The organism is Rhodococcus sp. ACPA4 (genome assembly GCF_002300185.1).
Taxonomy (GTDB): Bacteria; Actinomycetota; Actinomycetes; order Mycobacteriales; family Mycobacteriaceae; genus Rhodococcus_F; species Rhodococcus_F globerula.
Map to the genome: position 1 here is coordinate 531,128 of NZ_NSDY01000002.1, position 115,343 is coordinate 646,470.

The 115,343-nt window shown below is 61.3% G+C and carries 104 protein-coding genes, 4 tRNA genes and 1 riboswitch (2 of these 109 running past the window's edge); of the genes, 56 read left to right on the forward strand and 52 right to left on the reverse strand.

Features of this window, described 5'->3' with window-relative positions:
- The 3 genes in view from cydB to cydC are tightly spaced (at most 42 nt apart) and all read left to right on the forward strand, a layout consistent with a single transcriptional unit that may run on beyond the window.
- Positions 1-378: the 3' end of a cytochrome d ubiquinol oxidase subunit II gene (gene cydB / locus CJ178_RS25685; protein ID WP_033233956.1), read on the forward strand. 666 nt of this gene lie to the left of the window's left edge; 378 of the gene's 1,044 nt are visible here — the last part of the coding sequence; the start codon falls outside the window, past its left edge; its stop codon occupies positions 376-378.
- Positions 379-420: 42 nt separating this feature from the next.
- On the forward strand, positions 421-2,109 hold the full coding sequence (gene cydD / locus CJ178_RS25690; protein ID WP_095888305.1) for a thiol reductant ABC exporter subunit CydD: 1,689 nt from the start codon (positions 421-423) through the stop codon (positions 2,107-2,109).
- Positions 2,099-3,787 carry a thiol reductant ABC exporter subunit CydC gene (cydC, locus tag CJ178_RS25695; RefSeq protein WP_095888306.1) on the forward strand — a complete coding sequence of 563 codons (1,689 nt, stop codon included), beginning with the start codon at positions 2,099-2,101 and terminating at the stop codon, positions 3,785-3,787. Before cydD ends, cydC begins: the two co-directional genes overlap by 11 nt.
- A gap of 233 nt (positions 3,788-4,020) precedes the next feature.
- On the opposite strand, the gene CJ178_RS25700 is transcribed toward cydC, so the two are convergent.
- The 7 genes from CJ178_RS25700 to CJ178_RS25730 form a co-directional block, all read right to left on the reverse strand.
- The gene (locus CJ178_RS25700) at positions 4,021-4,662 is read right to left on the reverse strand and encodes an FABP family protein (protein WP_172935982.1); all 642 of its coding nucleotides are present in this window, start codon (positions 4,660-4,662) and stop codon (positions 4,021-4,023) included.
- Positions 4,663-4,939: 277 nt separating this feature from the next.
- Positions 4,940-5,245, reverse strand: coding sequence for a DUF1416 domain-containing protein (locus CJ178_RS25710; RefSeq protein ID WP_033233959.1), 306 nt, complete (start codon positions 5,243-5,245; stop codon positions 4,940-4,942).
- A 3-nt stretch (positions 5,246-5,248) separates the two neighbouring features.
- Entirely contained in the window at positions 5,249-6,082 is an 834-nt protein-coding gene (locus CJ178_RS25715) for a sulfurtransferase (RefSeq protein WP_045068818.1), read from the reverse strand.
- A 78-nt stretch (positions 6,083-6,160) separates the two neighbouring features.
- Positions 6,161-6,631, reverse strand: coding sequence for a DUF4395 domain-containing protein (locus CJ178_RS25720; RefSeq protein ID WP_033233961.1), 471 nt, complete (start codon positions 6,629-6,631; stop codon positions 6,161-6,163).
- Between the two features lie 154 nt (positions 6,632-6,785).
- A complete protein-coding gene (locus CJ178_RS33745) occupies positions 6,786-6,872 on the reverse strand; it encodes a putative leader peptide (RefSeq protein ID WP_353805918.1) in 87 nt (28 codons plus the stop codon).
- A gap of 10 nt (positions 6,873-6,882) precedes the next feature.
- The gene (locus CJ178_RS25725) at positions 6,883-7,356 is read right to left on the reverse strand and encodes a thioredoxin family protein (RefSeq protein WP_095888307.1); all 474 of its coding nucleotides are present in this window, start codon (positions 7,354-7,356) and stop codon (positions 6,883-6,885) included.
- Positions 7,353-8,132 (reverse strand): LmeA family phospholipid-binding protein, encoded by a 780-nt coding sequence (locus CJ178_RS25730; RefSeq protein ID WP_045068822.1) that lies wholly within the window; start codon positions 8,130-8,132, stop codon positions 7,353-7,355. Before CJ178_RS25730 ends, CJ178_RS25725 begins: the two co-directional genes overlap by 4 nt.
- Positions 8,133-8,274: 142 nt before the next feature.
- Between CJ178_RS25730 and CJ178_RS25735 the strand changes: the two genes are divergently transcribed.
- The 12 genes from CJ178_RS25735 (at position 8,275) to CJ178_RS25790 (ending at position 19,126) form a co-directional block, all read left to right on the forward strand.
- Positions 8,275-9,024, forward strand: a complete 750-nt coding sequence (locus tag CJ178_RS25735; RefSeq protein ID WP_033233964.1) for a winged helix-turn-helix transcriptional regulator — start codon at positions 8,275-8,277, stop codon at positions 9,022-9,024.
- A gap of 1 nt (position 9,025) precedes the next feature.
- Positions 9,026-9,925, forward strand: a complete 900-nt coding sequence (gene mshD, locus CJ178_RS25740) for a mycothiol synthase (protein WP_033233965.1) — start codon at positions 9,026-9,028, stop codon at positions 9,923-9,925.
- Positions 9,926-10,114: 189 nt separating this feature from the next.
- Positions 10,115-11,233 (forward strand): phosphate ABC transporter substrate-binding protein PstS, encoded by a 1,119-nt coding sequence (gene pstS, locus CJ178_RS25745; protein ID WP_033233966.1) that lies wholly within the window; start codon positions 10,115-10,117, stop codon positions 11,231-11,233.
- 67 nt (positions 11,234-11,300) lie between these two features.
- On the forward strand, positions 11,301-12,392 hold the full coding sequence (gene pstC / locus CJ178_RS25750; protein ID WP_033233967.1) for a phosphate ABC transporter permease subunit PstC: 1,092 nt from the start codon (positions 11,301-11,303) through the stop codon (positions 12,390-12,392).
- Positions 12,393-12,395: 3 nt separating this feature from the next.
- Positions 12,396-13,304 (forward strand): phosphate ABC transporter permease PstA, encoded by a 909-nt coding sequence (gene pstA / locus CJ178_RS25755; RefSeq protein WP_033233968.1) that lies wholly within the window; start codon positions 12,396-12,398, stop codon positions 13,302-13,304.
- A gap of 58 nt (positions 13,305-13,362) precedes the next feature.
- Positions 13,363-14,139: a phosphate ABC transporter ATP-binding protein PstB gene (pstB, locus tag CJ178_RS25760; protein ID WP_033233969.1), complete on the forward strand. Its 777-nt coding sequence runs from the start codon at positions 13,363-13,365 to the stop codon at positions 14,137-14,139.
- Between the two features lie 309 nt (positions 14,140-14,448).
- Complete coding sequence (locus CJ178_RS25765; protein ID WP_033233970.1) at positions 14,449-14,751, forward strand: urease subunit gamma; 303 nt, start codon at positions 14,449-14,451, stop codon at positions 14,749-14,751.
- Positions 14,748-15,230 carry an urease subunit beta gene (ureB, locus tag CJ178_RS33670; protein WP_092806423.1) on the forward strand — a complete coding sequence of 161 codons (483 nt, stop codon included), beginning with the start codon at positions 14,748-14,750 and terminating at the stop codon, positions 15,228-15,230. The genes CJ178_RS25765 and ureB overlap by 4 nt, the downstream gene beginning before the upstream one ends.
- Positions 15,230-16,939: an urease subunit alpha gene (locus CJ178_RS25775; RefSeq protein ID WP_095888308.1), complete on the forward strand. Its 1,710-nt coding sequence runs from the start codon at positions 15,230-15,232 to the stop codon at positions 16,937-16,939. The genes ureB and CJ178_RS25775 overlap by 1 nt, the downstream gene beginning before the upstream one ends.
- Positions 16,940-16,960: 21 nt before the next feature.
- The gene (locus CJ178_RS25780; protein WP_033234337.1) at positions 16,961-17,635 is read left to right on the forward strand and encodes an urease accessory protein UreF; all 675 of its coding nucleotides are present in this window, start codon (positions 16,961-16,963) and stop codon (positions 17,633-17,635) included.
- Complete coding sequence (gene ureG / locus CJ178_RS25785) at positions 17,628-18,386, forward strand: urease accessory protein UreG (RefSeq protein ID WP_095888309.1); 759 nt, start codon at positions 17,628-17,630, stop codon at positions 18,384-18,386. The genes CJ178_RS25780 and ureG overlap by 8 nt, the downstream gene beginning before the upstream one ends.
- Complete coding sequence (locus CJ178_RS25790; protein WP_257013434.1) at positions 18,386-19,126, forward strand: urease accessory protein UreD; 741 nt, start codon at positions 18,386-18,388, stop codon at positions 19,124-19,126. Before ureG ends, CJ178_RS25790 begins: the two co-directional genes overlap by 1 nt.
- Here the strand turns inward: CJ178_RS25790 and CJ178_RS25795 are convergent.
- From CJ178_RS25795 to CJ178_RS25805, 3 genes are read right to left on the reverse strand one after another with little or no spacing between them, the layout of a single operon-like run.
- Positions 19,123-20,505 carry a guanine deaminase gene (locus tag CJ178_RS25795; protein WP_033234339.1) on the reverse strand — a complete coding sequence of 461 codons (1,383 nt, stop codon included), beginning with the start codon at positions 20,503-20,505 and terminating at the stop codon, positions 19,123-19,125. The two genes, CJ178_RS25790 and CJ178_RS25795, sit on opposite strands and share 4 nt — an antisense overlap.
- A 19-nt stretch (positions 20,506-20,524) precedes the next feature.
- The gene (locus tag CJ178_RS25800; RefSeq protein WP_033233973.1) at positions 20,525-21,469 is read right to left on the reverse strand and encodes an isopenicillin N synthase family dioxygenase; all 945 of its coding nucleotides are present in this window, start codon (positions 21,467-21,469) and stop codon (positions 20,525-20,527) included.
- Entirely contained in the window at positions 21,466-22,926 is a 1,461-nt protein-coding gene (locus CJ178_RS25805; RefSeq protein WP_233364153.1) for a purine-cytosine permease family protein, read from the reverse strand. The genes CJ178_RS25800 and CJ178_RS25805 overlap by 4 nt, the downstream gene beginning before the upstream one ends.
- A gap of 126 nt (positions 22,927-23,052) precedes the next feature.
- On the opposite strand from CJ178_RS25805, the gene CJ178_RS25810 reads away from it, so the two are divergent.
- The 4 genes from CJ178_RS25810 to CJ178_RS25825 all read left to right on the forward strand — a co-directional run bounded on the left by CJ178_RS25810 (position 23,053) and on the right by CJ178_RS25825 (position 26,639).
- On the forward strand, positions 23,053-23,637 hold the full coding sequence (locus CJ178_RS25810) for a helix-turn-helix domain-containing protein (protein WP_257013436.1): 585 nt from the start codon (positions 23,053-23,055) through the stop codon (positions 23,635-23,637).
- Positions 23,638-23,745: 108 nt separating this feature from the next.
- Positions 23,746-24,807: an isopenicillin N synthase family dioxygenase gene (locus CJ178_RS25815; RefSeq protein WP_095888311.1), complete on the forward strand. Its 1,062-nt coding sequence runs from the start codon at positions 23,746-23,748 to the stop codon at positions 24,805-24,807.
- A gap of 3 nt (positions 24,808-24,810) precedes the next feature.
- Positions 24,811-25,812, forward strand: coding sequence for an adenosine deaminase (gene add, locus CJ178_RS25820; RefSeq protein ID WP_095888312.1), 1,002 nt, complete (start codon positions 24,811-24,813; stop codon positions 25,810-25,812).
- 80 nt (positions 25,813-25,892) lie between these two features.
- On the forward strand, positions 25,893-26,639 hold the full coding sequence (locus CJ178_RS25825) for an SDR family oxidoreductase (RefSeq protein ID WP_095888313.1): 747 nt from the start codon (positions 25,893-25,895) through the stop codon (positions 26,637-26,639).
- A 67-nt stretch (positions 26,640-26,706) separates the two neighbouring features.
- On the opposite strand, the gene phoU is transcribed toward CJ178_RS25825, so the two are convergent.
- The 5 genes from phoU to CJ178_RS25850 all read right to left on the reverse strand — a co-directional run bounded on the left by phoU (position 26,707) and on the right by CJ178_RS25850 (position 32,981).
- Positions 26,707-27,402 carry a phosphate signaling complex protein PhoU gene (gene phoU / locus CJ178_RS25830; RefSeq protein WP_033233978.1) on the reverse strand — a complete coding sequence of 232 codons (696 nt, stop codon included), beginning with the start codon at positions 27,400-27,402 and terminating at the stop codon, positions 26,707-26,709.
- A 125-nt stretch (positions 27,403-27,527) separates the two neighbouring features.
- Entirely contained in the window at positions 27,528-29,549 is a 2,022-nt protein-coding gene (locus CJ178_RS25835) for an LCP family protein (RefSeq protein ID WP_095888314.1), read from the reverse strand.
- A gap of 157 nt (positions 29,550-29,706) precedes the next feature.
- Complete coding sequence (dusB, locus tag CJ178_RS25840) at positions 29,707-30,849, reverse strand: tRNA dihydrouridine synthase DusB (RefSeq protein WP_033233980.1); 1,143 nt, start codon at positions 30,847-30,849, stop codon at positions 29,707-29,709.
- 81 nt (positions 30,850-30,930) lie between these two features.
- Positions 30,931-31,890 (reverse strand): acyl-ACP desaturase, encoded by a 960-nt coding sequence (locus CJ178_RS25845; RefSeq protein WP_033233981.1) that lies wholly within the window; start codon positions 31,888-31,890, stop codon positions 30,931-30,933.
- A gap of 215 nt (positions 31,891-32,105) precedes the next feature.
- A complete protein-coding gene (locus CJ178_RS25850) occupies positions 32,106-32,981 on the reverse strand; it encodes a LysR family transcriptional regulator (RefSeq protein ID WP_267951355.1) in 876 nt (291 codons plus the stop codon).
- 97 nt (positions 32,982-33,078) lie between these two features.
- On the opposite strand from CJ178_RS25850, the gene CJ178_RS25855 reads away from it, so the two are divergent.
- Positions 33,079-34,320, forward strand: a complete 1,242-nt coding sequence (locus CJ178_RS25855) for an MFS transporter (RefSeq protein ID WP_372472276.1) — start codon at positions 33,079-33,081, stop codon at positions 34,318-34,320.
- A gap of 45 nt (positions 34,321-34,365) precedes the next feature.
- Here the strand turns inward: CJ178_RS25855 and CJ178_RS25860 are convergent, their stop codons facing one another.
- Positions 34,366-34,947: a DUF937 domain-containing protein gene (locus CJ178_RS25860; protein ID WP_033233984.1), complete on the reverse strand. Its 582-nt coding sequence runs from the start codon at positions 34,945-34,947 to the stop codon at positions 34,366-34,368.
- Positions 34,948-35,047: 100 nt separating this feature from the next.
- Complete coding sequence (locus tag CJ178_RS25865; protein ID WP_033233985.1) at positions 35,048-35,494, reverse strand: hypothetical protein; 447 nt, start codon at positions 35,492-35,494, stop codon at positions 35,048-35,050.
- A gap of 120 nt (positions 35,495-35,614) precedes the next feature.
- Between CJ178_RS25865 and CJ178_RS25870 the strand changes: the two genes are divergently transcribed.
- The gene (locus CJ178_RS25870) at positions 35,615-36,007 is read left to right on the forward strand and encodes an MmcQ/YjbR family DNA-binding protein (RefSeq protein ID WP_033234342.1); all 393 of its coding nucleotides are present in this window, start codon (positions 35,615-35,617) and stop codon (positions 36,005-36,007) included.
- A 32-nt stretch (positions 36,008-36,039) separates the two neighbouring features.
- Positions 36,040-36,624 carry a hypothetical protein gene (locus CJ178_RS25875; RefSeq protein ID WP_092806431.1) on the forward strand — a complete coding sequence of 195 codons (585 nt, stop codon included), beginning with the start codon at positions 36,040-36,042 and terminating at the stop codon, positions 36,622-36,624.
- A 1-nt stretch (position 36,625) separates the two neighbouring features.
- On the opposite strand, the gene CJ178_RS25880 is transcribed toward CJ178_RS25875, so the two are convergent.
- Both CJ178_RS25880 and CJ178_RS25885 read right to left on the reverse strand, forming a co-directional pair.
- The gene (locus CJ178_RS25880) at positions 36,626-37,723 is read right to left on the reverse strand and encodes an NAD(P)-dependent alcohol dehydrogenase (RefSeq protein ID WP_172935771.1); all 1,098 of its coding nucleotides are present in this window, start codon (positions 37,721-37,723) and stop codon (positions 36,626-36,628) included.
- A gap of 20 nt (positions 37,724-37,743) precedes the next feature.
- Entirely contained in the window at positions 37,744-38,217 is a 474-nt protein-coding gene (locus tag CJ178_RS25885; protein WP_033233987.1) for a DUF4334 domain-containing protein, read from the reverse strand.
- Between the two features lie 116 nt (positions 38,218-38,333).
- Between CJ178_RS25885 and CJ178_RS25890 the strand changes: the two genes are divergently transcribed.
- Positions 38,334-38,906, forward strand: a complete 573-nt coding sequence (locus tag CJ178_RS25890) for a TetR/AcrR family transcriptional regulator (RefSeq protein ID WP_033233988.1) — start codon at positions 38,334-38,336, stop codon at positions 38,904-38,906.
- Positions 38,907-38,917: 11 nt separating this feature from the next.
- On the opposite strand, the gene CJ178_RS25895 is transcribed toward CJ178_RS25890, so the two are convergent.
- From CJ178_RS25895 to CJ178_RS25910, 4 genes are all read right to left on the reverse strand, one after another.
- Positions 38,918-40,114, reverse strand: a complete 1,197-nt coding sequence (locus CJ178_RS25895; RefSeq protein ID WP_372472270.1) for a PrsW family intramembrane metalloprotease — start codon at positions 40,112-40,114, stop codon at positions 38,918-38,920.
- Entirely contained in the window at positions 40,111-40,782 is a 672-nt protein-coding gene (locus tag CJ178_RS25900; protein ID WP_095888318.1) for a hypothetical protein, read from the reverse strand. The genes CJ178_RS25895 and CJ178_RS25900 overlap by 4 nt, the downstream gene beginning before the upstream one ends.
- Positions 40,783-41,017: 235 nt before the next feature.
- Positions 41,018-41,093: transfer RNA gene (locus CJ178_RS25905), tRNA-Lys, on the reverse strand.
- Positions 41,094-41,230: 137 nt separating this feature from the next.
- Positions 41,231-41,677, reverse strand: coding sequence for a MarR family winged helix-turn-helix transcriptional regulator (locus CJ178_RS25910; protein WP_033233991.1), 447 nt, complete (start codon positions 41,675-41,677; stop codon positions 41,231-41,233).
- 432 nt (positions 41,678-42,109) lie between these two features.
- On the opposite strand from CJ178_RS25910, the gene CJ178_RS25915 reads away from it, so the two are divergent.
- From CJ178_RS25915 to CJ178_RS25955, 9 genes are all read left to right on the forward strand, one after another.
- Positions 42,110-42,763 carry a TetR/AcrR family transcriptional regulator gene (locus CJ178_RS25915; protein WP_033233992.1) on the forward strand — a complete coding sequence of 218 codons (654 nt, stop codon included), beginning with the start codon at positions 42,110-42,112 and terminating at the stop codon, positions 42,761-42,763.
- A 113-nt stretch (positions 42,764-42,876) separates the two neighbouring features.
- Positions 42,877-42,949, forward strand: a tRNA-Glu gene (locus CJ178_RS25920).
- A 135-nt stretch (positions 42,950-43,084) separates the two neighbouring features.
- Positions 43,085-43,158 (forward strand) — tRNA-Asp (locus CJ178_RS25925).
- A 70-nt stretch (positions 43,159-43,228) separates the two neighbouring features.
- Positions 43,229-43,305, forward strand: a tRNA-Phe gene (locus CJ178_RS25930).
- Between the two features lie 133 nt (positions 43,306-43,438).
- Positions 43,439-45,193, forward strand: a complete 1,755-nt coding sequence (locus tag CJ178_RS25935) for an ABC transporter substrate-binding protein (RefSeq protein WP_233364151.1) — start codon at positions 43,439-43,441, stop codon at positions 45,191-45,193.
- A 306-nt stretch (positions 45,194-45,499) separates the two neighbouring features.
- Positions 45,500-46,864: an 8-oxoguanine deaminase gene (locus CJ178_RS25940; protein WP_179300844.1), complete on the forward strand. Its 1,365-nt coding sequence runs from the start codon at positions 45,500-45,502 to the stop codon at positions 46,862-46,864.
- Between the two features lie 64 nt (positions 46,865-46,928).
- Positions 46,929-48,299 (forward strand): uracil-xanthine permease family protein, encoded by a 1,371-nt coding sequence (locus CJ178_RS25945; protein WP_095888319.1) that lies wholly within the window; start codon positions 46,929-46,931, stop codon positions 48,297-48,299.
- 158 nt (positions 48,300-48,457) lie between these two features.
- A complete protein-coding gene (gene ftsW / locus CJ178_RS25950; protein ID WP_033233995.1) occupies positions 48,458-49,876 on the forward strand; it encodes a putative lipid II flippase FtsW in 1,419 nt (472 codons plus the stop codon).
- Positions 49,877-49,951: 75 nt separating this feature from the next.
- The gene (locus CJ178_RS25955) at positions 49,952-50,584 is read left to right on the forward strand and encodes a TetR family transcriptional regulator (protein ID WP_033233996.1); all 633 of its coding nucleotides are present in this window, start codon (positions 49,952-49,954) and stop codon (positions 50,582-50,584) included.
- 4 nt (positions 50,585-50,588) lie between these two features.
- On the opposite strand, the gene CJ178_RS25960 is transcribed toward CJ178_RS25955, so the two are convergent.
- Complete coding sequence (locus CJ178_RS25960) at positions 50,589-51,347, reverse strand: SDR family NAD(P)-dependent oxidoreductase (RefSeq protein ID WP_033233997.1); 759 nt, start codon at positions 51,345-51,347, stop codon at positions 50,589-50,591.
- A 123-nt stretch (positions 51,348-51,470) separates the two neighbouring features.
- Here CJ178_RS25960 and CJ178_RS25965 point away from each other — a divergent pair, with 123 nt between their 5' ends.
- On the forward strand, positions 51,471-52,208 hold the full coding sequence (locus CJ178_RS25965; RefSeq protein WP_095888320.1) for a VIT1/CCC1 transporter family protein: 738 nt from the start codon (positions 51,471-51,473) through the stop codon (positions 52,206-52,208).
- A gap of 48 nt (positions 52,209-52,256) precedes the next feature.
- Here CJ178_RS25965 and CJ178_RS25970 read toward each other — a convergent pair whose 3' ends face one another.
- From CJ178_RS25970 to CJ178_RS25980, 3 genes are all read right to left on the reverse strand, one after another.
- Positions 52,257-53,147, reverse strand: coding sequence for a universal stress protein (locus CJ178_RS25970; protein WP_045068863.1), 891 nt, complete (start codon positions 53,145-53,147; stop codon positions 52,257-52,259).
- A gap of 49 nt (positions 53,148-53,196) precedes the next feature.
- Positions 53,197-54,732: a CYTH and CHAD domain-containing protein gene (locus tag CJ178_RS25975; RefSeq protein ID WP_045068866.1), complete on the reverse strand. Its 1,536-nt coding sequence runs from the start codon at positions 54,730-54,732 to the stop codon at positions 53,197-53,199.
- Between the two features lie 76 nt (positions 54,733-54,808).
- Positions 54,809-55,708 carry a pseudouridine synthase gene (locus CJ178_RS25980; RefSeq protein ID WP_033234346.1) on the reverse strand — a complete coding sequence of 300 codons (900 nt, stop codon included), beginning with the start codon at positions 55,706-55,708 and terminating at the stop codon, positions 54,809-54,811.
- A 197-nt stretch (positions 55,709-55,905) separates the two neighbouring features.
- Between CJ178_RS25980 and CJ178_RS25985 the strand changes: the two genes are divergently transcribed.
- The 3 genes from CJ178_RS25985 to puuE are packed head-to-tail and all read left to right on the forward strand — an operon-like array spanning position 55,906 to position 59,072.
- Complete coding sequence (locus CJ178_RS25985; RefSeq protein ID WP_095888321.1) at positions 55,906-57,150, forward strand: DUF6986 family protein; 1,245 nt, start codon at positions 55,906-55,908, stop codon at positions 57,148-57,150.
- 4 nt (positions 57,151-57,154) lie between these two features.
- Positions 57,155-58,141, forward strand: a complete 987-nt coding sequence (gene alc / locus CJ178_RS25990; RefSeq protein WP_033234001.1) for an allantoicase — start codon at positions 57,155-57,157, stop codon at positions 58,139-58,141.
- Between the two features lie 16 nt (positions 58,142-58,157).
- Positions 58,158-59,072, forward strand: coding sequence for an allantoinase PuuE (puuE, locus tag CJ178_RS25995; RefSeq protein ID WP_095888322.1), 915 nt, complete (start codon positions 58,158-58,160; stop codon positions 59,070-59,072).
- A gap of 18 nt (positions 59,073-59,090) precedes the next feature.
- Here the strand turns inward: puuE and CJ178_RS26000 are convergent, their stop codons facing one another.
- The 3 genes from CJ178_RS26000 to CJ178_RS26010 all read right to left on the reverse strand — a co-directional run bounded on the left by CJ178_RS26000 (position 59,091) and on the right by CJ178_RS26010 (position 62,227).
- Positions 59,091-59,819, reverse strand: coding sequence for an aspartate/glutamate racemase family protein (locus tag CJ178_RS26000; protein WP_095888323.1), 729 nt, complete (start codon positions 59,817-59,819; stop codon positions 59,091-59,093).
- 5 nt (positions 59,820-59,824) lie between these two features.
- Positions 59,825-61,396 carry an NCS1 family nucleobase:cation symporter-1 gene (locus CJ178_RS26005; RefSeq protein ID WP_033234004.1) on the reverse strand — a complete coding sequence of 524 codons (1,572 nt, stop codon included), beginning with the start codon at positions 61,394-61,396 and terminating at the stop codon, positions 59,825-59,827.
- Between the two features lie 105 nt (positions 61,397-61,501).
- On the reverse strand, positions 61,502-62,227 hold the full coding sequence (locus CJ178_RS26010; protein ID WP_033234005.1) for a GntR family transcriptional regulator: 726 nt from the start codon (positions 62,225-62,227) through the stop codon (positions 61,502-61,504).
- 180 nt (positions 62,228-62,407) lie between these two features.
- Between CJ178_RS26010 and CJ178_RS26015 the strand changes: the two genes are divergently transcribed.
- The 5 genes from CJ178_RS26015 (at position 62,408) to CJ178_RS26035 (ending at position 68,080) form a co-directional block, all read left to right on the forward strand.
- On the forward strand, positions 62,408-64,762 hold the full coding sequence (locus tag CJ178_RS26015; RefSeq protein ID WP_095888689.1) for an ATP-binding protein: 2,355 nt from the start codon (positions 62,408-62,410) through the stop codon (positions 64,760-64,762).
- 168 nt (positions 64,763-64,930) lie between these two features.
- Entirely contained in the window at positions 64,931-65,779 is an 849-nt protein-coding gene (locus CJ178_RS26020; RefSeq protein ID WP_084702970.1) for an alpha/beta fold hydrolase, read from the forward strand.
- 28 nt (positions 65,780-65,807) lie between these two features.
- A complete protein-coding gene (locus CJ178_RS26025) occupies positions 65,808-66,107 on the forward strand; it encodes a DUF6412 domain-containing protein (protein ID WP_033234006.1) in 300 nt (99 codons plus the stop codon).
- A gap of 115 nt (positions 66,108-66,222) precedes the next feature.
- Positions 66,223-67,155, forward strand: a complete 933-nt coding sequence (gene yidC / locus CJ178_RS26030; protein WP_045068877.1) for a membrane protein insertase YidC — start codon at positions 66,223-66,225, stop codon at positions 67,153-67,155.
- Positions 67,156-67,204: 49 nt separating this feature from the next.
- Entirely contained in the window at positions 67,205-68,080 is an 876-nt protein-coding gene (locus CJ178_RS26035; protein ID WP_045068879.1) for an oxidoreductase, read from the forward strand.
- A 71-nt stretch (positions 68,081-68,151) separates the two neighbouring features.
- Here the strand turns inward: CJ178_RS26035 and CJ178_RS26040 are convergent, their stop codons facing one another.
- The 3 genes from CJ178_RS26040 to CJ178_RS26050 are packed head-to-tail and all read right to left on the reverse strand — an operon-like array spanning position 68,152 to position 70,042.
- Positions 68,152-69,162, reverse strand: a complete 1,011-nt coding sequence (locus tag CJ178_RS26040) for an NADP-dependent oxidoreductase (protein ID WP_045068881.1) — start codon at positions 69,160-69,162, stop codon at positions 68,152-68,154.
- Positions 69,162-69,587 carry an organic hydroperoxide resistance protein gene (locus tag CJ178_RS26045; protein ID WP_033234010.1) on the reverse strand — a complete coding sequence of 142 codons (426 nt, stop codon included), beginning with the start codon at positions 69,585-69,587 and terminating at the stop codon, positions 69,162-69,164. The genes CJ178_RS26040 and CJ178_RS26045 overlap by 1 nt, the downstream gene beginning before the upstream one ends.
- Entirely contained in the window at positions 69,584-70,042 is a 459-nt protein-coding gene (locus CJ178_RS26050) for a MarR family winged helix-turn-helix transcriptional regulator (protein ID WP_045068883.1), read from the reverse strand. Before CJ178_RS26050 ends, CJ178_RS26045 begins: the two co-directional genes overlap by 4 nt.
- Before the next feature lie 134 nt (positions 70,043-70,176).
- On the opposite strand from CJ178_RS26050, the gene sthA reads away from it, so the two are divergent.
- Complete coding sequence (gene sthA, locus CJ178_RS26055) at positions 70,177-71,589, forward strand: Si-specific NAD(P)(+) transhydrogenase (RefSeq protein ID WP_045068884.1); 1,413 nt, start codon at positions 70,177-70,179, stop codon at positions 71,587-71,589.
- Here sthA and CJ178_RS26060 read toward each other — a convergent pair.
- Positions 71,573-72,592 carry a helix-turn-helix domain-containing protein gene (locus CJ178_RS26060; protein WP_095888324.1) on the reverse strand — a complete coding sequence of 340 codons (1,020 nt, stop codon included), beginning with the start codon at positions 72,590-72,592 and terminating at the stop codon, positions 71,573-71,575. The two genes, sthA and CJ178_RS26060, sit on opposite strands and share 17 nt — an antisense overlap.
- 242 nt (positions 72,593-72,834) lie before the next feature.
- Here CJ178_RS26060 and CJ178_RS26065 point away from each other — a divergent pair, with 242 nt between their 5' ends.
- Positions 72,835-75,480 carry a helix-turn-helix transcriptional regulator gene (locus tag CJ178_RS26065; protein ID WP_257013440.1) on the forward strand — a complete coding sequence of 882 codons (2,646 nt, stop codon included), beginning with the start codon at positions 72,835-72,837 and terminating at the stop codon, positions 75,478-75,480.
- Here the strand turns inward: CJ178_RS26065 and CJ178_RS26070 are convergent.
- Entirely contained in the window at positions 75,472-76,227 is a 756-nt protein-coding gene (locus CJ178_RS26070; protein ID WP_095888325.1) for a MerR family transcriptional regulator, read from the reverse strand. The two genes, CJ178_RS26065 and CJ178_RS26070, sit on opposite strands and share 9 nt — an antisense overlap.
- Before the next feature lie 267 nt (positions 76,228-76,494).
- Here CJ178_RS26070 and CJ178_RS26075 point away from each other — a divergent pair, with 267 nt between their 5' ends.
- The 3 genes from CJ178_RS26075 to CJ178_RS26085 all read left to right on the forward strand — a co-directional run bounded on the left by CJ178_RS26075 (position 76,495) and on the right by CJ178_RS26085 (position 81,439).
- The gene (locus tag CJ178_RS26075; RefSeq protein WP_095888691.1) at positions 76,495-79,950 is read left to right on the forward strand and encodes an indolepyruvate ferredoxin oxidoreductase family protein; all 3,456 of its coding nucleotides are present in this window, start codon (positions 76,495-76,497) and stop codon (positions 79,948-79,950) included.
- A 116-nt stretch (positions 79,951-80,066) separates the two neighbouring features.
- Positions 80,067-80,870, forward strand: a complete 804-nt coding sequence (locus CJ178_RS26080) for a MerR family transcriptional regulator (RefSeq protein WP_257013441.1) — start codon at positions 80,067-80,069, stop codon at positions 80,868-80,870.
- Entirely contained in the window at positions 80,867-81,439 is a 573-nt protein-coding gene (locus CJ178_RS26085) for a hypothetical protein (protein WP_052683586.1), read from the forward strand. Before CJ178_RS26080 ends, CJ178_RS26085 begins: the two co-directional genes overlap by 4 nt.
- A gap of 11 nt (positions 81,440-81,450) precedes the next feature.
- Here the strand turns inward: CJ178_RS26085 and CJ178_RS26090 are convergent, their stop codons facing one another.
- Complete coding sequence (locus CJ178_RS26090; RefSeq protein WP_095888327.1) at positions 81,451-83,091, reverse strand: amidohydrolase; 1,641 nt, start codon at positions 83,089-83,091, stop codon at positions 81,451-81,453.
- Positions 83,092-83,349: 258 nt separating this feature from the next.
- Between CJ178_RS26090 and CJ178_RS26095 the strand changes: the two genes are divergently transcribed.
- The 3 genes from CJ178_RS26095 (at position 83,350) to CJ178_RS26105 (ending at position 87,435) form a co-directional block, all read left to right on the forward strand.
- A complete protein-coding gene (locus tag CJ178_RS26095) occupies positions 83,350-83,961 on the forward strand; it encodes a TMEM175 family protein (RefSeq protein WP_095888328.1) in 612 nt (203 codons plus the stop codon).
- A 10-nt stretch (positions 83,962-83,971) separates the two neighbouring features.
- Positions 83,972-84,796 (forward strand): transglutaminase-like domain-containing protein, encoded by an 825-nt coding sequence (locus tag CJ178_RS26100; protein ID WP_095888329.1) that lies wholly within the window; start codon positions 83,972-83,974, stop codon positions 84,794-84,796.
- Between the two features lie 212 nt (positions 84,797-85,008).
- Positions 85,009-87,435, forward strand: a complete 2,427-nt coding sequence (locus CJ178_RS26105; protein ID WP_033234017.1) for an ATP-dependent Clp protease ATP-binding subunit — start codon at positions 85,009-85,011, stop codon at positions 87,433-87,435.
- Here CJ178_RS26105 and CJ178_RS26110 read toward each other — a convergent pair.
- Together CJ178_RS26110 and CJ178_RS26115 are read right to left on the reverse strand one after the other, a co-directional pair.
- Positions 87,428-89,377, reverse strand: a complete 1,950-nt coding sequence (locus tag CJ178_RS26110) for an FAD/NAD(P)-binding protein (protein WP_257013442.1) — start codon at positions 89,375-89,377, stop codon at positions 87,428-87,430. The two genes, CJ178_RS26105 and CJ178_RS26110, sit on opposite strands and share 8 nt — an antisense overlap.
- A 178-nt stretch (positions 89,378-89,555) precedes the next feature.
- Entirely contained in the window at positions 89,556-90,977 is a 1,422-nt protein-coding gene (locus tag CJ178_RS26115) for a short-chain fatty acyl-CoA regulator family protein (RefSeq protein ID WP_095888692.1), read from the reverse strand.
- Positions 90,978-91,144: 167 nt separating this feature from the next.
- On the opposite strand from CJ178_RS26115, the gene prpD reads away from it, so the two are divergent.
- From prpD to CJ178_RS26135, 4 genes are all read left to right on the forward strand, one after another.
- Positions 91,145-92,647 (forward strand): 2-methylcitrate dehydratase PrpD, encoded by a 1,503-nt coding sequence (gene prpD / locus CJ178_RS26120; RefSeq protein ID WP_095888331.1) that lies wholly within the window; start codon positions 91,145-91,147, stop codon positions 92,645-92,647.
- Positions 92,647-93,564: a methylisocitrate lyase gene (gene prpB / locus CJ178_RS26125; protein WP_095888332.1), complete on the forward strand. Its 918-nt coding sequence runs from the start codon at positions 92,647-92,649 to the stop codon at positions 93,562-93,564. The genes prpD and prpB overlap by 1 nt, the downstream gene beginning before the upstream one ends.
- Positions 93,561-94,682: a bifunctional 2-methylcitrate synthase/citrate synthase gene (locus CJ178_RS26130; protein WP_095888333.1), complete on the forward strand. Its 1,122-nt coding sequence runs from the start codon at positions 93,561-93,563 to the stop codon at positions 94,680-94,682. The genes prpB and CJ178_RS26130 overlap by 4 nt, the downstream gene beginning before the upstream one ends.
- 150 nt (positions 94,683-94,832) lie before the next feature.
- Entirely contained in the window at positions 94,833-98,219 is a 3,387-nt protein-coding gene (locus CJ178_RS26135; RefSeq protein WP_095888693.1) for a pyruvate carboxylase, read from the forward strand.
- Between the two features lie 25 nt (positions 98,220-98,244).
- On the opposite strand, the gene CJ178_RS26140 is transcribed toward CJ178_RS26135, so the two are convergent.
- The 13 genes from CJ178_RS26140 to CJ178_RS26200 all read right to left on the reverse strand — a co-directional run bounded on the left by CJ178_RS26140 (position 98,245) and on the right by CJ178_RS26200 (position 112,130).
- Positions 98,245-99,282 carry a polysaccharide deacetylase family protein gene (locus CJ178_RS26140; RefSeq protein ID WP_257013444.1) on the reverse strand — a complete coding sequence of 346 codons (1,038 nt, stop codon included), beginning with the start codon at positions 99,280-99,282 and terminating at the stop codon, positions 98,245-98,247.
- Entirely contained in the window at positions 99,269-100,072 is an 804-nt protein-coding gene (locus CJ178_RS26145; RefSeq protein ID WP_257013445.1) for a class I SAM-dependent methyltransferase, read from the reverse strand. The genes CJ178_RS26140 and CJ178_RS26145 overlap by 14 nt, the downstream gene beginning before the upstream one ends.
- A 221-nt stretch (positions 100,073-100,293) precedes the next feature.
- Positions 100,294-101,478 carry a fumarylacetoacetase gene (gene fahA / locus CJ178_RS26150; RefSeq protein WP_095888696.1) on the reverse strand — a complete coding sequence of 395 codons (1,185 nt, stop codon included), beginning with the start codon at positions 101,476-101,478 and terminating at the stop codon, positions 100,294-100,296.
- 2 nt (positions 101,479-101,480) lie between these two features.
- Positions 101,481-102,341, reverse strand: coding sequence for a hypothetical protein (locus tag CJ178_RS26155; RefSeq protein WP_095888334.1), 861 nt, complete (start codon positions 102,339-102,341; stop codon positions 101,481-101,483).
- Positions 102,338-103,537, reverse strand: coding sequence for a homogentisate 1,2-dioxygenase (locus CJ178_RS26160; RefSeq protein WP_033234024.1), 1,200 nt, complete (start codon positions 103,535-103,537; stop codon positions 102,338-102,340). Before CJ178_RS26160 ends, CJ178_RS26155 begins: the two co-directional genes overlap by 4 nt.
- A 111-nt stretch (positions 103,538-103,648) precedes the next feature.
- The gene (locus tag CJ178_RS26165) at positions 103,649-104,200 is read right to left on the reverse strand and encodes a MarR family winged helix-turn-helix transcriptional regulator (RefSeq protein WP_033234025.1); all 552 of its coding nucleotides are present in this window, start codon (positions 104,198-104,200) and stop codon (positions 103,649-103,651) included.
- A gap of 126 nt (positions 104,201-104,326) precedes the next feature.
- On the reverse strand, positions 104,327-106,591 hold the full coding sequence (metE, locus tag CJ178_RS26170; RefSeq protein WP_095888697.1) for a 5-methyltetrahydropteroyltriglutamate--homocysteine S-methyltransferase: 2,265 nt from the start codon (positions 106,589-106,591) through the stop codon (positions 104,327-104,329).
- Between the two features lie 136 nt (positions 106,592-106,727).
- Positions 106,728-106,936: riboswitch (cobalamin riboswitch) on the reverse strand.
- Between the two features lie 108 nt (positions 106,937-107,044).
- Positions 107,045-107,479 carry a helix-turn-helix domain-containing protein gene (locus tag CJ178_RS26175; protein ID WP_033234026.1) on the reverse strand — a complete coding sequence of 145 codons (435 nt, stop codon included), beginning with the start codon at positions 107,477-107,479 and terminating at the stop codon, positions 107,045-107,047.
- Between the two features lie 216 nt (positions 107,480-107,695).
- On the reverse strand, positions 107,696-108,304 hold the full coding sequence (locus CJ178_RS26180) for a response regulator transcription factor (RefSeq protein ID WP_033234027.1): 609 nt from the start codon (positions 108,302-108,304) through the stop codon (positions 107,696-107,698).
- On the reverse strand, positions 108,301-109,389 hold the full coding sequence (locus CJ178_RS26185; RefSeq protein ID WP_072782648.1) for a sensor histidine kinase: 1,089 nt from the start codon (positions 109,387-109,389) through the stop codon (positions 108,301-108,303). The genes CJ178_RS26180 and CJ178_RS26185 overlap by 4 nt, the downstream gene beginning before the upstream one ends.
- 36 nt (positions 109,390-109,425) lie before the next feature.
- Positions 109,426-110,199, reverse strand: a complete 774-nt coding sequence (locus CJ178_RS26190; RefSeq protein WP_033234029.1) for an ABC transporter permease — start codon at positions 110,197-110,199, stop codon at positions 109,426-109,428.
- Entirely contained in the window at positions 110,199-111,137 is a 939-nt protein-coding gene (locus CJ178_RS26195) for an ABC transporter ATP-binding protein (RefSeq protein WP_095888335.1), read from the reverse strand. Before CJ178_RS26195 ends, CJ178_RS26190 begins: the two co-directional genes overlap by 1 nt.
- Positions 111,138-111,182: 45 nt before the next feature.
- Positions 111,183-112,130: an EamA family transporter gene (locus CJ178_RS26200; protein ID WP_033234031.1), complete on the reverse strand. Its 948-nt coding sequence runs from the start codon at positions 112,128-112,130 to the stop codon at positions 111,183-111,185.
- 68 nt (positions 112,131-112,198) lie between these two features.
- On the opposite strand from CJ178_RS26200, the gene CJ178_RS26205 reads away from it, so the two are divergent.
- Together CJ178_RS26205 and CJ178_RS26210 are read left to right on the forward strand one after the other, a co-directional pair.
- Entirely contained in the window at positions 112,199-112,744 is a 546-nt protein-coding gene (locus tag CJ178_RS26205; protein WP_095888336.1) for a CGNR zinc finger domain-containing protein, read from the forward strand.
- A 47-nt stretch (positions 112,745-112,791) separates the two neighbouring features.
- Entirely contained in the window at positions 112,792-113,880 is a 1,089-nt protein-coding gene (locus CJ178_RS26210; protein WP_095888337.1) for an FAD-dependent oxidoreductase, read from the forward strand.
- A gap of 190 nt (positions 113,881-114,070) precedes the next feature.
- Here the strand turns inward: CJ178_RS26210 and CJ178_RS26215 are convergent, their stop codons facing one another.
- Positions 114,071-114,688: a helix-turn-helix domain-containing protein gene (locus tag CJ178_RS26215; RefSeq protein ID WP_033234034.1), complete on the reverse strand. Its 618-nt coding sequence runs from the start codon at positions 114,686-114,688 to the stop codon at positions 114,071-114,073.
- A 105-nt stretch (positions 114,689-114,793) separates the two neighbouring features.
- On the opposite strand from CJ178_RS26215, the gene CJ178_RS26220 reads away from it, so the two are divergent.
- A protein-coding gene (locus CJ178_RS26220; RefSeq protein WP_033234035.1) for a purine-cytosine permease family protein crosses the window boundary here: on the forward strand, positions 114,794-115,343 show its start. It continues 893 nt past the right edge of the window; 550 of the gene's 1,443 nt are visible here — the first part of the coding sequence; it begins with the start codon at positions 114,794-114,796; the stop codon falls past the right edge of the window.

Below are 115,343 nucleotides of genomic sequence, written 5' to 3' on the forward strand. Positions count from 1 at the left end.
TACGGCAAGGGATGGACGTGGATTCTGGTTGCCGCTGCGGCAGCAGCATTGATCGGCGTTATCTTCCTGACCCGCGCTGAAATGGAAGGGTGGGCGTTCGTGCTCACCACGGTGGCCGTCATCGCGACCGTCGTGCTGCTGTTCGGCTCCCTGTTCCCGAATGTCATGCCGTCGACGCTGGATCCGGCGTACAGCTTGACCATCGAGAACGCGTCGTCGAGTCCGTACACGCTCAAGGTGATGACATGGGCCGCGGCGTTCATGACGCCGATCGTGATCATCTACCAGGGCTGGACGTACTGGGTATTCCGTCAACGCATCTCCACCAAGCAGATTCCACCGTCGATCGGGCTGAAGTTCAAAGCCAAGACGTGGTAAATCAGGCATCAGTGCCTCGAAAGAAGTGACGGTCGAATTCAAGTGACAATCGAGGTAGGCGACGTTCCCACCACTCGGGAGCGTCGCCGCGGACCGATCGATCCGCGCCTGTGGCGGCATTCAGCCTCTGCGCGTGGATATCTGATTCTGACAGTCGCCCTGTCGATGATCAACGTCGTGATGGTCATAGTCTCGGCGCTCATGATCGGCCGGGTGCTGGCCGGAGTCATCACCACCCGAACCGTCGATATTTCTTCGTGGACAACCGAACTCGCTGTCCTCGCAGGCGCTGTCGGGATTCGGATACTGGGAACCTGGCTGCAAGCGCGGTTTGCTCACCGCGCGTCGACCCGTGTGGTGGCCGAGATCAAGGATGGTGTGCTCACGTCGGCGACGGCGATGAGTCCCCGCGATCTCGACCCACGTCGAGATGAAATCGCTACGGTTCTCACCCGTGGTGTCGACGGTCTGGCTCCGTATCTGACGGGTTATCTGCCGTCGTTGATCCTGTCGGTGACTCTGACCCCGATCACGCTGATAGTTATTGCCCTGCAAGATATGACGTCGGCAGTGATCATCTTGATCACGTTGCCTTTGATTCCGATCTTCATGATCCTGATCGGATTGCTGACAAAGGGTAAGTCCGAGAAGACCCTGGCTGCGATGACAACGTTGTCGTCGCAATTGCTCGATCTCCTCTCGGGTTTACCCACGTTGCGAGCGCTGGGTCGCCAAGACGGTCCGGCCGAGCGGGTTCGGGAACTGGGCGATTCGCATCGCCGCACCACGATGTCCGCGCTGCGAGTCGCCTTCCTTTCGTCGATGGTGTTGGAATTCCTTGCAACGCTGAGTGTTGCGTTGGTTGCAGTCAGTATCGGCTTGCGGCTCGTGTACGGGGACATGTCGCTGGAGCCAGGCGTCGTTGCGTTGATTCTTGCCCCGGAGGTGTATCTGCCGTTGCGGATGGTGGGAATGCAATTTCACGCGGCCGAGGACGGAATGGCGGCTGCGGACAAAGCTTTCAGTGTCATCGAAGCGGACACCTCTGCACCCGTCGGCGGCGCAGTCGTGGTTGATGCGCGCGGCACGGACATCGTTTTCGACACGCTGAGCGTGAATTCGCGTGGTGGTGTTGCGCCGTACGAGCTTTCGGGAGTGATGCGACCCGGTGCGATCACCGTGCTCACCGGAGCAAATGGTTCCGGCAAGTCGAGCGCGGCGCAGGCCCTGCTCGGGTTGATCGAACCCAGCGGTGGTTTTGTGAGCGTCGGCGGAACCGACGTTCGACAACTCGACGAGAATACGTGGTGGGCGCAGATCGCTTGGCTGCCGCAACATCCGGTCATGTTGCCGGGAACCATTCGGGAAAACCTCCATCTCACCGGACCCATCGACTCCGATGCGCTGCACAATTCTTCTGCGGCCACAGGGTTCGACGGAGTTCTTGCCGAACTGTCGTCAGGTCTCGATACCGTGGTGGGCGCCGGGGGTGTCGGTCTCTCGCTCGGGCAGCGGCAGCGGCTGGCACTGACACGTGTGCTGTCGTCCGATCGGCCCGTCCTTGTGCTGGACGAACCCACCGCCCACCTGGATGCGGATTCGGAAACTACGGTCCTGGATGCATTGCGAGCGCGAGCGAAGGGCGGCGACACCGTCATAGTCATCGGACATCGCCCCAGCGTGCTTGCCGTCGCAGATCAGATCATCGAGGTGCACGCACATGAGAACTGACCACCGCGATCCGTTGCTGCGCGCACTGGGTCTCTTCGAACTGCAACCACGACGCGTACTCATCGCTGTCGCGGCCGGAGTGGCGACGCTCGGCAGTGCTCTGGCGTTGGCGGCGCTGTCGGCCTGGTTGATCACCAGGGCCTGGGAAATGCCGCCGGTATTGGATCTCAGCGTTGCTGTTGTCGCCGTGCGTGCTCTGGGTATATCCCGGGGTGTATTCCGCTACTTGGAGCGTCTCACGACGCACGATGTTGCGCTGCGCGGGACAACGTCCGCGCGGGCCCAGATATACGCGCGTCTTGCAGCGGGTAACCCGGCTGCGGCCGCCGGCCTGCGCCGTGGCGACTTGCTTGCGCGTACCGGAGCCGACGTCGATGCAGTTGGTGATGTGGTGGTGAAAGCACTTGTCCCCATAGCTGTATCGGCTGTTCTTGCCGTTTCCGCCGTGGGCATCTTGATGTTCATCTCCGTGCCGGCGGCAATGGTCTTGGCGATCGCGCTCGCGGTCTCCGGAATCCTGGCTCCCTGGCTATCGGCCCGCGCTGCTCGAATTGCTGAATCCGACAGCTCTTCTGCTGCTGTGCGATTCAGTGCGTCAGCGGTCACCGCGCTCGATCATTCTGCCGAGCTTCGAGTGGCGGGACGTTTGGACGCTGCCGTGTCCGACGCGGTGTCGGCCGAAGGCGACGTAGTCGATGCTACCGACCGCGCTGCGGTGCCGAGCGCATTTGCCGCTGCCGCAACACCTCTCGCAGTGGGAGTCAGCGTCCTGGCGTCGCTGCTCATCGGCATCGTGCTCTACGGGAATACCGACATGACACCGATGGCACTGGGCATCCTGGTATTGCTCCCGCTCTCGGCGTTCGAGGGAACTGCGGCTCTGCCCACTGCTGCAGTGGCATTGACCAAAGCCCGGTTGGCGTCGGCGCGAATCATGGCGGTACTCGACCGCGCAGACGAGGAGATCGCAGAGGGCGACAACGCGTGGCCCGAGTCGGATGTCCTGACAGTCGACGGACTCTGCGCTGGGTGGCCTGGAGGCAACGTCACCGCGCCACTCACGTTCGAGGTGCGTCCCGGCGCGCGGATCGCGTTGATCGGCCAAAGCGGATCAGGAAAGACAACGGCCCTGATGACGATGGCGGGGCTCCTCCCACCGGTATCGGGGACAATTTCCGCTGGCGGCGTTCCGATTTCAGAGATCGAACCAGCAGAGCTTCGCCGACACATCGGGTTCTTCGCAGAAGACGCACATCTCTTCGAGACCTCCGTGCTCGAAAATCTGCGAGTAGCGCGCGGCGATCTCACGCCTACCGCCGCGGCGACAGTACTCGGTGACGTCGGCCTGGGGGAGTGGCTCGCTCACCTGCCCGACGGACTCGACACCGTTCTCGTCGGCGGCATGCGAGCAGTCTCAGGCGGCGAGCGTCGGCGTTTGCTGCTGGCCCGGGCAGTCGTCTCACCCGCGCAAATCCTGCTGCTCGACGAACCAACCGAACACATGGATGCCGAAGCCGGCGCGGAGGTGCTGCGTGAACTGCTCGGACGAGACGGCACTCTGCTGGCTCCGCATCGGACCGTCGTGGTCGTCACCCATCAACTTCCGGAACACACTGGAGCTGACCAGGTGATATGCGTCGGAAATATTTCGGCGGAAAATAGATTGCCGTCGCGGTGAAGTGGGCGTACTTTCTCCTGTACACAAGGAAGGAGGTGGTCTGAAATTGAAGTACAGACGGACGCGTGAGGTGGCTGCCAGCTAGCCGCAATCGCTGACGGAATTCACTTACCGCAGGAGCGGCCGGCGAATCCCGGGCAGCCACCCGACCCCCGAGCCCCCGATCAGTCCGACCGGGACCCACGCGAAAGCGTGGGTATGGCTCGGGGGTCGCTTCGTGCGGTGGGCAGCAGTTAGCCGATGTAGCGGGTGAGCCGCGCCGAGTAGCGCGGTTCGAGCGCGCCGTCCGCGAGGATTCGCTCCTCGACGTATGCGAGGTCGCCACCTTCGACGATGCCGTAAAGGCGCTTTGCGCCGCCGTACAGTGCACCGGACTGGCTGCGGATCACGACGTCGGTCGCGAGCTCCCACGAGGACTGGGTGAGCGCGGTTCCGTAGTACATTTCGACGACGCCTGAGCTGTGGGTGAGGAGTAGTTCGACTACTTCCTCGTTCACGCTGCCGGGGATGCCGTCGCCGCCCATGCGCCAGTAGCCGCTTTCGCGCGTGTCTGGCTTGGTGTAGTTGCCCTCGGCGTCGAGAACCCAGGATCGGGATTCCCAGCACAGGTAGGGGCCACCGTCGTGGGAGATGACGATTTGTTGTCCGAAGGGGTAGTCGCCCGTTTCCGGATCATGGCCCTCGCCTTCGCCGCGCCAGACGCCGACAAGCGGCAGCAGGGCGAGAAGGGCGGGATTGATGTCCGGGCCGAGTCGCAGATTTGCGGTGTCCTCGGGGACCGGGAGATCCGGGAGAGTGGGAATGTTGAGTGAAGCTGTCGACTTGGAACGTTCGACAGCTATTGCGACTGCCTCATCCCCGCTTCCGCGCCTGATGGCACCTGAAGCGGTGGAATCGTCAGCTGTCGCGTCAGACCCTGATCCCGGAGCTTGACTCACGATTCGTCGGTGACCAAACGGTAAACGACGTACACGGAGAACCAAGCGATCATGACGGATGCGAGTGCGAGAAGTACCTCGAAGAAGATGACCACGTGCCTATCTTAGACGGCCTCGACCTGCCGGAAAAATCGGGAGGCTGTGACAAATCAAACGACAAGAAAAGGTCCCGCATCCTCCTGGGATGCGGGACCTTTGCCGGTGAGTCCGGAACTTACTTGCTGACCGTGACATCCACGTTGTGGACGCCCGATGTTTCGGGGTTCACGGCGCTTGTGCCGTTGCCGGAGCTGGAGAGTGCGCGCACAGTCCAGGATCCGGGGGCGGCGAAGAAACGGAAGTCGCCGGTAGCGGACGCGACGACCTCGGCGGTGAATTCGTCGGAGCCGTCGAGCAAGCGCACGAATGCGCCGCCGATGGGCTGGCCGTCAGCCGCGAGGACACGGCCGGTGATGACGGTTTCCTTCTCGACGTCGACGCCGGCAGGCAGGGTCTGACCCTGAGTAGGTGCTCCGCACATGTTCTATGCTCCCAATTCGATCGGTGCGCCGACGAGTGAGCCGTATTCGACCCAGCTGCCGTCGTAGTTCTTGACGTTGCTCTTGCCGAGGATTTCCTGCAGTACGAACCAGGTGTGGCTCGAACGCTCACCGATGCGGCAGTAGGCAATGGTGTTCTTGGTGTCGTCGAAGCCCTTGTCCGCGTAGAGCTTTGCAAGGTCGTCGTCGGATTTGAAGGTGCCGTCTTCGTTGGCGGTGGTGCTCCACGGGATGTTGATCGCTGTGGGGACATGGCCACGCTGCTGAGCCTGCTCCTGCGGAAGGTGCGCGGGTGCGAGGATCTTGCCGGAGAACTCGTCGGGGCTACGGACGTCGACGAGGTTGACGGAGCCGATGGAGGAGATGACCTCGTCGCGGAATGCGCGGATCGAGAAGTCGGGTGCCTCGGCCTTGTACTGCGTTGCGGGACGGGTTACTTCGTCCTTGGACAGCTCGCGTCCGTCGAGTTCCCACTTCTTGCGGCCGCCGTCGATGAGCTTGATGTCCTTGTGGCCGTACAGCTTGAAGTACCAGTAGGCGTAAGCGGCGAACCAGTTGTTGTTGCCACCGTAGAGGACGACGGTGTCGTCGTTGGCGATTCCCTTGGCCGAGAGGAGGTCTGAGAACTGCTCCTGGTTCAGGAAGTCACGGCGGACGCTGTCCTGGAGGTCCTTGCGCCAGTCGAGCCGGACTGCACCTTCGATGTGGCCGCCGTCGTATGCACTGGTGTCCTCGTCCACCTCGACAAAAACGGTCTTGGGGGCGTTGAGGTTCTGCTGCGCCCAGTCGGCGGAGACTAGGACGTCGGAGCGAGCCATGGTGTTCCTTTCGATGTGGTCGTGCTCGATATGGTCTTGCGGGGGTATGTGTCCGGTGGGGTCACCGGTGATGCGCTTTCACGCGGTGGTTGCTCTTCCGATTGTGCGGAATCGCGTTACGAGTGGGTAGATCTGGCAGCCGAGGCAGATGCCGAAGGCTGCGTTCAGAAGAGCAGCGAACAGGGCAAATCCTGTGGCGACTGTGCCGACGACGGTGGATCCGGCAAGGAATCCGACGGTCCCGGCGAGTGCGAAGACAAAGCCGACGAACTGTGCGAAGCGCAATGGCGCAACAGGTTCACGTTCGCGCACGGGTGAGATGCGAGGGGCGACGAGTTTGCCGAAGATCAGTCCGTACGGGCTGCGCTTGGGTCCGGTGACGGCGCCGATCGCGAAGACTATTGCCTGCAGTGCCAACAGCGCGGTGGCGGCGGGCAGAGAGAATGCTGAAAGGATCAGTGTCAGAACAAGTATCGCGGTGGTGATCCACGCGGCGAACCGCGGACCGCGCACGTCGACCTGCTCGGATTGCGAAGTGGTGGTGGACATCGGGTGTGCTCCTGCGTTGGTTGCATGGTGCCTGCCTGGGCCGAGAATTTCAGACTTCAGGCTCGGAGATATGTGGGCTGGAAGGCCCGTTATCGGCGAGAGTGATCACGTGAGCGAAAGGCTCGAATCTCAGCGAAGGCTGAGCGCTGGGTGATCAGCAACAAGAACAGCAACAACCACCGAGGCGGCACAGGTCTACTGCGCGGCGTCGGGTGAGCATGAGCTCGTGGCGGGTTTGCACGGTTGGGAGTTTACCCTGCAGACGGCGAATTTGGGGTACCGGGTGTTGAGAAGGGTGCGAGCGCGCTTGTGAGGTCCGCGGTGGACGGCACCCCGGACACTCGGAATCGTTCCACCAGGTCGCGGTCGAGGATAAAGGTGGTCGGCAACGACAGGACGCTCATCTCACGCGCAAGCGCCGGATTCTTGTCGATGTCGAGTTCAACGTCGACGGGTGGATGAGGGGCGTTTGCCATTGTGGTCACCACCTGATCGACGACGCGGCGGACGGCGCTGCACGGACCACACCAGTCTGCGGAGAAATGCAGGACGACTGGTCCGGAGCCGGGCGCTATACCTGCTGCGGCGAGGAGTTCGATGCGGCTGCCGACGGCTTCGGAGGTACCCGAGCGGCTGGCTCGAACGGCTCCGCTGCGTGATTTGAGGAGCAGTCCGACCGCGACAACGGCGACGAGGGCGATGAGTAGAACTGTGATACCGGTCATTGGTTCTGCAGATCTGCGAGGTTGATGACTGTGTTTTCCGTGCTGCCTTCGATCACTATGCGACCGCCTTCCGCGTAGACGAGGCTCGGCTTCAGATTGAAGGGAAGTGACTGTGGATCGATGGTGTAGCTGAACATGCCGAGGACGATCGGCTCGAGAACCGCCGGGATCGAGAAGTTCGCTTCGCCTTCGGGGCCGAAGTAGAGATTGCTTGCCACGATCTTGACCTGATCTCCCTCGAGCACGAGGTTGGCCTGAACACTGACCGCGGTGTCGATGGGGCCGACGGGGACGGTTCCGCTCAGAACGATCGCGCCCGCGGTGCTAGCCCCGGTACCGCCGCTGCCGCCCGTACCGTCGGACTTGTCGGCAGGAGGAGAGGAAACCTGCAGGTCAGGTATATCGAGGAGCTTGCCGAGGTCCGTGGCGTTGATGCCCATTCTGCCGTCGAGCTTGTCGACGGGAAGTTCGGTCACCCTGCCGTTGACCAGGTCCGAGAACGGGACGGTGACGCCCCGCAGATCCGCTTCGACGGTGACTTCGCCGACGATGTTGCTCTGGACTCCGGTTGCCCGGATGTAGACGTCTTCGTACTTGCCGCCCAGCGCTTGCGTGAGGAACGGGAAGCCGTTGAACGTGACTTCGGGGTCTGCATCGAGTGATGCGCCGGCTCGTAGCTCGCGGGAAACTCGGTATTCCGCGTACGCGGCGGCACCGAAATCGGCGACCAGTCCGAGGCCGAGGAGGAAGACGATGCCGATGATCAGTTTGCGCACAGCACCATTGTGACGGACTCCGTCGTAGGTTCGGTGCGACGGTCCCAACGGCGCGCACGCTAATGTAGGGACCGACCAAAAGGGTCGAACTACCAGAGCGTCGCCCTGTCCGGGGTGCGCGGGCTACTAGATAGGAGGCCGTGTGGAGCTGCTTCTCCTCACCTCCGACCCCAACCCGGATGCAGTTCTTCCGGCGTTGGCGCTGCTGGCGCACTCGGTTAGGCCTGCTCCCACTGAGGTTTCGTCGCTGCTCGAGGCAAGTTCGGCCGACATCGCGTTGGTCGACGCACGCACCGATCTGGCTGCCGCACGAGGGTTGTGTCGATTGCTGGGAAGTACGGGATCTGCCGTGCCGGTCGTGGCTGTCCTGACCGAGGGCGGGCTTGTTGCCGTCAACGCGGACTGGGGGTTGGACGACATTCTCCTGCCCGGTACGGGACCCGCTGAGGTGGACGCCCGATTGCGGTTGTTGCTCGCCCGCAGTGGCGGCGTTGCCAGTCCCGAAGCGTCAGGAAAGATCACGCTGGGCGAATTGGTTATCGACGAGGGGACGTACACGGCACGACTGCGTGGACGGCCCCTTGATTTGACTTACAAGGAATTCGAACTGCTCAAGTACCTCGCGCAGCATGCGGGACGGGTGTTCACTCGTGCGCAGTTGTTGCAAGAGGTGTGGGGTTACGACTTCTTCGGTGGCACCCGGACCGTGGATGTTCACGTGCGTCGGTTGCGGGCCAAGCTCGGCACCGAATACGAATCCTTGATCGGTACAGTCCGAAATGTCGGATACAAGGCGGTTCGCCCGACGCGTTCCAAGAACGGGGCTGCGGCGCCGATTCGATTCGAGGACGACGATGTCGATTACGAGGCTGCAGACGGATCGGTGTTGTGACATGAGTTGGAGCGATGTGCTGACGCCGGATCAGGCTCGGCAGGTGTCGGGACTTGTCGACCGTGCAACGGAATTCGACGGCAAGGCGCCGGTTTCCGAGCAGGGTCGGCACGCGATTGCCGGCCGTGGTCAGGCTCGGCACCTCGTGATCCTCGACGACGGTGTCGTCGTCGGATACGCCCAACTGCAAGCCGGTTCGGACGAGCACCCGGACATGGCGGAACTCGTCGTGGATCCTGCTCACAGGCGGCAAGGTATCGGAACTGGCCTTGCCGCTTCGGTTTTCGACGAAGGCCGACCGGGAACGCGAGTCTGGGCGCACGGAAACATCGACGCGGCAGTGGAGTTCGCCAAGAGTCTGGATCTGGTCAGTGTTCGTGAACTCCTCCAGTTGCGCAGACCACTCGGTGCTCCGCAGCTTCCGGAAATTGTTGTTCCGGAAGGTGTTTCGCTGAGGACGTACCGCGGCCGCGAAGACGATTCCGAGATCTTGCGGGTCAACAACGCCGCATTCTCGTGGCATCCCGAGCAAGGTGGCTGGACGCAAGCGGAGATCGACGAGCGAACCGCCGAGGGGTGGTTCGATCCCGCCGGGTTGTTTCTGGCGTTTGCGGACACCGATCCGAACACGCTTCTGGGGTTTCACTGGACCAAGGTTCATCCGCCCGAGGGCGACGAACCGGAGCTCGGTGAGGTGTACGTCGTCGGTATCGATCCGGCGGCGCAGGGACGCGGGCTCGGTCGGGTTCTGACGCTCGCCGGCATGCACTACCTGCGTGAGCGGGGTCTCGATACGGTTCTCCTGTACGTCGAGGGAGACAACACGGCAGCCCTCAACACGTACGAGAAACTGGGCTTCGAAAAGTTCCACACCGACATGGCCTATGCCCGAAATTCCTGACTTTCTCGGACGACTCGAATAAATCTCCGGTCTGTTCATGCTCCGTTCACTTTGTGTGGTCCAGCCGGACACCGCGCCCCCCTACTTTTCTCTATGGGCAGCGCCGCGCTGCCTGATGCAGTAATGCGCTGCATCTCATGTCGCCGCCTGATCGTGGGCCCGGCGGTAGCTATTTCCGGAGGACCGAAGGTGAATTTCAAGCGCAGTGGTGCTCTGCTCGGCGTAGTGGCCGTGGGTGCTATGACCTTGGCAGCATGTGGCAGCGACAACAACGCATCGTCGAGTGGTGTGGACACATCCGCTTCGACTGCAACATGTGAAGGCAAGGAAAAGATCTCTGCGGCTGGTTCATCGGCGCAGAAGAACGCGATGGATCAGTTCGTCGCCACGTACATCGCTGTCTGCCAGGAAAAGGGCAAGACGGTCAACGTTGCTTACAACCCCAGTGGTTCGGGTGACGGCCGCACCCAGTTCATCGCCGGCCAGATCGACTTCGCCGGCTCCGACTCGGCGATCAAGGACGAGCAGGCGGACAAGGCCAAGGAGCGTTGCGTCGGCGGCGAAGCCTGGAACCTTCCCCTCGTTTTCGGTCCGATCGCGGTGGCCTTCAACCTCGACGGCGTCGACAACCTCGTGCTCAATGCCGAGGTTCTTGCCAAGATCTTCAACGGCGGCATCACCAACTGGAACGATCCGGCCATCGCTGCCCTCAATCCGGACGCGAAGCTTCCCGATCTGAAGGTCACGCCCGTGATCCGCTCCGATTCCTCGGGAACCACGGACAACTTCCAGAAGTACCTCGAGGCAGCATCGAACGGTGCATGGACCTCGGGTGCCGGTTCTGACTTCACCGGTGGCGTCGGTGAGGGCGCCAAGGGTTCGGCCGGAGTCGCTCAGGCAGTTTCGACGGCACCGGGCTCCATCACCTACGTCGAGAAGTCGTTTGCCGATCAGAACAAGCTGTCGATGGCCGAGATCAACACGGGCACCGAAGCTGTTGCACTGACCAATGACACTGCTGCCGCGTCGATCTCCGGCGCGAAGTTCAAGTCGGACGCAACCGGCGACCTGACGCTCGACCTCGCGTCGATCTTCAAGACCAACGAAGCCGGCGCCTACCCGCTGGTTCTCGCGACGTACTCCATCGTCTGCTCCAAGGGCTACGACGCCGATACGTCTGCCGCTGTGAAGTCGTTCCTGACGAGTGCCGCGAACGAGGGACAGGCCAACCTTGCCGAGCAGGGTTACGTCCCGCTGCCGGCAAACGTGCAGGACCGTCTGAACGCGTCGATCTCAGCCATCGGCTGATTCGACCGCGGACTCGTACGGACAAGCCCATGGATCTACATTCAAACGTGAAGGAATGTGAGCGCACATGAGCGACGCGCCCATCACATCAGCATCTCGTTCCTCCGGCTCCGCAACCAGCGGAGCCGGGGTGGGCGGTCCGAACGGCATCACGGAGGACACGATTACTTCCATCAAGGCTTCAGAAGTCGAGCAGCCACCGAAGGACGACGGTCCGGCCGGCGGTAGCAGCAAGACCGTGACCCGACCGGGTGACCGCATCTTCAGTTCGCTGGCTTCGGGTTCGGCCATCTTCATCACCGTTGTCATCGCGGCGATCGGTGCCTTCCTGATCTGGCGCGCCGTCCCTGCGTTGAGCCGCAACCAGGTCAACTTCCTGACCAGCCGTGAATGGGTCACGCAGGACATCAACGCGATGGCGTTCGGTGTTCTCGACCTCTTCCAGGTCACGGTCCTGGTGTCGCTGTTCGCTCTGGTGCTGGCGATGCCGATCGCGCTCGGTATCGCGATCTTCCTGACGTCGTACTCGCCTAAGTGGCTCACGCGTCCGCTGTCCTACACGATCGACCTGCTCGCGGCAGTCCCGTCCATCGTCTACGGACTCTGGGGCCTGCTCGTGTTCGCTCCGGCGATCACTCCGGTTGCCGTGTGGCTCAACGACACTCTCGGCTGGTTCCCCCTCTTCGCCGACGGCAGCGGTTCCATCACCGGCGGCGGCACCATCTTCACCGCCGGCATCGTGCTGGCCGTCATGATTCTTCCCGTCATCACCGCGGTGACCCGCGAGGTGTTCATCCAGACCCCGCGCTCGCAGATCGAAGCCGCACTCGCGCTCGGTGCGACCCGTTGGGAAGTTGTGCGCACCACCGTCATTCCGTTCGGTAAGTCCGGCTACATCAGCGGATCGATGCTCGGTCTCGGCCGCGCACTCGGTGAGACCATGGCCCTGTACCTGATCCTGCGCACCACCTCGCAGGCATTCGGCTGGTCTCTGTTCGACGGCGGATCGACCATCGCCTCCAAGATTGCCCTCGGTTACGCGGAGTTCAACAACGACATCCAAGCGGGTGCGTACATCGCAGCCGGTCTGGTGCTGTTCGTCCTGACCTTCGTGGTCAACGCTGCTGCCCGCGCCGTGATCGCCGGAAAGAAGGACTGACCCATGAGCACCACTCTGGACCGCCCGGTCAAGGCGCCCACCTTCCAAGGCGTCGGAGCAAAGCGTCGGGCCACGGACGTCACTGCGACGATCCTGGTCAGCCTCGCCGTTCTGGTTGCCCTCATTCCGTTGGTCTGGGTGCTCTACACGGTGATCGCAAAGGGCCTGCCCGCGTTGACGTCTGCGACCTGGTTCACGAACTCGATGAGCGGCCTGACAGCGTCGGCGTCCGGTGGCGGTGTCTATCACGCACTGGTCGGCACCTTGATGCAAGGCGTTGTGTGCGCGGTCTTCTCGATCCCGCTCGGAATCTTTGTTGCCATCTACCTGGTGGAGTACGCGGACCGTAAGTCCAAGCTCGGCAAGCTCACGACCTTCATGGTCGACATCCTCAGCGGTGTTCCGTCCATCGTGGCCGCGCTGTTCATCTACGCACTGTGGATCGCGACGTTCGGATTCCCCAAGTCGGCATTTGCCGTCTCGCTCGCGCTGGTGCTGCTGATGGTCCCGGTCGTCATCCGATCCACGGAGGAAATGCTTCGCATCGTCCCCATGGACCTGCGTGAGGCGTCGTACGCACTCGGTGTTCCCAAGTGGAAGACCATCTCGAAAATCGTTCTGCCGACGGCACTTCCCGGCATCATCACGGGCGTGATGCTGGCCCTGGCCCGCGTACTCGGTGAGACCGCGCCGCTGCTGATCCTCGTCGGCTATGCACCGTTCATCAACTTCGACCTGTTCAACGGCGAAATGGGCACGCTGCCTTCGCTTATGGTCGCCGAGATGAACAACCCGACCGACGCCGGCACCAACCGCATCTGGGGTGCCGCCCTGACTTTGATCCTGCTGATCGCGATTCTCAACATCGTCGCCAAGCTGATCGGTCACTTCTCACAGGTCCGCAGCAAGTGACGCGGCCACAGAACATGTTTGTACTCGACAGCATTAACAACTCAGTAGGGAGCCGGTAATGGCCAAGCGTCTGGATCTCAAGGACGTCAACATCTACTACGGCAAGTTCCACGCCGTTGCCGATGTCGGCCTCTCCGTCCCACCTCGGAGCGTCACCGCGTTCATCGGTCCGTCCGGTTGCGGTAAGTCGACCGTGCTCCGGTCCCTCAATCGCATGCACGAGGTCATTCCCGGTGCGCGCGTCGAAGGTTCCGTGTTGCTCGACGGTGAGGACATCTACGGCTCCAACGTCGATCCGGTCGGCGTTCGCAAGACCATCGGCATGGTGTTCCAGCGACCCAACCCGTTCCCGACCATGTCCATCAAGGACAACGTCGTCGCCGGGTTGAAGTTGCAGGGTGAGCGCAACAAGAAGCGCCTCGACGAGGTTGCCGAGCGGTCCCTGCGCGGAGCCAACCTGTGGAACGAGGTCAAGGATCGCCTCGACAAGCCCGGTGGAGGACTCTCAGGCGGCCAGCAGCAGCGTCTGTGCATCGCGCGGGCCATCGCGGTCTCGCCCGACGTCCTGCTCATGGACGAGCCGTGCTCGGCTCTCGACCCCATCTCGACTTTGGCGATCGAAGACTTGATCACCGAACTCAAGAAGGACTTCACCATCGTCATCGTCACGCACAACATGCAGCAAGCTGCTCGCGTGAGTGATCAGACCGCGTTCTTCAACCTAGAGGCAACCGGCAAGCCGGGTCAGCTCGTCGAGATCGACGACACCGAGAAGATCTTCTCCAACCCGACGCAGAAGGCCACTGAGGACTACATCTCGGGCCGCTTCGGATAAACCGCTTCGGGATAAACACTGCACGACCATGTTTCACCCCCGTTTCCAACAGGAGACGGGGGTGAAACTTTTTGGTGGTGGTGATAGTTCCCACTTCGGCCCGCAGCGCTGAGCATCGTTGGGCGCGCGAATAATTCGATGAGCAGCGCAAGTGCGTCCATCGGGCGGCGGAGTGGCCGACAGTGTGAATCTCGTAGATACTGGCGACGCTTCGGGCAATGCTAATCTCGCCCAACAGTGTGCTGTCGAATCTGCGTCGTCAGCACAGTGCCAGATCATTTTTCGTTCCACAACCGGAAGGGCTAGTCAGTGCACCTCACCCCTTCAGATACCGAAAAGCTGCTGTTGAGCGTTGCGGGCATGGTCGCTCGCGATCGACGCGAGCGCGGGGTACTTCTGAATTACCCCGAAGCGATGGCGCTGATCTCGTGTTGGATTCTCGAGCGGGCGCGTGACGGTATGACGGTTGCGGAACTGATGAACGCCGGTCGCCAGGTGCTCACGCGCGACGACGTCATGGAAGGGGTACCCGAGATGATTGCAAATATCCAGGTGGAGGCCACTTTTCCGGATGGTCGCAAGCTGGTCACCGTGACGGAGCCCATCCGATGATTCCCGGCGAAGTGCGGGTGTCTTCCGAACCGCTCGAGTTCGGCGCAGATGCTCACAGGATCACGCTTGTTGTCGTCAACGACGGCGATCGACCTATCCAGATCGGATCGCATCTGCACCTTCCGGCGGCCAACCCGGCGCTGACATTCGATCGCAAAGCGGCCGACGGGTTTCGGCTCGATATTCCGTCCGGGACCTCGGTGCGTTTCGAGCCCGGAGTCTCTCGCACGGTGACGCTGATCGAACTCGGTGGACTCAAGCGAGTTCCCGGCCTGCAGATCGGATCCGGCGACCAACTGCCCACCCATGCGCGCGAACCCAAACCGGTGTTGCCGTTCGGGACACCGGGCGTCGAGGTGGAGGAACCGCTTCGGGCGTCGTCGGTGAATGTTCGCATCAGTGACATCGCGGCCACGGATGGCGCAGTGGCGACAGACGACGCAGCGCAGAGTGACGACACAGACGAGGTGACCGCGTAGTGAGCACGATGGATCGGCGTGGATACGCGTCGCTGTTCGGCCCCACCGCGGGCGACCAGATCCGGTTGGCAGATACCGACATCTGGATCGAGATCGAACATGACTACACCGCAACCGGCGACGAAATGGTGTTCGGCGGTGGCAAGAGCATCCGTGAATCCATGGGGCAGGGCACAACCACCCGGGATCAGGGCGCACTCGACGTGGTCATCACCAATGCGGTGATTCTCGATCACTGGGGAATTGTCCGGGCAGACGTCGGAATTCGTGACGGCCGCATCGTGGCGATCGGGAAGTCGGGTAACCCCGACATCATGAACGGCGTGCATCCCAAGCTGCTCATCGGGCCCAGCACCGACGTGATCGCCGGGGAGGGAAGGATTCTCACCGCCGGGGCGATCGATACGCACGTTCATATTCTCAGTGAGATCGAGATGCTGGAAGCGCTCGCCACCGGCACGACAACAATTGCCGGCGGTGGCACCGGACCGACCGAGGCCACCAAGGCCACGACGGTCACCCCCGGTGCGTGGTCGCTCAGGATGATGCACCGCGCGCTCGACCACATTCCGCTCAACGTGCTGCTCCTGGGCAAGGGCAGCACCGTCAGCCACGAGGCGCTTCGTCAGGAAGCGCTCGCCGGGGCCGGTGGATTCAAGGTGCACGAGGACTGGGGTTCCACCCCCGCCGCGATCGACGCAGCCTTGCGCGCTGCCGACGAATTCGGTCTCCAGGTCGCACTGCATGCCGACAGCCTCAACGAAACCGGCTACGTGCAGCACACTTTGGATGCTATTGCCGGTCGAGGCATTCACGTATTCCACGCTGAAGGCGCAGGCGGTGGGCATGCTCCCGACATTATCGTGACGGCCGGTGAAGCGAATGTTCTTCCGGCATCGACCAATCCGACGTTGCCGCACACCGTCAACACGGTTGCCGAGCATCTCGACATGCTCATCGTGTGCCACGCGCTCAACCCCCGGGTGCCGGAGGATCTTGCGTTCGCAGAGTCTCGTATCCGCCCGACAACCATTGCGGCAGAGGATTTCCTGCACGATATCGGCGCAATCTCCATCACGTCGTCCGACGCTCAGGCCATGGGCCGGATCGGTGAGGTGACTCTGCGAACGTGGCAGGTAGCGCACGTGATGAAGGCGCAGCACGGCAAGCTGGGCTCGTCGATGCCCGCCGACAACGAGCGTGCCCGTCGATACGTCGCGAAGTACACGATCTGCCCCGCAGTGGCGCACGGTATCGATCACGAAATCGGCTCGGTCGAGGCCGGAAAAATGGCCGACCTGGTCCTGTGGGATCCCGCGTTCTTCGGGGTGCGTCCGTCCGCGGTCATCAAGGGTGGCGCGATAGTCGCTGCGCCGCTGGGAGATCCCAATGCCGCGATTCCGACGCCTCAGCCGGTGTTCGTGCGCCCCGCGATGGCGTCCGCACCGGGTTCGGCTCCACACCTGTCCACGACCTTCGTCTCGCCGATGGCAATCGAGGACGGGCTGGCAGGCCGACTCGGGCTCACTCGCACGCTCACCGCGATCCGCCCGACGCGTCATCTCACCAAAGCCGACATGCCGAACAACACGGCACTTCCGTCCATCGACGTCGATCCGGAGACCTTTGCCATCAAGGTCGACGGTGATCTGATCCAACCCAATCCCGTCGATGTAGTGCCGATGGCTCAGCGCTACATGCTGTTCTGATGCCCGGTGCGAGTTGAGATGATGTCCGCCGAGATAGCGTCGATGCTCCTGGCAGACGGGCGTCTGCCTACCGGTGGGCACGCGCACTCGTCCGGGCTGGAACCGGCATTGGCGGCCGGCCTGCACCAAAGTCAGGTTCCGGATTTCATTCGAGGTCGACTCGAGACGGTCGGACTGGTCGAAGCCGCTGCAACGGTGATTACGCGGCGCTGGGCCGTAAGTGAGGGTAGTGCAGGCGAACTCGAGGCCATCTCGAACGAACTGCTCGCTCGCACGCCCAGCGCGCCGCTGCGTGAGGCGTCCATCCAGCTCGGACGTGGGCTGGCCAGGTTGGCGTCGCGGTTGTGGCCGGGGCACCCCGCGGTGCAACTCCTCATGGCGCTACCGGGACATCCGATGCGGCCGTTGGCATTGGGAGTGTTCACCGCCGTCTCCGGCATGGACGATCTGGCGGCGGCGCGATCATGCCTGTACGACGACGCGCAAACCGTCGCGTCGGCGGCACTGAAACTACTGCCGGTAGATCCGGCAGAACCGGTCGAATGGCTGCTGCGGGCAGCCCCGACCATCGAGACCGTCGCCGCGGCAGCCGTCGCGGTCGAGAGTGCCTCGGCTATACCTGCAACAACAGGACCGTTGGTCGAACAATGGTCACTCGAACACCACGCTCGATCCAGGAGGATTTTCCGTGCTTGACAATCTGAACACAACCACCGATACCGCAACTGCCGCAAGAGGTTTGAGGCTCGGTGTTGCCGGCCCGGTCGGCACTGGCAAAAGCACCCTGATCGCCACCATCTGCCGCGAGCTCGCGTCGGAGTTCGAGATCGCGGTTGTCACCAACGACATCTACACCGATGAGGACGCGCGACTGTTGCGCGCCGCAAACGTCCTGCCGATCGAGCGCATCGTCGCAGTCGAGACCGGGGCGTGCCCGCACACGGCGATCCGTGACGACGTGACACCCAATCTGATTGCGGTGGAAGACCTCGAGCGCGAATTTCATCCCCTCGACATGGTGATCGTGGAGAGCGGCGGCGACAACCTCACTGCGACGTTCAGTCCCGCACTCGTCGATGCGCAGATCTTCTGCATCGATGTTGCCGGCGGCGGCGATGTCGCGCGTAAGGGTGGACCCGGAATCGAGCGCGCAGATCTGTTGGTGGTCAACAAGATCGACCTGGCTCCGTATGTCGACGTCGATGCCGTTCAAATGGTTGCCGATGCAACAGCAGCACGCGACGGACTGCCCGTCCTCGCGCTCAGCCAGAAGGACCACGCCACGATCGATCAGCTCAGCGCGTGGCTGCGCAAGGTCATCGCCGCTCACCGCGAGGGCAATCATGTGCCCCAGGACCCGGGACCGATGGCACCGCACTTCCACGCCGATGAAGAAGACCACGACCACGGACACGGTCACGGGCACAGTCACTCTCACGCTCACTGATGACTGCGGGAGCTACGCGGGTCGTCGTTGAGCGAGTGGGCGGCACCGCTGTTGCCAAAGAGTTGATCTCCGGGGATTTCCTGGCGCCACGCCTGGTGAGTGCTCACGGGTTGCACGTGCGCGTTGCCCTGGTAGGACACAGCGCGACACTGTTGGCCGGCGACGACCTACGCATCGAGTTCGACGTGGCGCCGGGAGCGTTCCTCGAGGTGCTCGAGCCGTCCGGCACCGTGGCGTACAACGCCCGCGGCGGTCACGCATCGTGGACGGCTTCGGCGACGGTGGGTGCCGGCGGCGCTTTGGTATGGCGAGCGGCGCCCTTCGTGGTAGCCGGCGGCGCGGATGTCGCTCGGCGAATTGACATTTCGCTGCAGTCCGACGCGGTTGCTCTGCTCGACGAGATGGTGGTGTTCGGCCGTACCGGTGAGATCGGTGGTGCACTGCGTTCGGATCAGCGCATCACCGTCGACGGGACACCGCTTCTGGTGGAGACTCTGGACTTGCGAAGTGTTCCCGATCGTTCCCGTCCCGGTGTTCTGGGAGGACATCGGGTTATCGGCACCACCATGTTGCTGGGGATGAAGACCTCGGACGCGGCCGAGGGGCATGTGAGCCCCCTGGCCGGTCCGGGCATGCTGGCCCGGGCTGTTGCAGACCAGGCGCATGAGGTGTCTGCGGCCTTGGACCACATCAGCTCGGATTGGCGTGCACGCGTGGCGAGTCGGTTCACGGAGAACTAGCCCAATTGATCGTTCAGATTTCGCCCCTTCACGTAAACCTCAGTGATCGCGGATTCCCGAAGCCCCATCATCAGGGCAAACAGGATCTGGGCCGTTGCTGTCTCCGGTTCGTCTGCGTTGTGTCCGTGGCGTAGTCGCTCGTCGAGCGGTGGATGACGACGAGGGTCGATCACCAGGAAATCGGCGTCCTTGCCTGCGTCGAGATTGCCGATAAGTTTCTCCATGTCGAGGGCGCGGGCACCGGCAAGTGTTGCCGTGAACAACAGTTCGGCAGGATGGATCGAGACGCTCGCAGTGCCGGGTTCGGACTGGTGAACCTTGAAGCAGTCGTTTGCAACTCGTGACATCAGCCATTCGTCGCCCGCTCCGATATCGCTACCCAGCGAAATGGTGACGCCATGCTCGACGGTCCGGCGCCACGGCATGGTGCCTGAACCAAGAAACTGCTGAGACGTCGGGCAATGCGAAATCGACGTGGAAGTTTCTGCAAGTCGGTCCAACTCACGATCGGTGCAGTGCACCGCGTGCGCGAGGATGCTGCGTCTTCCCAACAGACTCCTGCCACCGACCGCAGAACCCGGAAGGAACCGGCCGTCGTAGGTGTCGAGATACTGTTCGACACCAAAAGTGGCCAGTGTCATGGCGACTTCGCCGGTGCCCGGTCGGTTGTTCTCGCTGAGGTGGCTGTGGAAGTAGACCCCACGACCGCGAACCTCCTCGTACAATTCACCGAGTGCGGCGAGGGTACGAGGAGTGACCGAGAGCGCGAACCGGGGGACGACGGCAACCTGAGTGAGTTGGTCGCCATGCCACCGATCTATCTCGGCGCTGGTCAACTCCAGCGCTGCCTTCTCGGTAGTGATGAGGCCGCGTGCACTTGGCGGCCCCACGGTCTGTATTCCTCTGCCGCTGACAGTCCGGAGTCCGGTCCGAACGGACTCCTCGAACAGAGCATCCTGCGCCGCGGGAAACGGGGACCCGAAGACCATGGCTGTCGTTGTGCCGACGGCAATTCGTCTGCGGCAGAAGGCTGCTGCCACAGTGTGTGCACATTGCTCGTCCTGCAGACGGGTTTCGGCGGGAAAGATGCAATTATCGAGCCATTCCAGCAGTTCACCGCCACCGTACGAGTCGACGGCAAATGTCTGTGGGAAATGGATATGAGTGTCGACGAAGCCCGGGATCAGGAACGCCGGACGATGATCGAGGACCTGCGGACTACCTGCAATCAGCGGAAGATCCTGATAGCAGCCGGAATAGACGATCACACCCGCGTCATTGACTGCGAGTACACCATCCTCGATGGACATGAGATGCGCCGCCGCGTCGCGGATGTTCGGCGATCCGCTGATATGTATGAGATGTCCACGATGGAGTATCGATACCTGGAGGGCTGTGTCAGGCGAGGATGACGGAGTCGAGCTTTTCCTGGACGTACGCTCCGGCGTTGACAAGCTCATAATCGGTTCCCCCTCCGTAGGGTTTGGCAAGTGTTTGGATCTCGGCGTGATCGTCGAACTCGTGGAAGAACGCCAAGGAGATGAGCTCCTCACTGGGAGAGGACGGATCCGGCGGCAGTACGCGGTGTCGGGTGGAGCGCCACCGGTCACCGGTCAAGCGGGCAAGAAGGTCGCCGATGTTGATCGTGTAGGCGTCGGGGTACACCGGCGCGTCCACCCACTCGCCTTCGAGCGTGCAGATCTGCAGACCGGCTCGTCCCGGTTCGCGATCGAGAATCGTCACGCAGCCGTAGTCGGTATGCGGTCCGATCCGAAAACGCGATGGGTCCGGTGTTCCGATTCGATCGATTGCCGGGTACCAGTTCAAGGTCAGTTGACTCGGCGGTTCGGTCGCCATGTCGCCGAGGTAGTTCTCGGGAAGTCCGAGTGTTCGTGAGAACAGCTGCAGAAGATCGTCGCCCAGTCGGAGGACCTCGGCATAGTAGGTTTCCATGGCTGTGCGAAACGAGGGATCCGATGGCCACAGATTGTTCGGTAGATGGGCGTGCGGGCCTGCGGGGTGGCGGCCGATGTTGTAACTCTCCTTGACATCCGGATGGACATCTTCTCCCGAGGCCAGTCCAGTGGCCTCGTCGCCGTTGCGAACCCATCCTCGATATGATGCTGCCGCAACGGATTCCTTCACCGTGTCGCCGGAGTGAAAGAACTCCCGCGCGGCTTCCCGCGTTGCTGATCGAAGTTCGGGTGGAACGCGGTGTCCGGTGATGAGCAGGAATCCGGATTCGCGCAGGCATCGGTCGACTTCCGCGAGAAGGGCGTCGATCTGTTCCGAGTTGCCGTCGTACCAGGGCGTGAGGTCGAGGAGTGGAAGTCGAGTGCTCATGCTGAAATCCTTGTCTGTTGGGAGCTTTCGAGTGCAATTGTGTGACGGGCGAGCACGTAGTAGATGATTCCGCCGACGAGAAGGCCGGCGGGGACGCTGAGATCTGCATGACCGAGTGCCAAGGCGATCGGGCCGGTGAAGATGCTCGTGTCGATGCACAGCGCAGCTGCAACCATGCCGGCGAGTTGGGCGATCACGGCGGGTCGGTGGATGCCGTGGGGCCGAACGTAGAGTCCGCCGCTGCTGCCGGACAGCGAGTCGAGGTCGTAGCGTCCGCGGCGGAGGAAGAAATCGACACTGTAGATCGCCGCCCACGGCGCGAACCACACGATCATGAAGAGGAGGAAGGCCGTGACGAGGGTGTTGAAGGAGTCGGAGAAGACAATTGCTGATGCAAGAAGTGCCGAGATCACAGCATCGATGGCGATCGCATGCCAGCGTTCCACCCGAATTCCGATGGCCTGCAAGGTTACTCCGGACGAGTATAGATCGAAAGCGTTGACGGCAAGCATCTGCAGCAGCACGGCAATGAGGTAGGGCACGAGAAACCAGGATGCAAACGCTTCGGGGAGCCCGGTGATCGGATCACTTGCAGACGGGATCAACGTTGCTACTGCGGCGCCGAGAATCATCAAGGCGATTTGTGGGATCCCACCGCCGAGAGCAACACCGACAACGAGGCGCTTCTTGGGTATCGCGGTAGGAAGGTACCGCGAGTAGTCGGCGGCGTTGCCTGTCCAGCCGAGACCGGCCGTGGACGCAGACAGCGCAACACCGGCCAAGAACAGCTGCCAGCTGCCAGGCTCGATCGGGGCGGCGTCATCCAGTCCGCCGACGGTGAGCACTGCCATCACCGCAAACAGGATGACAAACGGGATGACTAGCATCCGGAGGGCCTTGGTAATGGCGTGATAGCCGAAGATCGGGAGGAGACTCTGCAGGAGCGAGAGTCCGACCAGGAGAGAGATCTTGGTAGTTGTGCTGGTGTGGATGCCCATCTTGTCGAGGAGAACTGTGGCAGCCAGGACCATCAAACTGAGATTCACGGTCTCGTAGCCGACTTGCATGATCCAGTTGAATACTGCGGGGAATCTGTTTCCCGTGCGCCCGAAGGCGGCTCGGCTTCCCATGAAGGCGGTCATTCCGGTTGCGGGCCCCGGCAAGCTGAGATATCCCGCGATCAGCCACGTGATGTTTCCGATCAGAATTGCGGCGATCGCCTGCCACAGATTCAACCCGAACGCGACTAGCAGTGAGCCATAGGTCAACGTCGTGACGTTGAGGATGCAACCGGACCAGGTGAAAGCGAGATCTCGGATCGAACCGTGGCGCTCGGACTCGGGAATGTGGTCGATGCCATGTTGTTCGATGAGGGGCCGTGCTGGTGCTGCGTCAGGGGGTCCGACGCCGCCGCCGATATCCGGCGAGCTTGGTGCAACAGATGGGTGGATACTCAAGGGAAAGCTCCTCGCTGCGACTGGGTAGTGGTGAGGGCTGGGTGGTGCCAAGAGCGATCAAGTTATAAGTGACGGCAATCAAGATAGAGTGTCTATGTTTCCGAATGCGAAGGTTGTGTAAGCAAAGTGTTAACGGATCCACATGCTGACGGCCGACTTAATCTCTTGGTCGGCAAAACAATTCGTGCTCTTCGGGACAAGGCCGGCCTCTCCATGCGCGAGCTGGCTCTCGAAACCGGTGTGAGCCAACCTTTTCTGAGTCAGGTCGAACGTGGAGTCAGTGCTCCGTCGATGTCGACGGTGTATCGGCTTGCTGCGGCGTTAGGTGTCGTTCCCGGTGATCTGCTCCCGACATTGCCAGTCGAACCGGTGACGGTTGTCCGGGCCGACGAAGGGCAGTATCTGCCCGTCGCCGAGCAGGAGGGTGCCGCTGTCGGCCGGATTGTCATGTCTCAGTCCGATCGAGCGCTCGAGGTGATCGAGTATCGCATCAAACCAGGTCAGTACCTTGAGGAGTGGTTTGAATCGGAAGGGGAGATGGCGCTCTACCTCGTTGCGGGAACTCTCGACGTGGAACTCGACGGAGTCGGAGTTTGGCGACTCGGTGCACGGGATCTGATCCACCATCAGGGGGCGGTCCGCCATCGGTGGCTGTTGACTGACGACCACCCTGTCGAATTGGTTCTCATGGTCTCGCGGCCGGTGAAGTGATCGCGAGCCCAGATTGCAGACCACATAAGTGTGAGTTATCGTCTCGGTATTCGTAGGCCGACTCCGGCGTGTGCGATTCCCTGATTCTTCCGAACTGAGGAGCCCACTGTGAATACAGCACGATCCGTTGACGGAGCGCTCGAGGTGCCGCTGATCGACATCTCGGCATTCCCGTCTGGCACAACACAATCGAGGCGACAGGTCGCAGAAGCTGTCGACCGGGCTGCGTGCGACGTCGGGTTCATGCAGATCGTCGGCCACGGAATTCCTGACAGCACGCTGCAGCGATTGATCGACGCGATGGACGATTTCTTCGCGTTGCCGGAATCTCGAAAAATTGCATGCACGTCCGCCGACAGATCTGTGAACCGCGGTTACACCGCGCGCGAAACGGAGCGCCTCAGCTACAGCCTGGGAGTGTGTTCACCAGATGATCTTTTCGAGGCGTTCAACATCGGTACCCAGGTGAGTGACTTTCCCGCCGTGCAACTTCCGTCGGAGCATTACCCCGATAATATCTGGCCCGACGACGCGACGGGGCGCATTCGGCGGGGCATGAGTGAATGGTTCGCAGCTGCAGGCGATCTGGCAGTCACCATGACGCGAGTGTTCGCTGTTGCGCTCGGGTTGGACGAGGATTACTTCGCCGACTCTCAATCGCATTCGATGGACATCTTCCGGATGAACAATTACCAACTCCCGCGAGGCGACATGACCGTCGAACCGGGGCAACTGGGCATGGGTGCCCACACCGACTACGGGATCCTGACAATTCTGTGGGCGGATGCGGTGCGAGGTCTGCAGATCCTCGATCAGCAAGGTGAATGGCACGACGTCATTCCTGCGCCCGGAGCTTTGTTGATCAATCTCGGTGACCTTCTGGCTCGATGGACCAACAATCGATGGACGTCCACTATGCATCGAGTTCTCGCCCCGATCGACGAGAATGGACAGATGTACCGGAGGCGGTCGGCGGCGTACTTCCACGACGGAAACTTCGACGCCGTGATATCCGTACTCCCCGGATGTGCTGACGTGTTGTCGCCGGTGCGCTACGAGCCGATCACGGTGGCCGACCACCTGTCGCAGAAGTTGGCGGGATCACGTGGGCTGCAGTTGAATCAGGATGCGGCCGAGGACGCCTCCAGACTTCGTCAAGCAGTGGGCTGAGACATGCGTGCAGACGCCGACTTCCTGCGCTCGATCCCGAAGGTCGAACTGCATTGCCACCTCGAAGGTGCGGTGCCGGCAACCACCGCAATTGCGTTGGCGCGCAAAAACGGGATCAGACTTCCTACATACGATCCCGAACTTCTTTACACCTTTGCCGACCTGCCGGAGTTCCTGACGGTCTATCGCGCAGTCTGCGCGTCGATGGTAACTGCCCGGGATTTCGCCGAAATTGCCTATGCGGCACAGGAAGAGGGAGTGAGGACCGGCAATCTGAGATATCGCGAACTGTTTATCAACCCGACCAACCATCATGTGCCCTATCCGGAGATGCTCGAGGGGATAATAGATGGATTGCGCTGCGCCGAAGAGGATTTCGGGGTGGTTGGCCGAGTCATTCCGGCGATCAACCGTGAACAGTCGCCGTCCATGGCCCGAGAGCTCGTCGAGGCCGTGATCGAGTACCGGCGCGATGAAGTTCTCGGAATCGGTCTCGACCACAATGACGCGCTTGGCCCACCGGAGCTTTTTGTGGATGCCTTCCAGGTTGCCGCTAACGCCGGCCTTCGGCGAACCGCACACGCGGGCGAGATCGATCAAAGAGATCAGGTGATCGACTCGATCGAATTACTCGGGTGCGAGAGGATCGACCACGGATACGCGGTCATGTCGGATCCCGTTGCCGTGGAATTCGTTCGGGACGCTGGGACCCACTTTGCCGGATGCTGGTCGTCGTGTGCCTGGTTCCATCCAGGATTGCCACAGCACTCGCTACCGATCGCGGCGATGCTGCGTGCTGGACTTCCCGTCTCGATCAATTCCGACGATCCGCCGATGTTCGGTACCGGAATCGGAAACGAGTATGTGCTTGTCGGGAAGACGCTCGGGTGGACCCGCGCACAAGCGATACAGGCAGCTGTGGCGGCTGTGGACGGATCGTGGATGGATGCCTCCGACAAAGCCGCACTGCGCCGCGAGATCGAGGACGCGATCCACACGCCGTGACGTAAGACTCCCCGCGACACTCTCACACCTGGAGGCCGTTGTCGTCCAAGATGAGGAGAGGCGAACGTCGAGGAGACATCATGCGGATAGCAGTGCTCGGTGGGACAGGTTTGATGGGCAAGCTCGTAGTCGCGGAAGCCGAGGCGGCAGGCCACGACGTGGTGATCGCGGCCCGCTCGACCGGCGTCGATATCAGCACTGGTGCTGGGCTGGCCGGAGCTCTCTCGGGTGTCGACGCGGTTGTCGATGTCAGTGACCACGTCACCAACAGTGCAAAGAAGGCCGTCGCATTCTTCGAGGCCGCGGCGCAGAACATTGCCGCAGCAGAGAATGCGGCAGGAGTGAAGCACCATGTTGTGCTCTCGATCGTCAACTGTGACGATCCGCGATTGAAGGCATTCGGGTACTACCAGGGTAAGGCTGCGCAGGAACGCGCAGTCAGCGCGTCGGGCATCCCGTTCACGATTCTGCGATCCACGCAGTGGTTCGAGTTCGGCGAGAAGACGGTGTCGCTCATGGGTTTCGGCCCGTTGGCCCTCGTACCGCGAATGAGATCGAAGCCCGTCGCTGCCAAGACCGTTGCGAAGGCGTTGGTGCAGGCAGCGGAGAAGGGGCCGTCGGGTCGCGCTGCTGATCTCGCCGGCCCGGAAGTCCTCGAGATCCCGGAGATGACGAGGAAGATTCTGCGTCGTCGAGGCACACGGAAGTTGTTGATCCCGGTGTCTATGCCAGGAGCCGGTAAGGCAATGCGCAGCGGTGCGCTCCTCCCGGGAGCGGACTCGGTCAGCGCCGGGCCGACGTTGGACGAATGGCTGGGTTCTAACTGAAGGAGGGACACAACAGAAAGGCGGCCACGCACATGCGCGGCCGCCTTCTGCTCGTGACGGGGAATGGTTACAGATCCGGGTAGGCGGTCAGTTTGTCGACCTTTTCGGTGGATTCAGGCTCTTCGGGCAGCTTGCCGGTAACGAGGAAGATCACTCGGCGTCCGACCTCGACAGCGTGGTCTGCAAAGCGCTCGTAGAAGCGACCGAGCAACGTGATGTCGACTGCCGCTGCAACCCCGTACTTCCAGTCGCGATCCATGAGGACCGTGAACAGGTGACGGTGCAGGTCGTCCATCGCCTCGTCCTCTTCGCGCAGACGGGCTGCACGCTCGGGATCACGGGTCTCGAGGACTTCCTTTGCCGCGGCACCGATACTGACGGCGATGCGGCCCATCTCGGCGAAGTAGCCGTTGACGACCTCGGGGAGGACGTGGTTGGGATGGCGACGACGCGCAATCTTGGCGACGTGCAGGGCAAGGGCGCCCATGCGGTCGATGTCGGCGACGATCTGGATTCCGCTGACGACGGAGCGGAGATCGCCGGCAACGGGAGCCTGCAAGGCGAGCAGCGCGAAGGCGCGCTCCTCGCAAAGGGTGCTGAGTTCGGTGATCCGGTCGTGTTCGCCGATCACCTGCTCGGCCAGGGTCAGGTCTGCTTGGAGCAGTGACTGGGTGGCTCGCTCCATGGCGGTGCCTGCCAGTCCTGCCATCTCGCCGAGCAAGTCTGCAAGCTCGGTCATCTGTTCGTTGTAAGCCACGCGCATGAGGTGAGAGCCTACGTGCAGTGAAAGACCAAGTCACAAGCGACAGGTGAACGCAAGGTGAATGATCACCGCAGCGTCGTGCGAAATGAACACCGCAGCGTCAGGTGGAGATGATCACTGCAGCGTCAGATGCAGGCTGTGTCTCCGGCGTTGACTGAGGCTATGTCGGAGGGCAGTGACGTCGACACGCTGGTGTCCACCGATGACGGCTCTGCGGACAACGAGGTTCCCGGATCTGCCGGCGCTACGACTGTGCCGGAAAAATCACTGCCGATGACAAGTTCGACCATGTCGCCCATGCTCGGGGTGAGAACGAGTACGGCTCCGGGAATTGCGGATGCGACGGTGGCGGCCTCGGCTTCGTAACCGGCCGCATACCGCACCACAGTCGCCGAGGCCTGGACATTGGCCAGTCCCGTCGCTGCGCTGAAATTACCGATTGTGGAGATCTGGAATCCGTACGCTGCAAGTTGGTCGGCGGCGGTCGCGGCCTGACCGGAAACGCCTGACGCGTTCGAAACATCGATGTAGATGTTGTACGGACTCATTGCCGACACGAGTGTTGCCTCGGGCACCGGCGTCGTGGCGGTGGAGGGCGCTGAGCTGGTCGATGTCTTGTCGGTATCTGTGTCACGCTCTTCGCCCGGAAGCGGCTCGTCGTCGATGATTGCCTGGAACAGCGCTTTGATCTCGTCGGTCCGGGGGATTTCATTGCCCCAGTCATTCGTGCCGTCGGTGGGCACGGTCAGGAAGGTGACGGCGCCCGCATCGACGTTCTGCAATGATCGACCCAGCGTGACCAGGGATTTTGTATCGATGTTCTCGACAAACGTGTCCTGCGTGAATGCGTTGATGAACCCGTTGAGCTTGCTGGGATTGAGCAGCACATTGTTGGACAGTGCCGAGCGCAGCAGCGCGGACAGGAACTTCTGTTGCCGCGTGATGCGCCCGTAGTCGCCGTTGCCCTCGGCTTCGACGTGCCTGGCGCGGACGTAGTTCAGCGCGGTCCGGCCGTCGAGTACCTGGTTTCCGCTGTTTGCGAGGACAGTGCCCAGAATGCCGTCTTCGATGGGAACCGGGGTGCAGATGTTGACCCCGCCAACTGTGTCGACCATGCTCTCGAATCCGGCGAAGTCCATGCCGACGAAGTGGCCGATCTTGAGTCCGGACATTTTCTGGATGACCTTGACCAGACACTTCGGGCCACCCAGGGCGTAGGTCGCGTTGAGTTTGTCGCCAGAGGCAGCGGGGAAGGACTCGCTGGTGTACGTCCCGGAACTGTTGTCCCAGCCCTGGCAGACCGGCCGGTCGACGTCGAGGTCGCGGGGAAACGAGACGGCGACGACGCGGCTGCGGTCGGCGGGGATGTTGACCAGCATCACGGTGTCGGCCCGGGCGCCTTCGGCGTCCTCGACGGTGCCGGCGCCGATCTCACCACTTGCGCCGGCCCTGGTATCGGTGCCGACGATCAGATAGGTTTCGTCGCCGAGCTGGCCGCCCGCGTCGACGATGTCGTCGGAGTTGGTGTCGAGCGCAGCGATCTGCTCGAACTTTCCTTCGGTGGTGCGAAGGTAACCCCAGACGACGCCGGTCATGGTCAGTGACATCACGGCAAGAAATGCGACCGCGGATCGGCTGATCGTCTTCATACGCTGGCGGCGTCGAATCTTGTTCAGCGCAAGCCGACTACCACCGGTTTCGCTGACGACACGCGGAGAAGCGGAGGATGGCGGGTCGCTGCTGATCCATTCGGCCGCGGCCGGTGCGATCGGTGGGGGAGGCAGCGGCTTTTCGGGGGGCAACGGTTTGTCGGGGAGCCTGATGGGAGGCCTCGAGTCAACAGGTGGCGCTGCCGGGCTGCTCTTTTTCGGGGCCGGCGGTTCGACTACACGCTGGCCGGCTGTATCGCCGACTCGTTGGACGAGTTCTGCGACGGAGATGCTGTCGCTCGGTGGTGCATCCCGTCGACCGAATCGGCCGAAGCGTTCACTGCCCCGACGCTCTGACGGCGGGGCATCGGACTGTGGCGCGCCAGTGGGTTCGGGTTTAGACGAACGACGATTGCGGTATCGCTGATCTGCGAGGGGGCGCTCCCACGGGGCGCGGCTTTCGGGCGAAGGCGGGCCCGAGTCGTGATCATCACCCACCGATGCAACCTGTCTCGTCGTTGACTGCCGATACGGACAGTGCGTCTCTTGTCGTGCGCCGTCCAACTGCTGTTGACGAAGCTGGAGCCATATTACTGGTGGATCCTGAGTTATTCACTCAGAAACTTGGCGAATTGCCCGAATTCACAGCAATGCGTTATCCGCCCGAATGCATGATGTCCGCTCCGACCGGCACCAGATCGTCCTCGGGATCGTCGAGCCAGCCCTCGGGCAGGGCGACCTGACCGGGGGAACCCTGCCGGCCGCGGGGACCTTCGGCGTCCTTCGGGAATGGAACGGAGCTGTCCAGCTGGGCCAGCAGTTCGTCGAGTTCGGTCAGGGTGCTGACCAGTGCCATCGACACGCGCAGGTCCGACCCGACCGGGAATCCGCGCAGATACCAGGACACGTGCTTGCGGAGTTCACGCAAGCCCTTCATCTCGCCGTGGTGTGCGGCGAGGAGCTGGGCGTGGCGGGCGATGATCGTGGTGACCTCGCCGAGCGTCGGAGGCGTCGCGATGGGCTGACCGTTGAGAGCCGCGCTGAGCTCTGCAAACAGCCACGGGCGGCCCAGGCATCCGCGTCCGACGACAACGCCGTCACAGCCGGTCTCGTCCATCATGCGGGCGGCGTCGGACGCGTCGAAGATGTCGCCGTTTCCGAGAATCGGAACGTCGGGAACGTGTTCCTTCAGGCGGGCGATCTCGTTCCAGTCCGCCGTTCCGGAGTAGCGCTGCGACGCGGTGCGCGCGTGCAAGGCAATTGCGGCGGCGCCCTCGGCAGCGGCGATGCGTCCGGCGTCGAGGTGCGTGTGATGGTCCGCGTCGATACCGACGCGCATCTTCACCGTGACAGGAATGTCGGTGCCCTCGGTGGCGCGAACGGCAGCTGCGACGATCTGTCCGAACAGTCGACGCTTGTAGGGGAGCGCGGAGCCGCCACCTTTTCGAGTGACTTTCGGCACTGGGCAGCCGAAGTTCATGTCGATGTGGTCGGCCATGTTCTCGTCGACGATCATTTTGGCCGCAGCGTAGGTCGTGTCTGGGTCGACGGTGTAGAGCTGCAGGGACCGCGGAGTCTCGGTGGGGCCGAAGGTGGTCATGTGCATGGTGGCCGGCTGGCGCTCTACGAGCGCGCGGGCAGTGACCATCTCACACACGTAGAGCCCGGAGGTGCTGCCTGCACGTTCGAGTTCGAGTTCACGACAGAGCGTGCGGAAAGCGACATTGGTGACGCCGGCCATGGGCGCGAGGACCACGGGGCTGTGCAGCTCGAGTGAACCGATACGAAGGGAAGACATGACTACCTCTGAACAAATATTTCTGACAAGTGAAAGTGCCCGGTACCGAATCCGGTACCGGGCACAGAATAGCTGGTGAAACTAAGAGGCCTGCTGTTCACGCTTGGCGGCTTCGCGGGCGAGCATGCGATCGCGCTGCTCCTCGAACTTTGTCGCCTGGGCGGCAAGTGTCTCGAGGAAGGCAGCCAGTTCTTCGCGAGTGTTCTCGCCTTCGGCGCTGAAGTCGTTGCGCTCGAAGATGTTCCACTTGCGCAGAACGGGCCAGATGACCTCGTCGAGGTGCTGACGGAGATCGTAGATTCCGTGCTTGGCCATCAAAACGCCGTTGCGACGGAAGTTGGGCATCCCAGCACCGGGCATCTGGAAATTCTGCACGATGTTCGACACGGACTTCAGTGTCTGATCAGGTGCAAGATCGAGAGCGGCGGCACAGATGTTGCGGTAGAAGATCATGTGCAGGTTCTCGTCGGCGGCGATGCGCTGAAGCATCTTGTCGGCGATCGGCTCGTTGCAGGCCTTGCCGGTGTTGCGGTGGCTGACGCGAGTCGCGAGTTCCTGGAAGGTGACGTACGCGACAGAGTGGAGAACGCCGGCTCCGTCGTCCGGGATGGGCGGGTTGTAGCCGGTGATCATGTGTTCCATGCGGTAGCGCTCGAGCTCGACGGGATCGACGGCGCGCGTGACAACCAGGTAGTCGCGCATCACGATTCCGTGGCGATTCTCCTCGGCGGTCCAGCGGCCGACCCAGGTGCCCCAGGCTCCGTCCTGCGAGAAATTCTCGGCGATCTCGCGGTGGTACGACGGCAGGTTGTCCTCGGTGAGGAGATTGGTAATCATCGCAGCTCGGGCGACCTCGCCGAGCCGGGATTGTTCGAGACTCCAGTCTTCGCCGCCCATGGCTGCGAAGTTGCGACCCTCGTCCCACGGGACGTAGTCGTGCGGGTGCCATTCCTTTGCCATGGAGATGTGCCGGTTGACGTTCTCTTCGGCAACCGGCTGCAGTTCTGTCAGCAGTTCGAGCTGCGTCAGAATCCTCGTCATTTATTTGCCTCCGTGTTGAGTGAATGCCCGACTTCGCTCCAGCCTACGGTACCGTAGGTTTGGCCTGATCGACATGAACTGATCCCCCTGCGCGAATGTTACCGAGTCGTAGCCAGCGTACGTGGACGGAAGATGGACACAGTCTGAATTGTCCGATGCGTTCCATTCGCTTGTTGCCGAGATCATACCTGCCGGTTTGGCTGTACGTGTGAGTTTCAGGACCACATATTTTCGCGGACAAAATCACGGAAATCGCGCGCTGGCCTCGACAATTCCCGATTCTCGGTCCAGACAAGCCCGATCTTGCGTGTTGCGCCGGCAAGGGGAACGAACACGATTCCCTCTGCCCAGATGGGCGGATCCTGAATCGGCATGACGGCCACGCCCAGGGATGCGGACACCAACCCGCCCACAGTTGCCAGCTCACTGCTCTCGAAGACGAAATCCGGGGTGAATCCGGCCGCGGCACACATCTCGTCGAGAATTCGCCGCATGCCGAAGTCCAGCTGCATTCCGATGAATTGCTCGCCCGCAGCGTCGGCCAGATCGACCTCGGGCAGGTCCGCGAAACGATGTCCGAGCGGAACGGCGAGGGCAAGTTTTTGCTGCGCTATCTGAGTCCATGCGAGTCGAGGGTTGTCCGGCTGCGGCGACACAAGTGCCAAATCGGCGTCGCCGATGACCACGCGATCACTCAGGAACTGCGCTCGATCCTGATGGAGTTCGAAGCGAACACCCGGATGTTCGGTTCGATATGCCCGAATCATGCGCGGAATCAACCAAGTTCCGAACGAATGGAGGAAGTCGAGTCGCACCGTTCCGGTGTCTGGTCCGGCCAGGGCGTCGATCTGGCGCAACGCGGAATGGAGTGTGTTCAGGGCGCTGGTTGCATGTTCGTAGAGGATGCGGCCGTACCGATTGAGTGTGAGCCGACGGCCGTGTCGGTCGAAGAGCGGCACACCAACGGATCGTTCGAGCCGTGCGAGTTTGCGAGAGAGCGTGGGCTGCGACAGGTGAGTGATATCCGCCGTCGCCGTGACCTGTTGGGTTTCAGCCAGCACGACAAACCACTCGAGATCGTCCGACAACATCACAGGTGGAAGCCTATATGTCTCGGAGGTATGTAGAACAGCAAATTAATGCATTTTCTTTTGTTGTCATGGGCGCGGAAGATTCTTGCCGGAGGTCGTGTCGATGAGCATGTCGGTAGAAATCAGCGCAGGAACAGAAGCCGGCGCAGGAATCGCGTCGTACCGCCGGGGATCCGCCGGATACCGCGCGGTGACGCTTGCATTGTTTGCAGCGGGTTTGACGACATTTGTGTCGATGTACTCGGCTCAGGCACTACTGCCTGCGTTTTCGCACTCTTTCGGAGTCTCGCCCGCGGTTTCGGCCCTGTCCGTTTCGGTGACCACTGGCATGGTTGCATTGGCGATCATTCCGGCGAGTGCATTGTCCGCACGCTTCGGCCGGACCCGCGTCATGATCTTCTCGGCAATCACGTCGTGCGTGATCGGTCTCCTGCTGCCGATGAGTCCGACAATCGAGATTCTGCTGGTGGGCCGAGCGTTCCAAGGCGCTGCGCTGGCGGGAATTCCGGCGGTTGCCATGGCGTATCTCGCGGAGGAGATCGACCCGAAGGATTTAGGCGCAGCGATGGGGCGCTACGTTGCGGGCACCACCGTCGGCGGATTGATCGGACGGTTGATCCCGGCTGCAGTGGTCGACGTAAGTTCTTGGCACTGGGCGCTTTTTGCGGTCGCACTGCTCTCGACGGTCTTTGCGATCGTCATGACCAGGACCCTGCCGGAGTCGCAATTCTTCCAGCCACAACCGGTATCTGTGCGACGGCTAATGTCGAATCTGCGCGTTCACCTTGCGAACTCGGCGCTGCGGACGCTTTTCGCGCTGGGTTTCATTGTGATGGGCGCATTTGTTTCCGTCTACAACTTCCTCGGGTTTCGTCTCGCTGCAGCACCTTTCGGCCTGTCCGAGGCGGTGGTGGGGCTGGTATTTCTGTTCTATCTCGCGGGAACCGTGACATCGACTGCGGCCGGCGCTGCCGCGGACAGAGTTGGGCAGCGGTGGGTGTTGCTTGGCTCCGTATCGGTGACAGCGCTAGGTCTCGCGTTGACCGTCCCCGACAACCTCGCGCTGACGTTGGTGGGGATGTTGCTCTTCACCGGAGGGTTCTTTGCCGCGCATTCCGTAGCCAGTGGGTGGGTCGGCCGACTTGCCCGAGTCCATCGGGCGGAAGCGTCGGCGCTCTACCTGTTTGCCTACTACGCCGGTTCATCCGTTGCCGGCGTTCTGGCAGGTTCAGCCTTTGCGGTGGGCGGCTGGAATGGCGTCAGCATCTCTGTCGCCTGTTTGCTTGTGGTGGCAATGGGATTGTCGCTGAGGATGTTTCGGTCCACCAGGGTTGACTGATTCCAGTTGCGGCGGCACTTCGGCCGCCGCAACTGGGGTTATCGCCTACTTCTTGCCGCCGCCGAGGAGTCCGCCCAGCAGATCGCCGATGCCGCCGCCACCGGAGCCGCCGAGGAGACCGCCGAGTGCTCCGCCGATGCCGCCGCTGGAGTTTCCGCCGCCGAGAAGTCCGCCCAGAAGATCTCCGATGCCGCCGCCCCCGGCAGCCTGCGTCTGAGCTGCCGATCCGCCGCCTGTGAACTGCTTGGCGAGGTACGCCAGCACGATCGGCGCGAGAATCGGGAGTAGCTGCTTCACCAGATCGTTTCCGCCGCCGACGCTACCCAGCGTGCTGGCCACCTGATCGGTGTTGTTGCCGAAGATGTTTGCCACGATCTTCTGACCGTCAGCGGTGTCGACCTTGCTGATGTCGATGCCGTCGTCGAGGATCGTGGTGTTGGCGTGCGACTGCAACGCGCTTTCGAGCGACGCCGCGCCGGCCTCGCTGTCGGCATTGGCGCCGAGACCGCTGACCAGCGTGGGAAGTGCCGATTTCACAGCAGTTTCCGCGGTTGCCTGATCTACGCCGAGTTGCTGCGCGATCTGGTCGATCGGGATCTGTGAGAGAAGGTCGTCAAGCGAAGCCATTCGATGCCCTACTTTTCTGGGGTCCTACTTGTCAGCACCCGGTTGATGCAGACACTAGTGAATGTTCGAGACCGTCGGTAGCTCGGATGTTGCGGAGGTGTCATCGTTGGGTTTTTTCTCGGGGGACCAGACATACGAGAAGCGCAAGTGCGAGGCCGCCGACGGTCAGAATGAATCCTGTCTGATTCGTCAGGATCGTGGAGTAGTTTTCCCTGATGATGTTGTCGAATTGCTCATTGACGCGGTAATAGAAGGTGCCAAGACTGGCTAGTCCGACAATCACTCCGATCCACGCCGCGAGGCGTGAACCGAACACTGCCGCAATCAAGATCGCCACGCCGGACCCGAGAAGAAGAATCATCATGGATCGGTAGAACGGTACGGACTGATCGGCGATCTGCTCGATAGCCCAGCCGGCTGGAAAGCCATCTCGTAAGTCTTCGAGACGGACATCTGCGGGTTTCACTCCGGCCAATATCGACATGAACGAGCCGACCGTCACGGCGATACCGCAGATCAGCAGAACCACATGTACAAACGTGCGCATATCACTCTCCCGAAGGATCGGTGAACGTCTAACGCGGTCGAGTTACGAGCCTAGCGACGACGCGCGTGCTTTCGACAGGCTTTTCCTGGACGGCCTGAGTTGACCATGCACAATGTCACCATGGCGGACAATATGCGTCGACTCGAAGAGATCTCGCTGAGCCTTCCCGAAGCACAGCGCGTCGACATCGAAGCGTGGGACGGGCATCCCACCTTTCGAGTGCGTGGCAAGAACTTCGTGTTCTGCAACGCCGATGCCACGTCGCTCACGATCAAGCTGAGCAAACCGGAAGCCGAGGCGGTGGTCGCGACCGAATCACGAGCAACTGCGGCAGGGTACGGGTTGGGTCGGCACGGTTGGGTTGCTCTCGATCTCAGTGGCAGGATCGAGGGAGAGTACTGGGATCAGCTCGAGGAATGGATCTACACCTCGTACACCCTGGTTGCGCCGAAGAAGCTGGCTCGAATAGTGCTCGACGGGGATGCTGCGGGCGGTAACCCGATAGATTCGTGACGACACGTACGCCGATTAGACGAGGATTGGTCATGACGACACAGCAAGCACCATCGGCTACCACCACATCGGGCATGCCGCCATGGGCGAAAAAGGCCATCATGATCGGCGTGGCGGCCGTCGTTCTGGTCATCACCTACTTCATTCTCGCCGCGTACCTCCCACGCTGGTGGTCTCAGCGGATTGCGTCGCTCGCCGACGGCAGTTTCAGTGGCGGCATTGCGTGGGGCGTGATGTTCGGACTCGTGTGTACGTTGGTCCCGCTGCTCTTCTTTCGCGCGATCTGGCAGGTGCGGAAACGGAAACATGCGCGGCCGATGCAGATCGGTGCTTTGGTGCTCGGTGTGATTTTTGCTTTGCCCAACCTGCTGACGCTGAGCATCGTTCTCGGAAACAGCAATGCTGCGCACGCCGGCGAGCGAGTCCTCGACGTCGACGGTCCTGGATTCCGCGGCGCCTCGGTACTCGGCGCGATCATCGGTGTCGCGCTGTTCGTCGGCATCGTGTTCCTGGGCTACAGGTACAAGAAGCGTGGCAAAGAAATCGACAAGATGCGCGGCGACCTGAAGCAGCACGAACCGCAGAGCAAGGGCGAGGCTCCGGCTCCCGAAATGTGACCTACCAGAACAGAACAGGCTTGATTACTTTTCCAGCTGCCTGATCTGTGACGGCTCTGTTGATGTCTGCGAACGCATAGGGCGTCACCAGTCGGTCGATCGGAAATTGTCCGGCGGTGTAGAGATCGACAAGCCGGGGAATGAACGTAGCTATGTCGGAATCACCCTCGACGCATCCTCGAATAGTCTTCCCGTTCAACATGATGTCGGCCATGTTCACGGTGAGGTCGTGGGCTCCGAGCCCAACCACGACCAGTGTTCCGCGGCCGCGAAGTGATGTCACGCCCTGATTGACAACCGCACCGATTCCGGTGGTGTCGAGGGAATGAGTCGATCCGCCGTCGGTGGCGTCGCGCACCGCTGCCACAACGTCGTCGGAGCCGGGATCGACAACAACTGCGCCGAACTCTTCGGCCAGCTTCCTACGTTCGGGTACCGGGTCGACGGCAACCAGCGTGGAAACCCCCACTGCTCGCGCCGCGAGGAGAGCCGCGAATCCGACGCTGCCAGCTCCGAAGACCACAAACGTCGAGTCGGGTTCGGGGCGAAGAGTATTCAGAACTGCGCCGCCGCCGGTTTGAAACCCGCAGCCGAGCGGAGCTACGACGGTCAGATCAACCGCAGGATCAACGACGACGGTGTTGTCGGCTGTGGTGATGGCGTATTGCGCGAAACTCGACTGACCGAAGAACGCGGACCTGATCGGAGTGCCGTTCTGGGTGATAGGTGCCGAACCGTCGGTGCGCGCACCTGAGCTGTTGAGTCGATGTGAGCGTTCGCAATACGCCCGATGCCCACTTCGGCATTGGCGGCACGCTCCGCAGCTTCGATAGCTCAGCAGCACGTGATCGCCTTCGAAGATATGGGTGATCGACGAGCCGACGGCCTCGACGATCCCCGCGCCCTCGTGGCCGAACACGCAGGGGCCGAGTTTTTTCGGTAGTGCTGACTTGGTGAACAGATCCGTGTGGCACAGACCTGTTGCGACTATCCGCACGAGGATCTCGTCGGCGCGGGGTTCCTCGATCTCGACGGTCTCGAGGGCAAAAGGGGAGTCGGGGCCGTGCGAGAGCGCGGCGCTCATTTTCCGAGTGGACATCGAATTCTTCTCCGGGCGAATCACACTCGCTCGAGGAGGAAGTAATAGTGCTGGCCGTTGTCGAGGACCAGATTCGATTTTCCGTTCATGATTCCCATGAGCGTTGTGTCGTCGACCTTCTTGAAATGGTCGAAGATCGGTGCGCCGTCGTAGACCATCGTTGCGGTGACTTCGTCGCGGAACTCGATGTTCCAGAGGCTCGCTTCTCCGTTGCCGCCCTTGATGTCAGAGTAGAGGTTCCCGTTCTCGTCTCGGCAGATCAGTGGTTTTGCGTCCTCGACCGAGTTGAAGGTTTTTCCGAACCAGCGGCTTGCCACGAGTTTGTCGTGGAGACGGTGGCCGGTAGCGAAGTCGTCACCTTTCCATTCGCCGAGGATGTCCGCTGCGTCGACGGTCTCCAAAGCAGCCCACACTTCATCGAGTTCTGTGGGGGAGACATCGTTTTCCTGCTCGCGGAGCTTTGCGAAAGCGCTACGGGCGTCGTCGAGGTTCATGGTTCTCCTTGTGGAACGGCGTTGAGAGTTTTTCCCGAACCAATTTGTTCGTGAACTCTGGACGCTACGCCGAACCGGGTGGTTCGGCAACGGTGGAATCGATCTAGGATGTGCGCATGCGTTCAGCCGGGGAAGCGACCAGGGACCGCATTCTTGCATCCGCCAAGGAAGAATTTGCCCGATACGGGTTTGCGGGCGCTCGTATCAACCGCATCGCCAAGGACGCGCGAGCGAGCAAAGACCGCCTGTACGCGTACTTCGCGAGCAAGGAAGATCTTTTCTCCGCGGTCATGGCGCAGTGGACCGTCGAGACCACGGCCGAGACCGCCTTACGTGGAGACGACTTACCTGCGTACACCGGTCGACTGTTCGACAACTACCTCGCGCACCCCGAGAATGCCCGGTTGCAGGAATGGGCGGATCTCGAAGCGCCCGAAACTGTGAGTTACCACGACATTCGACGCAACACGCTGCGCCCGAAAATTGCGGAGATTCGCCAGGGCCAAGCCGACGGGCATATCGATCCCAGCTGGAACCCGGCGGAATTGCTGATCGTGATCACCGAAATTGCCAGAACCCTGGCCCTTCCGCATAGCGGCGGTGACGTGAGACCTGGGTCGTCGAGAGCGCCGGCGCTGCGAAGGCAGACTGCCGTTGACGCAGTCCGGCGCTTGATTCGCAGTTCCTGACGGTGCGTAGGTCAGGCCTTGATCGACGGCCGACCGCTTCTGATCCGGGCTACTTCGGATCGTGCAAATTCGACTCGGTCAGTGTTGTTTCCGCGGGAATAGGCCAGAGCATCGGCGAGATCTGCCGTTGCTTCGAGCACATATCCATTTCGTTTGCGATCGGCGCGGGTTCCTGCGGATCTGCGGAAAGCCTTGCGAGCCTTGTGGTTGCCGCACACTGCTGTGAGCTCGTCACCGGTGATCACGCCGTGTTCGGCTTCCGGTGCCAGAATGTCGTGCAAGAACTGACGTTCACGCGGAACGGTCAACCGAAACACCCGCAACACCAAGACAAGTGCGACGACGATGAGTACGAAGAGCAGTGGGAACATGAGTGCGCTGCCCTGTGCAAGAGCGGCGGCAGAATCCCAGAGGCCGTGCAGAAGCATCGCCGTTGCCATCAGTGCGATGCCTCGGCCGAGTCGCCGCGGCTCGGCAGGTCGGCCGAGAAGGTAGACGAGTCCGGCGCAGAAGATTGCGCTGTACAACGTGTGTGCGGCAACTCCGACAACCATCCGCATCACAATGGTCGTCATCGCGGCGTCGATCTGATTGGCACCGAATTGTGAACCTGCCGAATTCAAGGCGTAGACAACGTCTTCGAAGAGCTGGAAACCGAGTCCGATGAACGCACCGAGAATGAACCCGTCAAACGCGGTGCGCACAAAGCGGGAGGCCAAGGCTATCAACAGGACGAGTCCCAGACCCTTGGCGGTCTCTTCGGTAAAAGGCGCCGCCAGGCCTGCTCCCCAGTCTGCCGCCCAGGCTTGCCCGAACATCTTGGCGTACAACGCGAGAATGGCGTCGTTTGCATGCGCGGCCATTCCCCAGGTAGCAGCAAAGCTTCCCCACAGAAAGGCCACGACGATCAGTTTTGCCGGTTGGCGTGCATACCGGTCGATGTGGTGCGTGAACCACCAGAACGCCGCACCGTACGCGCTGAACAGCACGACGGAGAGTCCGATGGCCTCGCCGTAGGCGCCGGCACTGGAGGCCAGCATCGAGAAGAACTGGAAGACTCCGGTGGTCACCAACAGCACGTACACCCAGAATGCGGCATTGCGCGGTTGGTAGAAGGTGAACGACCGTCCCCATCCGGAGTTTTCGATTGCCGAGACACGGGTGGCGTTCGAATCGCCTGTCGACTGCACAGTGGACATGGTCATCATGAGCCCTCTCCGGGTCGTTGGCTGATGCTGACGATCATGCGAGCAATAGCTTCGGTGGTCGAGGGGTCGATGTTGCTCGGGCCGACGGCAATCGCGCTGACACCCACTCCGTCGATCACAAAGGCAGCGATGACGCCGTCAGCGGTGGAATTCGAGTACCCAGCCATGACGCCGCGATGGTCGCTTTCGGTGATGATCACGGTGGGTTCACCGTTGACTCTGAACGACTCCCCAGACGCAAGCGCATCGGTGGTCGTCTTGATCTGCTCGAGCAGTTCGCGCGCGTCGCCGGTGAACGGTGCTGTTTTGACGGTGAAGGAGACGGCCCCGTTGGTCACCCTCGCGGCATCCGGGTAGGTGCCGGTTATCGGGGTATCGGTGTCGCGAACTCCTGCGGTGATGCCCCAGCCGGGGACGGGAACGAAGGTTATTCCACCGTCGAGTTCCATGACATCTCCGGCCACGACTTCGTCGTCGTAGGACACCGAATCGTTGATTGTGGGTAGGACAAACGCCATGACGAGTGCAAACGCGATCACGACTGCGGCGGGAATCAGAGTGGCACGGTCGAGGCCCAACCATCGCCGGTCTACTGGAACCCATCGGTCGTCGGGTTCGTAGTGCGGGGGTTGTGGATCTACCCGATTTCTCGTATCGGTGTCAGACATCTGTGCGCCGGCTCCCTGCGGTGTTTGCGTCGAGTCATTCGCGCACAACAGTTTCCGCTGCGAGGGGCAGGGCTGCGGTGCTTGTCGAGAGCGAATCCGAGGGGTTGGACCTCACGAGGTAAAAGTATCAAACGGGATGTTTCCGAAAATCTCGAGCGAATGTAGTACAGCACTCCGTCGTGCGGGCAAACAAAAAACAGCCCGACATTCTCCGAAGAGGTGCCGGACTGTTGTTTGGTGCCCCCAGTAGGACTCGAACCTACGACCTGCGGATTAAAAGTCCGTAGCTCTACCAACTGAGCTATAGGGGCGCGGCGCAGAGTCTAACCAGACCGCGAAGCAGGTGAAAACACCGCCCCCGTCAAATGGGTGATTCCGGGATCCTGATGACAGATTCACAAACGTGCGATTGCCTCGGAGAGCTGCTGTGGCCGAGCCTGTCTGAGCGCTATGGAAGCGTGTCAGGCGGTGCGAGAGGTGAGTTTCCGACGCGTCGCAGGATTCTGCCGGCGATCCAAAGGAGATCACGTTCGGCGTCGGTGCACTCGGCGTGGATCGCTTCGGTAAGCCATCGATTCCTCAGACGTCGATCATCGCGGAGTGCGGACGCGCCGGCGTCGGTCAGATCGATGAGGTGCGCGCGGCCGTCGGATGGATCGGATCGCCGGGTTACCAGGCCCCGAGCTTGGAGCGTTGCAATCGCTTTGGCGACCGATTGAGGCGTGACGCGCTCGAGTTGCGCGAGGGATTTGGCCGTCATGGGTCCGTGGCGGTCGAGATGTCCGAGAGCGTGGACGTGGGTGGCACTGAGGTGGGGCCCAATCCGTTCGCTATGCAGGCGTCGTGCGAAAACTCCGAGGTCCTCCGCTAGAGCGTCGATCTCGTGCTGGGTCATTGCCGCTCCTCGGTCGCCCATGAATATTAGGCAACCTAACTGTGTAGTTGATCGGTCAATGTCCGATTTTCGTCCACATATTGTGAACAAATAGTAACTGTGGTTGTTTAATCTTCTTAGGCTTGACAGCGAAGTCTCGGTGTTATGGGTGCTTAGGCATCGGTTCGAACATGGGCTCGAAACAGAGAAGCTCGGATGCGCACCCCCTGTGCCGCACCCGAGCGGCCAGAACGATACCACCCGGTGTGTTCCGGGGGTGTGCTTGCTTTTTCGGTGTCATCTGATCGAATGACACCACTAGTACTTTTGGTGGGTGTCGCGGTAAGGCTTACGTGGCGAATCCGGAGGGGATATTGTGAGCTTCCGGGGGATTGTGGGTGTCGCAGGCGGCACCTTTGGGATATCGACTCGGCGAGAGGCATAACACCGCATATGGCACGTCAACAAGAGCGTGCGCGGCGTACCCGCGCCGCCCTGGTCGAAGCGGCTGCAATCGAGTTCGCCAAGCGCGGTTACGCCGCAGCGTCGGTGAATACGATCCTCGAAGGCTCCCGTGCCACCAAAGGCGCGATGTACTTCCATTTTCAATCGAAAGAAGAGTTGGCAAGAGCGATCTTGACCGCTGCGATGGAGATGTTCACGGACGTCACCGATCAGTGGTTGAAACGGACGGACCTTGATCCGTTTCAGCTTCTTCATGGCCTCGTGCTCGACATTGCCACGCTGTTTCGAACCAACGTGATCGTGCAGGCGGAGTTCAGGCTGATTATCGAGCCGGAGTTCTATGCCGACGTGAAGTCGGGTGCCGGTCAGGTATGGGGACGCTCGGCATTCGAGTTCGCGACGCGCGCGAAGGCCGAAGGTTTGTTGCGTGAAGGCGTCGAGCCTGAGAAGTTCACGCGTGTCCTGGCCGCAAGCCTTGCCGGTCAGCGCTACATGGCGGATCTGACGTCGCAGAGTGGTGACCTTGCGCTCTGGTTCGAGGAAGCGCTCGAAGTAGTGCTCGAAGGGATGGCCAGCTCGGATTGGATCGAGAATTTTCATCGCGAGGGTTGGGCCACGGTCGAGTCCTACCTGCGGGAATAGGGTCATTTTTACTCGCTGACCTGGCGATTTGAGTTTTTCCCGTGGTGTGTCCTAAGCTATCCAAGCTCCCAACGGAATGCCGGAGGGGGTACTTGCTCGGAGTGATCCGGCGCGCCCCCTTCGTCTAGCGGCCTAGGACGCCGCCCTTTCAAGGCGGTAGCGCGGGTTCGAATCCCGTAGGGGGTACGTTTTGCGAAAGCGAAACGATGCAGTATGGTTTGACCCGCACGACACGCTTTGAGTTGCAGAAATACCCAGCTAGGACAGTGGTTTGGGAGCAGCGAGAAGATGTAGTACGGTTTCACAGCAAGGAAAAAGCAAGGCCCTGTGGCGCAGTTGGTTAGCGCGCCGCCCTGTCACGGCGGAGGTCGCGGGTTCGAGTCCCGTCAGGGTCGCAAAGCATTGTTCTCAGCCAATCGGCTGAGGGCAATGCAGTGCGATAGGCATTCGGTTCGGGTGCCGTCCGGCCAGGTAGCTCAGTTGGTACGAGCGTCCGCCTGAAAAGCGGAAGGTCGCCGGTTCGATCCCGGCCCTGGCCACCACAACTCGATAAATCAAGCTCCAGATTCTCGTTCTCGAAACGACGAAGCTGGAGCTTTTTCTATTGCCCGATTCGATTCTTCAACTGGTCGGTCGGATTAGGTCGAATTCGGTACCGGTCAGCGGGAACGTGCCGTGCGTCACTACTTGTCGAGCATCACTATTAGCCGCAGCGCCCATTCCAGGGCCGCGGGCGGTCCGGCATTCTTCGCGAAGTCCGGACCTCCTTCTCTGCGCAAGAAGGAAGTGATGGTCGACGTGACTCACTCGAGGTCCCGACGCGTCGGGAAATTCAGCCGCACAGCGGTTGCATTGTTCGGAGCCGGCATTCTGCTCGCCGGCTGTGCAAGCAACAACGACGACGGCGGCACTACCGACGGTGACACCGGATCGGCGTCGATCGTCACCGGAATGATCAATGAACAAGGCGATGCGGGCACGCCGGTTGCAGGCGGCACCCTGACGTACGGTGTCCAGGTCCTCGCATCGTCGCTGGACCCGACCAAGGTTGCAGCACGCGGCGGTTCCGGCGGCGAAGCCCTGGCGGCGGTGTACGACGTTCTGGTGAGCTACGACACGGCGACCGGTGAATTCGAACCGAAGTTGGCCAAGTCACTCGAAACCAACGACGACGGCAAGACCTGGACCTTGAAGCTGCGCGACGGCGTGAAGTTCAGTGACGGAACCGCACTCGACGCTAACGCTGTCATCGCGAGCATCAATCGGTACAACGCGGGTAAGGGCAACGGCGCAGAGCTGTGGGTCGCATCGGTCGCTTCGATGGAAGCCTCGGACGCGGCTACCGTTGTATTCAACCTGAACACGCCGTGGATGCGTTTTCCCTCGATGCTGGCACTCGGCCATGGAATGATCGTCGCCCCCAGCTCACAACAGGGTGACAAGTTCACCGCCGTTGGCGCCGGACCGTTCACCGAAGGCGTGTTCAGCCCGAGCGTCGAACGAATCTTCAAGGCCAACCCCGCCTACTACGGCGGTGCTCCCAAGCTCGAGCAGCTTCGCATGGTTGCGCTGAACGGCCCGCAGGCCAATCTCGAATCGCTGAACAGTGGTCAGCTGGACGTGGCTTACATTCGCGGTCTGACGTCGGCGATCAACTCCGCCAAGTCCGCCGGCTACCCCGGTTACATCGATGTCCTCAATGCCGGCAGTGCTGAGATCATCAACAACCGCGAGGGCCGGCCGGGTTCGGATGTTCGCGTCCGCCAGGCTATCGGTTACGCACTGGATCCAGAGCTGATCGATCAGCGCGCGGAGAACGGTGAAGGGCTTCCGGGTTCGGAGCTGTTCGGAACGACGTCTCAGTGGCACGTCGACACCCCGGGTATCGCGTACGACCCCGCCAAGGCCAAGGAACTTCTGAGCCAAGCCAAGGCCGACGGATACAACGGCACGCTCAACTACATCGTGCTCAGCGAGCCGAAGGACCATGCGATCGGTTTGGCTGTGCAGTCTCTGCTTCAGGCCGTCGGGTTCGAGGTGAACCTGATTCTTGCGAACAATGCCGGCGACATCGTTCAGAACGTCTACGTCAAGAACGATTTCGACCTCGCTCACGCCGGTATCGGTCTGTACGAGTCGATTCCCGATCTCGGTCTGTACTCGACTACCAACAGCACCTCGAAGTCCAACACTGCGGGTTACGCCAATCCCGCTATGGATCAGTTGATCGCGGATCTGCAGCAGGCGAAGGACAACGCGTCGGCGCTTGCCGTGATCAGCAAGATTCAGACCCTGTGGAACGAGACGGTTCCGTCGGCACCGGTCGGTGGATTGGCTTCTTTCTGGGCTTGGCAGAAGAACGTGCACGGTGTGGTTCCGACTGCAACCGGCATCATGCTGTTCGATCAGGCATGGATGGGCGCGAAGTAGCGTTCCAGCGCACGCCGAGAGTCCCGTCCGACGCGAGTTGGGCGGGGCTCTTTGGTGTCGCACCAAGGTTTTCTGCGTAGGTGAAGGAGTAACGCCGGATTTACACGAGAGCAATGCCGCCGACCAATTCGATCTGGAAACTGTGTGTAGTCGCAGACGCTGATCTGCGGCCGACCCGCCCGCTCAGGTTCTGACGCGGTGACGATCCTGTGGTTCGCAGCCGCAGGAACAGGGTGACGGCCCGCGCAACTGTTGCGCGGTTCGTTGCGCCCTGTCTACGTCCCGAGAGAAGAGCGGTGCGAATCGATGTCGCCACACATTCATGTAGATCTTCTGATCACTCACGCGTATCTGTACATTGACCGCAATACCGAACTGGCAGACGGCTGGTTGGCGGTTGTGGATGGACGCGTTCATTCCTTCGGTCCTACTGGATCAGCCGAGCCCAGCGCAGATCGGAAGATAAATGCCGCAGGACGTTTGGTCACTCCAGGCTTGGTCAACGCACACCACCACATGTATCAGAACCTCACGAGGTCCTTCGCGCCTGCGGTGAACGGCACTCTGTTCGAGTGGCTGACAACTCTGTATCCCATCTGGTCGAAACTCGAACCGGAAGCAGTACACGCGTCGACTTATGTGGCGATGGCGGAGCTTCTCCTGGGAGGCTGCACGACGTCGATGGATCACATGTATGTCCATCCGAGACCAGAGTTGATCGACGCACAAATTCAGGCGGCCACCCAACTCGGATTCAGGTTCCTTGCAACGCGAGGTTCGATGACCCGCTCTACTGTAGACGGCGGACTTCCTCCGAAATCTGTTGTTCAGGACAAAGATACGATTCTCGCCGACAGTGTGAGACTGATCGAGAAGTATCACGATCCCAATCCAGGTGCGCTGACTCGCGTAGCTCTAGCTCCCTGCTCACCATTTTCGGTGACAGAAGAACTGATGCGTGATAGCGCAGAACTGGCCGAGGCGTACGACGTCCGCCTGCATAGTCATCTCGCCGAGGACATGGACGAGCATGCGTATTGCCTTCAGGCATACGGGTGTACTCCGGTCGAATATCTCGAACGAACAGGATGGGCCGGATCACGTACGTGGGTAGCGCATTTCATCTATCCGAGTTCGTCCGAGCAGCTTCGTCTGGCTGCAGCCGGAGTCAGCGCAGTCCAGTGCCCCAGTTCCAACATGATGATCGGTGGTGGCAGTGCCGATGCGTCGTTGTTGCGCGGCATCGGTATGCCGGTCGGACTCGGATGTGATGGATCGGCATCCACTGATCACGGGTCGATGTGGCTCGAATCGCGAACTGCGTTGTTGCTCGGTCGGTTCAGGAATGGGCCGGCATCGATGACTGCGCGCGATGTCCTGGACATGGCAACGCGAGGTAGCGCCACCTGCCTGGGGTGGGATGACGAGATCGGCCACTTGCGCGTCGGCGCCTGCGCGGATCTTGTTGTGTGGGAAGCAGAGCCGTTGGCTTTGGCGGGCGCGCTGACAGATCCGGTCGAAGCCTGGCTTCGGTGTGGACCTGCGCGAGCAGGTACGACGGTCGTCGCAGGCAAGGTCCTGGTCGACGGTGGGCAATTGTGTGATTCGGCTGTGGCCGGCGTTCTACGAACGCACGACACTCATGCACGCCGGATGCAGTCGCTTCTCTGAAACGAGAGCTTTTCCTTCACTTTTCAGTCCTCCACACGAAACCTGACTCGAATCGAGATCACCCATGTCTTTGTCACATGAAAGTACGGACGGCAACCTGTCAGTCGAGGGTATCGATCAGAATCTCACGATCGATACCGAACAATCGATTCCCTTGCCGAGGAAGGTCGCTTTAGGCGCGCAGCAGTTGCTCGTCTCGAACGTCTGGCTCGATCCGCTGTTCATCGGTAGTGCAGCAGGTCTCGGAGCTGCCCTGTCCACCAATCTCCTGACGGCGACGCTCCTGGCGGCTGGAGTTGCAACGCTCCTGCAGACCACGAAGCTGGTCAAACTACCTGTGGTGGAGGGGCCGTCGTCGGCTTTCTCTCCGCTGGCGATCGCATATGCGAAGGCGGGTTCCCTCGCCGCCGCGGGTACCGGTTTGTTGATCGGCGCCGCAATTGTTCTGTTGGCTGCTGCTACAGGCGTTCTCGGGAAGATTCGCAGAGTATTGAGTTCCGCTGTCACGGGGACAATCATTCTGCTGGTAGGGCTGTCGTTGGCCGGGTTCACTATCCAGGAATTCTTCGGTATGCCGGGCACCGAGAATTTTGCTACGCCCTCGACGATTCTCATCGCAACCGTGACCACCGCTGTTGTCGTTCTTGGCGGAATGTTCACCGGCAAATTTCGCTCATTCTGCTTTCTGATCGCACTTGTCGTGGGAAACCTCCTCGCGTTCGCGTTGGGGCGTCTCGACTTCTCCGGTGTGTCGGCGGCACCGTGGCTTCGATTCCCGACGCTACTGCCGTACGGATCGTTGACCTTTGATCTCGGCATCACCGTGACCATGTGCATCGTCTTCTTCGTGGCCGTCGTCGAGGCGATAGGGATCTACGAAGCAACAGCGCGTCTGACGCGACTCCCTCTGACGGCCCGACAGATCAACGCGGGTGTGGCGGGCGAGGCAGGAGGCTCGATGTTGTCGGCTCTGTTCGGCGGGTTCGGTACGACCGCGTACGCCCAGAATCTTGGTGTCGTTCGGATTACCGGCATCGGAAGCAGATTTGTGGTCCGCGTTGCCGCGTTGATGATGATCGCACTCGCGATGTTTCCCAAAATCGCGGCAGTTCTGGTCACGACGCCGGCGCCGGTCATCGGTGGACTCTTCCTACCCGCGGCCGCGACGGTCGTCATTACCGGGGCGCAGGCAGCGTTTCGTGATCGTGGTAACTCGACGCATAATCTGATTGCCCCGCTCGCGCTGATGGCAGGACTCGGAGTGCCGGCGCTCACCGGGTCGCTCGTCGGGGTGTGGCCGGAACTCGTAGTGCAGCTCGCGACTCAGGGCATCGTTGTCGGCGCCGTCGTTGCAATCGTGCTCGAGTGTCTCTTTGTCGTCATTCCGAATGCGCTAGCTCGACGAGGTAACCGGAAAAGTAAGAGCACACTGTGATAACGGTGTGGCCTGTGAGACCAGTGTTACCCACGAGTTAGAAGTCGTGGGACGATACTGGTGTGGTGACCGATCGGAGCGATGGCAAAGGGAAGCGTCGTGGGAGCAGCGAATCAGCTAACTCGCGCAGCTCCTCGGATAAAGCTGGCCGCGAGTCCATGAAGTTCCGCGCCCGCGCCACGACGTGGACCAGTCGGCCGTTGTCCGACTTCCACATGATCGTCGGCTTGGTCGTCCTGATCGTGGCTTTCGGTTTGTTGATGGTGCTGTCGTCGTCGAGCGTCGAATCGTATGTCCTGTCCGGTACGTCGTACGCGCGGTTCTGGCCGCAGTGCATGTTCGCCGCCATCGGTCTGGTCCTGTTTGTGGCCGTCGTGCGAGTTCCGACCGAGCTGATGCGCAAATATTCGCCCTGGCTTCTGATCTTCTGCCTGATACTGCTTGTGCTGGTCCTTATTCCGGGAATCGGTTCGGAGCAGATGGGTGCGCGTAGCTGGTTTGTTGTCGCTGGAATTTCATTCCAGCCGTCGGAACTTGCGAAGCTGGCCCTTGCAATTTGGTCGGCAGCGACGGTGGCGTCGTTCCTCAACGCACGTATCGACGTCAACCGGGCTCTGCCGGTCATCGGTGGCACGACGCTTCTCGTCCTGATTCTTGTCGTGTTGGAGAAGGACCTCGGCACCACGATCACCATCGGCATCATCTTCATGTCGGTGCTGTGGTTCGGGCTGTTCCGGTTGCGAACGTTTGTCATGTTGACCGTGGGGTCCGGGGTGGCGTTCCTTGTCCTAGCGCTTACTGCCGGCTACCGCTCGGATCGAATCAAGGCCTATCTCAATCCGGACCTGGATCCGCAGGGACTGAATTTTCAGAGCACTCAGGCAAAATATGCGTTGGCGAACGGCGGTATCTTCGGTCGTGGACTCGGGCAGTCCGACGCGAAGTGGAGTTATCTTCCGCAGGCACACAACGACTTCATCTTCGCGGTTATCGGGGAAGAACTCGGCCTGATCGGTGCGCTCATCGTGGTGGCGCTCTTTGCTGCTGTCCTCGTTGTCGGGCTGAGGATCGCCAAGCGGTCCACAGATCCCTTCCTCAAGGTCATGACGGCAACTGCGACGACGTTGATCGTGATGCAGGCCTTCATCAACATCGCGTACGTGGTCGGGCTCATACCCGTCACCGGGTTGCAGCTGCCGCTCATTTCGGCCGGCGGTACGTCGATGATCACGACACTGTTGATGTTCGGGCTGATCGCGCACGCTGCGTTCCGTGAGCCGGAGGCGGTCGCGTCGCTCGAAAGCGCAAGCCGTGGCTGGGTGCCCTTCGTGTTCGGCAAACCTCGATTCGGTGAAGCCAAGAAGCCGAAGAAGGCGCCGCAGGGTCGAGTGCGCGAACGCCCGCAGCAGCAACGTCGCGGAGAGCAAGCGCGCCGATCCCCACAGCAAGAACGCAGGCGGCCGGCGCAGCCGGAACCACGCCGGAGCAGTCAACCCGATCGACGACGTTCCGTCCGACGTGACGGCGACGACGACCGTCAGTATCGCGGCGGCACCCGTCCCCGGCGCGCTTCCTGATTACCGTCGGGCGTCGAGATCCCCGGTAGGCGACTACATTGGAATCTGAAATCGGCGTCGGAGAAGGTTGTGGGCATGGCAGGTGGCGATAAGCTGGATCAGTCTGTGGTGGAACGAAGCTCGGTGATCGGGCGTCGTACGACGCCGTCGCAGAGAGCACGTTTCCATCGGATTGTCGACGCTGCAATGGAATCCGCGTCCGAGGGTGGGTACGATGCGGTCCAGATGAGGTCGGTTGCCGAGCGGGCCGGCGTGGCGATCGGGACGGTGTATCGGTACTTCCCGTCGAAGAATCACATGCTGGTCGTGGCGTTGGTATGGATGTTCGAGGGTCTGCGCGACAGGTTCCACGACTACGAAATCCCGGGGGAAACTCCGTCGGATCGAATTCTGTTCGTGTTGAGGAAGAACACGGAAATCCTCGAGACCGATCATCCTCGTTACGAGGCGCTGGTTCGCGCGTACATGTTTGCGGACGCGTCGGCGACCCCGGAACTCAACGCACTGGGTGACGTCGTGACGGAGATGTTCGCGAAGTCGATCGGTGTCGAGGAGATTTCCGAGCAACAGATGGATGCGGTGAAGGTCATCAACGATGTCTGGATGTCTTCTCTCGTGTCGTGGGTCGCCGGCCGGATGACCAGCGATCAGGTGATGGCGCACTTGGAACTTGCCGTGCGCTTGGTGTTTCGTAAGTTGGGCGGGTAGCCCGTCAGACGGAGTATCCGCCGTCGACGTTGAGTTTCTGGCCGCTGATGAAACCGGCGGCATCGCTCGCGAGGAAATGTACGGCTTCGGCGATGTCGGTCGCGGACCCGAATCGCTTCAGCGGAATTCGACTCATGGTGATGTCGAGAGCGGCTGGATCGAGATCGGCTGACGCGATGAGTCTTTCGGCCATGCCGTCGGTCAGCATGCCGGGGCCGACGGCGTTGAAGCGAACGCCGTAGCGCCCTTCTTCGGCGGCAAAGCCGCGGACCAGTTGTTCCACAGCGCCTTTGGTACCAGCCGAGAGCCCGTCGCGGACCGGGAAGCGGTCGGTTGCTGCTGTGGTGACTGCCACGACGGATCCCGACGATGCGCGCAGCGCCGGTAAGGCCGTGTGTACAAGGGTAAAGAATGCTGCGGCTTCTTGATTCAACTGCTCGGCGAACGTGGTGGGGGAGACTCGCGACAGGTGGGTCATCGGAACGTGTGGTCCCGCTGCGTGCACAAGAGTTGTCAATGATCCGAGGTCGTCGATCGCGGACCGCGCCGCCGCGGCAATGGACGATTCGCTATCGAGATCCATCGGGTAGGAAAGTGCGCGGACTCCGAGTGATCGGATTTCTGTGCACAGCTGTTCGGCGGCATCCGCATTACTGCGATAGGTGAAGGCGACGTCGTGTCCGCGGGCGGCGAGTGTGCGGGCGATTGCAGAGCCGATACCGCCGGTTCCGCCGCTGATCAAAACGGTGCGCACTGCATTCATGGTTGTCTCCCGGGTTCCGCGGTTGATGGTCTTCGCATTCAACCTAGCAAGTGCTTGGTTGGCGCGGGTAGGACAGGCTCAGATTGCTATCGCAGACGGGAGCGGAACCCTAATCTCAGTGTTATGTCCGATAGCGTGCAGGTGGCCGGAGAAGTGCCGAGTGACGGATCCGAACCGCAGATCCCCAGCCTCAACAACCGTTTGAACTGGCTTCGCGCCGGGGTTCTCGGAGCGAACGACGGCATCGTGTCCACTGCGGGATTGGTGATCGGTGTCGCAGCCGCGACAACCGAACGTTCCGCGATCTTCACCGCAGGCTTTGCGGGCTTGGTCGCCGGAGCGGTGTCGATGGCTCTCGGTGAATACGTCTCTGTCAGCGCGCAACGCGACACCGAGCGTGCGCTGCTGAAGAAAGAGAAACGAGAACTGCTGGAAATGCCCGAGCAGGAGTTCGCGGAACTTGTCTCGAACTACGAGGCTAAGGGTTTGAGCGCCGAGACCGCCACCAAGGTAGCCGAGGAACTCACCGCACACGACGCATTCGCGGCGCACGTCGAAGTCGAGTTGAAGATTGATCCGAACGATCTGACGAACCCCTGGCACGCAGCAATCTCGTCGGCGGTGTCCTTCACCATTGGTGCAGCCATTCCGTTGATCGCGATTCTCTTGCCGCCAACGGGAACCCGGGTTCCCATAGCGTTTTTCGCGGTGCTTGTCGCGTTGGCGTTGACCGGCACGATCAGCGCGACGCTCGGCGGCGCCCGTAAGACCCGAGCGATCTTGCGGGTGGTTCTCGGCGGCGCTCTGGCGATGGCCGTGACGTACGGCGTCGGCCAGTTGGTGGGTACCGGGCTCGATTGAGCTGTGCGCCTTTGTTAACCGCGGGCGGTTGACAAAGGCGCACAGCAGTCAGGCGCGAGCGACCATCACCGGGCACGGCGCATGGTGCAGCAGGTTCTGGCTCGTCGATCCCATTACTGCGCCGGCCATTGCGCTTCGGCCGTGGCTGCCGACGACCAGAAGTTGGGCGTCGTCGGCGTATTTCAGCATGACCGGGGCCGCTGCGCCGGGTTCGCTGATTCGAGTGACCGGCACGTCAGGGTATTGCTCGGCCATTCCGGCAAGGTTTTCGGCCAACAATGCGGACTCCTCTTGTTCGACGGCTTCCCAGTCGATGAGGATTCCGGCGCCACCTTCACGGAAGGTCGACGCACCTTGCCACGTGTGCACCGCAATGAGGGGTGCTTCGAACTCGTCGGCAAACCAGAAGGCATGCTCGACGGCCTTCTTGCTCAACGGACTTCCGTCGATACCGACCACGACGGGTCTCTGATCAGGCCCGGGGTTTTCGACGGTTCCCCGCCAGACGGTAACCGGGGAGGTTGCATGGTTGGCGACCTTGAGGGCGGTCGATCCGAGTAGACGTGAGCGCAGCGCGCCGGCTCCGGTGGAACCCATGACGATCAACCGAGCTGTGCCGGCCGATTCGAGGATATGTGTTGTCGGAGGACCTGGCGCGATGTTGGACTCGATATCCAGCGAAGGGAATTTCTCTGCCACAGCGCTGGACGCCGCCGCGATGATTGCTTCGCCGTCCTCGCGGATCTGATTGAGGAACTGCGACTGCAACATCACGGCGGCGGGGCTGTAGATCGGGCCTTCCTGCGGCAGTGCATGTGCCAGGATCAGCCGTGCATTGACCACCTGAGCAACGGCTGCGGCCCATTTCGCGGCACCGATCGATGCCTCGGAACCGTCGACGCCGACAACGATGTCCTGGTGTCCGGCAAGTGTGTCCATGCTTACTCCCTCAGGTGGTTCGAGATCCGTCAACTGTGGCGATGATGTCTCATCGCCACAGCGTTGCTGATGATTTTGCTGCTTCCTTCCATGTCTTCTCGAGTAGTGCGGCTTGCTCGTCGGCAATGTCGAGTTCGCGTCGGTACACCATTCCCAAGCTGAAACTGGTGAGTGAGGTGTGCTCGTGCTCCGACGCCATTTCCAGCAGATGGTGACCGGCGACAACGGAATCCTGGTGCTCGCCGAGAACATCCTGGAAGTGGTTGAAATGCTTGAGCGCTCGTTTGGCGCGATGCTTGTTCGACGGTTTCATCACTTCGATCGCGTACTTCATCCGCTTGGCGCCCTTGCGCGCTCGATGGATTTTCTCGTCGCGGTCCGCGCGTGACGTCGCTTCGGCGACTTTGTCGACTCGTTTGCCGACCTTGTGCGAGAGATGCTGCAGGGTGTTCGCCAGTTCCTTGGAGGAGATCTTCTTGTCTGTGCGTCGACCGATCGCGTCGAATTCCAGATCGACGACGTACGCGTCGAGGTTCTCGAGCAAGGTCAGATAACGTTCGGAATTCAGTGTGTCGAGTGCAATTCCCTGGGCGGTTTCTGCTCGGGCAGAGAAGTATTCGTCGATCCGGGCCCGTACGGCTTCCTGCTCGGGCATGTCGATTTCGCCGAGGCGGTCGACCAGTCGCTGCCACTGCACCTCGACGTCGCGGGCATCACCGAACTTGCCGCCCAACCACCGTAGGTCGTCGACAAGTGCATCGGTCCGCGGTGACTGTCCGGCGTACGACTGCAGTGCACTGCGAATCCGACGCGCGGCGACGCGAAAGTCGTGAACGGCTTCCTCGCTGCGCCTACGGGTTCCGAGATCCGCGTCGGTGAGTGCGCGGATCTGTTCGATCAGGTAGTTGCGCAGCAGTATCCGAGGGGTGGGTGACTTCGTGGTGGTGGCTTCGGGTGCGGAGTGCGGTGTCACGGAGGTGCCGAGCGCACGTTTCAGCTTGGATGGACTTTCCGAGCGCTCGAGGCCGGCGCCGAACAGCAGGGTTTCGATGGCATCGGCCAGTGGTTGCCCGCCCGCTCCTTGCTCGACCTCGACTTCTTGCCACGTGGACTCTCCGGATCCGTCTGCTTTGCAGGCAATTACGGTGTCCGAAACAACTTCGGCGAGAAGCGTGCCGTCGGCGTCGTTGAGCCTGGTGCGCTCGCGGTCGGTGATGATCAGGGCGACGGGTACCAGGTCGTTGCCACGAATGATCGCTCGGACCAGCGTTGACAATGCTTCGGGTACGACAGTTCCGTCGTCGGGCGGCAGTTGGATTTCGGTTCGGGCATCACCGGCGCCAGGAAGTTTCATATGCCAGCCGGCGTCGTCGCCACCCTCACGTTTGCGCAGCGTGATCTTCTCGGCGAGCAACCGATAGTCGGCGGTGTCGAAGTACGTTGCGGAGAGTTGGATCGAGTCGTGGACCGGTGCGCCGGCTACCCCGGGCAGGTTGTCCAGTGCCGGAACTTCCTGCTCTGCAGGTGCTTCGTACTTGCGCTCGACTTCCTGGACAGCTCCGGGTACTGCATCGGTCTTGCTCATCTGATCTCCTTGTGCGGTGCGATGTAACTGCGTCCATCCTTGTCGGTAACGATGGCGCAGGGAAGGGCGAGCGCTTTCAGGTTGGCCATGCGAGCGTCAGGCGGCTTTCGAATCGGCGGGTTTCGCCGCTGACGGGGTCGTCGAACTCGAGCACACGGGACAGCAGGCGGAGTGGGTTCGAATAGTCTTCTGCAGCAACATCGTAAAAATCCGGGTAGAAGTTGTCGCCGTGGATGGGTAGTCCCACCGATGTCATGTGCAGACGGAGTTGGTGCGTCTTGCCGGTATGGGGAATCAGTCGATAGCGCGCAAACTCGCCGTGAGTTTCGATCAGTTCGATACGCGATTCGCTGTTGGGATCGCCGTCGATCTCGCGGGCTTTGAGTACTCCGCGTTCCTTCACGATGCGGCTTCGCACGACGGTAGGCGTCGCGACGTCGGCGTCGTAGCGTGCGATTGCTTCGTATTCCTTGGAGACGAGGCGATCGGCGAACATCGTCTGGTAGCCGCGCCTGGCCTGCTGGTGCACGGTGAAGAGGAGCAGCCCGGCAGTTACGCGATCGAGTCGGTGTGCCGGACTGAGCTCGGGGAGGTCGAGGTCTCGGCGAAGTCGAACCAACGCGGATTCCGCGATGTAGCGTCCGCGCGGAGTGCTGGCCAGAAAATGAGGCTTGTCGACTACGAGGATGTTGTCGTCGCGGTACAGGATGTCGATCTCGAAAGGAACTCGTGCTTCGACGGGCGGGTCGCGGTACAGATAGACGAAGCGGCGAGGCGCAAACGCGGTTCTTTCGTCGATTCCGACGCCTTTCTCGTCAACAACCTCGCGGGCGGCAACTTTCTCCCGCAGTCGCACAGCGTCCTGCGGGAACCGCTCGAGTAGATAGTCGAGCGTGGTTTCCCACGTTCCCGTGTCGGGTTGACGGATGCGGCTGGGGTTGAGGCCGTCGCGGACGGGGAGCGGAGATCGAGACACATCTTCGACGGTAGCGCTCTGGCCGGGTATTCGAGCCATCCACGACAGATCGGGCGTGGGTAATCGAGAATCAAGCTTGTGACGTCGAACACCGCACAGTGCTGACCTGCGTATTCGGGCGTTGATGTTACGGATAAGCGTGCCGACGTAACCTGAACGAAACTGCGAGCTAACCCACAGTCTGCGACTATTGGTCGATGACCGAGCCTCGCCTTCCCACAGCTGTTCACGACAGATTGGCACAGTTGCTCGACCCCGTCGATTCGAGACTCGCAAGCCAGTACCCCGACAACCGCGACGAGATTCAACCGGTGCACACCGTGTACGTCAGTGCTGCCGACGCAGGTGTCGATACTCCGCGGTCGTGGGGTGAGCAGGCAATCGAACTGCTTGATGCCCATGTTGATGTTTTTGCCGATCTCGACACCGAGAATGCACTCGACGATGTCCGTGTTCTGTTGGGTCGCACACCCGTCCAGGACTTACGGATCGATTTCGAAGACGGATACGGGCGACGCGAGGACCAGGAAGAGGATGCCGCCGCGCGGAACGCAGGTCGGACCCTGGCAGCGATCAGTGCGGACCCGTACGGTCCGAGTTGGTGCGGCATCAGGTTCAAAGGAATGCCGGCGAGTGAGCGTCGGCGATCCATTCGCACTCTCGAATTGGTTCTGGACGCCGCCGGTGGAGTGCCAGCTGGATTTGTATTCACCGTTCCCAAACTTCGTGCGGTAGAGCAGGTTACCGCGACGGTGCTGTTGTGCGAGGAGTTGGAGAAGGCCCACGGGTTGGCGACGGGATCCCTGCGATTCGAGCTGCAGATCGAAAGTCCGCAGGCTGTGATTGCTGCGGACGGAACCATTGCGGTTGCGCCGGCTATTCATCGCAGTGAGGGTCGACTGACCGGATTGCACTACGGTACTTACGATTACAGTGCCGCATGCGGAATCGCATCGCGCTTTCAATCGCTCGAGCATCCCGTTGCAGATCATGCCAAGGCGGTGATGCTCGCCGCAGCCGCTCAGACCGGGGTGTGGGTGTGCGACGGTTCCACGCAGATTGCCCCGGTGGGAACCCCCGAAATGATTCACGACGCCATTACACGGCATCATCGGCTTGTCATGCGATCGCTCGAGCGTGGCTACTACCAGGGCTGGGACATGCATCCCGGGCATCTGGTGACGCGATGGCTCGCGACGACAAACTTCTACCGCGGAGCCTTGACCGCCGCAGCGCCGCGAATTCAGGCCTACCTCGATCGTCAGGGTGGGAGTGTGATGGACGAGCCGGCAACAGCGCAGGCATTGGCTGCCGTTGTCCTGCGCGGGCTGGACGCGGGTGCCTTTGCCGAGGCCGGCGTTCTTGCTCTTGCGCCCTCTGCCGATACAGCCTCGCTACGAAGCTTGGTGGGAAGAACCACTGTCAACACAGGAGTGAACTGAATCTATGACAACCACTGATTTCACCGCTTATCCAGACTTGGCGTTGCGGACGCTTGGCGGCGCTGTGATCTGGGCGAATGACGAAGCATTTGCCGAGCGTGAAGCGTTGATCCGACCGGGTAAGGCGGGATACCAACCCGCGACATTCGGCCATAAAGGGCAGGTCTACGACGGTTGGGAAACCCGTCGACGTCGCGTCGCCGGCCACGACGAAGCGATTGTCCGACTCGGTGTTCCGGGCGTCGTCCACGGCGTTGTGGTTGATACAGCGTGGTTCAAGGGCAATTACCCGCCCGAGATTTCGGTGGAAGCGATCAGTGTCGACGGGTATCCGGATCCGGCAGAGTTGGCGCAATCGGCCGACTGGCAGACGATTGTCGAGCGCTCCGCGGTCGCCGGTGACTCGGAGAATCCGTTCGACGTGAGCTCGGATCAGCGCTGGACCCACGTCAAGCTCACCATCTACCCGGACGGCGGCGTTGCCCGCTTCCGCGTGCACGGTGAAGCACGCCCGGATCCACGGTTCCTCGATGCCGGGCCGCTCGATCTTGCAGCACTCGAGAACGGTGGACGAGTAACCGACTGTTCCAACATGTTCTACAGCTCACCGCAGAACATTCTGTTCCCCGGTCGAGCAGCATCGATGGGTGACGGCTGGGAGACTGCGCGCCGCCGCGACGACGGAAACGATTGGGTGCAAGTGCAACTTGCCGGCGAAGGTTCGTTGAGTTTTGTCGAGATCGACACGTCGTACTTCCTCGGCAACGCTCCAGGTGCCGGCGCGCTGACCGGACGCACGCCGCGCGGCGAATGGATCGAATTGTTGCCGCGCACCACGTTCCGGCCGGATACGCGTCATCGCTTCCTGATCGAGAGCGACGTCCCGGTAACCGATGTACGGTTGGATGTCTTCCCGGACGGCGGGCTCGCTCGGCTGCGTGTTTTCGGAACTCTGACACCGGCAGCTCGAGCTGTGCTCGACGGGCAATGACGGTAAAGTTGTTGCCATGAACAACTATCCGCGTGACATGGTGGGGTACGGCAAGAATCCTCCCCACCCGCATTGGCCCGGCGATGCGCGGATTGCGGTCCAGTTCGTGCTCAACTACGAAGAGGGCGGCGAGCGTAACGTCCTCGACGGTGATGACGTTTCGGAGACGTTTCTGTCGGAAATGACTCCGGCAGAGGCGTTTCCGAATCGCCACATGAGCATGGAATCGCTGTACGAGTACGGATCTCGCGCCGGATTGTGGCGAGTTCTCGGGATCTTCGAGCGGCGCAATCTCCCGCTGACAATTTTTGCGGTGGCGCGTGCCATGCAACGTAACCCTGAGGCGGTCAGCGCTTTTGGTGAACTGGGACATGAGATCGCGTGCCACGGACTGCGGTGGTTGTCGTATCAGTCGGCGGACGTCGAGCGTGAGCGCACGGATATGGCCGAAGCCGTCGACATCCTGCGGGATCTGACGGGGTCCGCCCCGCTCGGGTGGTACACCGGACGTGATTCACCGAACACCCGTGAGCTGGTTGTAGAGCATGGCGGATTTGTCTACGACTCGGATTCGTACGCCGACGACCTGCCGTACTGGGTTGACGTGCCTCGAGGCGAGGAGTCGGTGAAGCATCTGGTGGTTCCGTACACACTCGACACCAATGACATGCGATTCGCCTCTCCGGCAGGCTTTCCCAGTGGCGATCAGTTTTTCGCGCATCTGCGTGACGCCTTCGACGTGCTGTACTCCGAGGGGACCGCCGGGGCACCGAAAATGCTGTCGGTCGGATTGCACTGCCGCATAGTCGGCCGCCCCGCCCGCGCTGCGGCCCTCGAGCGATTCCTCGACCACGTGCAGTCACATGAGAAGGTGTGGATCACGCGTCGGATCGATATTGCTGAGCATTGGAAGGCTGTCCATCCCGCTTAGGGAGGGCGTCCTGCGCAGCTAGAGTTCGTACGGCGCCAGTATGCCGGTGTATGGCTTCGGTAGCGGGCGGGCAAATTCGTTCCGCGCACTTGTGGACAGGCCGAGGGTGACAAGAGACTGGACCATCGTCACCGCGGCTGCGACCCCGTCGACTACGGGCACCCCGAGTTCGTCGGACAGGGAGCGGCACAGGTCTGCCATTCCTGCGCAGCCCAGAACTATCGCGTCCGAGCCGTCACGATCCAGGGCGTCGAAACATGCTTCCAGGATGACCTTTCGGGAATCCGCATTGTGATCCAAGTCGAGGACCGGGATTTCGCACGAGTGAATGCCGAGACAATGTCGACCCATGCCGTAGCGTTCCACCAGATCAGCTGCACGGCCACGGGTTCGGCCCAACGTGGTCACGACGGAGAATCCGCGGCCGAGGAAACTGGCGTAATGCATGGCGGCTTCGGCGATCGCAACAACTGGGCCGGTGGCTAATTCTCGGGCGGCGTCCAATCCCGGATCTCCGAAGCACGCGATGACGTAGCCGTCGACGCCGTCGATCTCGCCAGTTGCGATTTCGGTGAGAATTCCTGGAACACTGAGTGCCTCGTCGTAGTGACTTTCGATGGACGCCGGACCCGTTGCGGGGCTGACCGCGTCGACGAACATGCCCGGGCCTGCGACGGCCCGGGCACATTCCTCGATCTTGGCGGTCATCGCCCACGTGGTGTTGGGGTTGATCACCTTGATCTTCATGATGGTCAGCTGACCTCTGCAGGTTCGGGAGCGGGGACGTTCTTGACCGCGAGTGACGTGCGGGTGGCGAGTAGGTAGTAGACGGCAAATCCGAGCCCACAGCCGATGAACCAGCTGTACTGCGCTGCGGTGTACATCCCGGTGAGATCCTTGCCGAGCACCGGGGCCATGGCGACAACGGCACCCACCACGGTGGCAATGACGGCTGCCGGGTTGTAACCCTTGCTGTACCAGTAGGTTCCGGTGGGCGACATGCTGAACAGTTCGTCCACGATCACCTTCTGCTTGCGCACGAGGTAGTAGTCGGCGATCAGGATTCCGAATAGGGGTCCGATAAACGCTCCCAGGGTTTCCAGTGTGTAGTGGATGACGTCGGGGTTGTTGTACAGGTTCCACGGGGTGATGAGGATGGATCCGATTGCCGCGATCATTCCGCCGGCCCGCCAGCTGATCTTCTGTGGGCTGACGTTGGAGAAGTCGAATGCCGGTGAAATGAAGTTGGCGACGATGTTGATGCCGATGGTGGCGATGGTGAAGGTCAGGGCGCCGAGAACAATCGCAAACGTGCTGTCGATACGAGCGACTGTGGCAACGGGATCGGTGATCAGTTCGCCGTAAACCGGGAGGGTCAGCGAGGCGGTGACGACAACCAGCACGGAGAACACGAGGAAGTTAACCGGTAGGCCCAGAAAGTTGCCCTTCTTGACTGCCGCAAAGGACTTACCGTAGCGGGAGAAGTCACCGAAGTTGAGCATCGGCCCGGAGAAGTACGAGACCACGAGAGCGATAGCGCCGAGCATGACCGGCACCGCGTCGAAGCCGTCGTACTTGACGTCACCGAGAGTGAGATCTATTGCGCTCCAACCGGCTTTGTAGATGAGATAGCCGCACAGCATGAACATGACGACGTACACGGCCGGCCCGCAGAAGTCGATGAACTTGCGGATCGACTCCATGCCTCGCCAGAACACGCATGCCTGCAGTACCCACAGGAGCATGAAACTGCCCCAGCCAAGGGCCGATAGGCCGGCAAATCCGTAGTCCTCGACCACGGCGTATGGCGCGAGGGAGGGAAAGAGCTTGATGAGCACGACATCGAGGGCCGCTGAGGCGAGAAACGTTTGAATTCCGTACCAGGCCACAGCAATCAGGCCGCGGATGATCGCCGGGATATTCGCTCCGAGGACGCCGAACACACTACGGCAGATCACGGGATACGGAACGCCGGTTGCCTGACTGGGTTTGGCGACAAGGTTGCAGAAGAAGTACACGATGGTGATGCCGACCAGTAGTGCAACCAGTACTTGCCAGCTGGCTAGCCCCAGCGCGAAAAGGCTTCCGGCCGTGACATACCCGCCTACGCTGTGCACGTCGGACATCCAGAACGCGAAGATGTTGTACGACGTCCACGTCTGCTTACGTAGCGGTGCCAGATCCTCGTTGGTCAATCGCGGGTCGTAGTCGGGTTTGATCAAGCCGCTACCGACAGGATGCCCGGCGGCCTCGACGAGGTCCCCGTGGCCGGGTCCGGTCGGCGGCGCGGCGCTTGCGGTTGTGGTCGGAAGGATATCGGTCATGACAGCTCCTGTGCATCGGGCAGAAGGCAGGGGAAGGTGCACACGCTCTCAGCGCCAGTGGTGAAAACTGTGTTGAGAGAAAGATATCCAGCTTGTGTTGCACAACTATTGCGAGATCGGTATATCTTTTTCGGCGAGCAGTCCGGTGTCGGTCGGCAGTGTTGCGATCACAGAGTTGAGTCGGTTGTGGTGAATCTCGGATGCGGCCAGCAGTGCTTCCGTATCGCGTCTCAAGAACGCATCGAGCATCGCGGTGTGATCGGAATGGAGGACGGTTCGATCGACGCCGGCAACGTGAACCATCGGCTGGACCGGTTCGGTGATGTTCCAGGCCGCCTCGAACATGTGTAGAAGGCGATGCATGTTCGACGGCCGTGTCAGCGCCAAGTGGAAGTTACGGCTTTCGCAGTGATACGAGTGTGAGTCGTCGTAGCGCAGAGCGATTTCGAGTCTCGAGTTCACCTCGACGGCGTGAGCGTGGTCCTCCTTGGTTGCTTGTTCGACGGCAACGCTGAGCGCAGCAGATTCCAAGGTCTCGCGGACTATGTACATTTCACGCAGTTCGGCGGGTGTCAGTTGCGCGACGGTGTATCCGAATTGGTGTCGGTGATCGACCAGCGATTCACCGACCAGCGTCTTGAGTGACTCCCGGACGGGTATTCGGCTGACCCCGAAGCGCTCGGCGACTTCGGCCAGCGGAATGGGTGTGCCCGGAGGCGCCGATCCGGAAAGAATGACTCGACGCAGTTCGTCGAGGATTGCTTGCTGGGGACTTCCGGGAGTATCGATCACCAATTGCGTCAGCAGCACTGATCTACGGCGCGGTGCCATGGCGAACTCCCTTCTCGTCTGTTATGCGTAGAAACAGAGTAGAAACTCGATGTTGCGTGTGCGTGACAACTACGTAGCTGCCACGAATCGAACGAGCCGATGATTCTCCCTGTGCGAACGGCGCAGACGTGGACGAACGGGGTAGCGTTGAAAAGGTTCGAGAAGGAAGTGAGACGGTCGATGGTACCCGCGGCGCGGGGCGCGACCGATCAGCGCGTGATCGGGAATCTGCCCCATGAGCTGAGCAGTTTTGTCGGACGTCGACGCGAGTTATCCGAGGCCAGAAGGTTGTTCGAGGAATCGCGTCTACTGACCTTGACTGGTATCGGCGGAGTAGGTAAGACACGACTTGCCATCCGTCTGGCGAGCACGGTGCAGCGAGCATTCCGCGACGGGGTCTGGTTGGTGGAACTGGGCGAGCAGACTGATCCGAAATTACTCGATGACTACGTCGCGGTGAGGCTCGGTGTGCGGCCGGTCTCGTCGGATCCGCTGCACGCGATCATCGACTACTGCGCCGATCGGAGTCTGCTGTTGGTGCTCGACAACTGTGAACACCTGGTGGATTCGGTTGCGCGGTTTGCCGGTGAGATTCTGCGTCGGTGCGCCGGGGTGAAGATTCTGGCGACGAGTCGAGAATCGCTGGGAATGGGCGGTGAGGTGACGATGCGAGTTCCCTCGCTCACGACGCCACAGCAACAGTCGCGCGAATTCGAGGGCCTTGCCCAGTACGAATCCGTGTCGCTGTTCACCGAGCGCGCGGCGTCCGTTGTTCCGGGCTTTGTGCTGACCGACGAGAACAAGGATGCTGTTGCTCGGATTTGCCAGGATCTGGACGGATTGCCGTTGCCGATCGAGTTGGCGGCCGCCCGTCTGCGGGGTATGTCTGTGGAGCAGATCATGAATCGGCTCTCGGATCGTTACCGTTTCCTCACCTTGGGTGGACGTGGCGCACCGAGTCGTCAGCAGACGCTTCGTTTGTCGATTGATTGGAGCTATGACCTGTGCTCGCCGCTGGAACAACGGTTGTGGGGAAGGCTGAGCGTGTTCTCGGGTGGGTTCGACCTCGATGCTGCCGAAGGTGTGTGCGGGCAGGACATGAGTTCGACGGAAGTGCTCGATATCGTCACCGGCTTGGTCGAGAAGTCCATCCTCATTCGTGAGGAATCCGACGGTGTCGTTCGCTACCGTCTTCTCGATCTTCTCCGGGAGTACGGGAGTGAAAAGTTGGAGGCCACCGGGGAACAGTTCGACGTGCATCGCCGCCATCGCGATTGGTTCGAAGATCTTGCTGTCCGAGCGGATTCCGACTGGATCAGCAGCAGGCAGGCCGAATGGATCGCATGGTTGAGGCGTGAACAGCGCAATGTCGACGACGCGCTGGAGTTTTCGATTTCGACGCCAGGACAGGTGCGGTCTGCGACTCGAATAGTTGCCGCCTTGTACCAACTGTGGGTGGCTGACGGCCTGATCGGCCCGCTGCGGTACTGGGCTGATCGAACCCTTGACGCCACAGCCGCCGAGACGGACATGTATCGCGCGGACGTCTTGTGCGGAGGCGCAGCGGCGCATGCGATGCAGGGCGATTACTTGCGTGCACGCGAATTGGTCGACGAGGGTTGGCGCCTTGCCGAGGTCGTGGGAGACGTGCGTTCGCGAGCCCTGGCAGCGTGGGCGGACGGGTACGTCAATGCATCTGCGGGTGAATTCGACACTGCTACAGCGAAGTTGGAATCTGCTCTGGCGATGTCTCGCTTCGACGAAAATCTGCAGTACGTGGTGATCGGTTTGGGCGTCCTCGGTCTCGCATATATTCTTGCCGGTTCTCTGGAGCGCGCGGTGGAGCGTTTCGACGAGTGTCTCGAGATCACCGTGCCCCTGCACGAAGTGACGTATCAGGCCCAGACACTGGGGTTTCTCGGACTCGTTGCGTGGCTTCGGGGTGACTTCGCGCGTGCGAGTGACTATTCGACACGTAGTTTGCGAACTGACAATTCTTCGATGAACGCCGCATGGTGTGTTGAATCGTTGGCGTGGACTGCTGTAGCGCAACGTGATTGGAAGCATGCAGCGATTCTGCTCGGCGCCGCGGAGATGTGCTGGCAGAAGATCGGGCGGCCGCTCACCGGGCTCTCGAGGTTGTCGGGTTTCCGCGACAAGGCGATGAAGAGTGCTCGAAAGGCTCTGGGGGAGAGTGCTTTCGACAGGGAGTTTCACAGAGGGATTGTGATGTCCGAAATGGAAGCCGTTGCGTATGCACTCGACGAGCGTCGCAGTGCCCAGGCTGCATCGTCGAGCGAGGCAATTCGACTCACACGCCGCGAGCAGCAAGTTGCGGAACTCGTGGCTCAGGGCCTCACGAACCGCGCTATCGCAGAGCGCCTCTTCATCTCGGTGCGCACCGCTCAGGGGCACGTGGAGCATGTGCTGACAAAACTGGGATTCAATTCCCGGGCGCAGATCGCGGCGTGGGCAGTTTCTCACGCACACGAAGAGGAATCGCAAGGCGCTGCGCGATCCGTAGATCGGCCGTGAGGGCTTCTACTGCAAAACACCAGGTCGTCACCGCAGTGCCCGAAATGCAGGTACAAATCCAGGTACCGATCCAGGTAGTTCGGCCGTCGCTCAGACGTCGGATGCACGGCAGTGTCGAGGTCGACCGAGTGCCAACCGCACTTTCCGACCGAGAAACTGGATCCGATCATGCCCGTCAACACCGCCGACCCCGATGCGTCCATCGAATGGGACACAGCCGTGGTCGACTCGCGAAGCGTGGACTTCGCGGCAGGCGGGGACGGCGAGTTGGTTGTTTTTCTGCATGGGTGGGGCTTGTCGCCGCGTGCGTATCGTTCGTCGCTTGCATCGCTGGTCAATAGGGGTTTTCGCGTGATCGCGCCCACACTTCCCGGACTCGGCGGCAGCGCAGAACTCGAGCCGAGCGATCGCACTTTTGACGGCTACGCGAAGTGGGTGGGTCGATTTCTCGACGCGATCGGGGTGAACAGTCCGGTAACCGTCGTGGGACATTCGTTCGGTGGTGGAGTGGCGGCAGCGGTGGCACATGATCGCCCGACCCTGGTTTCCCAGCTGGTGTTGGTGAACTCGGTCGGTGGTGGTGCGTGGTCACATTCGTCCGGGCGCGAGTACCCGATCCGTCAGCGACCGCTGTTGAATTGGTGCGGCTCGGCGATAGCTGAAGCCATTGCGACCTTCCCGGCCCGTGGACCTATGCAGTTGCTGTTGGACGAGGTAGTTCCCAATGCGGTCCGCAATGCCGGTTCGTTGTGGCGCACGGCGAACCTGGCCAGGAACGCCGATCTCATCGCACTGTTCGAAACGATGGCAGAACGTGCGATGCCGGTGTCGATGCTGTGGAGCGTCGGCGATCAGGTGATCCCACGCGCAAGCTTCGACGCGATTCGTGCCGCCCTCGTAGATCCTCGAGTTCACGAAGTTCGTGGCAACCACAACTGGCTGATCGACGACGCCGAACTGTTCGGGCAGTTATTGACGCACGTGCTTTCCGATTCGGCCACAGAACTCGTCGGTTGACCGCCAACTACCGTGTATCTTCGAATCCATGAACAGGCAGGGAACGGCGACGCGATCGTTGTTGCTGCTTCTGCTGCCGTTCATCGCGATGCTCGCTACTCCACCGCTCGGTTCATCAGGCAGTGCCGCGGTTCTGGGAACCGCGATTGCTGTGTTTGTTGTTGCCGCATTGGCGACGTCGCCCCGCAGCGAGCTTCTGCAACTGTTTGCGCGCTCGTCGAGTGGGCCGGCCCGTGACGAGCGTTGTCTGCGTGGGTCTTTCCGCAGGCAGAGCAGCCCGGACGCCCCAGGTCGTCCGCAGCCCCGAGCTCCGGGAATCGGTCTGTAGTCTGACGCTGCGCGGGTGAGAAACCCGTCGTAGGTCGGTCAGCGAAGCTCAGCCCACGACCATTCCCCGCGCTCGCATTCTGCTCGAGCGTGCCTCTTGGTGAGGTTCATTCATCATGCTTGATTTCATCTATTACCCCGTATCCGGAATCTTGTGGTTCTGGCACAAGGTTTTCTCCCTGGTTTCGGGAGCACCCGACAGCGGTGTCGTCTGGGCACTGTCCGTGGTGTTTCTCGTCTTCACGCTCCGAGCGATTCTTTTCAAACCGTTTGTCAAACAGGTCCGCACGCAGCTGGTGATGCAGAAACTACAACCGCAGATCAAGGCATTGCAGAAGAAGTACGCCGGCGACAATCAGAAGCTTGCCGCGGAGATGGCGAAGCTCCAGAAAGAACACGACTACAGCCCGCTGCTCGGATGTTTGCCGATGCTCATTCAGGCACCGGTCTTCATCGGCTTGTATCACGTTCTGCGGTCGTTCAATCGGACGGGAGCGGCTACCCACGTCCCGTTCCTCAGCCCTACCGAACCCATGTCCATCGCCGACAACGCGAACACTGCCAACTACTTTTTCAGTGCCTCGGATGTGCAGTCGTTTCTCGATGCGAAGCTGTTCGGGGCGCCGCTGTCGGCGATGATTTCGAGTCCGGCCGCGCAATTGGAGGCGTTTGGCGATGTGACCCGGCTGTCCATAGTTCTGGTCGCAGTTCCGCTGATGATCTTTGCCGCGGTGGCGACGCACTTCACGTCGCGGGCATCCATCGCGAGGCAGGTGGACACCGGGACCGTCAACCCGCAAACGGCGATCATGAACAAACTCGCGTTGTGGGTGTTTCCGGTCGGAGTGGTTGCCTTCGGTGCGTTTGTGCCAGTCGCGATCCTGATCTATTTTGTGAGCAACAACTGCTGGACATTCGCGCAACAGCATTTTGTGTACGGCCGGATTGCGGCGGAGCAGCGCGAGGCAGATGTGCAGATCCCGCCAGGCTCCGCGTCCACAGCGCCTCTTCCTGGTGCCAAGCAGACCAAGGCAAAACGGAAATCGTGACGAAAATCAGCACTCCCTACCGGCTGGTAACACACGTACGCTGGATTTCATGACCAAGTGGACTGCAGAAGACGTTGTCGATCAGACCGGCCGCACGTTTGTGGTGACCGGGGCCAACAGTGGGTTGGGGGAGGTAGTTGCACGAGCATTGGGCAAAGCGGGCGCAACCGTCGTACTTGCGTGCCGCGACACATCGAAGGCTGAACCCATTGCGGCGGAGATCGGTTCCAACGCAGTGGTACGGCAACTCGATCTTGCGGATCTGGCGTCGGTGCGGGCATTTGCCGACGCCACCGACGCCGTCGACGTTCTGGTAAACAACGCCGGTGTCATGGCGATACCCTTCCGCCGGACGGTCGACGGTTTCGAAATGCAGATCGGCACAAACCATCTGGGGCATTTTGCGCTCACCGGCTTGCTGAAGGACAAGCTGACGGATCGTGTCGTGACGATGTCGAGCGCACTGCACCAACTGGGAACCGTCGATCTCGATGATCTCAACTTCGAGCATCGCAAATACAACCGGTGGCTGGCGTACGGGCAGTCCAAACTCGCCAATCTGCTGTTCACGTACGAACTTCAACGCAAACTGGCTGCGTCGGGTTCGCCGCTCAAGGCATTGGCGTCGCATCCGGGGTATGCGTCGACAAACCTGCAGGGCCACACCGAGTCCGTCTTCGACAAGCTCATGGGCATCGGCAACCGGATCATCGCGCAGTCTGCGGAGATGGGCGCATTGCCGGAGCTGTATGCGGCAACCGTTCCTGATGCATTCGGCGGCAGCTATATCGGCCCGGACGGTCCGTTCGAGCAGCGTGGATACCCGAAAGTGGTTGGCTCGAACAAGAAATCGCACGATACCGAGACCGCAGCGGGCCTGTGGACGCTTTCCGAGAAGTTGACCGGAGTGTCGTTCGGACTGTGACGCCGATGGCCGCGAACCCCAGTGGGATTCGCGGCCATCGCAGCAGTTGCACTGTTACAGCAGTTCCGCTCTTACAGCGTGACAACCATCTTGCCGGTGTTCGCGCCGCGCATCAGATCGATGAACGCCTGCGGGGCATTGTCGAGACCTTCGACTATGGTCTCGTCCCACGCAATCTTGTTGTCGGCGAGCCACCCCGCCATGTGGGTGCGGAACTCGGGGCCGAGATGGCGGTATCCGCCAACCAGGAATCCGCGCAATGTGAGCTGCTTGCCGATCGCTGCCGCCAAGTTGCTGGGGGCGGTGGGCTTTTCGGTGGTGTTGTACTGAGCGATGGCTCCGCACATCGCGATTCGGCCGCCAGAATTCATGGCGTCGATAGCAGCCTCGAGATGTTCACCGCCGACATTGTCGAAGTAGACATCGATTCCGTCGGGTGCGGCAGCAGCGAGAAGTTCGGTGACCGGTCCGTCGTGGTAGTCGAACGCGGCATCGAAGCCGAGTTCGAGGAGACGAGCGACCTTCGCCGGAGAACCCGCGCTGCCGATCACACGCTTGGCACCCAGGAGCTTTGCGATCTGGCCGACCAGTGATCCGACGGCTCCTGCTGCGCCGGAGACGAATACGGTGTCACCTTCTTTGAACTCGGCAACAGCTGTCAGTCCCGCGTACGCGGTGAGGCCCGTCATGCCGAGCGCACCGAGGTAGGCCGTGGCCGGGGCAATGGACGTATCAGCGGGAGTGACGGCTGTCCCGTCGAGAATCGCGTACTCGCGCCACCCGAGGCCGTGGACAACAACGTCTCCGACAGTGCGATCGGCGGACTTCGAGGCGATAACCTCTCCGACTGCGCCACCGTCGAGAGCTGCGCCGATCTGGAAGGGCGGCAGGTACGACTTCACGTCGTTCATGCGTCCACGCATGTACGGATCGACCGAGATCGCGATGTTGCGCACCAGGATCTGGCCGTCTTCGAGTTCGGGAAGCTCGACCTCGACTGTGGAGAAGTTCTCGGGGGTCGGCCAACCGTTCGGCCGGGATGCAAGGTGGATCTCGCGGCTGATTGTGGGGGTGGAACTCATTAATCGTCCTTACTTACTTCGAGGGTGACCTCGATGTTGCCGCGAGTTGCGTTGGAGTACGGGCACACCTGGTGCGCCTTCTCCGTCAGCTCGACGGCCTGTTCATGGGGCAAATGGGGAAGTGAAACTTCAAGCGTCACAGCAAGTCCGAAACCGCCGGCGTCGTTCGGGCCGATGCCGACGCGAGCGCCTACCGCAGAGTCCGCAACATTGGCTTTCTCCGCTCGGGCGACCATCTGCAGTGCAGAGTGGAAGCACGCCGCATATCCGGCGGCAAAGAGCTGCTCGGGATTGGTGCCGTCGCCGCTGCCGCCCATTTCCTTCGGGATGGCCAGGCCGAGATCGAGGCGTCCGTCGGAGGTGCGGGCGTGGCCGTTGCGACCTTCGCCGGTGGCCAGTGCTTCTGCGGTGTACACGATGTTCATGGCTTCTTCTTTCCGTCGACAGCGTTGGATGTTTGAAGGTGCTTGCCTAGCCGGACCAGGACTTCCCGGAGTTTCACCAGTTCGTCGAGATCAAGTCCCGTTGCCTCGGCGAGCGTGCGGGGTATGTCTTCTGCCTTGCTGCGCAGTGCCAAACCGCTCTCGGTCAGGTGAATCTCGACGCGGCGCTCGTCACTGGTCAGGCGTCGGCGCTCGATGAGCTCTTGGCTTTCCAGTCGCTTGAGGAGCGGCGAGAGAGTGCCGGTGTCGAGATCAAGGGCGTCGCAGATATCCCGAACGCCGCGGCCGTCGCGTTCCCACAGTGTCAGCAGGACCAGGTACTGGGGATACGTAATTCCCAAGTCCTCCAGCATGGTTCGGTAGGCGGCCGTGGTTGCTCGCGACGCCGAGTAGAGGGCGAAGCAGAGTTGGTGTTCGAGGGCGAGCGGGTTGGTCACAAAAAACACTGTAGCGCACAGTTTAGTTGTGCACAACCTAGCTGTGCAAAATCTATCTTGGACGCCTGCGGTCGTTCACGGAGTATTGACACGCCTGCCACCTGTCCGACGCGTGTGGACGGTACTTCTGAACGATGAGCGATTCGACGGAATATGACCTGGTTGTCATCGGCTCCGGCCCGGGCGGGCAGAAGGCGGCAATCGCGGCCGCCAAGCTGGGCAAACGAGTGGCCATGGTCGAGAAGGGCAACATGCTCGGGGGAGTGTGCGTCAATACCGGCACCATTCCGTCGAAAACGTTGAGGGAGGCGGTTCTCTATCTGACCGGCATGAATCAGCGCGAACTGTACGGCGCGAGCTACCGGGTGAAGGGGAACATCACACCGGCGGATCTGTTGGCTCGAACGCAGCATGTCATCACCAAGGAGATCGAGGTGGTGAGATCACAACTCTTGCGTAACCGCGTCGAACTGCTGGTCGGAGTCGGATCATTTGTCGACGCGCACACCATCCTCGTCGAGGATGCTTCGCGCGGCGACAAGATGACGATTACCGCGAAGTTCGTCGTGATCGCCACGGGCACACTGCCTGCGCGTCCGGCGGGCGTCTCGTTCGACAGCCACCGAGTTCTCGATTCCGACGGAATCCTGAATCTGACGTCCATTCCCGGCACCATGGTCGTGGTCGGCGCTGGTGTTATCGGAATCGAATACGCGTCGATGTTCGCAGCGCTCGGCACCAAGGTCACCGTCGTGGAGAAACGAACCTCGATGCTGGACTTCTGCGACCCTGAGATCATCGAATCGCTTCGGTATCACTTGCGGGATCTGGCGGTGACGTTTCGATTCGGTGAGGAGGTGACTGCCGTCGACGTCGGCGCCAACGGAACTCTCACCACGTTGGGTAGCGGCAAGCAGATTCCAGCCGAAACCGTCATGTATTCGGCTGGGCGTCAAGGTCTTACCGCGCCTCTGGCATTGGAGAATGCCGGACTCGAGGCCGACGACCGCGGCCGAATTTACGTGGACGAGAATTTCCGCACCAAGGTCGAGCACATTTACGCCGTCGGCGATGTCATCGGATTCCCGGCTCTTGCAGCCACTTCCATGGATCAGGGTCGACTGGCGGCGTATCACGCGTTCGAAGAACCTGGCGCGAAGTTGATGGATTTGCAGCCTATCGGCATCTACTCGATTCCCGAGGTGTCATACGTCGGCGCAACCGAGGTCGACTTGACCGAGGAATCGGTGCCGTACGAGGTCGGGGTGTCGCGCTACCGCGAACTTGCCCGCGGTCAGATCGCCGGCGACTCATACGGAATGCTGAAAATTCTGGTATCCACGGACGACCTCAAGTTACTCGGGGTTCACATCTTCGGTTCGGGAGCAACAGATCTCGTCCACATCGGACAGGCGGTCATGGGGTGCGGCGGTACCGTGGAATACCTTGTGGATGCGGTCTTCAACTACCCGACGCTGTCTGAGGCGTACAAGGTTGCTGCACTCGACGTGATGAACAAGATCAGGGCTCTCAAGCAGTTCCAGTAGACAATGATGTCAGGTGGCGGTGAAGGCGGTTGATCGACGGATTCCCGATCGTGCGCCGGCCTTCGAGCCGCACTCTGCTCGGAGTAGTGCCGTAGTAAGCCTCGAAGGCTCGTACGAAGTGCGGTTTTGACGTGAATCCCCAACGGCGAGAGATATCTTCCACGGACGCGTCGGCGGAATCCGGTGTCGTCAGTTCGCGGTACGCATGTTCTAGTCGCTTACGGCGGATCACCTGCGCAATCCCACCCTCGTCGTTGAACGCACGGTAGAGCTGCGCCCGGGAGACTGCCAGTGCAACGCAGATTGTCGTAGGGCTGAGCCAACTCTCGCCGAGATGATCGAGAATGTACACCAGGGCGCACGCTCGAAGACCCTCCGGAGGTGCTCGAAGTTGTTGCTCGGGTGCAACGTGCCCCACACTGGCTTTCAGCAGCGATTCGACAACGTTTTCGTACTGCGCCGCGCCAGCGAAGTCGAGGTGTGGGAGTGCGTCCGAGATCGACTGCAGGCACTGCGAGAAAACTACCGCGGGCATTCCCGTCAGGACGGTGCCGTGCAAGGAGCGACCGTGCGACGAGGCCTCGACGAGTGCACGCGGCACAACCAGACTGATCGTGCGGGCAGTGCGCTCCGAGTGTGTTCGGACGCTCGCGCGAAGCGGTTTGCCTAAATCGACAAACGAGACCTCGTTCGTCCGGACGAGGAAGTCGACACCGTCGGCGTCGCCGCCCATCGCGCCGGCTGTCCACGCCTGGACCACGTAGTGATCGTCCAGTTCGCTTTCCGTGATCAGTCGACGGTTTCGCACGTAGTTCTGACTGTTGACGGTGGTCTCGCCGATCAGTGACGTCCCGGTGGCAGTACCCGAGATCGTCCCGTGAAGTGGGACATCTCGGCCGGCGCGTTCGGTGACGTAGAAGGGCCGAGTCGCTGCTCGCCAGTAGTCGTCACGGTCCGCCGCGTCCACAAATCCCGTGGATATGTCAATCCGGGGCTCAATCATGGGCACGCGGGGGATGTTATGTGAAATAGGCCAGGTCAGGGGCGCTTTCCGGAAAATAGCAGAGATAAGTGATCGGCGCCACAATGTGAGACAAAACGGGCATGAAGTGGAGACGCTTCGCATTCACACTGCGGTGGACATGGGCCTATGGTCGATACTGTGCGCGGATCTGTGTGGAATTTCTGCTCGGGCCGGGGGTTTGCCTCCCGGTTTCGGGGCGTGCCCGCAGTAGGGCTCGCGTAGTGCCCGGATCGAAGTCGGATCCGATCGACCGCAAGCCCAGAAGTCGTGTCTCCGTGCGCCGCAGGCTGCTGGGGGCCGCGTCGTCGACGCCCCGTGCTCGACTCGTCAAGCTGATGCAATCGCCGTCGGGATTGACTGTTCTCGACGCTCCCCGTGGGTTTGGTAAAACCGCACTCGCCGGGTTGTGGTTGTCGGCCCCGGCTCCATTGCCGAATCGGCCGGTGGTGTGGGTGCCTGCGCCTGATGCGCCCACAAATCACATCGACTACTGGGACAAGGCACTGACCGTCATTCAGGATTCCTGCGAGGCAGTTCCGAGGCTCGCGGATAATCACGCGTACCCCGAACGCAAGATGCGCGAGTATCTTGCGGCATCGACGGTGCCGTTCGTGGTGGTGTTCAACCGGGTGGATCTGATCGAGGGGCATGGCCTCGGTGAGCGGCTCACTGCCCTGATCGACGACGTGCCGGGATTGAAAATAATTGTCACACTGCAAGATCGAGCATCCGTGGAGGTCCTGGACAACGTCCGCATCGAGGAGAGCCTGACCGTAGACGATTTGCGATACACACCGGACGAAGCAGTGGCACTGTTTTCCGGAGCCGGTATTGCCGTGCCTGCCGATGTTGTCCACTCGATCTGCGGGCGGTTGGCGGGTGTACCCGCGCTGATGAAGGTGGCTGTGGATGTCGTGAGCGGGCTTCCGGAGCGCTCCCGTAGCCGCGAGATAATTATGCAGCGCATCGATCTGGCGCTCTACGGCTACACAAAGCGCCAGGTGCCTCCGAAGGCTGCGCGTACCGAGTTGTCGAATTTCACGCTTCGAATCGCTGCGGCGCGGACTGTTACCGTGGCAACAGCGCAGTTGTTGGTCCCGGGGGTCGACGTTGCCCCGCTGATGAATCGGCTCGAATCGTCCGCCTTGTTGTTCCGCGACCGGCATCGGGAGAATTGGTATTTTCCTCCTGCCGTTCGTGAAGCGCTGATGAGGATCGACGACGAAACCGGCGGTGCTTCCAGGGAGCGGTTGCTCCTACTGTCGCGGTATTGCCTCGACCACGGTGATATCGCCGATGCGGTCCACTACGCAATCGACGCGCAGGACTGGTCGGAGGTCGCTGCCATTCTCAGCCGGCACTGGGCGGATCTCCTGGTAGCGCATTCCGGGTTGCTCCGAAAAGCTATGTGGTCCATGCCGGAAGAGATCATGTCGGCAAGTCGTTCCATGCAGGTCGGGCGCGACATGCTGGAGTTCCGGTTGCGTACACCCTCCGTGGATCTCGACACCTACAACACGGAGTCCTCGGAACTTGCGGACGTCGCTGCGATGACCGACGTGCTCGCCCAACTGAACAGCGGAACGGTTCAAGTTATCGTGTTGCGCGCATCGGGAGAGCACGGGCGATCAGCCGACGTCGCACGCACTCTCGTCGATATCGCGGACTATCTGGATGTCGGCCGGATCGACGAGTTCAGAAGTCAGCTACCAGCTCTGCGTCTGATCTGGGGTGTCGCATTTCAACTTGTCGGCAATGTCGACGACGCAGCCACACAATTGGCGATCGCATACCAGGATGCGCTTCACAGCGGTCCACGTTTTGTTGCGCGACATTCAGCCGGCAATGCGGCGCTCAATGAGGTTCTGCGCGGCAGACTTTCGGAGGCGTCGCAATGGCTTCTCGCGGAAGGGGTAGAACCCGACGTTCCCGGGTGGCTGGGACCGCCGTCCCATATCGGCGGCGCAATCGCCCGGCTCTTGATTGCGTTGGATACGTTGGATCTTTCCGCGGCTGCTGCGGCGATCGAGATTCTCGACGGTATCTCGCCGGCCGGCGACGTGTGGGCCTTCGAAGCGTATGCCCGGACGCGGTGGGCATTGGCTCGGCGCGATCCTTTCGCGGGGCTGGTCACTCTTCAACGTGCCGGCGCCGCAAACGAACCGCCCGTCAATTGTGGCGTCTCGAGCGGTGCCGCAATGCTGAGCGCCGCGCGCATCGATCTGCTCCTGGCCGCCGGTGAAGGGGCCAAGGCAATTGGCGAGGCTGCGGTTCTCGGGAACCGCTTGCCGATAGTGCAGGTCTCGGCGGCACGTGCCTACTTTCTGACGGGGAACCCTGAGCGAGCCCTGCAACTATGCCGGGCAATCGACTGGAGCGCAGATTTCTATCCCAGGGTGCATACCGAGGCGAAACTGGTAGAAACCGCGGCATATCACAGTTTGGGTGAGTGGTCGGATGCCGGCGATTCATGGTCCAGGGCTTGTGAATTGGTCGAGCGCACCGGTGCTCTTTCCGCGTTCTCGACAATTCCGCGACGAGTGATCGAGGATCTCGAAACGCGCGCACCATCACGTAGCAGCTCTGTTGTCGCTTTTCTCGAATCCGAAGCGGTAGAGATGTATCCCCCGACAATCGAACGCCTGGTCCTCAGCAGGCGTGAGGCAGAAGTGCTCCGCGGATTGTCGGACGGACTGCCCATCGCCGATATCGCCCGGAAGCTCTTTGTCACCCAGAACACGATGAAAAGTCACATTCGGCGGTTGTACCGAAAGCTCGGTGTCCATTCGCGTGACGAGGCTGTTGCCGCGGCACACCGGCTCTCCTTGCTCGGCGCAGAACCGGTGCGCCAACGGTTCTCACCGTAGATTGGTCTCTGCGTACACGGTCATCGCTTCGCGGATCAGCTCTGCCGTACCCGGACCGTGGACGTCGTAGTTGGCGCGGAATCGTGGATCGTCGACGTACATCTGTCCCAGTCCGATAAATGCGTCGGCGCTGGGAGTTTTTCCCTGCCAACCGGTTTTGACCCAGGTGAACTGGCGGTGGGTGATGGCCTGGACGGTGTCGGATTCGGGTCCGAGCCCGTCTGCTGCGGCTTTGCCGAACGCCGCGGCGATGTCTTTGTGCGCGTTCAGGTGAGACGTCTTCTCCTGCTCGGACATCGAGCGCCACCACTTGTCGCTGCTGGTGTATACGTCGCTACCCCACCTTTCGATCACCTCGTCTTTGTATTGAGCGTGGTCGAAGCCGTCGAACACTTCTTCAGGCATGAGTGGTAGTCCTTTCTCGGTTTTTCTCAATGTTGTGGTCACCGAATCGATCTGGCGACAAATCCGGGCGCGTTCTTGTTCGAGCAGTTCGAGGTGAGTGTGCAGGGCGGTTGTTGTGTCTCGTTCGCCGCCCAGAATCTCCGCTATGACCGGCAGTCCTAGGCCGAGTTCACGCAGCAGCAGGATTCGCTGAAGCCGAACCAGTGCTGTGTCGTCGTAGAAGCGGTATCCACCTGCTCCCGTTCGATGGGGTTTCAGTAGTCCCAGGTCGCCGTAGTGGCGCAGGGTTCTGCTGGTGGTTCCCGCAGCTTTGGCAAGCTCTTGGATGGACCATTCGGTCACTGTTTTCCACTCCCTTCCTCTATCGGTGCGCTGTATCCATTGTGTAAGTTGACGTAACGTCAAGGTCAAGGGGAATTTTGCACCTGATTTCCGCGGTCGTCACGAACGCGTCTCCAGCTGACCGATTCGATGAACTAACCAGGGTGATCCAGCTCACTTGATGATCGTATTGAATAGTTCAAGCGCCCTCTGTTGACGCTTTCTCATACCTCGATAACGATCACCTGAACAGAACGAAATGTGCTGAAGACAGGAACGGTGGTCACGATGACTGAACTGGTGTCGGGCGTAGCCCAGACCAAGCCCTATGACCTCGACGATCGGTACCGGTCGGGATCGGGTCCGGTGTTGCTGACCGGTGTTCAGGCAATCGCTCGTGGCTTCGTCGAACAGCATGTCCGCGACATCCGCGCAGGCAAGCGGATCGCCACCTTTGTCTCCGGGTACCAGGGGAGTCCCCTCGGCGGCGTGGACAAGATGCTCCACGGGATGCCCAAGGTGCTCGCCGAGCACGACATCACCTTCGTACCCGGCTTCAACGAGGAACTTGCGGCCACCGCGGTCTGGGGTAGCCAAACAGACCTTCCTGCAGGAACCGCGACCCACGACGGCGTGACCGGCATCTGGTACGGCAAGGGGCCCGGTGTCGACCGCGCTACCGATACCATCCGCCACGCGAACATGTACGGCGTCAACCCCAGGGGCGGCGTCGTCCTTCTGGTGGGCGACGATCCTGCATCCAAATCGTCGACCGTACCTGCAGTGAGTGAGCGCTCCCTCGCAGCAATGGGCGTGCCGGTTCTGTTCCCCCGCAACGCCGAAGAAATCATCACGATGGGCATGCACGCGGTGGCGCTTTCACGCGCATCCGGTTGTGTTGTGGCCCTGAAGATCGTTGCCGACGTAGCGGACGGCGCGTGGACGGTTGACGGCAGCATCGCCGACTTCGACATCGTGGTGCCCGAGGTGCAGTTCGAAGGTAAGCCATTTGTCTACAAGCAGCGTCAGATGGCAGCGCCGCCGGACAGCGTCATCGCAGAAGCCGACCTGTACGGACCCCGGTGGGATCTGGTGCAGGCCTACGGTGCCGCGAACAATCTTGATGTGATCGAGGTTGATCCTTCAGGTGCCAAAATCGGAATTGCCGCTACCGGAACCACATTCGACTCCGTACGTCAGGCTCTGACAGACCTGGGTGTCGACGACGCAGCCCTGCATCGTGCGGGAATTCGGCTGCTCCGTATCGGTATGCCGTACCCGGTGGTGGGGGAGTCGGTGCGAGAGTTCGCAACCGGACTCGAGCAGATCATCGTGGTCGAGGACAAGACGGCATTCATCGAGGCTCAGATTCGAGAGATCCTCTACGGAATCGATGATGCGCCTCGCATCATCGGTAAGCGCGACGGCCAGGGCCGACTGCTCATGCCCGCGAGTGGTGAGCTCACCGCAGGCCGGTTGCTCGCCCCGTTGCGCCGCGTACTCAAGCCGCACGTCGAGCTCAAGCGCACCCTCCCGGCTCCGCTGTCGCTGAACGTGCTCTCCGCCAAGCGCACCGCGTACTTCTGCAGTGGGTGCCCCCACAACCGTTCCACCGCAATCCCCGAGGGTTCCATCGGCGGCGGCGGAATCGGTTGCCACACACTCGTCACCATGTCCGGCCGTGAGGACAGCGCTGTCACCGGTTTGACGCAGATGGGCGGCGAGGGCAGCCAGTGGATCGGGCAGGCACCGTTCACCGACGTGCCTCACCTGTTCCAGAACATCGGCGACGGCACCTTCTTCCATTCCGGTCAATTGGCTGTTCAGGCGTGCATCGCTGCAGGCGTGAACATCACCTACAAGTTGCTCTACAACGAGGTAGTGGCGATGACCGGTGCGCAGGACGCAGAAGGTGCCCTCTCCGTTGCTCAACTCAGCCACAAGCTGACCACCGAGGGCGTCAAGCAGATCATCATCTGTGCGGACGATCCGGGCCGGCACAGCAAGCGTGCCCTGGCCAAGGGCACCAAACTCTGGCACCGCGATCGTCTCGACGAAGCTCAGAAGGAACTTCGCGAGATCAAGGGCGTCACGGTCCTGATCTACGACCAGCACTGTGCGGCCGACGCGCGGCGTCAGCGCAAGCGTGGCACGTTGCCCACCCGCAACACTCGCGTCGTCATCAACGAAGCGGTGTGCGAAGGCTGTGGCGACTGCGGAGTGAAGTCGAATTGCCTGTCTGTTCAGCCGGTGGACACCGAGTACGGTCGCAAGACGAAGATCGACCAGACGTCGTGCAACACCGACTACACCTGCATGGACGGCGATTGCCCTTCGTTCGTGACCGTCGAACTGGTTCCCGGAAAGAAGGCTCCCAAGGCCGCTCGTCCGGTCCCGCCAGTGGTCGCAGATCCTGATCTGGGCCCGCTCACCACAACCCAGAATGTTTTCCTCGCAGGTATCGGCGGCACCGGCATCGTCACCGTCAACCAGGTGCTGGCAACAGCAGCGCTGCGCGCCGGCCTCGAGGTCGAGAGCCTTGACCAGATCGGTCTCAGTCAGAAAGCCGGACCCGTTGTCTCCCACTTGCGTTTCAGTTCCGGAGCGCTCGAGCCGTCCAACCGGCTCACCCCGGGCAGTGCGGATTGCATCGTTGCCTTCGACCTGCTGACCGCGACCGACAACAAGAACCTCGACTACGGCAACCACGAGTCGACCATCTCCATCGCCTCGACGTCGCAGACGCCGACCGGAGACATGGTCTACGACAAGGATGTTCGCTACCCGGAGGAGTCCTCCCTCTTGGCTCGCCTTGACAAGGTCTCGCGGACGCTGCGTTCGTTCGATGCACTTGCCGCGGCCCAGGAGTTGTTCGGTAACACGGCAGCAGCCAACTTCCTGCTCATCGGTGCGGCTTACCAAAGCGGGGGACTTCGTCTTCCGGCTGAGGCCATCGAAGAGGCGATCGGCATCAACGGTGTTGCGGTGGAAGCAAATATCGCCGCATTCCGCTGGGGCCGCGCGGCAATTGCCGACACGATTGCGTTCGAGGCAGTCACGACGCCTGCCAAGTCCGTCCGCACACCGGTCGTCGCACCGGCACACATGTTCGCCGGGACAACCTTGGCTGGTGAAACCCTGCGACTGGTGGAACTGCGTGCGGCGCAGCTCATCGAGTTCCAGTCCGTCAAGGTCGCTGCGCGGTACATCGATCAGGTTCAGGCAGTCTGGACCGCCGAGCGTGCCGCAACCGAGCGCACCGACTTCAGTGAAGCGGTCGCCCGTGGCCTGTTCAAGTTCACCGCGTACAAGGACGAGTACGAAGTTGCTCGCATGCTGGTCGATCCCGCCTTCATCGACGAGGTCAAGTCCCAGGTGCCTGCGGGTGAGAACCTGACATACAAGCTGCACCCGCCGATCCTCAAGGTGATGGGTCGTAAGAAGAAGATCGGGTTCGGGCCGAAGTCGCATGTCGCGCTGAAGGTTCTGGCGAAGGGCAAGAAGCTCCGCGGCACCAAGCTCGATCCGTTCGGCTACATGCACGTCCGCAAGGTCGAGCGTGAACTGCTCGAACAGTACGAGACCATCGTCGCGGATCTGTCCCGCGCCTTGGGCGCCGAAGGTTACGACCGCGCCGTCGACATCGCGGCTCTCCCGGACATGGTTCGTGGTTACGAGGACGTCAAGCTCGGCAACGTCGAACTGTACAAGGCGCGCCTGCGTGAGTTGGGTGTCAACGGCTAACTCGGTACGAGGGATGACTGTGCCCCAGCGACATTGTCGCTGGGGCACAGTTGTGCTCCAGCGATATTGCCAATGACCCTTGACCTTGACGCTACGTCATGGTTGACACTGTGTTCATGCGAATAGGACAGCTAGCGGAGGCCGCTCAGACCACACCGAGGACTGTGCGGCACTACCATCGGCTCGGATTGCTCGCGGAACCCGTCCGGCGGGCAAACGGGTACCGCGAGTACACGATGGACGACGTCGTACGGCTGGTCCGCATTCGTTGGTTAGCCGAGCGGGGTGTTCCGTTGGGTTCGATAGCGGCGTTGTTCGCCGCAGACACCTCGGAAGAAGGGGTGAGCGATACCGTTGCCGATCTCCGTGCGCTGATCGGGGCAGTGGAAGTCGAACAGGCAAAACTGGCGCGTCGGCATGTCGGACTCACGTCGATGCTCGCGGACGCCGAGAGCGGCCGCATCGTGTCTGCCTTGCCTACGGAAGTTGCGTCAGCTCTGACCGACGCCGTCGATACCGCGTCGTCGCCGGGAGTGCAGCGCGCGCTCGAGCGTGAACGAGATCTTCTCGAGGTGCTGGCAATGACGGGAAGTGCTCCCGAGCAGTTTTTACACTCCTATGCGTCGGTGATCGCGGATGACGAGAAGCGTTCCCACTACCTCGCGTCGCTGTCGGAATGGTCGAGTATCGAAGGGAAGGAGCCGGTTTCGATCGAGAGCGCGATTGAGCAGCTCGCATGCAGCATCCTGGCCCAATTCGACGAGCAGACAATTGCGGACCTGAGGGCCCAGTCCGACGTCGGGCTAGGCATGCCCGTCTCGCTCGACGATGTTGTTCCGGACCCGGCGCAACGTGAGGTAGTACTGCGGGTTCAGCGCGCGCTCGTGGCGCGAATAGCCGACGAAGGTGAGGGGCGATGACATTCTCGAACACAAAACTTGGGGCGTTGTGGCTCTGGATTCGTGGCCGTGACGCAGTTGTGGAGCAAGGCGCCGTCGTTGTTCGATCCAGCGGTGGATCATTGGTTCTTCCTGTCGCTTTCGGCGTTGCCACCGTCATCGAAATGGCGGTGCTGCACATTCTTGTGCCATGGATGTGGCTCAGTGTGATTCTTGCAGTGGCGTCCGTGTGGTCGTTGGTGGTGCTGTTCGGCTACCTGGCTCTGCATCGGGTTCATCCACATTTCGTGACGGACACACGGTTCGTGGTGCGACAATCCGGAACAGTTGTCGCTTCGATCGACCGAGAGTCTATGGCGTCGGCGGCATGTGTGCGTCGATTCGACACAACAACACCGGAGTTAGAAGGCAGTCGGTTGACGTTGCCGAATCTCGACGGAACCAACGTCGATGTGGTTCTGCGACAACCGATCCACGTCGAACTTCCGGCGTTGATCCCGCGATACCGCCGGAGCGGATTTGTCGACAGGATCAGTCTGTACGTCGACGAACCCGCTGATCTGGTGGGCAATTTGTTGAAGGTGTCGTGAATGTAGTTGGGCTACTGCGGGTTTTGTACGCAGTTGGCGTACCGAACTGACCCGGCAACAACAGTCATCGCGATCTCGGTGGTGAGGAGTGAGTCGACACCTTCTGTGAACGGATCTTGTTTCAATACGACAAAATCGGCAGCTTTGCCCCGAACCAGTTGGCCGGTCACGTTTTCCCACCGACACGAGTAGGCCGCGTCCCGAGTGGCGTGTGCGAGAGCTTCCGCGAGAGGAAGTGCGTACTGCGGGAGGTTGGGTGGCAGTGACGGGTCGATGGCAGACATGCGAGTGGTGGCGATGAACATGTTAGGCAGCGGTGGGTGAGGCGCAGTCGGCGCGTCCGATCCCAAGGCGAGAACCGCACCGGCCTCGGTGAATTCGGGCCACGGGTAGGCACGATTCACACGGTAGTCGCCGAGCATTGCACGCCAGTTTTCTTGAATAGCAGGATCCGCATGAACTGGTTGCATGGAGGCGACCACACCGAGTCGGGCAAGGCGCTCGACGTTGTCTCGGGTGATCGACTCCAGGTGTTCCATCCGATGCCGCCGGGGAATATCCCCGTTGGTGGCTATCGCGTATTCGAGTGCCGTCAAACCGATCTCGGACGCCTCGTCGCCGATGGCATGCATGGCGATTTGCAGGCCTGCGGCGTCGGCGGCGGTCACGACAGGTATCAATGACTCCAGGTCCCAGATGGGCTCGGCGTTGGTGCCGTCCGAATACGGCTCTTTCATTGCAGCAGTGCAGCTGTCGATCACACCGTCGATGATGATCTTGATGCCCGCGACGGCGAGCCACGGACCTTGGACGCGATTGTGCAGCTCGATCACGTCATGAACTTGCCTGACATTATCGGCGTCGTTGTCCTCACGCGTCATCAGCCAATGTGCAGCGACCCGCAACGGCAGCGTTCCGTTCCCTGCGTCCAATGCTCTTTCCAGACAAGCTAATTCGTCCGGGCCAAGTGCCATGTCCACTGCGCCGGTTACGCCGTCTTCGAGATAACGGCGGAACGCGAGCGCCAGGGCCGTGTCCCGGTCTTGGTCGGTTGCGAGTTCAGCCAGCTTCGGCCACACGTAGAGCATCACCGCGGTCTCATACAGCATTCCGGTTGCTTCTCCGGTGCTCGGGTCTCGATCGATGCGACCACCGATCGGGTCGGGCGTGTCGGCATCGATGCCGAGTTCTCGTAGCGCCGCGCTGTTCACCCAGACAGAATGTAGATCGTTGGCATCGAGGTACACCGGACGGTCGGGCACGACGGCGTCGATCATTTCCCGCGTCGGGTGTTGCCCACCGAGTGCCGAGAACAGCCAACTGCGTCCAAGCAGACGAGGTGCATCGGGGTTCGATTCCGCGAATTGGCGGATGCCGGCCTGAATGTCGGCAACACTGGTGGCGTCGAGTAAATCGAGCTTCTGCAGTGAGAATCCCATCATGATCAAATGGGTATGCGCGTCGACAAAACCGGGAAGTACAACGGCGCCTTGGAGATCGACTACTTCGGCGTCAGGGGTAAGGATTTCCGCGAACTCGGACTCTCCCGAGAAAATGAGCTGCTGATCCTTGACGACCAGCGATTCGGCCCAGCCGCCCTCGGCGGCAGTGAAAATCTTCCCGTTGCGGTAGTGAGTGATGCGCTCATTCATGACTTTTCGTGATCCTTACGCGATGACGGCGGTGGTGACAGCGGCGCTGTGGTGACGATACGCACCGTCGGTGCGCGCGGACAGGCGAGATACCAAGGCGAGCGGGACCAGCAGAAGGAAGTTGATGGAGGCGATTCGTCGAGTATGGGGAGCGGCGCGTCGACCACTAAGTCTAGCGAATTCGATTCGTTAAATGTGTGTTCCGCGTGAATCTGGCGTCGCCGGTCTGTTTCTTGTTGTGAGGCATATGCTTCCGCAATGGCTGAGCTTGCCGAACGAACCCGCTACTTCGAGCGCTACGTCACTTTTATCGACGCGATCGTCGCCATCGCGATCACGCTGCTCGTTCTACCGTTGGTCGAACTGACCACCGACCACCATGGCACCACGTCCGAATTACTGCACGAGAACGCTGCACAGTTCTACTCCTTCGCGCTGAGCTTTCTGGTGATTTTCCGGCTGTGGTGGTCGCAGCATCGGCTGCTTCGTTTTGTGATCGACGCAGACAAGGTGGTTGTGCGCGGATTGGGGCTGTGGGTGCTGACCATCGTGTTCTTGCCCTTCCCGACGGCGTTGGTGGCGGCGCCCTCGCAGGATCTGGGAACCAGGGCTCTCTACATCGGGACGATGGCCGCCAGCGCTGCGTGCCTGGCAGTGGTCGCATGGGGTCTGGTCCGCAAGCCGTCGTTGAGTGAGGAGGGTGCCAAACCGAATTTCACGGCCGAGATTGTCACTTTCCTGATACTGGTGGTGGCACTGCTCGTCAGTGTGCTCGTTCCGGCGACGTCGTATTTCCCGTTGTTCCTTCTCCTGCTCTCGTCGCCGATCGAGAAGCTGTGGGATCGAGTACAAACGAGAAACCCCGCTTAGGCTCGCCCTCGTGGAACCAGACCTTGACTACACGATGCCCGGACCGTTAACCGGACTCGACGGGGTGGATGTGCCGTCGCTCGAGCTGCTCGCCGTCGATCCCGTGGACATTTGCCGAGTAGTTCCCTACCTGGTCGTCCAACCCACCGATGCGCAGTCGCTGAATCTGTCCGCGGACAGATTCGACGAAAACCAGATCCGACCGGCAAACGTTCTGTTTCAACGGCTACTCGCACTGGATGCAGCTCCGTTGACCACTGCCCGGGAACCAGGCAAACGGGTCGTCGGAACCTGTCGGCACTTTGCTGTGATGAGTTGTGCGCTGCTGCGTCACCGCGGTATTGCCGCTCGTGTCCGCTGTGGCTTTGCCACTTACTTCCAGCCCGGGCAGGGCGTCGACCATTGGATCACCGAGTATCGGGACGATGACCGCGGACGTTGGATCCGCATCGACTCGGAGATCCTGGGGCAGAACATACTTCCTCACGCACATGCCCTGCAGCCAGCAGAGTTCCTCAGCGGCGGCGAGGCATGGGTTGCGTATCGGCGCGGCGAGATCGACGCATCCCAATTCGGGGTGTACGGAACCGAGAACTGGGGGCCGGCCGAGATCCGTGGTAACGCCGTGAAGGATCTGGCCGCAGTGAACAAGGTCGAAACCCTGCCTTGGGACGAGTGGGGCCGCATGACCGACGCCTACGACGGAAAGACCGGTGCGGAGTACGACCTGCTGCTCGACGAGATCGCCGGAGTCTGCGCTTCCGACGATCCCATCGCCATGCGGGCACTTTACGACCACAAGGATTTGCGGGTACCGGACAGTCTGATTTGTTAATCATCTCGCGCGAGCGGTCCCGCGCGCCGAATGTGCGCCCGCGCGGATGATCGAGCGCGCGTCCGCACAATCGCCCTGCGGCGTCGTCGGTCCAGCGGGAATCTCAAGTTTGCTTCCGCTGTTGAAAGAAATCCAAGCCCGCGGGAATTGATCGGCCTCCGAGCACGTTACTTGAGTCAAGAACGCTCAACTTACTATTAGGAGGCTTCGGAATGCCAGCATTCTTCGGGCCCGAGGGTCCCGGTCGCATCGACCTTTCCCGGCTCATGAGCAGGGCCACCCAGCAACTCATGGCTGAGGCTGCTCGCGCAGCGTCTGCTCGCGGTGATTCGGATCTCGATGCACTGCACGTTCTCCGTGTCATGGCGGAGCAGGACCCGGTCCGCACGCTCATGCAGCGCGCCGGGGCCGACCCGAAAGCCGTGGTCGAGGCAATCGACCAGCGGCTGCCACAAGGCCGTGAGCAGGGTGGCTTCACTGCGCCCGTGCTCAGCAGCGCCGTAAAAACAGCATTACTCGAGGCACATCAGTTGGCTCGGGCACTGGGATCGACCTACATCGACCCCGAACACCTCTTCATCGCGTTGGCCGGCGACATGGATCACGTTCCCGGTCGTCTGCTCGCTTCCGCCGGTGTGACGCCGGAGAAGTTGCAGAACGCCGTTCGGAATCCCAATGCGCCTGCCGAGGAGAGTGACTCCGACACTCCGATGCTCGACAAGTTCGGGGTGGACCTCACCGATCGCGCCCGAAACGGCGGCGTCGATCCGGTGATCGGCCGCGCCGACGAGATCGAACAGACCATCGAGATTCTCTCGCGTCGCACCAAGAACAACCCTGTTCTGGTGGGCGAAGCCGGTGTCGGTAAGACCGCCATCGTGGAGGGTCTGGCTCAGCGCATCGTCGACGGTGAAGTGCCGGACTCGTTGGTGGGCAAGAGAATTGTCCAGCTCGAACTGTCCAGCATGGTCTCGGGCACTCGGTACCGCGGTGACTTCGAGGAACGCCTCACCAAGGTCATCGACGAGATCACCGCCAACAAGGACGAGCTGATCGTGTTCATCGACGAGATGCACACCATTGCAGGTGCCGGCGGCGGCGCCGAAGGTGCGATGGATGCCGGAAACATCCTCAAGCCCAAGCTCGCTCGCGGTGAATTGCACATCGTCGGTGCCACCACGCTCGACGAATACCGCAAGCACATCGAGAAGGATCCGGCTCTCGAGCGTCGCTTCCAGCCTGTTCAGGTGGGGGAGCCGTCGATCGAGGACGCTATCGCGATCTTGAGTGGCTTGCGCAGTCGCTACGAGGATCACCACAAGGTGCACTACACCGACGAGGCGATCACGGCTGCGGTGGAACTGTCGGCTCGCTACATCGGTGACAGGTTCTTGCCGGACAAGGCAATCGACTTGATCGACCAGGCCGGCGCCCGGCTTCGTTTGAAGACGGCCACCGTGGACACCGCTGCTCTGCAGCAACGTCTCGAGCAGCTCGAGAGCGACAAGGAGAAAGCCGTCGCCGACGAATTGTACGAGAAGGCGTCGCAGCTGCGTGACGAGATCAACAATGTCACACAGCGTCTCGAAAAGGCGGGGACCCAGGCTCCCGTTGCGGAGGAAACACCGGACGTGACTGCGGAGCAGATTGCCGAAGTTGTCGCTCGCGCAACGGGTATCCCGGCCAGCCAGATGACTCAGGCAGAGAAGGATCGCCTGCGTCGGCTGGAAGAGGAACTGCACAGCCGGGTGGTCGGTCAGGACGATGCTGTGCGCGCAATTGCACGCGCCGTACGTCGCAGCCGTACCGGTATGAGCGACCCGAATCGCCCCGTCGGTAGCTTCCTGTTCCTCGGACCCACCGGTGTCGGTAAGACAGAGCTCGCAAAAGCTTTGGCTGCCACACTCTTCGGTGACGAGAACAAGATGCTGCGCTTCGACATGAGTGAGTTCGGCGAGAGGCACACGGTCAGCAGGTTGGTCGGTGCACCTCCCGGATACGTCGGCTACGGCGAGGCCGGACAGCTCACGGAACAGGTGCGTCGTAACCCGTACTCGGTGATCCTGCTCGACGAGATCGAGAAGGCGCACCCGGACGTATTCAACACCTTGCTCCAAGTGCTCGACGACGGACGTCTGACCGACGGCCAGGGTCGCACGGTGGACTTCAAGAACACCGTCGTGATCATGACCAGCAACCTCGGCTCGGACATCATCTCGAGCAAGTCCGGTGGACTCGGCTTCATCACCGGTGACGCAGAGTCGGCTGAGAAGCCGCTGCGTGATCGTGTGATGGCTCGGCTGCGCGAGTCGATGCGACCTGAGTTCCTCAATCGTATCGACGAGATCGTGATCTTCCGCAAGCTCGACACCGAGCAATTGCACCGGATCACGGACCTGCTGCTCGAGGACAGTCGTAAGCGGTTGCAGTCCAAGGGTATCGAGATCGAGTTCACAGCTGACGCGGTGGACTGGATTGCCGAGCACGGTCACCAGCCGGAGTTCGGGGCCCGGCCGCTTCGCCGCTCGATCCAGCGGGTTGTCGACGACAAGATCGCCGACATGCTGCTCGACGATCTTCTCGTAGAGGGCGGCAGCATCACCGTCGCGGTTGACGAGGGTGAGTTGGTGTTCAGCTAGGGGCTTCGCCCCCGTGCGCCTTTCTGGTAGTGGACGCTACCGGAAAGGCGCACAGTCGTGTAGCGCCAAGAATCTCCGCTGCCAGCGCGTCGTTGTGCCGGAAGAACCCCGCATTGGTGCGCGGACGGGGGAAGGCCGCAGACCAGTTGTGGCCGGCAACCCAAGGTCCGACAGCGAATCGACGGGGATGGACTGTGTTGTCGGCGCGGCAGATTCGCGACGTCCCGTCCACGGCCAGCTTTGCTGCGCTGTCAACGGTGGCCCGTAGTTCAACTGCCTCGCCGCGCCGGTGCAGGGAACGCAGCAGTGCGTCGCCGCTTGCACTGATGGAGGCAACGGGCAAGCGCGCTTCGATGAGGGTGCGCGTAGCCACGATGTCGGTATGAGATGCGCTGCGCGCGACAAACAATCCGTCTCCGGTCGACGGATCTATCTCGGTGGAGAAAACGGTATCGGGGCCCAGGAACTGCACTACGCCTGCTTCATTGAGCGCCAGCAGTTGCTCGAGTCGCTCCGGCGGCGGACCACTGGCGATGAAGCTGAAGAAGGAATGCAGCCAGCCCTCGACGTCCTTGGCGACAGATTCGGCCGGAATTCGGCCACGGCGCAACAACTCTCCGACGGTCATGTACGAGGACAGCAGTGCCGAGAAGACCGCGGCATCGGCGCTGAAATATGGATCCGATCTGCGCGAGATATCGGCGGCAATGTACTCACCGATCCGTTTCTGAACTGCGTCCAATCCGTCGTAACGTTCGCCGCCGAGCGGACGGTTGAGCTGCTCCAGGTCGATTCGGTCTTCCGCTTTCGGCACGGCGTTCTCGATCAATTCGTCCAGGCGCGGCGATCCCCAACTCAGTGAGGCAAATTCGGAGTCGAACTCTTCCCACGTGCCCACGGTCCGTTCCGGATGTGCAGCAAAAAGTTCGTAATAGTGCGCGCCCGCCAGTTCCTTCGAGGCCAACGGCCAGATATCTTCGTGGAAGTTCAGTGGGCCATCGCCAGGCACCAGATCTGCGGTGAAGAACCTCGGTAGCGGCGGTCGAGCGTCTTCAATCGAGTACGAGATCTTGGAGTGGTAGGGAACTCCTCGACGCGATCCCGCATACAGAAGTGGTTCCCTCCCTGACGGCGAGTACACGAGGTTGCCGTTGTCGGCTCGTTCGAAGACACCACCGCGACTCTCCGCGAGGAGCACCATCCAGTCGATGAACGCCAGTCCCAGGCCCGCGATCAGCACCGGCTCACCTTCGGCAATGACATCGGCGTCGAGGTCTGCGGTGTATCCGGGACCGACGTAGGTCAACCCGTGCTCGGCGGAGAAGTCGCTCAGTTGAATCTCCCTTGGGGCAGCCAAGGCGTCCGGATGCCCCTGGGCCAGTAAGACACTCGTTGCTTCGATCACGTCACCGTTGTCGAGACGGACGTTTTGCCCGCCCTCTGTGTCATCGATCTCGATCACCGATCGGCGATGAATTCGAACGACGACGTGCGGCGGTGCTGAGTCGACAGCCGACTGGAACACCCAATGCAAATAGCGGCTTTGCAAGGATCTCGACGCGAACGACGCCGGTGTGACGGTCGGAATCTCGTCGGCAATTTCGGGAAATGAACCAAGTTCTTCAGTGTTCTCGGCGACCCATTCGGCCAGAGTTGGACCCGGCACGATCGGACCGTCGACGATTGTGGTGCTGTCGGTGAACATCGTGACGTCGGCGGTGGTGGAGTTCATCCACAAGAGAGGGGCTTGGCTGCCACGCCAGATACGTCCGGCGCCAGCTGGATACGGGTCGACCACGTGAATCTCGAGTGGCGTCGGGTCTGCGTTTACCGCTTCTTGCGCGAGGATGCGTTCGAGTACTCCGGTGCCGCGAGGACCGCCGCCGACGATCACGATGACTGCAGCATCGCCCACAGACGTACGGGGTCGGTCGGCGTCCACAAATCCTCCATCGGACCTGGCAGAAAGCACCCACACCTCGGCAGAGGGGGTTGCTGCGACGTCAGGGAGCCAGGACTCTCGATCGCTCGAAGATGGTGAGCCCTAGTTTTATCCGTTAAGGATGTTGTGGCAAGGAATTTCGGACATCGGATCAGCGTGAATCAAACTGTTGTGACGATCATTCCTGCGGATAGGGTAGATGGCTGCTGCTGTTCTGGCTCACCGATACCGGTCGGCCCAACTGAGGGAACGCGCGTTGAGCGCACGACGGGCGGTCACACACCTTGCATCCTGCTCCGATCGGAACGATCGTGGCCGGGTCGTCCGTCTGAATGCCGCGTGAATAGACCATGCGGTCGGCGTAAGTGATGTCGCAACCAAGTCCGATGGCAAAATTACGTTCGGGGGCAAGATATCCCAACCCGCCGCTGTGCGTCGTGCGCGCAATCCACAGATACGTACGCCCGTCCGGCATCTTTGCGACCTGAGTCAGGATGCGGCCCGGGCTGGCAAATGCTTCGTGTACCACCCACAGTGGGCAGCTACCGCCTACCCGTGAGAAGTGGAATGCTGTGGCGGACTGACGCTTCGATATATTTCCGGCGCGGTCGGTGCGGACGAAGAAAAACGGGATACCTCGCTGGCCGTGTCGCTGCAGAGTGGACAGGCGATGGCAGATCGTCTCGAACCCGACTTCGAACTTCAGGCTCAGAAGTTCGATATCGTATCGCAAGGTCTCGGCGGAGTTCAGGAATACGCTGTAGGGGAGTAGTAGCGCACCGGCAAAGTAGTGGGCCAGCCCGACGCGCGCGAGAGCAGCGGACTCCGCGGTTAGCGACTCATCTTCTGCTGCAATGGAATCAATGAGTTCTGCCTGTGTGAAGAAGGCCAACTGCATCGCGATCTGGAATGCGCGTTGCCCGGCGGAGAGGCGGCGGGCCAGGGTGAGAATTGATTTGTCGGCGTCGTAGAACCGTTTGGGCCCCAACTTGTCCGGCTCGTCAGTGCGGATGCGGACTGTGACGCCATGCTGATCGCGCAACAGTCGAGCCAGCTGAAGATCGAGTGCTCCGATGGTCAATTTGTTGTCGACAAACAGCTTTTCCGCGGCGTCGTCGAGGGCTGCGATGTGATTGCGGCGATCGTAGAAGAAATCGCGAACCTCTTCGTACGGCATGGGCATCAGGGCGGTCTCGGGTACTGCATCACCGGACAATTGTGTCGAGAATTGATCGAGTTGCTCCGTAGCGGCATGCAATCGTCTGTGCAGCATCACCAACGTACGTCCGACGGCCGGCATCCGGGCTACCAACTCGTCCACTTCGGCCAGGGATACCTCACCGGATTCCGATGTCTCGGCGAGAGCTTCGTGGACATCGGCAACCAGACGCGCATCGGAGTCCGACGCGAAGAACTGGACATCGAGGTCGAATTCGGAATTGAGTTTCAACAGAACCGGGACGGTCAGCGGGCGTTGATCGTTCTCGAGTTGATTGACGTAGCTCGGGGAGAGTTCGAGCACCTTGGCGAGTGCGGACTGTGACAGGTTGCGTTCGTCGCGGAGGCGTCGTAGACGGGCACCCGCATACATCTTTTTCATCGAATCTCCTCGGTACTGATGAAAGATCACACTACCGAGGCGAAGTTCGCAACGTTCGCAACTTTGCAAGGTCGCTGTTGCACAAATCGGCATATGCAAGCCCTTTTGTGGGGTCCTCCGCGCTGCGTAGCGTGCAAATAGATACCGAAACACGTGGAAAGAGGATCATGAAGACGCATCTCGTACGCACTCGCCGCTCGGCCGAAGAGTTCCCCAAGGATGAGCATCTGGCGTGGAAGATCGCGGAAGTTGCGACAGATTCCGTCGAGGTTGCCGATGCGACTGCCGACATGATCGTCAACAGAATCATCGACAATGCATCCGTCGCCGCGGCCTCCCTGGTGCGCCGTCCGGTCGTCAATGCCCGTGCGCAGGCACAGGCTCATCCCTATACCCCCGGCGCTACGGTCTTCGGTGTCAGTGGCACCTTCTCACCGGAATGGGCAGCGTGGGCCAATGGCGTCGCAGTTCGTGAACTCGACTTCCACGACACCTTCCTCGCCGCTGAGTACTCGCATCCCGGTGACAACATTCCACCGATCCTCGCGGTGGCCCAGCACACGGGGCGCGACGGCAAGGACCTGATCCGCGGACTTGCAACGGGATACGAAATCCAGATCGACCTGGTTAAGGCAATTTGCCTGCACGAGCACAAGATCGACCATGTCGCTCACCTCGGCCCCTCTGCCGCCGCCGGTATCGGAACCCTGCTCGGTCTCGACACCGAGACGGTCTACCAGGCGATCGGTCAGGCACTGCACCTGACGACGGCCACCCGTCAGTCCCGCAAGGGCGAAATTTCCAGCTGGAAGGCATACGCCCCGGCGTTGGCCGGCAAGGTTGCCGTCGAAGCTGTTGACCGTGCGATGCGCGGGGAAGGTGCCCCCTCGCCGATCTGGGAAGGCGAAGACGGCGTCATTGCGTGGATGCTCGGCGGACCCGAGAAGGAATACCACGTTCCGCTGCCCGGTACCGGTGAGTCGAAGCGTGCGATCCTCGATTCCTACACCAAGGAACATTCCGCGGAGTACCAGAGCCAGGCTCCGATCGACCTCGCACGTCGGATGCGTTCCCGCGTAGGCGATCTCGATCAGATCGCGTCGATCGTCCTGCACACCAGTCACCACACGCACGTCGTGATCGGCACGGGTTCCGGTGATCCGCAGAAGTTCGATCCCACTGCTTCGCGTGAGACACTTGACCACTCGGTGATGTACATCTTCGCTGTGGCCTTGCAGGACGGTACATGGCATCACGAGCATTCCTATGCTCCCGAGCGTGCACAGCGCCCGGACACGATCGAGTTGTGGAACAAGATCTCCACGCGTGAAGACCCCGAATGGACCCGCCGCTACCACTCGATCGATCCGGACGAGAAGGCATTTGGTGCCCGCGCCGAGATCACTCTCGAGAGCGGTGAGGTCATCATCGACGAACTTGCCGTGGCCGACGCACATCCGTTGGGCGCGCGTCCCTTCGCTCGCGATCAGTACATCGCAAAGTTCCGCACCCTCGCCGAGGGCGTCATCGAGCCGGGCGAGCAGGACCGCTTCCTCGACGCTGCGCAGCGCACTGCAGAGCTGAAGGCGGGTGAGCTGAACCAGCTCACCTTCACGGTCTCCGACGACGTACTCGCTCGGGCACCCAAGGTCACCAAGGGGATCTTCTGATGACGGGCCTCATCGCAGCCTCGACGTCCGCCGCGGACAAGCGTATCGCTTTCCGGGCAGGCTTGACGTCGGGTAAGATTCAGCGACTACCTGGTGCCATCAATCCGTTGACGGCCAAGCTCATTCAGGAAATCGGGTTCGAAGGTGTCTACGTTTCCGGCGGGGCCTATTCTGCCGGGCTGGCGCTTCCCGATATCGGACTGACCACGCTCACCGAGGTGGCCGGCCACAGCAAGCAAATTGCCCGAGTCACTGATCTTCCGACGCTCGTCGACGCGGACACCGGATTCGGTGAACCCATGAGTGCGGCCCGCACGGTCACGATCTTCGAGGACGACGGCATAGCCGGTTTGCACCTCGAAGACCAGATCAACCCCAAGCGCTGCGGGCACCTCGACGGCAAGGCAATCGTGCCTACCGAGGACATGGTGCGACGTATTCGGGCGGCCGTGTCTGCGCGCCGTGATCCGAACTTCGTGATCTGCGCTCGAACCGACGCCGCGGGAATCGACGGTATCGATGCCGCGATCGAGCGTGCCAAGGCCTACGCCGATGCCGGCGCCGATCTGATCTTCACGGAGGCTCTCGCCACCGAGGCCGACTTCGAGAAGTTCCGCGCGGCAGTCGACGTTCCGCTGCTCGCCAACATGACCGAGTTCGGAAAGTCGAATCTCATCTCGGCAAAGACGTTGGAAGAGATCGGCTTCAACGCCGTCATCTACCCCGTGACTACCCTCCGGCTGGCGATATTCGCCATCGAAAAGGGACTTCGCGAGATTCATGCAGAAGGCACTCAGGAGGGCCTGCTCGGTGAGATGCAGCACCGCAGCCGTCTCTACGAGCTTCTCGAGTACGAACGTTACAACGAATTCGACAGTGGCATTTTCAATTTCAGCTTGGAGGGGAGTAGGACATGACCGAACAGATTCCGACGATCTACAAGGGTTTGGCGGGAGTTGTCGTTGACACGACGGCGATCTCCAAGGTGGTCCCCGAGACGAATTCGTTGACGTATCGCGGTTATGCGGTGCAGGATCTTGCCGCCAACTGCAGCTTCGAAGAAGTTGCGTACCTGCTCTGGTATGGCGAACTGCCAACTCCGGAGCAACTCGAATTGCTGTGTCTACGTGAGCGTGCGGCCCGTCGCGCTGATCGGTCACTTCTGTCACTGCTGACGAAGATGCCGGACAACTGTCATCCGATGGACGTGGTCCGCACTGCCATCAGCTATCTCGGGGCCGAAGATCCAGCGGAGGACGACAATTCGGCGCCAGAGAATCTTGCGAAGGCACTTCGAATGACGGCAGTTCTGCCGACGATTGTCGCAGCCGACTTCCGTCGTCGTCGTGGCCAGGATCCCACCCCGCCGCAGTCCGAACTGGGTTTCGCCGAGAACTTCCTCAACATGTGCTTCGGCGCGGTACCGGACGAGGCAATCGTCAAGGCTTTCGAAGTATCCCTGATTCTGTACGCAGAGCACAGCTTTAACGCCTCGACGTTTGCGGCTCGTGTCGTGACCTCGACGCTGTCCGACATCTACAGCGCTGTCACGGCGGCCATCGGTGCTCTCAAGGGCTCGTTGCATGGCGGTGCAAACGAAGCCGTCATGCACGACATGCTCGAGATCGACGATCCCGATCGTGCGGAGGCATGGATGTCGGCCAAGTTGGCCGCCAAGGACAAGGTGATGGGCTTCGGACACCGTGTCTACAAGAACGGTGACTCGCGGGTTCCGACCATGAAGGACGCCCTCATCGAGGTCGCTGCGGTCACCGATGGCGAGAAGTGGGTGCAGATGTACGAGATCCTCGAGAAGACGATGGTCAGCGCCACCGGAATCAAGCCGAATCTCGACTTCCCCACGGGTCCCGCTTATTACCTCATGGGCTTCGACGTCGAGATGTTCACTCCCATCTTCGTGATGAGTCGAATCACCGGGTGGACGGCGCACATTATCGAGCAGGGGCAGTCCAACGCCCTGATCAGGCCGCTGAGCCAGTACTCCGGCGTGCCGCAGCGAACGGTCGTGGCCTGACACCTTCAGACTGCGTCGGTGAGGTTCGGTTCTGGCATCACCGTCTCCTGGCCTCGTCGACGCTTCTCCACGCATGGCCCGCACATTTCCGTGCGGGCTATGCGCATTTCGCGGTACCGAACCACACTCGACAGCGAGGTTTTCTTCTTCATGTTCTCCAAAGTGCTTGTCGCCAACCGAGGCGAAATTGCCATTCGCGCGTTCCGCGCTGCCTACGAACTAGGTGCCGGAACGGTGGCTGTGTTCCCGTACGAGGATCGGAACTCGATCCACCGGTCCAAAGCCGATGAGAGCTATCAGATCGGGGAGCAGGGGCATCCTGTTCGTGCGTACCTGTCAGTGTCGGAAGTGGTTGCAGCAGCGAAGAAGGCGGGCGCCGACGCCGTCTATCCGGGTTATGGATTTCTTTCGGAGAACCCTGAACTCGCGGCAGCATGTGCCGAGGCGGGTCTTACGTTCGTGGGGCCGTCGGCCGAGGTGTTGGAGTTGACGGGAAACAAGGCCCGCGCAATCGCAGCAGCGCGAGCAGCGGGACTGCCGGTTCTCGAGTCTTCCGAACCGTCCACCGACATCGACGCACTGATGAAAGCTGCGGAGTCGATGGAGTTCCCGATCTTCGTGAAGGCCGTAGCTGGTGGCGGCGGGCGGGGGATGCGCCGCGTCGCCGAACGCTCACAGTTGCGCGAATCGATCGAAGCTGCTGCCCGAGAAGCTGAGTCGGCGTTCGGCGACGCCACCGTGTTCCTCGAGCAGGCAGTGGTCGACCCACGCCATATCGAAGTGCAGATCCTCGCTGACGGCGAGGGCAACTTTATCCACCTGTTCGAGCGCGACTGCAGTGTGCAACGACGCCATCAGAAGGTCGTAGAAATTGCGCCTGCTCCAAACCTTCCGGCCGGACTGCGCGAGAAGATCTGTGCCGATGCCGTGGCCTTTGCGAAAGCCATCAAGTACTCGTGTGCCGGCACTGTCGAGTTCCTGCTCGACACTCGTGGCAACCACGTGTTCATCGAGATGAACCCGCGAATCCAGGTGGAGCACACTGTCACCGAAGAAGTCACGGACGTCGATCTGGTTCAGGCTCAGCTCCGAATCGCTTCGGGTGAGACCCTCGCCGATCTGGGACTTCGGCAGGAGTCGATCGTTCTGCGCGGCGCCGCACTTCAATTGCGCATCACTACCGAGGACCCGGCAAACGGCTTTCGGCCGGACACCGGGCGCATCACCGCTTACCGCACACCGGGTGGTGCCGGGGTCCGCCTCGACGGCGGCACGACGCTCGGTGCGGAAGTCGGCGCTCATTTCGATTCCATGTTGGTGAAGCTGACCTGCCGCGGACGCGATCTCCCCACAGCCATCTCGCGGGCCAGGCGCGCAGTCACCGAATTCCGCATTCGTGGAGTTTCCACCAATATTCCCTTCCTGCAAGCAGTTCTAGACGACGCGGACTTCCGGGCGGGCGAGGTGACAACATCGTTCATCGAGGAACGTCCCCGGCTTCTCACGTCGCGGGTATCGGCAGACCGGGGAACGAAGATCCTCACCTATCTCGCCGACGTGACGGTGAACCAGCCGAACGGAAAGCGGCCGTCGCAGGGCTATCCGCACGACAAACTCCCGAAAATCGACCTGACCACGACACCGAAAGACGGTTCCAAGCAGCGACTTGTGGAGTTGGGTCCGGCCGGTTTTGCTGCTGCCTTGCGTCAGCAGAATGCCATGGCCGTCACAGATACCACATTCCGTGACGCGCATCAGTCACTTCTCGCGACCAGGGTTCGTACCAGCGGTCTCCTCGCGGTGGCCGGCCATGTGTCTCGGATGACTCCGGAACTGTTGTCCATCGAGGCTTGGGGTGGTGCAACTTATGATGTGGCGCTCCGCTTCTTGAAGGAAGATCCATGGGAGAGGCTCGCGGCGTTGCGTGAAGCAGTTCCGAATATCTGCTTACAGATGTTGCTGCGTGGCCGTAACACCGTCGGGTACACGCCGTATCCGGAAAAGGTGACCACCGCGTTCGTGGAGGAAGCTGCCCGTACCGGCGTCGATATCTTCCGAATCTTCGACGCTCTCAACAACATAGATCAGATGCGACCGGCCATCGACGCAGTTCGTGAGACCGGCACGACAGTCGCGGAGGTGGCGCTCAGTTACACCGGTGACCTGTCGAATCCTGCGGAGAAGCTCTACACGCTCGACTACTACCTCCGCCTCGCGGAGGAGATCGTGGAAGCGGGAGCTCACGTTCTCGCGATCAAGGACATGGCAGGATTGCTTCGGGCACCTGCCGCCGCGACTCTCGTTTCCGCACTGCGGAGCAACTTCGACCTTCCGGTGCACGTCCACACCCACGACACTCCGGGCGGACAGCTCGCGACTTACCTGGCGGCGTGGCAGGCCGGCGCCGACGCGGTGGACGGCGCCTCTGCTCCGATGGCCGGAACCACCAGTCAGCCGGCGTTGTCGGCGATCGTGGCTGCCGCGGCTCACTCCGAGTACGACACTGGAATTGATCTTGCGGCCGTGTGCAACCTGGAACCCTACTGGGAGTCATTGCGAAAGGTGTACTCACCGTTCGAGTCCGGTGTTCCGGCGCCGACCGGCCGGGTCTACACACACGAGATTCCCGGTGGCCAGCTGTCCAATCTACGCACCCAGGCAACGGCATTGGGTCTAGGTGAACGTTTCGAGGATGTCGAGTCGAAGTATGCGGCGGCAGACCGGATGCTGGGGCGTCTCGTCAAGGTGACGCCGTCATCGAAGGTGGTCGGCGACTTGGCTCTTCACCTGGTGGGTGCGGGAGTGAGCGCCGATGAGTTTGCTGCAGATCCTGCGAAGTTCGATATCCCCGAATCGGTGATCGGCTTTCTGCGTGGCGAATTGGGTACTCCGCCGGCAGGTTGGCCGGAGCCGTTCCGTACCAGGGCATTGGAAGGCCGTGGTCCGGCAAAGCCCGAGGTGAAGCTGTCCGTCGAGGATACGAAAGCGCTTGACGGAGAATCCGGGGAAGTCCGGTCGACGTTGAATCGGTTGTTGTTCCCCGGTCCGACACGGGACTACCTGGAACACCTCGAGCATTACGGCGACACCTCGAGGCTTTCCGCAAATCAGTTCTTCTACGGTTTGCGCCGCGGCGAGGAACATCGCGTGAAACTCGAACCTGGCGTGGAATTGATCATCGGACTCGAAGCGATCTCCGAGCCGGACGAGCGCGGGTTCCGGACGGTGATGTGCATCCTCAACGGTCAACTGAGGCCGGTTTCGGTCCGAGACCGGAGCATCGCCGACACCGTTCCGGCTGCAGAGAAGGCTGACCGGAGCGTTCCTGGGCACGTTCCCGCACCATTTGCCGGAGTGGTGACATTGACTGTCGAACCGGGGCAGAAGGTCTCGGCTGGTGACACGGTTGCCACGATCGAGGCGATGAAGATGGAGGCCTCGATCACCGTGCCATGCGCCGGTTTCGTGGGCAGGCTCGCCATTGCCCCGTTGGCACAGGTGGAGGGTGGTGACTTGCTGGTGGTGATCGAGCCGTAAGTACTTCCGGCTGCGGCCGATCGTGTTACTGGAGCAGTTGCCCTCGGATAAGTCCGTAGTCTTCGCGCAGCCATCGGGTGAACTGGTCGCCGTCCATCTCGGTGGCCTGTACCCGCGGTAAGGCGCAGGGGTCGTCACTGCCGATCGCAGGCATGGGCACGCTGGTGCACGCGACGTCGATGCCGAGTTCGCGGACCGCAGCCCGGGCAGTGTCGTCGAAACGCCCGTACGGGTACGAGAATCGAGTGATCGGACGGCCGGACAGCTCCTCGATCTTGCGGTGTCCGGCGCTGATCTGCGTGCGCTGCCGCTCAGCCGGAAGGTCTGTCAACGAGACGTGGTCGAGCGTGTGACTGCCGAGGGTGATCAGCGGGTGATCGGCGAGTTGCGCGAACTGTTCCGCGTCGAGGGCCACTCGCGACGTTGGCGTCGTCGCCATTCGACCTCCCCAGGCCAGCACATGATCGATCGCGTCGTCCTGCTCGGTCGGCTCCAGCACGACGATTGCGTCCCAGAGCGCGCGAAACAACGCTTGACGGGAGGTTGTGATCTCGCCGCTGTCGGCACGCCAGCGCGCATTCGTCGCGCTGTCGCCGGGGCGCTCGTTCAGCGTGAAGGTCCGCCGGCCTTTTCCGAACGGAAAATCCAGCCGATCCGGTAGTGGTTCACCGCTCGGCACGGCGCGTTGCAAACCGTCCCACCAGAATTCGCGGGTGCGACCGACGGCGTTTCCGATGACAAAGATGGTCGCCGGAATCTCGTAACGTTCGAGTACCGGCAATGCGGCGACAAGATTGTCGACGTAACCGTCGTCGAATGTCACGGCCAACTGGGAACCGGTGCGCGTATAGGCATCGCTGCCCGCAAAGTTCGCGAGGTCGACGGCGGCACGCGCCTGGGCGAGCACTGCCATCTGGTCGTCGAATGCGTTCGGGGAGACGCAGATTGCCCAGGGGTCGTAGATCTCCTCGCTGATGCAGTGGTACATCAGGATGCCGCCGCGGCGCCGTTGTTTCCGGGCGCGTAGCCGGACCATCCGGGCGAGGGCGTCACGCCTCGACATCGTCGCCCTTGCGTGCCGCGACCGTCACGATGACGGGGTACTCGGGGTCGAAGACGTTCAGTTCCTGCCTCTTCAGCTCGCGGTCGGCCATGCCGTGCAGGAAGGCGGTAGCCGACAGCACATTGCCGAACGCCCGCACGTCGACGCTCTCGCGGCGGAAGGGGCCGTCGAACAGTCGATTCACGGCCAATTCCGTGAACGACCAGTACCAGGTCGAGTTCCACACCGGGTCGGCGATCTGACTGATGCCGGGCACCGTGCACAGCACCACGCCGCCGGGCTTGAGAATGCGATGGAGCGTCGCCACTGCGGCGTTCGTGTCGAAGATCATCTGCAGCGTCTGCGTCAGGATGATGCAGTCGTAGGTGTTGCTCGGCACGTTCGGTGCGTCGGTGAGATCGGCGACGTAGGTCGCGTCTTCCACGTCTGCGACGTGCAGCATGTCCGAACGTGTGACACCCTCACCGAAAGCCTCGGTGTAGGTCCGCTCGCCGATCTCCAGCACGGATCCGGTGATCAGGTGGCTGTTCGTGTCGAGAAAGTTCTCGATGTAGAAGCGATCGATCGGACGTCCACGCTCGAAACCGTATTCACGGCAGATCGGCTCGATCCTTCGGAGGTCGCCGAAACGCACCTTGCCGACGCGCGGCTTCTGTCGCCGATCATTGATTACTCGGAGCACACGGCGGTAGTTGTCCTCACCCAGAACCGTGCGGGCAAGTGAAGTCCTACTGCGCTGGAGAAGCGTCATCGTCAATCCGTTCTCGGTGTCGGCCAACGGAGTCGGCACAGCAGGCGCAGTCGTCCGAGACCTGGGAACCAGCTGTGTACTCCCTGTGAGTTAGGCGAACCTTACCTAAGGTGGATGTGGCAGCTGTCAGGGGGTCCCGCTGGAATCTCCCAGGGGCGAACGAATAGCGCGGTGCGACCGGAACGACGACGACGCCGCACAGGAGTCCCACCGAAATAGCGGGGACCTGTGCGGCGTCGAGTCGAGCTATGTGGTTGTGCTTATCGATCTGCCTGCGTGGCCGGGAGGATACGTGCGCTGACCTCACCGAACCCGATGCGTGAACCGCCGGCTGCTGGTGCGGTGGCCGAGATGGAGATGACATCTCCGTCTTCGAGGAAGGTGCGAGTCTCGTCGCCGACAGCGACGGGTTCTTTTCCGCCCCAGGTCAGTTCGATGAAGGCGCCGCGCTGGTTCTTCTCGGGGCCCGAGATGGTTCCGGACGCAAAGAGATCGCCGGTACTCGCGACCGCCCCGTTGATGGTGGTGTGGGCCAACATCTGCGCGGGTGACCAGTACATCTGCGCGTACGGCGGACGGGAGACGACGTGACCGTTCCATTCGACAGCGAGGTCGATGTCGAGTCCCCACTTTTCCTCGCCGCGCAGGTAGGGGAGGGGTTCGGGATCCTGGACGGGAGTGTCGATGCGGGCAGCTTCGAGAGCGAGAAGCGGGACGACCCACGGGGAGATGGACGTGGCAAAGCTCTTGCCCAGGTTGGGGCCAAGCGGGACGTATTCCCACGCCTGAATGTCGCGGGCAGACCAGTCGTTCACGACAACGGCTCCGAAGACGTGGTCGGCAAATTCGTCAGGCGTGATGGAATCGCCCATCTTCGAAGGGGTTCCGACGATGAATCCCATCTCGGCCTCGATGTCGAGGCGGCGCGACGGTCCGAAATCCGGGTTCGCCTGGTCAGGGCTCTTGCGCTGGCCACAGGGACGAATGATGTCTGTGCCGGATACGACGACGGTGCTCGAACGCCCGTGGTAGCCCACGGGAAGGTGCTTCCAGTTGGGCATCAGGGGAGCGGAATCCGGGCGGAAGAGACGGCCGAGGTTGGTGGCGTGATTCTCCGACGCGTAGAAGTCGACGTAGTCGGCCACTGTGATCGGCAGATGCATCTCGACGGAGTCGATGGAAAAGACTGCGTCGGAGGGGATTTCTCCGGTTGCAAGTTCGGTGATCTGGTTGCGCACGGATACCCAGCGATCGCGGCCTTGTGCCATGAACGCGTTCAATGTCGGTTCCGAGAAGACGGAATCGCCCAGTGCCACTGCAAGGTCGATGACAGAGTCACCCACTCGAACGCCGACACGCGGAGCGCCGCCTGCGGGGGAGAACACACCGTATGGCAGATTGTCGAGCCCGAAGAGCGAGTCGGCGGGAATGTTGATGGTCGTCATGGTCATGCGAGTGTTCCTTCTGTCTTCTCGGACCGGTTGATCAGTCCCAGGTCTTCGAGTTCGGTCAGTGGGTCCGAGATGCTGCAGGTGCCGAACGAGAGGAAGCGTCGACGCACGTCCTGGTCATCGAGTTCGGACACGCTGTGTGCGAGAGCGGTTCCGTCCCGTTCTGCCAGTGCGGCAACTACATCGGACCGATCTGCGCCGGTCGCCGCAGCGCCGACTGCCGACAGGATGTTGAGGAAGCCGTGCTGCTCGAAACCCGTGTCGGGATCTGTGTTCCGGACGGCATGATGCAGCCCTGCCGTGGCCTTGAACGGAATACCAGCGCGGACAACGGAAATGATGGCGTCAGCGAGTTCGTTCTCGTCGGGATACGCCTCGGCCTGAACGCCGCCGGTGCGGAACTTCGCGCTGTAACCGGCCTTTTCCAGCGCGGCAATGTAGCTGTCGCGTCGATCGTCGCGGGGAACCTCGACAAAGATGTCGATGTAGGGATACGCGGCGTGAATGCGCGCCAGCTCGTCGAAAGCATGATCGGCCGCTACGCCGGAAGGTGTTCCAACCTCCACCGCTACGACATCGACCCCCGGGATGGCCAGGGCCTTCGCCACCGCCGCCGCAGTGGCGTCCGGACCGGCAGGAACTGTGAGGCTCAGTGCCACAGGATGATCGGCAGAGATGTGAGCGGAGAGTTCGTCCAATCGCGGTGCGGGAAAGACGAAGGGGCCGACCAATGCGGAGTAGCCGGCTTCGAGGTACGACTGATGCGACGGAACTGCTTCGGCGAGAGGCGCATTGCCGGGTGGGAAGAGGGCGGCGTCGTCGCACAGACCGCGCAGGAGTGGGGAGATGACGGTCATTGTGCAGGCCCCCGTCCGGCCCAACTCCAGGCGTAGTTGTCGTCTTCGCATGCTAACGCGCCTTCGCCGAGTTCGAGCGGCCGGAACGTGTCGACCATGACGGCCAGCTCGTCGAAGAACTCTGCACCGATGCTGCGCTCGTACGCTCCTGGCTGCGGGCCGTGTGCGTGTCCGCCGGGATGAACCGAGATGGAACCCTGGCCGATGCCGGAACCCTTGCGTGCTTCGTAGTCGCCGCCGCAATAGAACATGATCTCGTCGGAGTCGACATTGGAGTGGTAGTACGGCACAGGAATCGACAGTGGATGGTAGTCGACCTTGCGTGGCACGAAGTTACAGATCACGAAGTTGTTGCCCTCGAATGCCTGATGCGCCGGCGGCGGCTGGTGAACGCGGCCGGTGATGGGTTCGTAGTCGGAGATGTTGAACGTGTACGGGTACAGGCAACCGTCCCAGCCGACCACGTCGAAGGGATGCGTCGGGTAGACCATGCGGGTTCCCACGATGCCGGCCGACGTCCGGTGCTTGACCAAGACCTCCACATCGGTACCTTCGGCGATCAGGGGAGCCGTGGGTCCGTGTAGGTCGCGCTCGCAGAACGGTGCGTTCTCGAGCAACTGGCCGAATCGTGAGAGGTAACGCTTGGGCGGAACGATGTGGCTGTTCGCTTCGATCGCGTAGGCGCGTAGTGGCTTGTCGCCCTTGGGGATCCAGCGATGCGTCGTGGACATCGGGATGAGGACGTAGTCGCCTTCGCGTGCTTCGAGTGCGCCGAATACCGTTTCGACAGTGGCTTCACCGGATTCGATGTAGACCATCTCGTCGCCGATTGCGTTGCGGTACAGGGGCGATGCCGCGCCGGCAATGACGTAGGACAGGCGGACGTCGGCATTGCCGAGGATCAGGCGCCGTCCGGTCACCACATCCGTTTCGGCCCAGATACTTTCCGGGAACAGGTCGTGCAGCTTCAGATGCCGCGGTTTGAGTGGGTGATTGGGCGTGGTGCTCTGGTCACGCAGTTCCCAGAGCGTGGCGTCGACGATCGCCGACGGAATCTCACGGTGGTACAGGAGCGACGAGTCGGAGGAGAATCCTTCTTCGCCCATCAACTCCTCGTAGTAGAGGTTTCCTGCTTCGTCACGGTGCTGAGTGTGACGCTTCGGGGGGACATTGCCGAGTTGTCGGTAGAACGCCATGTCCGGCCTCCTTCTGTGCTGTTTCCGTCTGACTCACGTTGACCAGATAGTAAACACATTAACTAAAATGATGTGACAGGTGCAACCCTTCAGGGGGTGCGGGTTGTGTTGTTAGTTCCGTCCGCGCACGTCGAACTGGCTGCGATTGCTGATCAGTTTGTCCAGGAGCATCACAAGAATCCGCTGCTCAGCTTCGCTGAGGACGCTGACCCACGCGTGTTCGCGCTCGTTCTGCTCGCGAAACGCCTCGACCATCGCGTCTCTGCCCATCTCGGTCAGGTAGAGCTGCACCGAACGGCCGTCGTTCTCGGTAGGGCGACGATCGATCAGGCCGTCGGCCAGCAGTGATTTGGACAGGTTCGACACGGCCGCCCGACTCATTCCAGTGAGCTCGGCAGCGGCTTTCGGCTCGATCGGCCCGGCCAGCCAGGTCACGAACATCAGGCGGAAGGATGACCACGACCAGCCGCGTGGTCGGTGTATCGACGACTCGAGGTCATACGTGACCACGTTGGATGCGCGGTTGAGTGTCAGGAGAACCTCGGTGGCGAGGTGGTGGCGAAAGCCGTGCTCGTCGGACAGTCTTTTGTTCGCCAACTCGATGAACGACCAAAAATTGAGCTCTCCGGCCGTTCCCTGAGTTTCTTCTGCTGCGGCTTCCATGGCGTCACTCTAGCGCGATCAAGAGGCACGTTTGTATATGAATGTACTAAAAGGGGCCTACGGCCCCTGTGCGCCTTTCCGGTAGTGCCGACTACCAAAAAGGCGCACAGGGGGGGGCGGAGCCCCCTACAACTCCGCTCGCACCAGCTTTGCCGCCTCGACGAGGTTACGCAGCGACGCTTCTACCTCGACCGGACCTCGCGTCTTCAAGCCGCAGTCAGGATTGACCCACAACCGTTCCACCGGGACAGCCTCGAGTGCTTCACGCAGCGAGCCGGCAATCTCGTCGACGCTCGGCACCCGCGGAGAGTGAATGTCGTACACGCCGGGGCCGACGCCAAGGTCGAACCCGACGGCGCTGAGGTCGTCCAAAACCTCCATGTGTGAGCGGGCCGCCTCGATCGAGGTGACATCGGCATCCAGTCCCGCGATCGCGCCGATCACGGCACCGAACTCCGAGTAGCAGAGATGGGTGTGGATCGCCGTGGAATCCGCGACGCCCGACGTTGCCAGTCGGAACGACCCGACCGACCAGTCCAGGTATGCCGACTGATCGGCGGCTCGCAACGGGAGCAGCTCACGAAGTGCGGGCTCGTCTACCTGGATGATGCCGATGCCGGCAGCCTGTAGGTCGACGGTTTCGTCCCGAATCGCCAGTGCAACCTGATTGGCGGAGTCGGCAAGTGGCTGATCGTCACGCACGAACGACCACGCCAGAATCGTGACCGGTCCCGTGAGCATCCCCTTGACCGGTTTGTCGGTCAGTGACTGCGCGTAGGTGATCCAGTCGACTGTCATCGGCTTCGGCCGGGAGACATCGCCGTAAAGGATCGGCGGACGTACACAGCGCGTTCCGTACGACTGCACCCAACCGTTCGCGGTCGCGAAGAATCCCTCGAGCTGTTCGGCGAAGTACTGGACCATGTCGTTGCGTTCGGGTTCTCCGTGCACGAGCACGTCCAGGTCCAACTTCTCTTGGAGCGCAACCACATCCGCGATCTCGGCGCGCATGCGCGAGATGTATTCGCCTCCGTCGATCTCTCCCTTGCGCAATGCCGCACGAGCCACCCGAATCTTGGATGTCTGCGGGTACGAACCGATAGTGGTGGTCGGAAGGGGAGGAAGCGACAGCAATTCGGCCTGAGCTTTACGGCGCTCTGCTGCCGGTGCGCGGTTGGTCGCCGAATTCAGCACGGCTTCAAGACGCCCACGCACGCGTGCGTCGTTGAGTCGCTTGTCGTCCCTGCGAGTCGACGCGGCGGCGCGAGCGAGGCCGAATTCGTCCTCGACGGATTCGCGACCCTGGGCCAGTGCGGTCGCAAGTGTTGCCACTTCCCGCACCTTTTCGGCGCCGAATGCAAGCCACGAGCGAAGGGCTTTGTCGAGATCAGGTTCCTGCGAGAGTGAGTACGGAACGTGCAGGAGCGAGCACGACGTGGAGACGGCAAGCCTCTCGACGCTGCCGAGCAGCCCGCCAAGCGTGGACAGCGCCGAATCCAGGTCCGTTCGCCAGATGTTACGACCGTCGACAACTCCGGCGACTACCAATTTTCGGGCGAGGTCTGGGACGGAACCTATCGAATCATGTCCTGCGACAAGGTCGATCGCAAAACCGTCGACTGCGGTGGACGCCAGGGCGGGCAGTGCATCGCCCAATGAGCCGAAGTACGACGCCAGCAAAATTGCCGGTCGGTTCGACAACAACGAAAGCTGTTCGTAGAGCGACCGCGCGGCCTCGATCTCCTCGTCGGTGCGGTCGCCGACGAGCGCCGGTTCGTCGATCTGTACCCACGTGGCCCCGGCTTCGGCGAGCTTGCCGAGAAGGTCCGCGTACAGCGGAACCAGTTCATCGATCCGCGTCAGAAGAGGTTCTTCGGTTCCGACAGCCTTCGAGAGGAGAAGGAACGTGACGGGTCCGATAACAACCGGGCGAGCGGGAATTCCGTCGGCGAGTGCTTCCGCCAGTTCGCCGAGCACCTTGGAGGCGTCGAGCGCGAAAGTCGTCGACGGTGAAATCTCGGGGACCAGATAGTGGTAATTGGTATCGAACCACTTCGTCATCTCGAGCGGGGCGATGGTGTCGGTGCCGCGTGCGGCCGCAAAATAGCGGTCCAACGGATCGGCGACGGAGGCGACCCGCTCGGGCAACACCCCGAGAAGCACTGCCGTGTCGAGCATCTGGTCGTAGAAGGAAAAAGTGTTGACCGGGATGGAGTTGAGACCCTGGTCACGAAGGTCGGCCAAGCCCTGCCGACGGAGGTCACGAGCTACTCGCGCCAAGGCGTCGGCGTCGATACGCCCCGCCCAGTAGCTTTCGATGGCCCGCTTGAGTTCGCGATGAGGACCGATGCGCGGAGAGCCCAGCACGGTCGCGGTGAATGTTGTTGTCACGGAGTTTCTCCAGATTGCCATTGCACTGATGGCCACTGCCGGCAGACGGGTACACCTCATGAGGCCGCGATCAAACATGCGACCACTTCTCGAGATCTACGCGCCCATTCCACGAGGCGGTGGACCGTCGGGCACGGCGTGCCCGACACAGTCGGCAGGTCTTCGGACTCGCGGGCTCTCGATCGTGGTGATCGAACCTACTGGCCGTCGCTTCCCAGGCAAGATGCCCAGTGCATGTAGACGGCGGTCGTTCCTGCTTACCGCTGCGGGACAGTCCCGGATTTTCACCGGGTTCCCTCTCACTCCGTCAGCCTGGGCTGACGGAGCTTCGACGCCAGGAACGGTCTTCGGGGCTCCTCATGACCGCGCCGGGCGAACCAGCTGCGTTGCCCAGCATAGGGCCACGAGCGTCGGAGCAGGAAAAGGAGTGCCTGTATGCCTTCTGTCGACGGGCTAGGCGCGCCACGAGTACGAGTTGGAGTCGGGAGGGACGCGGGGAAGATTTTCCGATGATCGGAGATTTTCTGCCATTTCGACAAGCAGGGCCTGTGATGCCGGAGAAAGGTCGACGACCCGGGACGTGAGATTACGTAGGCGATCATTGTGAAGCTGTGCGAGCAGAATGTGGTCGGAATCGCCGCTTGCAAGAAATGGCACTTCCTGGTCGGGGTTGAAAAAATAGTCCGGAGTCACTTCGAAGAATCGGGCGAGGGCGGAGACAACTTCGGGTGAGGGATTGGTTCGGACGCCCGTGCGGAGTTGCGACAAGTAGGGAGTCGAGATGCGACAACCGTCTTCGGTCATGCTGCGCACAACCATGGCGTTGGTGACGTGATTGGGGGCGGACTCGAACAGCGCATTCAATCGTTGGCTGAATCTCTGCGCCATGAGCCTTCCCCCTGTGTTGTCCGCTCAACCATCTGATAACTGGTAGGTAACCATAGGTGGGTCGGTACTCCGCTACTTGGTTCCGCAACGTGTTGCTGTGGAACCAGGTAACAGGATACGTGAAGATTTGGGTCAGAACTGCAGGCGGGAGAGGGATTGGCATTAATTGCGACGGAATTGCCGGATACGGGACTCTATGTGGGGACCCTGCTCTTCTTATAACCAACCGTTGGATTCGGCGATTCGGGCAGATTCTCCGCGCGTTGCACCACCGGTCTTCCCCATCGCGGACGACAGGTGATTGCGAACGGTGCCGGCTGACAGGAATAGCTCGGCGGCGATAGCTGCAACGGGTGCGCCGGCCTTCGCGGCGCGCAGTACTTCGGTTTCGCGGTCGGTCAGCGGAGATTCGCCGCTGACAAGGCTGTCTGCTGCCAGCGTGGGATCTACGACGCGCAACCCCGCATGAACGCGTCGCACCGCGTCGGCGAGTTGCCGCGCCGGGGTGTCCTTGACGACAAAACCGGTGGCCCCGGCGTGCATCGCCTTGCGAAGAAATCCTGGCCGCCCGAAGGTTGTCACGATCAGCACGCGTGTCTGTGGGAGCGCTTCCAGCAACGCCGACGTGGCAGCGATCCCGTCCATCCCCGGCATCTCCACGTCCAGTAGCGCAACGTCGGGGCGGTGTTCCATAGCTGCCGCAACAACCTCGTCGCCTCGACCAACTTCCGCGACCACGGTCAGATCGGTTTCGAGATCGAGGAGCGCCGCCAGGGCGCCGCGAACCAATGCCTGGTCGTCGGCAAGTAGTAGCCGAATGCTCACGTGTTCTCCTGTTCATGGACCTGCAGTGAAAAGCCCTGGTGCGCGGCGCTGTTGATGGTCAGACGGGCTCCCGCCGCTGCGGCGCGTTCACGCAGTCCGGTCAACCCGTTGCCGATCGTCGTATTCTCGCCGGAGATCCCGTCGTCGACAATTTCGACGCTCTTCTCGTCGATGGTTATGGTGCATTGTGTTGCGGCGCTGTGACGTACGACGTTGGTGACGCCTTCCCGAACGGTCCAGGCAAACAACTCCCGCAAGTGGCGTGGGACCATTTCGGTACTGTTCGGGGAATGGTCTTCGATGCCGGCGGCACGGAGAGCCTCCCGGGCACGGGCGATCTCGACGGGAAGTGAGATGGTTCGAAAGCCGTTCACGGCCGAGCGCACATCAGCCAAAGCGTCTCGGGAAAGCCGTTCGAGATCGTCGAGTTCACTGCGAGCTCGCTCGACGTCGACGTCCAACAATCGGTTGGCCAGTTCGGCTTTGACGGTGATGACGGTGAGCGAATGTCCGAGGATGTCATGGAGATCGCGCGCCATTCGAGCGCGTTCTTCCATGACGGCACGCAGTTCCTGTTCTTCTCGTTCGTGGACCATCGCAATATTGCGTCTGATGAGGGACATGACGCCCCACGTGGCAAACGCGGCGGCGCACACTCCGAGTGACAGGCCCGAATAGTTTCCCCATCCGGCGCTGACGCTGACGATTTCCACCGAAGCGGCAATGGCCAAGGTGAGAATGCCGCCGGCCACGGTCGGAAGCATTGTGACGGCCGTGACCGCGAGGTAGGGCGCAGTTGCGAGACCGGTCGGCCCGACACTGACGATGATCACAGCAGCGAGTGCAGTCAGACCGGCCAACGTGAGTACCGCGCGGCGAACTGTCGGTTCCCCGCTGAGGGTGAGACGGCGCTGCTGTACCCGGGCAAAGGTGTAGAGGTAGAGAGCGCCGAAGGTAAGCGTCGCAAGAATCCCTGCCCAGCCGCGTAATTCGTCGCGAAGGTTCCATCCCTCGATGAGGGGACCACCGAGAAAAATCATCCACACGGCGGCAAACAGAATGCCGAAACGATTCCGTCGCGGCATCGCGGCGGAATCGATTGGGCGAGTGGTCTCCGACAACTACACACGCTCCGTATCTTGTTGGAACCGCCAGATCGCTCCGGCAGTGAAGACGGCGAACCACACCAGAATATTGACGATCCACGTCCAGTGGACGCTATTGCCGGTCAGCGGCGCGTGCGCCAGCGCGTTGATGCCGAACATCGGAGTGAATTGAGCGATGGTCGCCCACACCGAACCATCCTGGAGCGGAACAAACAGGCCGCCGCCGAATGCCAGCAGTGCGAGCCCGGGACCGAGCAGTTGCATGACGTTCTCACTCGGTAGCAGGTATCCCATGAACAGGCCGAAGGCCGCGAAGATCGACGATCCGAGCCAAGCGATCAATGCCGTTGTGAACCACAATGATCCGTCCATCTGAGCAGAGGTGAACGAGCCGACAACATAGACAACGAGGATCGACGCGAGACCGAGCAGCATGGCCATGATCAATTTGACGGCGATGTAGGCGACCGGAGTCAACGGTGTCAGCCGAAGTTGCCTGCTCCACCCGGATGCTCGCTCGATCGACACCATCGCGCCGCCGCTGGTGGTTGCGAGCATCGCGCCGTACAACGCCATGCTGATCATGATGTACGCCGCGACGTTGCCATGCCCGATGTCATGAGCGTCGTCGCTTTGCCCCAACCCGAAGACCAGGTAGAAGACCACCGGCATGACAAGTGTGAAGAGCATCGTGCGCCGATTACGGGTCAGGCGACGCAGTTCCAAACGCAGCAAGGTCGTGTTGAACCCGCCCAGTGGTACGACGGTTCGTTCTGTTGCAGTGGTCATCACTTCTGTCCTTCGGAGTTGTTCGACGTGAGTGCGATGAAGGCGTCTTCGAGTCCGCGCGAGACGATTTCGAGATCGCGGGCCGCTGTGTTGTTCAGGAGGAACCGTGCGACAGCATCGGTGTTGCCTGAGTGCACCGTCAGTGCCTCGCCGCGCAGTTCGACGGCATCCGAGTGCGGTATCGCGCGTAGAAGTTCGTCGGTCAGGCCAGGAACCCTTGCGTGCAGGGTTCGTCCGGACGCCATGGCTTTGACCTCGGCGGTGGTTCCGTCGGCCACGATTGTTCCTTGCCGGACCAGAATGATGCGGTCGGCGTAGACGTCTGCTTCTTCGAGGTAGTGCGTCGCAAACAGAACGGTCCGCCCTTGATCCGCGTCGGCTCGGATGGCCGACCAGAAGTCCCGGCGCCCTTCGACATCCATGCCGGTGGTCGGTTCGTCGAGGATGAGAAGTCTCGGGTCCGACAGGAGGGCCATCGCAAATCTCAGGCGCTGCTGCTGCCCGCCGGAGCACTTGCTGACGAGTCGTCCGGCGATGTCGAGGATTCCGGCGCGGCGCAGGACTTCGTCGACGGGGCGAGGGTGTGCGTAAAGACTCGCCGTCAGTTGCACCGTCTCGGCAACTGTCAGTTCTTTGAGTAGTCCGCCGCTCTGCATGACCGCGGAGACCAGTCCGCGGGCTATCGCTGCGCGCGGCGCCATCCCGAAGACGCTCACGTCACCGGATGTCGGCTTCGACAGGCCGAGAATCAAGTCGATGGTGGTGGTTTTTCCGGCGCCGTTCGGGCCGAGAAACGCCACTATTTCACCGGGGCGAATACTCAGGTCGATGCCGTTGACTGCGCCCACATCGCCGAAGCGCTTGTGAAGTCCGGTCAATCGAATGGCGTCGTGTGCTCGTCCGTCAACGGGTGTATGCAGTGCCTGTGCTGAGGTCATACCTCGAATCTGCCGGTTTTCGGCAGGGGAGCCCTCGTCGATCCGTCATTCTTCGGCCATGACATTTGTCATTGGTTTGGCAGTCGCGGGTTTCGGTGGCTGCTGGCCGAGGCGGGCGAGTACCAGGCCGACGATAATCGCTGCGCCGCCGATGCCTTGGATGACGGTGATGGATTCGCCGACAAGTATCCAGGCTGCGATCACTGCGCACAGGACCTCGGTGAGGGCTACGAGCGACCCGATTGTGGGTCCCAACAACGTGATCGCGGCGATGCCGGTGAGATAGGCGATGACGGTACTGACGACGACCAGAATCACTATCGGCAGCCACACTCCCACAGAATGGCCTGCCACGACGGTGTTCGACGACGAGAATGCAAGGGGGAGTGCGCCGATCACTCCGAGTAGTCCGATGAGCACTGCGCTGACAGTCAGCCCGGACGCTGCGAGCACAACAGGGTGCAGATCGCCGTCGGCCCGTTCGGAAATAACGAAATACACTGCGAGACAGGCAGCTGCTGCCAGTCCCCAAGCGACGCCGACGGCACTGATCTCTGCCGAGCCGAAGACATCGATGACCACGGCCGCGCCTACCAGGGCGATCGCTGCTCCCAGAAGCGTCTGCACGCTCGGTCGTGCGCCCTTGGTGATCCACACCCATCCAATGACGATGATGGGGGCCAGGTACTCGAGAAGGAGCGCCACGCCGACCGAAAGATGTTGCACCGCATTGAAGAAACACAACTGCACTCCGGATATTGCGAACACTCCGTACAGTAGTACCGTTCGCGTGTGGGCCGTCACTTGCCGCATACGACGCCACTGGGTTCCCAGTGCAATCACCATCATCACGAGTGCGCCGCCGGCAACGCGCGCGAACACCGCGCCTCCCGGCGACCAACCGGATTCGATGAGAGATTTGGCGAAGGGGCCGGAGACGCCGAAGGTCGCAGCGGACAGTAGAGCGAAGATCAAGCCGTTGCGAGAGTTCACGTCGTCACCCGTCAGGAGTAAAAGCGATTACGATGATGACACTAGGTTGACAATGCTCAGGAGTCAAAGTGAATTTTGCTGATGACACGGAATCGGCGCTCGTCTTCGCTGCGTCGTTGGTGAACACTGCTCGAGGAGGCGGCGAACTTCTGCCTGATCAGGAAGAACTGACTCGATTTCTCGATGCGGACAAGTGGACCGGGCGACGCGACGGCACGCAGAGCGAACTTGATGCGGTGCGGACGCTACGTCCACGTCTGCGACAGTTCTGGGAAGTGACCGAAGTGGACGACGCCGTCGCGGTGGTGAACACGCTGCTGGCCGAATCGGGAGCGCAGCCGAGACTCGCCCGGCACGACGATCTCGGGTGGCATCTGCACGTCACGGCGGACGATGCGCTCCTCGTCGATCGGATGGCCGCCGAAGCGGCGATGGGTGTGCTCGATCTGATCCGCACTGGGGAGTTCTCGCGTCTGCAGTGGTGTACCGCTCCCGCTTGTGACGCAGTATTCGTGGATCTGTCGCGCAATCGCTCGAAGCGATACTGCGACACCGGAAACTGTGGGAACAGGGCTAATGTCGCGGCATATCGTGCGCGAAAATCCGTTGGCTGACAGGTATATCCGGACAACCGTGCTAATCGAATCTGAAGGGATCGACGATGCATACAGCGGGAATTATCGGAGGCGGTATCGGAGGCTTGGCAACGGCGCTGGCGCTTGCGAATGCGGGCTGGTCGGTCACGGTGTTCGAGCAAACGCCGGTTCTTGCCGAGGTTGGCGCCGGAATCACGTTGTGGCCGAACGCACTTGCCGCACTCGATCACCTTGGAGTGGGCGATGAGATCCGGAGCAGAGCCGCCCCAGGTTGGGTGGGCGGAATACGCAATCGCCAGGGTCGGTGGTTGATGCGGACGAGTGAGGAGAGATTCCGTGCGCTGCACGGCAATTTTGTCGCCATGCACCGCGGCGATCTGGTCGATGTTCTCCGCACAGCGCTTCCGGAACCGGTGACCTTACGGCTCGGCGGTGCAGTCACAGGGATCGATGTGGGTGGCGCGATTCGTTGTGGTGATCGCCTCGAAGAGTTCGATCTGATCGTCGGCGCCGACGGAATCGACAGCCTCACGCGGCGAACGATGTTCCCTGAGTATCCGGTGCCGCAGGCGCTGGGGGTTCGCGCGTGGAGGTGGATCGTTGATGACTTCGGCAGTGTTGACGTGGGTGGGATCCTCGGCGCAGGAGGAGAATTCGGCATCGTTCCGCTGGGGAACGGGCGGTTGTACGTTTTTGCTGCAGCACGGCTGTTCAAGGGCGCCCCGGACCCGTCGTTGGATGATTTTCTTCACTGGCCGTCACCTGTCCCCGAGCTCATCTCTGCAGTTGTGCCGGAGCGGATTCTTCGCCACGACATCAGAGATCTTCCAGCGCTACCGTCCTTTGTTCGAGACAGCGTTGTGCTCGTGGGTGATGCCGCGCACGCGATGGGGCCGCATCTCGGTCAGGGTGCATGCCAGGCTCTCGAGGATGCTGTCGCGCTCAGTGCTCATGCTCATGACTTGGCGACCTACGACTATCTGCGCACCAAGAGAACGCATCGCCTTCAAAAGCGTTCGCGTCAATCCGCCCGAACAATCCTCACTCGCGGCGTCGGCGCTACGCTCGCTCGCGACCTGGTACTGCGAGCTCTTCCCACCGAGGTGTTTCTTCGCGGTCTGGGATCGAACTTCAGCACTCGACACATGATGTAAAACACCATTGTCGGACCCCAGCTGTGCCCTTTGCTCATGCCGCAGCTGATGAACTGCCCGGATCCTGCGTGGTCGCAGACGGGGCTTTGTGCGGTGACGGATCGTCCCCGTAGGTGTACTCCGTGTTGGTTTGGCCGTTCGCCTTCTGGATGGTCAGTGGCTTGGCGAATTCTCGTGTCCGGACCGGCAATTAACCACCAAAGCGTTGTTGAGTGCCCGGCGCAACGGCGTGGTTGAGGATGAGAAGTGCATGTGCGGGCTTTTTGTCGACGAGTAACCAGCGATGCCGAAGGTCGGCATCATGCCGTATGAAGTCGCCCGCCTCGAGCTGCCACGAACCTTCGCCTTCGACCTCCACTTCAAGGCTTCCGCTGATCAGGTAGACCGCCGCGAGCCCGCTCGACTGGAACCATTCAGAGATGTGAACCTCGGGTTCGAGTCTGTACTCGGTAACTTCCAAACTCGTGTTGCGGTCGAACAACAACGCGTGGCCGATGGCCGCATCGGGCCTGCTCGACACCGGCACGGGGCTACCGCTTCCGGCGCGGACGATCGCTACTCGGCTCGGTGAGCCCAAGGGGCTGGGCATGAGCTCTCCGGGGGCGACGTTAAGGACTGTGGCAAGACGGTAGATCGTGACCATCGAGGGCATGCTCAACCCGCGCTCCACATGGCTCAGGAACGGTTGGCTGATGCCGGCGCTAGAGGCCAGTGCCCTCATCGAGAGCCCTGCGGCCTCTCGCCGAGTCCGCACCGCGGCACCGATCGCCACAGCCAACTCGGTCTCATCGTCGGTGGTCTGCGTCATTAACAACTCCGTAACACCCAGTATAGCTGCAGGAAATACTCATGGCCCATTTTGATAGTTGTCAGCTATCGCTTCGTCACTTCCACTTCAGTATGGAGTCTAAAGATGTCCGTTCACTCCACCGATCAACCCGTTAGTAGTGAGTCTCCATCGGAAGCCGGATCTTCGCGATTCACGATCGAGCAACGAGGCATCGACCATGTGCCGGCGAGTGAACGCCATGGCTCGGTGCGATCGGTGGCGCTGATGTGGAGCGGCGCGATGATGAACGTCACCGGCATCGTCTTCGGCGCCCTCCTCGTATTACTCGGTCTGAACCTCTGGCAAGCAGTCGCAGCGATTCTGATCGGTAACGCGACATGGATCATCACCGGTTTGTGTTCGCTGCCCGGGCCGGCTGCCGGCACCACCACGTTCGCCGCGAGCCGCGCTCCCTTCGGGCGCAACGGAAATCGACCGATTGCATTCTGCAACTGGATAATGCAGATCGGTTACGAGTCACTCGATCTGGTGTTGATGTTTCTGGCTACGTCGGTTCTCCTCGGTCAGGCCGGGATCGATTTGGGCACTCCGCTCGAGGTCGTCGTCATCTTGGGCTTGGCGGTTACGCAGAGCATTCTGCCTATCTTCGGCCTGTCGGTGATCATGAAGGCGA

Excerpts from the sequence above, each read along its gene's own strand:
- cydC (WP_095888306.1), top strand. The coding sequence starts at position 2,099 with ATGAGAACTGACCACCGCGATCCGTTGCTGCGCGCACTGGGTCTCTTC.
- CJ178_RS25710 (WP_033233959.1), bottom strand. The coding sequence starts at position 5,245 with ATGTGCGGAGCACCTACTCAGGGTCAGACCCTGCCTGCCGGCGTCGAC.
- CJ178_RS25715 (WP_045068818.1), bottom strand. The coding sequence starts at position 6,082 with ATGGCTCGCTCCGACGTCCTAGTCTCCGCCGACTGGGCGCAGCAGAAC.
- CJ178_RS25720 (WP_033233961.1), bottom strand. The coding sequence starts at position 6,631 with ATGTCCACCACCACTTCGCAATCCGAGCAGGTCGACGTGCGCGGTCCG.
- CJ178_RS25725 (WP_095888307.1), bottom strand. The coding sequence starts at position 7,356 with ATGACCGGTATCACAGTTCTACTCATCGCCCTCGTCGCCGTTGTCGCG.
- mshD (WP_033233965.1), top strand. The coding sequence starts at position 9,026 with ATGAGTTGGAGCGATGTGCTGACGCCGGATCAGGCTCGGCAGGTGTCG.
- pstC (WP_033233967.1), top strand. The coding sequence starts at position 11,301 with ATGAGCGACGCGCCCATCACATCAGCATCTCGTTCCTCCGGCTCCGCA.
- pstA (WP_033233968.1), top strand. The coding sequence starts at position 12,396 with ATGAGCACCACTCTGGACCGCCCGGTCAAGGCGCCCACCTTCCAAGGC.
- pstB (WP_033233969.1), top strand. The coding sequence starts at position 13,363 with ATGGCCAAGCGTCTGGATCTCAAGGACGTCAACATCTACTACGGCAAG.
- ureB (WP_092806423.1), top strand. The coding sequence starts at position 14,748 with ATGATTCCCGGCGAAGTGCGGGTGTCTTCCGAACCGCTCGAGTTCGGC.
- CJ178_RS25780 (WP_033234337.1), top strand. The coding sequence starts at position 16,961 with ATGTCCGCCGAGATAGCGTCGATGCTCCTGGCAGACGGGCGTCTGCCT.
- CJ178_RS25790 (WP_257013434.1), top strand. The coding sequence starts at position 18,386 with ATGACTGCGGGAGCTACGCGGGTCGTCGTTGAGCGAGTGGGCGGCACC.
- CJ178_RS25800 (WP_033233973.1), bottom strand. The coding sequence starts at position 21,469 with ATGAGCACTCGACTTCCACTCCTCGACCTCACGCCCTGGTACGACGGC.
- add (WP_095888312.1), top strand. The coding sequence starts at position 24,811 with ATGCGTGCAGACGCCGACTTCCTGCGCTCGATCCCGAAGGTCGAACTG.
- CJ178_RS25825 (WP_095888313.1), top strand. The coding sequence starts at position 25,893 with ATGCGGATAGCAGTGCTCGGTGGGACAGGTTTGATGGGCAAGCTCGTA.
- phoU (WP_033233978.1), bottom strand. The coding sequence starts at position 27,402 with ATGCGCGTGGCTTACAACGAACAGATGACCGAGCTTGCAGACTTGCTC.
- dusB (WP_033233980.1), bottom strand. The coding sequence starts at position 30,849 with ATGTCTTCCCTTCGTATCGGTTCACTCGAGCTGCACAGCCCCGTGGTC.
- CJ178_RS25845 (WP_033233981.1), bottom strand. The coding sequence starts at position 31,890 with ATGACGAGGATTCTGACGCAGCTCGAACTGCTGACAGAACTGCAGCCG.
- CJ178_RS25850 (WP_267951355.1), bottom strand. The coding sequence starts at position 32,981 with ATGTTGTCGGACGATCTCGAGTGGTTTGTCGTGCTGGCTGAAACCCAA.
- CJ178_RS25860 (WP_033233984.1), bottom strand. The coding sequence starts at position 34,947 with ATGGCTTCGCTTGACGACCTTCTCTCACAGATCCCGATCGACCAGATC.
- CJ178_RS25865 (WP_033233985.1), bottom strand. The coding sequence starts at position 35,494 with ATGCGCACGTTTGTACATGTGGTTCTGCTGATCTGCGGTATCGCCGTG.
- CJ178_RS25870 (WP_033234342.1), top strand. The coding sequence starts at position 35,615 with ATGGCGGACAATATGCGTCGACTCGAAGAGATCTCGCTGAGCCTTCCC.
- CJ178_RS25875 (WP_092806431.1), top strand. The coding sequence starts at position 36,040 with ATGACGACACAGCAAGCACCATCGGCTACCACCACATCGGGCATGCCG.
- CJ178_RS25880 (WP_172935771.1), bottom strand. The coding sequence starts at position 37,723 with ATGTCCACTCGGAAAATGAGCGCCGCGCTCTCGCACGGCCCCGACTCC.
- CJ178_RS25885 (WP_033233987.1), bottom strand. The coding sequence starts at position 38,217 with ATGAACCTCGACGACGCCCGTAGCGCTTTCGCAAAGCTCCGCGAGCAG.
- CJ178_RS25890 (WP_033233988.1), top strand. The coding sequence starts at position 38,334 with ATGCGTTCAGCCGGGGAAGCGACCAGGGACCGCATTCTTGCATCCGCC.
- CJ178_RS25895 (WP_372472270.1), bottom strand. The coding sequence starts at position 40,114 with ATGATGACCATGTCCACTGTGCAGTCGACAGGCGATTCGAACGCCACC.
- CJ178_RS25900 (WP_095888318.1), bottom strand. The coding sequence starts at position 40,782 with ATGTCTGACACCGATACGAGAAATCGGGTAGATCCACAACCCCCGCAC.
- CJ178_RS25910 (WP_033233991.1), bottom strand. The coding sequence starts at position 41,677 with ATGACCCAGCACGAGATCGACGCTCTAGCGGAGGACCTCGGAGTTTTC.
- CJ178_RS25915 (WP_033233992.1), top strand. The coding sequence starts at position 42,110 with ATGGCACGTCAACAAGAGCGTGCGCGGCGTACCCGCGCCGCCCTGGTC.
- CJ178_RS25940 (WP_179300844.1), top strand. The coding sequence starts at position 45,500 with ATGTCGCCACACATTCATGTAGATCTTCTGATCACTCACGCGTATCTG.
- CJ178_RS25945 (WP_095888319.1), top strand. The coding sequence starts at position 46,929 with ATGTCTTTGTCACATGAAAGTACGGACGGCAACCTGTCAGTCGAGGGT.
- ftsW (WP_033233995.1), top strand. The coding sequence starts at position 48,458 with ATGAAGTTCCGCGCCCGCGCCACGACGTGGACCAGTCGGCCGTTGTCC.
- CJ178_RS25955 (WP_033233996.1), top strand. The coding sequence starts at position 49,952 with ATGGCAGGTGGCGATAAGCTGGATCAGTCTGTGGTGGAACGAAGCTCG.
- CJ178_RS25960 (WP_033233997.1), bottom strand. The coding sequence starts at position 51,347 with ATGAATGCAGTGCGCACCGTTTTGATCAGCGGCGGAACCGGCGGTATC.
- CJ178_RS25965 (WP_095888320.1), top strand. The coding sequence starts at position 51,471 with ATGTCCGATAGCGTGCAGGTGGCCGGAGAAGTGCCGAGTGACGGATCC.
- CJ178_RS25970 (WP_045068863.1), bottom strand. The coding sequence starts at position 53,147 with ATGGACACACTTGCCGGACACCAGGACATCGTTGTCGGCGTCGACGGT.
- CJ178_RS25975 (WP_045068866.1), bottom strand. The coding sequence starts at position 54,732 with ATGAGCAAGACCGATGCAGTACCCGGAGCTGTCCAGGAAGTCGAGCGC.
- CJ178_RS25985 (WP_095888321.1), top strand. The coding sequence starts at position 55,906 with ATGACCGAGCCTCGCCTTCCCACAGCTGTTCACGACAGATTGGCACAG.
- alc (WP_033234001.1), top strand. The coding sequence starts at position 57,155 with ATGACAACCACTGATTTCACCGCTTATCCAGACTTGGCGTTGCGGACG.
- puuE (WP_095888322.1), top strand. The coding sequence starts at position 58,158 with ATGAACAACTATCCGCGTGACATGGTGGGGTACGGCAAGAATCCTCCC.
- CJ178_RS26000 (WP_095888323.1), bottom strand. The coding sequence starts at position 59,819 with ATGAAGATCAAGGTGATCAACCCCAACACCACGTGGGCGATGACCGCC.
- CJ178_RS26005 (WP_033234004.1), bottom strand. The coding sequence starts at position 61,396 with ATGACCGATATCCTTCCGACCACAACCGCAAGCGCCGCGCCGCCGACC.
- CJ178_RS26010 (WP_033234005.1), bottom strand. The coding sequence starts at position 62,227 with ATGGCACCGCGCCGTAGATCAGTGCTGCTGACGCAATTGGTGATCGAT.
- CJ178_RS26015 (WP_095888689.1), top strand. The coding sequence starts at position 62,408 with ATGGTACCCGCGGCGCGGGGCGCGACCGATCAGCGCGTGATCGGGAAT.
- CJ178_RS26020 (WP_084702970.1), top strand. The coding sequence starts at position 64,931 with ATGCCCGTCAACACCGCCGACCCCGATGCGTCCATCGAATGGGACACA.
- CJ178_RS26025 (WP_033234006.1), top strand. The coding sequence starts at position 65,808 with ATGAACAGGCAGGGAACGGCGACGCGATCGTTGTTGCTGCTTCTGCTG.
- yidC (WP_045068877.1), top strand. The coding sequence starts at position 66,223 with ATGCTTGATTTCATCTATTACCCCGTATCCGGAATCTTGTGGTTCTGG.
- CJ178_RS26035 (WP_045068879.1), top strand. The coding sequence starts at position 67,205 with ATGACCAAGTGGACTGCAGAAGACGTTGTCGATCAGACCGGCCGCACG.
- CJ178_RS26040 (WP_045068881.1), bottom strand. The coding sequence starts at position 69,162 with ATGAGTTCCACCCCCACAATCAGCCGCGAGATCCACCTTGCATCCCGG.
- CJ178_RS26045 (WP_033234010.1), bottom strand. The coding sequence starts at position 69,587 with ATGAACATCGTGTACACCGCAGAAGCACTGGCCACCGGCGAAGGTCGC.
- sthA (WP_045068884.1), top strand. The coding sequence starts at position 70,177 with ATGAGCGATTCGACGGAATATGACCTGGTTGTCATCGGCTCCGGCCCG.
- CJ178_RS26060 (WP_095888324.1), bottom strand. The coding sequence starts at position 72,592 with ATGATTGAGCCCCGGATTGACATATCCACGGGATTTGTGGACGCGGCG.
- CJ178_RS26075 (WP_095888691.1), top strand. The coding sequence starts at position 76,495 with ATGACTGAACTGGTGTCGGGCGTAGCCCAGACCAAGCCCTATGACCTC.
- CJ178_RS26080 (WP_257013441.1), top strand. The coding sequence starts at position 80,067 with ATGCGAATAGGACAGCTAGCGGAGGCCGCTCAGACCACACCGAGGACT.
- CJ178_RS26085 (WP_052683586.1), top strand. The coding sequence starts at position 80,867 with ATGACATTCTCGAACACAAAACTTGGGGCGTTGTGGCTCTGGATTCGT.
- CJ178_RS26090 (WP_095888327.1), bottom strand. The coding sequence starts at position 83,091 with ATGAATGAGCGCATCACTCACTACCGCAACGGGAAGATTTTCACTGCC.
- CJ178_RS26095 (WP_095888328.1), top strand. The coding sequence starts at position 83,350 with ATGGCTGAGCTTGCCGAACGAACCCGCTACTTCGAGCGCTACGTCACT.
- CJ178_RS26105 (WP_033234017.1), top strand. The coding sequence starts at position 85,009 with ATGCCAGCATTCTTCGGGCCCGAGGGTCCCGGTCGCATCGACCTTTCC.
- CJ178_RS26115 (WP_095888692.1), bottom strand. The coding sequence starts at position 90,977 with ATGAAAAAGATGTATGCGGGTGCCCGTCTACGACGCCTCCGCGACGAA.
- prpD (WP_095888331.1), top strand. The coding sequence starts at position 91,145 with ATGAAGACGCATCTCGTACGCACTCGCCGCTCGGCCGAAGAGTTCCCC.
- prpB (WP_095888332.1), top strand. The coding sequence starts at position 92,647 with ATGACGGGCCTCATCGCAGCCTCGACGTCCGCCGCGGACAAGCGTATC.
- CJ178_RS26130 (WP_095888333.1), top strand. The coding sequence starts at position 93,561 with ATGACCGAACAGATTCCGACGATCTACAAGGGTTTGGCGGGAGTTGTC.
- CJ178_RS26135 (WP_095888693.1), top strand. The coding sequence starts at position 94,833 with ATGTTCTCCAAAGTGCTTGTCGCCAACCGAGGCGAAATTGCCATTCGC.
- CJ178_RS26140 (WP_257013444.1), bottom strand. The coding sequence starts at position 99,282 with ATGTCGAGGCGTGACGCCCTCGCCCGGATGGTCCGGCTACGCGCCCGG.
- fahA (WP_095888696.1), bottom strand. The coding sequence starts at position 101,478 with ATGACGACCATCAACATTCCCGCCGACTCGCTCTTCGGGCTCGACAAT.
- CJ178_RS26155 (WP_095888334.1), bottom strand. The coding sequence starts at position 102,341 with ATGACCGTCATCTCCCCACTCCTGCGCGGTCTGTGCGACGACGCCGCC.
- CJ178_RS26160 (WP_033234024.1), bottom strand. The coding sequence starts at position 103,537 with ATGGCGTTCTACCGACAACTCGGCAATGTCCCCCCGAAGCGTCACACT.
- CJ178_RS26165 (WP_033234025.1), bottom strand. The coding sequence starts at position 104,200 with ATGGAAGCCGCAGCAGAAGAAACTCAGGGAACGGCCGGAGAGCTCAAT.
- CJ178_RS26175 (WP_033234026.1), bottom strand. The coding sequence starts at position 107,479 with ATGGCGCAGAGATTCAGCCAACGATTGAATGCGCTGTTCGAGTCCGCC.
- CJ178_RS26185 (WP_072782648.1), bottom strand. The coding sequence starts at position 109,389 with ATGCCGCGACGGAATCGTTTCGGCATTCTGTTTGCCGCCGTGTGGATG.
- CJ178_RS26190 (WP_033234029.1), bottom strand. The coding sequence starts at position 110,199 with ATGACCACTGCAACAGAACGAACCGTCGTACCACTGGGCGGGTTCAAC.
- CJ178_RS26195 (WP_095888335.1), bottom strand. The coding sequence starts at position 111,137 with ATGACCTCAGCACAGGCACTGCATACACCCGTTGACGGACGAGCACAC.
- CJ178_RS26210 (WP_095888337.1), top strand. The coding sequence starts at position 112,792 with ATGCATACAGCGGGAATTATCGGAGGCGGTATCGGAGGCTTGGCAACG.
- CJ178_RS26215 (WP_033234034.1), bottom strand. The coding sequence starts at position 114,688 with ATGACGCAGACCACCGACGATGAGACCGAGTTGGCTGTGGCGATCGGT.